This is a genomic window from Sneathiella sp. (genome assembly GCF_036844445.1).
Classification (GTDB): Bacteria; Pseudomonadota; Alphaproteobacteria; order Sneathiellales; family Sneathiellaceae; genus Sneathiella.
The window spans coordinates 282,000-383,049 of record NZ_DAIUFV010000004.1 but is presented as its reverse complement, the minus strand read 5'-3'; the positions used below and the strand labels follow the sequence as shown (position 1 = coordinate 383,049).

General features: G+C 59.7%; 95 protein-coding genes and 5 pseudogenes (1 of these 100 running past the window's edge). 59 read left to right on the top strand and 41 right to left on the bottom strand.

Annotation, left to right across the window (positions count from 1 at the left end):
- From V7Z56_RS10800 to V7Z56_RS10765, 9 genes and pseudogenes are all read left to right on the top strand, one after another.
- Positions 1 to 371 (top strand): annotated as a pseudogene (locus V7Z56_RS10800) (DNA methylase N-4); the annotation flags it as partial.
- Positions 372 to 407: 36 nt separating this feature from the next.
- Positions 408 to 1,115 (top strand): IS6 family transposase, encoded by a 708-nt coding sequence (locus V7Z56_RS10795; RefSeq protein ID WP_334129447.1) that lies wholly within the window; start codon positions 408 to 410, stop codon positions 1,113 to 1,115.
- Positions 1,116 to 1,177: 62 nt separating this feature from the next.
- Positions 1,178 to 1,843: pseudogene (locus V7Z56_RS10790) on the top strand (ABC transporter permease); the annotation flags it as partial.
- Positions 1,844 to 1,846: 3 nt separating this feature from the next.
- On the top strand, positions 1,847 to 2,968 hold the full coding sequence (locus V7Z56_RS10785) for an ABC transporter permease (protein ID WP_334129445.1): 1,122 nt from the start codon (positions 1,847 to 1,849) through the stop codon (positions 2,966 to 2,968).
- A gap of 82 nt (positions 2,969 to 3,050) precedes the next feature.
- Positions 3,051 to 3,420, top strand: a pseudogene (locus tag V7Z56_RS15695) (DDE-type integrase/transposase/recombinase); the annotation flags it as partial.
- A 208-nt stretch (positions 3,421 to 3,628) separates the two neighbouring features.
- Positions 3,629 to 3,949, top strand: coding sequence for an ArsR/SmtB family transcription factor (locus tag V7Z56_RS10780; RefSeq protein ID WP_334129444.1), 321 nt, complete (start codon positions 3,629 to 3,631; stop codon positions 3,947 to 3,949).
- Positions 3,950 to 4,244: 295 nt separating this feature from the next.
- Positions 4,245 to 4,445: a YgaP family membrane protein gene (locus V7Z56_RS10775; protein ID WP_334129443.1), complete on the top strand. Its 201-nt coding sequence runs from the start codon at positions 4,245 to 4,247 to the stop codon at positions 4,443 to 4,445.
- Positions 4,446 to 4,461: 16 nt separating this feature from the next.
- The gene (locus V7Z56_RS10770; RefSeq protein WP_334129442.1) at positions 4,462 to 5,424 is read left to right on the top strand and encodes an efflux RND transporter periplasmic adaptor subunit; all 963 of its coding nucleotides are present in this window, start codon (positions 4,462 to 4,464) and stop codon (positions 5,422 to 5,424) included.
- On the top strand, positions 5,421 to 8,675 hold the full coding sequence (locus tag V7Z56_RS10765) for an efflux RND transporter permease subunit (protein WP_334129440.1): 3,255 nt from the start codon (positions 5,421 to 5,423) through the stop codon (positions 8,673 to 8,675). Before V7Z56_RS10770 ends, V7Z56_RS10765 begins: the two co-directional genes overlap by 4 nt.
- A gap of 73 nt (positions 8,676 to 8,748) precedes the next feature.
- Here V7Z56_RS10765 and V7Z56_RS10760 read toward each other — a convergent pair whose 3' ends face one another.
- The 12 genes from V7Z56_RS10760 to V7Z56_RS10705 form a co-directional block, all read right to left on the bottom strand.
- A complete protein-coding gene (locus tag V7Z56_RS10760; protein ID WP_334129438.1) occupies positions 8,749 to 9,207 on the bottom strand; it encodes a MaoC family dehydratase in 459 nt (152 codons plus the stop codon).
- 3 nt (positions 9,208 to 9,210) lie between these two features.
- Entirely contained in the window at positions 9,211 to 11,214 is a 2,004-nt protein-coding gene (locus V7Z56_RS10755; RefSeq protein WP_334129437.1) for an acetyl/propionyl/methylcrotonyl-CoA carboxylase subunit alpha, read from the bottom strand.
- Between the two features lie 11 nt (positions 11,215 to 11,225).
- Positions 11,226 to 12,827: a carboxyl transferase domain-containing protein gene (locus V7Z56_RS10750; protein ID WP_334129436.1), complete on the bottom strand. Its 1,602-nt coding sequence runs from the start codon at positions 12,825 to 12,827 to the stop codon at positions 11,226 to 11,228.
- A gap of 23 nt (positions 12,828 to 12,850) precedes the next feature.
- Complete coding sequence (locus V7Z56_RS10745; protein WP_334129435.1) at positions 12,851 to 14,083, bottom strand: phenylacetate--CoA ligase family protein; 1,233 nt, start codon at positions 14,081 to 14,083, stop codon at positions 12,851 to 12,853.
- Between the two features lie 7 nt (positions 14,084 to 14,090).
- Positions 14,091 to 14,888: an ABC transporter ATP-binding protein gene (locus V7Z56_RS10740; protein WP_334129434.1), complete on the bottom strand. Its 798-nt coding sequence runs from the start codon at positions 14,886 to 14,888 to the stop codon at positions 14,091 to 14,093.
- Positions 14,889 to 14,918: 30 nt separating this feature from the next.
- Positions 14,919 to 16,112: an ABC transporter substrate-binding protein gene (locus tag V7Z56_RS10735; protein WP_334129433.1), complete on the bottom strand. Its 1,194-nt coding sequence runs from the start codon at positions 16,110 to 16,112 to the stop codon at positions 14,919 to 14,921.
- 51 nt (positions 16,113 to 16,163) lie between these two features.
- Positions 16,164 to 17,216, bottom strand: a complete 1,053-nt coding sequence (locus V7Z56_RS10730; RefSeq protein WP_334129432.1) for a branched-chain amino acid ABC transporter permease — start codon at positions 17,214 to 17,216, stop codon at positions 16,164 to 16,166.
- Between the two features lies 1 nt (position 17,217).
- A complete protein-coding gene (locus V7Z56_RS10725; RefSeq protein WP_334129431.1) occupies positions 17,218 to 18,117 on the bottom strand; it encodes a branched-chain amino acid ABC transporter permease in 900 nt (299 codons plus the stop codon).
- Positions 18,114 to 20,069 (bottom strand): AMP-dependent synthetase/ligase, encoded by a 1,956-nt coding sequence (locus tag V7Z56_RS10720; protein WP_334129430.1) that lies wholly within the window; start codon positions 20,067 to 20,069, stop codon positions 18,114 to 18,116. Before V7Z56_RS10720 ends, V7Z56_RS10725 begins: the two co-directional genes overlap by 4 nt.
- Positions 20,066 to 20,857, bottom strand: a complete 792-nt coding sequence (locus V7Z56_RS10715; RefSeq protein ID WP_334129429.1) for an ABC transporter ATP-binding protein — start codon at positions 20,855 to 20,857, stop codon at positions 20,066 to 20,068. The genes V7Z56_RS10720 and V7Z56_RS10715 overlap by 4 nt, the downstream gene beginning before the upstream one ends.
- Before the next feature lie 66 nt (positions 20,858 to 20,923).
- Positions 20,924 to 22,084, bottom strand: a complete 1,161-nt coding sequence (locus V7Z56_RS10710; protein WP_334129428.1) for an acyl-CoA dehydrogenase family protein — start codon at positions 22,082 to 22,084, stop codon at positions 20,924 to 20,926.
- Between the two features lie 27 nt (positions 22,085 to 22,111).
- A complete protein-coding gene (locus V7Z56_RS10705; RefSeq protein ID WP_334129425.1) occupies positions 22,112 to 22,777 on the bottom strand; it encodes a TetR/AcrR family transcriptional regulator in 666 nt (221 codons plus the stop codon).
- Between the two features lie 299 nt (positions 22,778 to 23,076).
- On the opposite strand from V7Z56_RS10705, the gene V7Z56_RS10700 reads away from it, so the two are divergent.
- From V7Z56_RS10700 to V7Z56_RS10685, 4 genes are all read left to right on the top strand, one after another.
- Complete coding sequence (locus tag V7Z56_RS10700; protein ID WP_334129424.1) at positions 23,077 to 23,907, top strand: DUF3883 domain-containing protein; 831 nt, start codon at positions 23,077 to 23,079, stop codon at positions 23,905 to 23,907.
- 297 nt (positions 23,908 to 24,204) lie between these two features.
- A complete protein-coding gene (locus V7Z56_RS10695; protein ID WP_334129423.1) occupies positions 24,205 to 25,392 on the top strand; it encodes an efflux RND transporter periplasmic adaptor subunit in 1,188 nt (395 codons plus the stop codon).
- Positions 25,393 to 25,396: 4 nt separating this feature from the next.
- Positions 25,397 to 27,346 (top strand): MacB family efflux pump subunit, encoded by a 1,950-nt coding sequence (locus V7Z56_RS10690; protein WP_334129422.1) that lies wholly within the window; start codon positions 25,397 to 25,399, stop codon positions 27,344 to 27,346.
- Between the two features lie 16 nt (positions 27,347 to 27,362).
- The gene (locus tag V7Z56_RS10685; protein WP_334129420.1) at positions 27,363 to 28,715 is read left to right on the top strand and encodes an efflux transporter outer membrane subunit; all 1,353 of its coding nucleotides are present in this window, start codon (positions 27,363 to 27,365) and stop codon (positions 28,713 to 28,715) included.
- A gap of 21 nt (positions 28,716 to 28,736) precedes the next feature.
- On the opposite strand, the gene V7Z56_RS10680 is transcribed toward V7Z56_RS10685, so the two are convergent.
- Positions 28,737 to 29,288 carry a hemerythrin domain-containing protein gene (locus tag V7Z56_RS10680; RefSeq protein WP_334129418.1) on the bottom strand — a complete coding sequence of 184 codons (552 nt, stop codon included), beginning with the start codon at positions 29,286 to 29,288 and terminating at the stop codon, positions 28,737 to 28,739.
- Positions 29,289 to 29,464: 176 nt separating this feature from the next.
- On the opposite strand from V7Z56_RS10680, the gene V7Z56_RS10675 reads away from it, so the two are divergent.
- Complete coding sequence (locus V7Z56_RS10675) at positions 29,465 to 30,151, top strand: 4'-phosphopantetheinyl transferase family protein (RefSeq protein ID WP_334129417.1); 687 nt, start codon at positions 29,465 to 29,467, stop codon at positions 30,149 to 30,151.
- Between the two features lie 50 nt (positions 30,152 to 30,201).
- Here the strand turns inward: V7Z56_RS10675 and V7Z56_RS10670 are convergent, their stop codons facing one another.
- From V7Z56_RS10670 to V7Z56_RS10640, 7 genes are all read right to left on the bottom strand, one after another.
- The gene (locus V7Z56_RS10670) at positions 30,202 to 30,594 is read right to left on the bottom strand and encodes a flagellar basal body rod protein FlgC (protein ID WP_334129416.1); all 393 of its coding nucleotides are present in this window, start codon (positions 30,592 to 30,594) and stop codon (positions 30,202 to 30,204) included.
- A gap of 92 nt (positions 30,595 to 30,686) precedes the next feature.
- Positions 30,687 to 31,016, bottom strand: coding sequence for a hypothetical protein (locus V7Z56_RS10665; protein WP_334129415.1), 330 nt, complete (start codon positions 31,014 to 31,016; stop codon positions 30,687 to 30,689).
- Positions 31,013 to 31,576 (bottom strand): EndoU domain-containing protein, encoded by a 564-nt coding sequence (locus V7Z56_RS10660; protein WP_334129414.1) that lies wholly within the window; start codon positions 31,574 to 31,576, stop codon positions 31,013 to 31,015. Before V7Z56_RS10660 ends, V7Z56_RS10665 begins: the two co-directional genes overlap by 4 nt.
- Entirely contained in the window at positions 31,563 to 32,336 is a 774-nt protein-coding gene (fliP, locus tag V7Z56_RS10655) for a flagellar type III secretion system pore protein FliP (protein WP_334129413.1), read from the bottom strand. Before fliP ends, V7Z56_RS10660 begins: the two co-directional genes overlap by 14 nt.
- A 19-nt stretch (positions 32,337 to 32,355) precedes the next feature.
- Complete coding sequence (locus V7Z56_RS10650) at positions 32,356 to 32,652, bottom strand: flagellar biosynthetic protein FliO (RefSeq protein WP_334129412.1); 297 nt, start codon at positions 32,650 to 32,652, stop codon at positions 32,356 to 32,358.
- A gap of 80 nt (positions 32,653 to 32,732) precedes the next feature.
- The gene (locus V7Z56_RS10645) at positions 32,733 to 32,978 is read right to left on the bottom strand and encodes a hypothetical protein (protein ID WP_334129411.1); all 246 of its coding nucleotides are present in this window, start codon (positions 32,976 to 32,978) and stop codon (positions 32,733 to 32,735) included.
- Positions 32,979 to 33,030: 52 nt separating this feature from the next.
- The gene (locus tag V7Z56_RS10640; protein ID WP_334129410.1) at positions 33,031 to 33,327 is read right to left on the bottom strand and encodes an EscU/YscU/HrcU family type III secretion system export apparatus switch protein; all 297 of its coding nucleotides are present in this window, start codon (positions 33,325 to 33,327) and stop codon (positions 33,031 to 33,033) included.
- Between the two features lie 368 nt (positions 33,328 to 33,695).
- Here V7Z56_RS10640 and V7Z56_RS10635 point away from each other — a divergent pair, with 368 nt between their 5' ends.
- From V7Z56_RS10635 to V7Z56_RS10600, 8 genes are all read left to right on the top strand, one after another.
- On the top strand, positions 33,696 to 34,265 hold the full coding sequence (locus V7Z56_RS10635; protein ID WP_334129409.1) for a DJ-1/PfpI family protein: 570 nt from the start codon (positions 33,696 to 33,698) through the stop codon (positions 34,263 to 34,265).
- A gap of 159 nt (positions 34,266 to 34,424) precedes the next feature.
- Complete coding sequence (gene flgB / locus V7Z56_RS10630) at positions 34,425 to 34,826, top strand: flagellar basal body rod protein FlgB (RefSeq protein WP_334129408.1); 402 nt, start codon at positions 34,425 to 34,427, stop codon at positions 34,824 to 34,826.
- A 26-nt stretch (positions 34,827 to 34,852) separates the two neighbouring features.
- On the top strand, positions 34,853 to 35,263 hold the full coding sequence (flgC, locus tag V7Z56_RS10625; protein WP_334129407.1) for a flagellar basal body rod protein FlgC: 411 nt from the start codon (positions 34,853 to 34,855) through the stop codon (positions 35,261 to 35,263).
- A gap of 24 nt (positions 35,264 to 35,287) precedes the next feature.
- Complete coding sequence (locus V7Z56_RS10620) at positions 35,288 to 35,617, top strand: flagellar hook-basal body complex protein FliE (RefSeq protein ID WP_334129406.1); 330 nt, start codon at positions 35,288 to 35,290, stop codon at positions 35,615 to 35,617.
- 36 nt (positions 35,618 to 35,653) lie between these two features.
- Positions 35,654 to 35,920: a flagellar biosynthesis protein FliQ gene (gene fliQ, locus V7Z56_RS10615; RefSeq protein WP_334129405.1), complete on the top strand. Its 267-nt coding sequence runs from the start codon at positions 35,654 to 35,656 to the stop codon at positions 35,918 to 35,920.
- A 14-nt stretch (positions 35,921 to 35,934) separates the two neighbouring features.
- Positions 35,935 to 36,696 carry a flagellar biosynthetic protein FliR gene (gene fliR, locus V7Z56_RS10610; protein WP_334129403.1) on the top strand — a complete coding sequence of 254 codons (762 nt, stop codon included), beginning with the start codon at positions 35,935 to 35,937 and terminating at the stop codon, positions 36,694 to 36,696.
- Between the two features lie 6 nt (positions 36,697 to 36,702).
- Positions 36,703 to 37,779 carry a flagellar biosynthesis protein FlhB gene (gene flhB / locus V7Z56_RS10605; protein WP_334129402.1) on the top strand — a complete coding sequence of 359 codons (1,077 nt, stop codon included), beginning with the start codon at positions 36,703 to 36,705 and terminating at the stop codon, positions 37,777 to 37,779.
- A gap of 10 nt (positions 37,780 to 37,789) precedes the next feature.
- On the top strand, positions 37,790 to 40,297 hold the full coding sequence (locus V7Z56_RS10600) for a PAS domain S-box protein (RefSeq protein WP_334129401.1): 2,508 nt from the start codon (positions 37,790 to 37,792) through the stop codon (positions 40,295 to 40,297).
- A 15-nt stretch (positions 40,298 to 40,312) separates the two neighbouring features.
- Here the strand turns inward: V7Z56_RS10600 and V7Z56_RS10595 are convergent, their stop codons facing one another.
- The 4 genes from V7Z56_RS10595 to V7Z56_RS10580 form a co-directional block, all read right to left on the bottom strand.
- Positions 40,313 to 41,599, bottom strand: a complete 1,287-nt coding sequence (locus V7Z56_RS10595; RefSeq protein ID WP_334129400.1) for an NAD(P)/FAD-dependent oxidoreductase — start codon at positions 41,597 to 41,599, stop codon at positions 40,313 to 40,315.
- A gap of 66 nt (positions 41,600 to 41,665) precedes the next feature.
- Positions 41,666 to 43,174, bottom strand: coding sequence for an L-piperidine-6-carboxylate dehydrogenase (amaB, locus tag V7Z56_RS10590; protein WP_334129399.1), 1,509 nt, complete (start codon positions 43,172 to 43,174; stop codon positions 41,666 to 41,668).
- Positions 43,175 to 43,364: 190 nt separating this feature from the next.
- Positions 43,365 to 45,311 carry a hypothetical protein gene (locus V7Z56_RS10585; protein WP_334129398.1) on the bottom strand — a complete coding sequence of 649 codons (1,947 nt, stop codon included), beginning with the start codon at positions 45,309 to 45,311 and terminating at the stop codon, positions 43,365 to 43,367.
- Between the two features lie 97 nt (positions 45,312 to 45,408).
- Positions 45,409 to 46,260, bottom strand: a complete 852-nt coding sequence (locus tag V7Z56_RS10580; RefSeq protein WP_334129397.1) for a helix-turn-helix domain-containing protein — start codon at positions 46,258 to 46,260, stop codon at positions 45,409 to 45,411.
- Between the two features lie 286 nt (positions 46,261 to 46,546).
- Between V7Z56_RS10580 and V7Z56_RS10575 the strand changes: the two genes are divergently transcribed.
- Positions 46,547 to 47,752, top strand: a complete 1,206-nt coding sequence (locus tag V7Z56_RS10575) for a M24 family metallopeptidase (protein ID WP_334129396.1) — start codon at positions 46,547 to 46,549, stop codon at positions 47,750 to 47,752.
- Between the two features lie 320 nt (positions 47,753 to 48,072).
- Here V7Z56_RS10575 and V7Z56_RS10570 read toward each other — a convergent pair whose 3' ends face one another.
- The 9 genes from V7Z56_RS10570 to V7Z56_RS10530 form a co-directional block, all read right to left on the bottom strand.
- Positions 48,073 to 49,263: a M24 family metallopeptidase gene (locus tag V7Z56_RS10570; protein ID WP_334129395.1), complete on the bottom strand. Its 1,191-nt coding sequence runs from the start codon at positions 49,261 to 49,263 to the stop codon at positions 48,073 to 48,075.
- A 48-nt stretch (positions 49,264 to 49,311) separates the two neighbouring features.
- The gene (locus tag V7Z56_RS10565; protein ID WP_334129394.1) at positions 49,312 to 50,178 is read right to left on the bottom strand and encodes an ABC transporter permease; all 867 of its coding nucleotides are present in this window, start codon (positions 50,176 to 50,178) and stop codon (positions 49,312 to 49,314) included.
- 16 nt (positions 50,179 to 50,194) lie between these two features.
- Positions 50,195 to 51,238 carry an extracellular solute-binding protein gene (locus tag V7Z56_RS10560; protein WP_334129393.1) on the bottom strand — a complete coding sequence of 348 codons (1,044 nt, stop codon included), beginning with the start codon at positions 51,236 to 51,238 and terminating at the stop codon, positions 50,195 to 50,197.
- Between the two features lie 46 nt (positions 51,239 to 51,284).
- Positions 51,285 to 52,358 carry an ABC transporter ATP-binding protein gene (locus tag V7Z56_RS10555; protein ID WP_334129392.1) on the bottom strand — a complete coding sequence of 358 codons (1,074 nt, stop codon included), beginning with the start codon at positions 52,356 to 52,358 and terminating at the stop codon, positions 51,285 to 51,287.
- A complete protein-coding gene (locus tag V7Z56_RS10550; RefSeq protein ID WP_334129391.1) occupies positions 52,359 to 53,216 on the bottom strand; it encodes an ABC transporter permease in 858 nt (285 codons plus the stop codon). It abuts the gene before it with no gap.
- A gap of 113 nt (positions 53,217 to 53,329) precedes the next feature.
- Positions 53,330 to 53,725, bottom strand: a complete 396-nt coding sequence (locus V7Z56_RS10545) for a hypothetical protein (protein ID WP_334129390.1) — start codon at positions 53,723 to 53,725, stop codon at positions 53,330 to 53,332.
- A 13-nt stretch (positions 53,726 to 53,738) separates the two neighbouring features.
- Positions 53,739 to 55,019 carry a TRAP transporter large permease gene (locus V7Z56_RS10540; protein WP_334129389.1) on the bottom strand — a complete coding sequence of 427 codons (1,281 nt, stop codon included), beginning with the start codon at positions 55,017 to 55,019 and terminating at the stop codon, positions 53,739 to 53,741.
- 12 nt (positions 55,020 to 55,031) lie between these two features.
- On the bottom strand, positions 55,032 to 55,553 hold the full coding sequence (locus V7Z56_RS10535; RefSeq protein ID WP_334129388.1) for a TRAP transporter small permease: 522 nt from the start codon (positions 55,551 to 55,553) through the stop codon (positions 55,032 to 55,034).
- 91 nt (positions 55,554 to 55,644) lie between these two features.
- Complete coding sequence (locus V7Z56_RS10530; protein WP_334129387.1) at positions 55,645 to 56,670, bottom strand: TRAP transporter substrate-binding protein; 1,026 nt, start codon at positions 56,668 to 56,670, stop codon at positions 55,645 to 55,647.
- Between the two features lie 275 nt (positions 56,671 to 56,945).
- Here V7Z56_RS10530 and V7Z56_RS10525 point away from each other — a divergent pair, with 275 nt between their 5' ends.
- The 13 genes from V7Z56_RS10525 (at position 56,946) to V7Z56_RS10465 (ending at position 70,626) form a co-directional block, all read left to right on the top strand.
- Complete coding sequence (locus V7Z56_RS10525; RefSeq protein ID WP_334129386.1) at positions 56,946 to 57,566, top strand: TetR/AcrR family transcriptional regulator; 621 nt, start codon at positions 56,946 to 56,948, stop codon at positions 57,564 to 57,566.
- A 639-nt stretch (positions 57,567 to 58,205) separates the two neighbouring features.
- On the top strand, positions 58,206 to 59,276 hold the full coding sequence (locus V7Z56_RS10520) for a C4-dicarboxylate TRAP transporter substrate-binding protein (protein WP_334129385.1): 1,071 nt from the start codon (positions 58,206 to 58,208) through the stop codon (positions 59,274 to 59,276).
- Positions 59,261 to 59,824, top strand: coding sequence for a TRAP transporter small permease (locus V7Z56_RS10515; RefSeq protein ID WP_334129384.1), 564 nt, complete (start codon positions 59,261 to 59,263; stop codon positions 59,822 to 59,824). The genes V7Z56_RS10520 and V7Z56_RS10515 overlap by 16 nt, the downstream gene beginning before the upstream one ends.
- 8 nt (positions 59,825 to 59,832) lie before the next feature.
- Positions 59,833 to 61,179 (top strand): TRAP transporter large permease, encoded by a 1,347-nt coding sequence (locus V7Z56_RS10510; protein WP_334129383.1) that lies wholly within the window; start codon positions 59,833 to 59,835, stop codon positions 61,177 to 61,179.
- A 30-nt stretch (positions 61,180 to 61,209) separates the two neighbouring features.
- Positions 61,210 to 62,490 carry an alpha/beta hydrolase gene (locus V7Z56_RS10505; RefSeq protein WP_334129382.1) on the top strand — a complete coding sequence of 427 codons (1,281 nt, stop codon included), beginning with the start codon at positions 61,210 to 61,212 and terminating at the stop codon, positions 62,488 to 62,490.
- Between the two features lie 11 nt (positions 62,491 to 62,501).
- A complete protein-coding gene (locus V7Z56_RS10500; RefSeq protein ID WP_334129381.1) occupies positions 62,502 to 63,287 on the top strand; it encodes an SDR family NAD(P)-dependent oxidoreductase in 786 nt (261 codons plus the stop codon).
- A gap of 238 nt (positions 63,288 to 63,525) precedes the next feature.
- Positions 63,526 to 64,299, top strand: coding sequence for an enoyl-CoA hydratase/isomerase family protein (locus V7Z56_RS10495; RefSeq protein WP_334129380.1), 774 nt, complete (start codon positions 63,526 to 63,528; stop codon positions 64,297 to 64,299).
- A 1-nt stretch (position 64,300) separates the two neighbouring features.
- Positions 64,301 to 65,557, top strand: a complete 1,257-nt coding sequence (locus tag V7Z56_RS10490; protein WP_334129379.1) for a CaiB/BaiF CoA transferase family protein — start codon at positions 64,301 to 64,303, stop codon at positions 65,555 to 65,557.
- Between the two features lie 39 nt (positions 65,558 to 65,596).
- Positions 65,597 to 66,763, top strand: coding sequence for an acyl-CoA dehydrogenase family protein (locus V7Z56_RS10485; protein WP_443023793.1), 1,167 nt, complete (start codon positions 65,597 to 65,599; stop codon positions 66,761 to 66,763).
- Between the two features lie 177 nt (positions 66,764 to 66,940).
- Positions 66,941 to 68,014 (top strand): C4-dicarboxylate TRAP transporter substrate-binding protein, encoded by a 1,074-nt coding sequence (locus V7Z56_RS10480; protein ID WP_334129377.1) that lies wholly within the window; start codon positions 66,941 to 66,943, stop codon positions 68,012 to 68,014.
- Positions 67,999 to 68,556: a TRAP transporter small permease gene (locus tag V7Z56_RS10475; RefSeq protein ID WP_334129376.1), complete on the top strand. Its 558-nt coding sequence runs from the start codon at positions 67,999 to 68,001 to the stop codon at positions 68,554 to 68,556. Before V7Z56_RS10480 ends, V7Z56_RS10475 begins: the two co-directional genes overlap by 16 nt.
- Before the next feature lie 3 nt (positions 68,557 to 68,559).
- A complete protein-coding gene (locus V7Z56_RS10470) occupies positions 68,560 to 69,900 on the top strand; it encodes a TRAP transporter large permease (protein ID WP_334129375.1) in 1,341 nt (446 codons plus the stop codon).
- A gap of 162 nt (positions 69,901 to 70,062) precedes the next feature.
- Positions 70,063 to 70,626, top strand: coding sequence for a MarR family winged helix-turn-helix transcriptional regulator (locus V7Z56_RS10465; RefSeq protein ID WP_334129373.1), 564 nt, complete (start codon positions 70,063 to 70,065; stop codon positions 70,624 to 70,626).
- 23 nt (positions 70,627 to 70,649) lie between these two features.
- On the opposite strand, the gene V7Z56_RS10460 is transcribed toward V7Z56_RS10465, so the two are convergent.
- Entirely contained in the window at positions 70,650 to 71,954 is a 1,305-nt protein-coding gene (locus V7Z56_RS10460) for a Rieske 2Fe-2S domain-containing protein (protein ID WP_334129372.1), read from the bottom strand.
- A 135-nt stretch (positions 71,955 to 72,089) separates the two neighbouring features.
- Here V7Z56_RS10460 and V7Z56_RS10455 point away from each other — a divergent pair, with 135 nt between their 5' ends.
- Genes V7Z56_RS10455 through V7Z56_RS10445 form a run of 3 tightly spaced genes read left to right on the top strand, consistent with a single transcriptional unit; the run spans position 72,090 to position 75,250 of the window.
- A complete protein-coding gene (locus V7Z56_RS10455) occupies positions 72,090 to 73,040 on the top strand; it encodes a PDR/VanB family oxidoreductase (protein WP_334129371.1) in 951 nt (316 codons plus the stop codon).
- A complete protein-coding gene (locus tag V7Z56_RS10450) occupies positions 73,030 to 74,256 on the top strand; it encodes a Gfo/Idh/MocA family oxidoreductase (RefSeq protein ID WP_334129370.1) in 1,227 nt (408 codons plus the stop codon). Before V7Z56_RS10455 ends, V7Z56_RS10450 begins: the two co-directional genes overlap by 11 nt.
- A 1-nt stretch (position 74,257) precedes the next feature.
- Entirely contained in the window at positions 74,258 to 75,250 is a 993-nt protein-coding gene (locus V7Z56_RS10445) for a PhnD/SsuA/transferrin family substrate-binding protein (RefSeq protein ID WP_334129369.1), read from the top strand.
- A 22-nt stretch (positions 75,251 to 75,272) separates the two neighbouring features.
- On the opposite strand, the gene V7Z56_RS10440 is transcribed toward V7Z56_RS10445, so the two are convergent.
- The 4 genes and pseudogenes from V7Z56_RS10440 to V7Z56_RS10420 all read right to left on the bottom strand — a co-directional run bounded on the left by V7Z56_RS10440 (position 75,273) and on the right by V7Z56_RS10420 (position 79,579).
- The gene (locus tag V7Z56_RS10440; RefSeq protein WP_334129368.1) at positions 75,273 to 76,190 is read right to left on the bottom strand and encodes a glutaminase; all 918 of its coding nucleotides are present in this window, start codon (positions 76,188 to 76,190) and stop codon (positions 75,273 to 75,275) included.
- A 39-nt stretch (positions 76,191 to 76,229) separates the two neighbouring features.
- Positions 76,230 to 77,498 carry a glycerate kinase type-2 family protein gene (locus tag V7Z56_RS10435; RefSeq protein WP_334129367.1) on the bottom strand — a complete coding sequence of 423 codons (1,269 nt, stop codon included), beginning with the start codon at positions 77,496 to 77,498 and terminating at the stop codon, positions 76,230 to 76,232.
- 74 nt (positions 77,499 to 77,572) lie between these two features.
- Positions 77,573 to 78,538 (bottom strand): annotated as a pseudogene (locus tag V7Z56_RS15690) (PDR/VanB family oxidoreductase).
- Positions 78,539 to 78,688: 150 nt separating this feature from the next.
- Complete coding sequence (locus V7Z56_RS10420) at positions 78,689 to 79,579, bottom strand: MurR/RpiR family transcriptional regulator (protein WP_334129364.1); 891 nt, start codon at positions 79,577 to 79,579, stop codon at positions 78,689 to 78,691.
- Between the two features lie 249 nt (positions 79,580 to 79,828).
- On the opposite strand from V7Z56_RS10420, the gene V7Z56_RS10415 reads away from it, so the two are divergent.
- The 13 genes and pseudogenes from V7Z56_RS10415 (at position 79,829) to recA (ending at position 91,897) form a co-directional block, all read left to right on the top strand.
- Positions 79,829 to 81,154, top strand: a complete 1,326-nt coding sequence (locus V7Z56_RS10415; protein ID WP_334129363.1) for an aspartate aminotransferase family protein — start codon at positions 79,829 to 79,831, stop codon at positions 81,152 to 81,154.
- A 13-nt stretch (positions 81,155 to 81,167) separates the two neighbouring features.
- The gene (locus tag V7Z56_RS10410; RefSeq protein ID WP_334129362.1) at positions 81,168 to 82,646 is read left to right on the top strand and encodes a M81 family metallopeptidase; all 1,479 of its coding nucleotides are present in this window, start codon (positions 81,168 to 81,170) and stop codon (positions 82,644 to 82,646) included.
- A gap of 26 nt (positions 82,647 to 82,672) precedes the next feature.
- A complete protein-coding gene (locus V7Z56_RS10405; RefSeq protein WP_334129361.1) occupies positions 82,673 to 84,259 on the top strand; it encodes an ABC transporter substrate-binding protein in 1,587 nt (528 codons plus the stop codon).
- 78 nt (positions 84,260 to 84,337) lie between these two features.
- Positions 84,338 to 85,279 (top strand): ABC transporter permease, encoded by a 942-nt coding sequence (locus V7Z56_RS10400; protein WP_334129359.1) that lies wholly within the window; start codon positions 84,338 to 84,340, stop codon positions 85,277 to 85,279.
- The gene (locus V7Z56_RS10395) at positions 85,279 to 86,148 is read left to right on the top strand and encodes an ABC transporter permease (RefSeq protein WP_334129358.1); all 870 of its coding nucleotides are present in this window, start codon (positions 85,279 to 85,281) and stop codon (positions 86,146 to 86,148) included. Before V7Z56_RS10400 ends, V7Z56_RS10395 begins: the two co-directional genes overlap by 1 nt.
- Complete coding sequence (locus V7Z56_RS10390) at positions 86,145 to 87,821, top strand: ABC transporter ATP-binding protein (RefSeq protein ID WP_334129357.1); 1,677 nt, start codon at positions 86,145 to 86,147, stop codon at positions 87,819 to 87,821. The genes V7Z56_RS10395 and V7Z56_RS10390 overlap by 4 nt, the downstream gene beginning before the upstream one ends.
- The gene (locus V7Z56_RS10385) at positions 87,818 to 88,690 is read left to right on the top strand and encodes a carbon-nitrogen hydrolase family protein (protein ID WP_334129356.1); all 873 of its coding nucleotides are present in this window, start codon (positions 87,818 to 87,820) and stop codon (positions 88,688 to 88,690) included. Before V7Z56_RS10390 ends, V7Z56_RS10385 begins: the two co-directional genes overlap by 4 nt.
- Positions 88,687 to 89,238: a carboxymuconolactone decarboxylase family protein gene (locus tag V7Z56_RS10380; RefSeq protein WP_334129355.1), complete on the top strand. Its 552-nt coding sequence runs from the start codon at positions 88,687 to 88,689 to the stop codon at positions 89,236 to 89,238. Before V7Z56_RS10385 ends, V7Z56_RS10380 begins: the two co-directional genes overlap by 4 nt.
- 71 nt (positions 89,239 to 89,309) lie before the next feature.
- Positions 89,310 to 89,501, top strand: a pseudogene (locus V7Z56_RS15685) (RHS repeat-associated core domain-containing protein); the annotation flags it as partial.
- Positions 89,499 to 89,933 carry a polymorphic toxin type 37 domain-containing protein gene (locus tag V7Z56_RS15680; RefSeq protein ID WP_443023792.1) on the top strand — a complete coding sequence of 145 codons (435 nt, stop codon included), beginning with the start codon at positions 89,499 to 89,501 and terminating at the stop codon, positions 89,931 to 89,933. The pseudogene V7Z56_RS15685 and the gene V7Z56_RS15680, both read left to right, overlap by 3 nt.
- Complete coding sequence (locus V7Z56_RS10370) at positions 89,930 to 90,235, top strand: hypothetical protein (protein ID WP_334129354.1); 306 nt, start codon at positions 89,930 to 89,932, stop codon at positions 90,233 to 90,235. Before V7Z56_RS15680 ends, V7Z56_RS10370 begins: the two co-directional genes overlap by 4 nt.
- Before the next feature lie 74 nt (positions 90,236 to 90,309).
- Entirely contained in the window at positions 90,310 to 90,438 is a 129-nt protein-coding gene (locus tag V7Z56_RS10365; protein ID WP_334129353.1) for an RHS domain-containing protein, read from the top strand.
- A 376-nt stretch (positions 90,439 to 90,814) separates the two neighbouring features.
- Complete coding sequence (gene recA / locus V7Z56_RS10360; RefSeq protein ID WP_443023780.1) at positions 90,815 to 91,897, top strand: recombinase RecA; 1,083 nt, start codon at positions 90,815 to 90,817, stop codon at positions 91,895 to 91,897.
- A 319-nt stretch (positions 91,898 to 92,216) separates the two neighbouring features.
- Here recA and V7Z56_RS10355 read toward each other — a convergent pair whose 3' ends face one another.
- Together V7Z56_RS10355 and V7Z56_RS10350 are read right to left on the bottom strand one after the other, a co-directional pair.
- The gene (locus tag V7Z56_RS10355) at positions 92,217 to 93,431 is read right to left on the bottom strand and encodes an NADP-dependent isocitrate dehydrogenase (RefSeq protein WP_334129351.1); all 1,215 of its coding nucleotides are present in this window, start codon (positions 93,429 to 93,431) and stop codon (positions 92,217 to 92,219) included.
- 101 nt (positions 93,432 to 93,532) lie between these two features.
- Entirely contained in the window at positions 93,533 to 94,117 is a 585-nt protein-coding gene (locus V7Z56_RS10350) for a TIGR00730 family Rossman fold protein (protein ID WP_334129350.1), read from the bottom strand.
- A 30-nt stretch (positions 94,118 to 94,147) separates the two neighbouring features.
- On the opposite strand from V7Z56_RS10350, the gene V7Z56_RS10345 reads away from it, so the two are divergent.
- The 7 genes from V7Z56_RS10345 (at position 94,148) to V7Z56_RS10315 (ending at position 100,833) form a co-directional block, all read left to right on the top strand.
- Positions 94,148 to 94,516: a hypothetical protein gene (locus V7Z56_RS10345; RefSeq protein WP_334129349.1), complete on the top strand. Its 369-nt coding sequence runs from the start codon at positions 94,148 to 94,150 to the stop codon at positions 94,514 to 94,516.
- 80 nt (positions 94,517 to 94,596) lie between these two features.
- The gene (locus V7Z56_RS10340; RefSeq protein ID WP_334129348.1) at positions 94,597 to 95,067 is read left to right on the top strand and encodes a c-type cytochrome; all 471 of its coding nucleotides are present in this window, start codon (positions 94,597 to 94,599) and stop codon (positions 95,065 to 95,067) included.
- 41 nt (positions 95,068 to 95,108) lie between these two features.
- Positions 95,109 to 96,011, top strand: coding sequence for a c-type cytochrome (locus V7Z56_RS10335; protein WP_334129347.1), 903 nt, complete (start codon positions 95,109 to 95,111; stop codon positions 96,009 to 96,011).
- Between the two features lie 93 nt (positions 96,012 to 96,104).
- On the top strand, positions 96,105 to 97,235 hold the full coding sequence (locus V7Z56_RS10330; protein WP_334129346.1) for a LysM peptidoglycan-binding domain-containing protein: 1,131 nt from the start codon (positions 96,105 to 96,107) through the stop codon (positions 97,233 to 97,235).
- 110 nt (positions 97,236 to 97,345) lie between these two features.
- Positions 97,346 to 99,178, top strand: a complete 1,833-nt coding sequence (locus V7Z56_RS10325) for an ABCB family ABC transporter ATP-binding protein/permease (protein ID WP_334129345.1) — start codon at positions 97,346 to 97,348, stop codon at positions 99,176 to 99,178.
- A 110-nt stretch (positions 99,179 to 99,288) separates the two neighbouring features.
- Positions 99,289 to 99,987, top strand: a complete 699-nt coding sequence (locus V7Z56_RS10320) for a phosphatidylserine decarboxylase (protein ID WP_334129344.1) — start codon at positions 99,289 to 99,291, stop codon at positions 99,985 to 99,987.
- Positions 99,988 to 100,833 carry a CDP-alcohol phosphatidyltransferase family protein gene (locus V7Z56_RS10315; protein ID WP_334129343.1) on the top strand — a complete coding sequence of 282 codons (846 nt, stop codon included), beginning with the start codon at positions 99,988 to 99,990 and terminating at the stop codon, positions 100,831 to 100,833.
- 52 nt (positions 100,834 to 100,885) lie between these two features.
- Here the strand turns inward: V7Z56_RS10315 and V7Z56_RS10310 are convergent, their stop codons facing one another.
- Positions 100,886 to 101,050, bottom strand: partial view of an efflux RND transporter permease subunit gene (locus V7Z56_RS10310; RefSeq protein ID WP_334129342.1) — the 3' end only. It continues 3,009 nt past the right edge of the window; 165 of the gene's 3,174 nt are visible here — the last part of the coding sequence; the start codon falls outside the window, past its right edge — the gene reads right to left on this strand; its stop codon occupies positions 100,886 to 100,888.

The following is a 101,050-nucleotide window of genomic DNA, read 5'->3' as shown; positions in this document are numbered from 1 at the left end:
TCGATGTGATCCTGGACGGGCAGGCGGATCCCGACGATGAGGTCATTCCGGCTGTTCCGGAAACGCCCAGAACCAAAGAAGGGGATATCTGGATACTGGGAGATCATCGCATTGGCTGTGGGGACAGTCGTGACCTTGCGTTTTTGCAAAAGGTTGTCGGCGCAGATACAAACGTCGACGCGGCCTTTCTGGATCCGCCCTATAACGTGCGGATCAGCGGACATGCCAACACCAGCGACCGGCATCGGGAGTTTGCGATGGCGTCGGGCGAGATGACTAATTCTGAGTTCCGGACATTCCTCACCGAGACACTGGGCGCCTGCGCCACTGTCTCCCGCGATGGGGCCGTTGGGATTGTCAGAAGAAAATAGCTTGATGCTGATTTTCTCGTCGACTAGCCTCCGAGTATGATAAAAAAGAATCCGTTTCGGTATTTCAAGACATCTCCTCAAATCATCCGCCTAGCTGTGATGATGTATGTCAAATTTCCCCTTTCGCTTCGTAACGTTGAAGATCTACTCCACGAACGCGGCATCGACATTTGCCATGAAACAGTCCGCTATTGGTGGAACAGATTTGGCCCGCTTTTCGCCCGTGAGATACGAAAGAAACGGATCAATCGACCTCAAAATCATTCAAACTGGAAATGGCATCTTGATGAGGTTTTTGTGAAAATCAATGGCGAGATACATTACTTGTGGCGTGCCGTCGACCACGAAGGAGAGGTACTGGAAGCCTTTGTTTCCAAACGACGCGATCGCAAAGCAGCAATGGCTTTCCTTAAGAAAATCATGAAACGGTATGGGAAACCTCGTGCCATTGTCACAGATAAATTACGTTCTTACCGGGCTGCCATGAAAATCATTGGTAATGAAACAGCACAAGAGGTTGGCCGTTGGAAGAACAATCGCGGTGAAAACTCCCATCTGCCATTCCGACGACGGGAGCGAGCGATGCTGAGATTCAGGTGCCTACGAACTCTTCAGAAATTCGTCTCAATCCACTCATCATTCTATAATCACTTCAACCATGAACGTCACTTAACGAGCCGGAAGACATTCAAGCTTCAACGACAGACCGCCCTTAGCGAGTGGCAACAACTTGCTGCGGCCTAATGGGCAGACTTGTCTGCCTTACTGCGTTCCGCAGAGACAGTGTCGCATTCGTCTGACAGCACCACGGCGAGGCTTTGGCGGGGCTCGTCAATATCGAGACCCGGTTCCGGTACAACCCGGACGTCAAGAGCCTGGTGGCGATGGTGCCGGCGGTGATCCCGCTGCTGCTCATGCTGATCCCGGCCATGCTCGCGGCGCTCAGCGTGGTGCGGGAAAAGGAGCTTGGCTCGATCACCAACTTCTACGTCACGCCGACGACGCGGCTCGAATTCCTGCTCGGCAAGCAGTTGCCATATGTAGCGTTGTCTTTTCTGAGCTTTCTGCTGCTCACGCTGCTCGCGGTGACCATCTTCAGCGTGCCGCTGAAGGGCAGCTTCCTGACGTTGGCGGTGGGTGCGCTGCTCTATGTCGGCGCCGCCACGGCCGTGGGGCTGCTCATCTCCACCTTCATGCGCAGCCAGATCGCGGCGATCTTCGGCACGGCGGTGCTCACCATCCTGCCGGCGGCGAACTTCTCCGGCATGATCGACCCGGTCTCGTCCCTCGAAGGGATGGGCCGGCTGATCGGCGAGATATACCCGACCACGCATTTCCTGACCATCGCGCGCGGCACCTTCTCGAAGGCCCTCAACTTCTCCGACCTGCATACCGCCTTCATCCCGCTGGCGCTGGCCGTGCCGGTCCTGATCGGGCTGTCCGCCGCGTTGCTCAAGAAGCAGGAGCGCTAGTCCATGCGCATCGCCAATATTTTCCACCTCGGTGTTAAGGAGCTGCGCAGTCTAGTCCGCGACCCGATCATGCTCGTGCTGATCGTCTACGCCTTCACCGTTTCGGTCTACACGGCGGCCACGGCCATGCCGGAGACCCTCAACAAGGCGCCGATCGCGGTTGTGAACGAGGATCGCTCGCCGCTGTCCTGGCGCATCGTCAGCGCCTTTTACCCGCCGTACTTTGTTTCCCCAGACGTGATCGATCAGGCAGAGATGGACGCCCGCATGGACGCCGGCCTCGACACCTTTGCTCTCGACATCCCGCCCAACTTCCAGCGCGACCTTCTGGCGGGGAGGCGGCCAACGGTCCAGCTCAACGTCGATGCCACGCGGATGGGCCAGGCCTTCACCGGCAGCGGCTATATCCAGACCATCGTCAGCGACGAGGTGCGCACCTTCGTGCAGCGTTACCGCGAGATTGCCGAACTGCCCGTCGATCTGGCGCTCCGGGCCCGCTTCAACCCGCAACTCAACAAGTCATGGTTCGGCGCGATCATGGAGGTCATCGACAACGTGACCATGCTCTCCATCATCCTCACCGGAGCGGCGCTGATCCGCGAGCGCGAGCACGGAACGGTCGAGCATCTGCTGGTCATGCCGGTCACCCCCTTCGAGATCATGACGAGCAAGGTGTGGGCGATGGGGCTCGTCGTGCTCGCCGCCACCGCCTTCGCGCTCACCGTCGTCGTACAGGGCTGGCTGTCCGTGCTGATCGAAGGCTCGCTCGCGCTGTTTCTGGCGGGTGCGGTGCTGCATCTGTTCGCGACCACCTCGATGGGCATCTTCCTCGGCACTGTTGCCCGCTCCATGCCGCAGTTCGCCCTGCTGCTCATGCTGGTGCTGCTGCCGCTGCAGATGCTCTCGGGCGGCATGACGCCGCGCGAGAGCATGCCGGAGGCCGTGCAGTACATCATGCTTGCGGCGCCCAGCACGCACTTCGTGATGCTCGCCCAAGCGATCCTTTACCGCGGCGCGGGCTTCACCGCCGTTTGGCCGCAGTTCCTCGCGATCGCCGTCATAGGGGCCGCGCTGTTCGGCTTCGCGCTCGCGCGGTTCCGTCGCACCATCAGCACCATGGCTTGAGAGGAGGCAATTGACACCGGGACAAAAGGTCAGAACACTCCCGCCCGGGCGCTCGGCGCGGCCCGCTGTTTCCCCCTGTTTTCGGCGCCGCGACCGCAAAGCAGCGCCTATTTTCTTCAAGAAAATAATGAAACGGTATGGGGAACCCGAAGCTATTGTGACAGGCAGAGCGCGCTCATACGGTGCGACGATGAAAGTGATCAGAAGCACGCCATTACAAGAAAAAAAGGCGTTGGTTGAACAATCGCTGTGAAAACTCACATCTCCCATTCCGCCGACGGGAGCGAGCGATGTTGAGGTTCAGGTGCCTGTGAACTTTTCAGAAGTTTGTCTCGGTTTACGCTTCAGTCCATAACCACCTCAACTATAACCACCACTTAAACAGCTGAGAAATAAATAAGCTTCTACGAAATGCCGCACTGGCCCAATGGCAGGAACTGGGAGTTGCATAATATTGTTACCGTTGTGCCATTTTTGCCAAACGGAGACATGGCCGCATTAGTCTGACAGCACCGCCATTTACCCCTGGCAAATAATTTCTCTTATCTGGCGATGCAACCGCCCGTAACAGGGCGGATTTTCGCTCCACTATCGGTCGCAGTCACATATCAACCGGTTTCACATTGACCGGTATATTCGCGATAGTGTAGATACGAAACTATGAGTATTAAAACTGACATCGATCCGAATGCAATGCGCGGCGCGGCCAGTCAGGCGAGCGAGCTTCTGAAGGCGCTTTCAAATCAGCACCGGCTGATGATTCTCTGCCGCTTGACGGAAGGGGAGGCGTCAGTCGGCGAACTTGCAAAATTTCTCGGCATTCGCGATTCCACCGTCTCCCAGCATCTTTCGCTGCTCCGCCGCGACGGCATCATCGCCGGCCGCCGCGAGGGTCAGACCATCTGGTACCGGATCGAAAGCGGGGAGGCCCGCGACGTCGTGGAGGTCCTCTACAGATCCTTCTGCAAGCCCGGCCGCTGAGCGACGGGGCGCCGAGATCAATCATTGATCGAGGCCGCGTCCGGCCTCCGCATCTCGTCCCCGATGTAACAGCTGGCCTGTGGCTGACAGGGGTCATCGCCCGGATGCATTGCAAGTCATCTACTCACGTATTTTCGCCGTCCCGCCCCGCGATGCCTCTTATTCGTCCAAAGCCAAAATAAAAAGCTGGCCAGAAGCATCGGCAAAATCTTCTTGACGTAATCGTATATACGGATATATGAAGATACGTATTATATGTGCAAAACATCATCCTATGGATCACAGGAGAAGTCCGATGTCTCTCGATCGTTCTGTCCTTGCCTTTGCCGGTTTTATGGTTCTGCTCTCCGTGGCGCTGACGGTGTGGGTCTCGCCCTATTTCGTCTGGCTGACGGTATTCGTTGGTGCCAACCTGTTGCAGTCCGCCTTTACCGGCTTCTGTCCGGCGGCGCTCGTCCTTCGCAAGCTGGGGGTAAAGCCCGGGCCTGCTTTCTGACCGGCGGAAAAGTCTCATGCGTCTGCTAATTGCCCTCGCCCTTTTGATTGGGGCATCGCCCGTGCTTGCCGCGCCGTTTGAAGTCGCGTTGCAGCCTTTCACCGAATGGAAGGCTGTTTATGGCCGGGTTGAGGCCCGGGATCTCGTGCCGGCACGGGCTCGTATCGGCGGCACGGTGGTGGAGCTTCTCGTCTCGGAGCGGGACGAAGTGGAGGCAGGCGCGAAAATTGCCGTTGTGCGCGACGAGAAAATCGCCTTTCAGATCGCCGCCTATGATGCGGAACTGCGTGCCCTCCGTGCCCGCCTTGTTCGTGCGGAAGCCGAGCTTGAGCGTGGCCGCTCGCTGATCGAGCGGGGCGTTGCCACCGCGCAGCGTCTCGAACAGCTCGCGACAGATGTTGAGGTGGTGCGAAACGAGATCGCAGCGACCGAGGCGCAGCGCGCCGTTGTCCTGCAGCAGGGCGAGGAAGGCGAGGTGCTCGCCCCCATCGCCGGGCGGGTGCTGAGCGTTCCCGTGACGCGCGGCGCGGTGGTCATGGCGGGCGAATCTGTCGCCATGATTGGCGGAGGCGGCTTTTATTTGCGTCTCGCGATTCCCGAGCGGCACGCGTTCGATCTTGAAGAAGGGGCGGATATTCGCATTGTTGCGGGCGGATCGGAAGCCGGCGGGAAGCTCGTCAAGATCTATCCGCAGATCGATAACGGCCGTGTCATCGCGGATGTGGAGGTGGCGGCGCTCGATGACACATTTGTCGATGCGCGCGTCCTTGTCGAGATTCCGGTCGGCGTGCGCGACGCCTTGCTCGTGCCCGAAAGCGCCCTCACGACCCGCTCCGGTCTCGATTTCGTCCGTGTCGTGACGCCGGGCGGCGAGATTTTGCGCGCCGTTGTTCCCGGCGAGCGGCTGATGCGCGATGGTATCCCCCATGTCGAGATTCTGACCGGCCTCCATCCCGGAGAAACGATTCTGCTGCCATGACGTCTCCATCTGATCGGCTCGGCATTGCCGGTGCGCTCACCCGCGCCTTTATTACGTCCCCGCTGACGCCACTGCTTCTTATCGCGGCCTTCGCTTTCGGTCTCATCGCCCTCACGGCTCTGCCGCGGGAGGAGGAGCCGCAGATCTCCGTGCCCATGATCGATATTTCGGTCCAGGCGGTGGGCCTTCGGGCGGAGGATGCGGTCAAGCTGGTGACCGAACCGCTTGAGATGATCGTCAAGGGGATCGACGGGGTCGAGCATGTCTATTCGCGGACCAATGACGATCATGTGCTTGTCACCGCGCGTTTCCTTGTCGGCACATCGACGGATGCGGCCGTCCTTCGCGTGCATGAGAAGATCCGTGCCAATATGGACCGCATCCCGGTAGGGATCCCGGAGCCGCTGATTGTCGGGCGGGGGATCGACGATGTCGCCATCATTACCCTGACTCTGACGCCGACGCCGGAAGCGGCACGTTCCATCACGCCCAATGATCTCACCCGCGTTGCCCGCGAGCTTCAGACGGAACTTGCCAAGATCGACGACGTGGGCCTCACCTATCTCGTCGGGGCGAGCGACGAGATGATCCGCATCGCGCCGGATCCGGCCCGGCTCGCCCTCTACGGGGTGACGCTGCAGCAGCTTGCCCGCAAAGTGACCGATGCGAACCGCGCCTTCCCGACGGGCCTTGTCCGCGACGGGGGTGAACAGATCATGCTGATGGCCGGTGAAACGCTCGCTACGCCGGCGGCGATCGGCAACCTGTTGCTGACCTCGCGCGATGGCCGTCCCGTCTATGTGCGGGATGTGGCCGCTGTCAATTTCATTACGGATATCGGCGAGACGCGGGTCTCGACGCTGACGCGGAGCGGTGAGGGGGTGGAGCGCGTGCCAGCCGTCACCGTCGCCCTTGCCAAGCGCGCGGGCGCGAATGCCGTTACCGTCGCGGACCGTATCCTCGCGCGGCTCGATACGCTGCAAGGCGTGCTGATACCAGAGGAAATGACCGTCGAGGTGACGCGGAACTATGGCGAGACGGCGAATGAGAAGGCCAATGAACTTCTCCTCCATCTCGGCCTCGCGACCGTCTCGATCATTCTCCTCGTCTGGCTTGCCATCGGCCGGCGGGAGGCGATGGTCGTTGCGGTGGTCATTCCCGTCACCATCCTGCTGACGCTGTTCGCGTCCTGGGCGATGGGCTATACGCTCAATCGCGTCTCGCTGTTCGCGCTGATCTTCTCCATCGGTATCCTTGTCGATGATGCCATTGTCGTGATCGAGAATATCGCGCGGCACTGGCGAAAAGATCCGGAGCGGCCGCGGCGGGACACCGCAATCGCCGCCGTCGCCGAAGTTGGCAACCCGACCATTGTTGCAACGCTCACCGTCGTTGCCGCGCTCCTGCCGATGCTGTTCGTCTCGGGCATGATGGGTCCTTACATGAGCCCGATCCCGGCGAATGCCTCGGCGGCGATGATATTCTCCTTCTTCGTTGCGGTCATGGTAACGCCGTGGCTCATGTTGAAGATCGGCGGCAAGGCGCGCCTCGGTGAGGCTGCGCCGGATCACGCGACAGGCGGCATGCTCGGGCGGATTTTTGCCGCTGTCGCCCGGCCCGTTCTTGCATCGAAAGGACGAAGCTGGCTCTTTCTCATCCTTGTCGGGATCGCGACGCTCGGCTCGCTCGCGCTTCTTTACAGCCGGGATGTGACGGTCAAACTGCTGCCGTTCGATAATAAATCCGAACTTTCGGTGACGATCGACCTGCCGGAAGGTGCATCGCTCGAGGATACCGACGCGGCGGCAGTGGCCATCGCGCGGGCCGTGCTGGCGCTGCCTGAGGTGGTTTCGGGGCAGACCTATGCCGGCGCAGCGGCGCCTTTCAATTTCAACGGTCTTGTCCGCCATTCCTTCTACCGGACGTCGCCGCATCTTGGGGAGGTTGCCATCAATCTCACGCCGAAAGATGCGCGCTCGCGGGCAAGCCATGACATCGCCCTCGATATCCGCGAGCGCATCAAGGCCGTGCCGGTGCCCGCGGGCACCAGCCTGAAAGTACTCGAGCCGCCACCCGGCCCGCCGGTGATGGCGACGCTGCTGGCCGAAATCTACGGCCCCGACGCCGAGACGCGGCGGCAGGTCGCGGCGAAGGTTGAGGCCGCGTTCCGCAGCGTGCCCTTTATCGTCGATGTCGACAATTCCTACGGCGTTGCGGCGCGGCGGCTCCGGGCAACGGTCGTTTCGGACAATATGGAGTTCTTCGGCGTCGAGGAGGGGGATGTGTTCGATACCCTCGCGATCCTCAACGGCGGCTCGACGGTCGGTTATTCCCATCGCGGCGGCGGGCGGCAGCCGATCCCGATCCGCATCGCCCGGCCGAAGGGCGAGCGGGTACTGGATGAGCGGTTCCTGACAACGCCGATCCCGACCAATGTCCTGCCGGGGAATGCCGGCGTCGTCGAGCTTGGGGATGTGATCACTGTGTCGGAAGAATATGCTTCGCTGCCGATCTTCCGCCGCAACGGCCGCGCCGCCGAGATGGTGACGGCGGAGCTTGCCGGCGATTTCGAGGCGCCGCTTTATGGCATGATCGCCGTCATGGACGCGCTCGACGCCGAGGACTGGGGAGATCTTCCAAAGCCTGTCATTTCACTTCATGGCCAGCCGGAGGATGAAGCGTCGCCAACGCTGCTCTGGGACGGGGAGTGGGAGGTGACATGGGTGACGTTCCGCGACATGGGCGCGGCATTTATCGTCGCGCTTCTCGGCATTTATATCCTGGTCGTCGCGCAGTTCCGGTCCTTCACCGTGCCGCTTGTCATCCTGACCCCGATTCCGCTGACCTTTATCGGCATTCTCGGCGGTCACTGGCTGTTCGGCGCGCCCTTCTCGGCGACGTCGATGATCGGCTTCATCGCCCTGGCCGGCATTATCGTGCGCAACTCGATCCTGCTGGTGGATTTCATCCGACATGCGCCGCGCGAGGTGCCGGTTGATGGTAATGAGACGGCGGGCGGGGACGCCGTGCCGGTGCGGCGGCGGGAGCTTGTGGAAATCCTCATCGAGGCAGGTTCCATCCGTTTCAAGCCCATCCTGCTGACGGCGCTCGCCGCGATGATCGGGGCGGCGGTCATCCTGGCGGAGCCGATCTTTCAGGGGCTCGCGATCTCGCTGCTGTTCGGCCTTGCCTCCTCGACGCTGCTGACCGTGCTGGTCATTCCGGCAATCTACCGGGTACTGCGGACGTGAGGCAACGCCCCCGGCCTATAGCGTAAGGCAGCCCCGGACTATGTTCCGGGGCTTCGGAATTCGCTGAAAACCTTCAGGCGGTCTCCGGCTTCAGCATCATCAGCGCCGCCCGCTCGCAGGTGCCGCAGAGAACATTATCCTGGTTGAAGGCTTCATGGCGGAGCGTGACAATGCCTTCACCGGGGCGCGTCGCACTCTTGCGTTTGGAAACCACGGTTGTCCGGATATGGACGGTATCGCCTTCGAAGAGGGGATGGGGAAACTTCACCTTTTCCATGCCGAGATTGGCAATCGTAGTCCGGAAGGTTGTCTGGTTGACCGACATTCCGACCATCAGGCCAAGCGTCAGCAGGCTGTTGACAAGCGGCCGCTTCCAGACGCTTTCCGCCGCCGCATGCGCGTCAATATGCACGGGCTGGGTGTTCATTGTCAGAAGCGAGAACCAGCGATTATCCGTTTCCGTAATCGTCCGGGTCCATTCGTGATCAAACACCATGCCTTCTTCAAATTCTTCAAACCACAAACCAGCCATTTTTCAACTCTCCATAGGGACTTCAATTTCAATCAGGGGTTTGCCAAGCGGGACGGTATCTCCCTCTTTGCAATGAATGGACGCGACGCGGCCGCTCCGCCCGGCGCGAAGCGAATGCACCAGCTTCATGGCCTCCATCTGCAGGATCGGATCGCCTTCCGTGACGGTATCGCCGACGCGGACGAGGATCTCGGTGATCAGCCCGGGCATCGGCGCGGAAAGATCGTTGGGCTTGCGGAGTTCTTCGAAACTTTTCGGCGGCGCATCGACGGAATAGCCGAGCGTCGCGCGGAGCGACTGGCCGTTCCAGGTGACATGGAGAACATTCCCCTCGCGGATCCAGCGAACGGGCGCGTTCCTGAATGTTTTCTCGGTGGCGGTCAGGATATCGCCAAGCTCGATGCTTTCATCACCGATGCGGAAACGGGCGGCGCCGTGGCCAATCTCGGCAAAGACCGTCACCTCGCCGGCGCTGTCGAGAAGGTCGATCAGGCAGGTCGCCGGGCGGCGCGCCCCCATGACGCGAAAGCCATCTCGGCGGTGCCAGAGACCGCTCCGGGCGGGCGAGGGGTCTGAAAGCCAGAGCGCCGCGGCCAAAGCCCGGAGCTCCGTGAGATGCATTTTGCCGGCCTTCCAGCCGTCCGGAAAGTTCTGCTTCAGAAACGCGGTCGTTGCCCGCCCCTCCTGAAAATCCGCGGCCCCGAGGCAATCAAGCAGGAAGGCCTGGTTGGTCTCGACGCCAAGGAGCGCACTTTCGCTCACGCCCCGGGAGAGCGCGTTGAGTGCGGCGGCCCTGTCCCTGCCGTGGGCGATAAATTTTGCCAGCATGCTGTCATAATAGGGCGTGACGTCGGAGCCGGTGGCGACGCCGGTATCAAAGCGGAGCTCGGGCGGCGTCTCGACCTTCACGAAGGTTCCGATGCTTGGCTGAAAATCATCCGCCGGGCGTTCGGCGGCAAGCCGCGCCTCGATGGCGTGGCCTTGCGCGCGGATCTCGCCTTGCGTCAAGGGGAGGGGGAGCCCGGCCGCGACCCGGAGCTGCCAGTCAACGAGGTCAATGCCGGTAATCATTTCGGTCACCGGATGTTCGACCTGCAGCCGTGTGTTCATCTCGAGGAAATAGGGCTGATCGTCATCCGCTGCCATGATGAACTCGACCGTGCCCGCCGATCTGTAGCCGATCTCCCGGCCGAGCATCAGGGCGGTATCGAAAAGCTTCCCGCGCACCGCCTCGGGCAGATTGGGGGCGGGCGCTTCTTCGAGGATTTTCTGGTTGTTGCGCTGGACGGAGCAATCGCGCTCGAAAAGATGGACGAGATTGCCGTGCGTATCGCCCATGATCTGGACTTCCAGATGGCGGGGAAGTTCGATGTATTTCTCGATCAGCAGTGCGTCATTGCCGAAGGCGGAGAGCGCTTCAGCGCGGGCGAGCTTGAGCTCGCGGGTGAGATCCGCCGGGTTCCGAACAAGGCGGATGCCCCGCCCGCCGCCGCCTGCCGAGGCCTTTATCAGGACGGGATAGCCTATTCTTTCAGCCTCCGCCCTAAGCCGCGCCTCACTCTGATCGTCGCCGTGATAGCCCGGAACGGTGGGCACGCCCGCCGCTTCGGCAATACGCTTGGCCTCGATCTTGGAGCCCATGGCGCGGATGGCGCCAGATGACGGCCCGATAAATAGGATGCCTTTCTCCTCGCAGCGCTCGGCAAAGGCTGCATTCTCAGACAGAAATCCATATCCCGGATGCACGGCATCGGCGCCGCTCACCTCGATGGCTTCTATGATGGCATCAATATTCAGATAGCTTTGCGTGGCGGGGGCGTTGCCGATCCTGATTTTCTCATCCGCCATTTGCACATGGAGGGCCGCGGCATCGACATCGGAATAGACGGCAATTGTCTCAAGACCGAGCCGTTGGCAGGTTCGCATGATGCGGCAGGCAATCTCCCCGCGGTTGGCGATGAGGACGCGGCGAAGAGGATTTGGCGCTTTTTCAAAAAGGGAACTCATGACCTCATTCCTCACATTCTATAGACGGGGCGGTAGCCGGTTTGCGGAGCCTGCATCGCGCCGATAGCAAGGCAGAGCGCCAGCGTCTGGCGGGTATCGGCAGGCTCAATGATGCCGTCGTCCCAGATCCGTGCCGTGCAGTAGTAGGGGGCGGATTTTTCCTCAAACATGTCCCGCACCTTCTGCTCATAGGCCGCGAGCTCCGCCTCGGTCGCGGGTTCCTTCGAGATGCTCGCCCGGCGAAGGTCCATAAGAACGGAGGAACCGACATCGGGGTTCATGCCGCCAAGGCGGGCATTTGGCCACATGAACATGAAGCGCGGCCGGAAGCCGCGGCCGCTCATGCCGTAGTTCCCGGCCCCGTAGGACCCGCCGGTGACCAGCGTGTAGCGGGGAACGCGTGTGTTCGAGACCGCATAGACCAGTTTGGCCGAGTTTTTGGCGATGCCGTTGCGCTCCGCCTCCGAGCCGACCATAAAGCCGGTCGTGTTCTGCATAAACAGCAGCGGAATGTTGCGCTGGTCGCAAAGCTCGATGAAATGCACGCCCTTCAGGGTGCTTTCCGACATCAGCACGCCGTTATTGGCGATAATTCCGACGGGCAATCCCTCGATATGCGCGAAGCCGCAGAGCAGTGTCGCCCCGTAGAGCGGCTTGAACTCATGAAAGGCGCTATCATCGACCAGGCGGGCGATGATTTCGCGCTGATCGAACGGCACCGTAAGATCGACAGACGCAATGCCGGTAAGCTCGGCCGGGTCATAGCGCGGCGGGAGCGGCGCACGGATATCCCCATGCAGGGTTTGCGGGTAGTTCAGGGCACCGACCATATCGCGAAGCTTGGCGATCGCCTCCTTTTCATCGACGGCGAAGTGATCGGAGACACCGGATAGGGTGCTGTGCATCCAGGCCCCGCCGAGGTCGTCGCGATTGATAATCTCGCTGATCGCCGCCTTGACGATCTGCGGTCCGCCGAGATGAATGGAGGAATTCTTGGCGACCATGACGAATTCATCGCAGAGAGCCGGGATATAGGCGCCGCCCGCTGTGCATTCGCCAAACACCGCGGCGAGCTGGGGGAGACCCTTTGCGGACATGCGGCACTGGCGGTAAAAGGTGCCGCCGAAATGTTCCTGATCGGGAAACACATCCTCGAGATTTTCAAGATTGGCGCCGCCGCAATCGACAAGATAGATGATCGGCAGGTCATTCTCATACGCGATATCCTGGGCGCGAATGTGCTTGCGCACTGTTTCCTTATAGAAAGATCCGCCCTTGACGGTTGCGTCGTTGGCGATAATCACGCAGGTCACGCCGCGGACCGTTCCGATCCCGGTAACAATCCCGGCCGATGGCAGGCCATTGTCATATAGTCCGAGTGCGGCGAGCGGGGAGAGTTCGAGAAACGGGGTCAGGGGATCGACCAGCAAATCGATCCGCTCCCGCGCGAGAAGTTTTCCGCGTTCGCGGTGACGGGCGACAATTTTCTCGCCGCCGCCCGCCAGCGCCCAGTCGAACCTATCGCGCAAGTCAGAAATAAGACCGTCGTAAATCGCCTTGTTTTTCGTGAACTGCGGATCTTGAGGATTGCAATTACTTGTAAGAATTGTCATCGATCGTTCTCTTAAATCCTGGGCTAAATTTGCACGCTGCTGCGCTGCTGAGCGGTCTTGTTGTCGACGAGCAGGCCGCTGATGGTGAACTCCGCCTCGCTTTCGAGCCAGCGGACGTGGTCGGCGCGAAGGCGGGTGAGGGACTGAAAGAGCGTCCGAACCGCTTCCTCGTCGGGAGCCGTGCCTGCGCCGCCCGAGTTCACCAGCTCGAGCGTGATATGATCGCGGCCATTGAATTCGCTAACTTCAGCGCGGGCCGCGGTGATCTGATTGCTTCCGCGCACCAGCGCCTCGATATGTCCGGGGTAGATAAAGATCTCGCGCGCCTTGACAGCGGCGCCCGTTCGCCCCTCCAGCGGTGATATCCGCTCCGCGCCGCCATCCTCGGAAAGCGTGATCGCATGGGCGACATCGCCGGTTCCGAAGCGGATCATCGGCCAGCCGCGGGCAAGGGTTGTGACGACGATCTCGCCCGATTGGCCGAGGGGTAAAGGCGCGCCGCTTACGGGATCGCAAATCTGGACATAGCGATCGTTGTGAATGCGGTAGCCATCTTCACCGGCGCGCTCGAAGCCGATCAGGCCGAAATCGGCAGTCGCGTAACAGGACCATGTTTTAAGGCCGTAGCGGCTTTCAATCGCGCGGCGCTTCGCCGTCCAGTCGCCAAACTCACCGCCGAGAAAAGCGTGTTTCAAATGCCAGTCGGCCGGCAATTCCCTGCCATCGCTTGTAAGCTGTTCGACGAGGGTTGCAAAATAGGCGGTACTGCCGAGAAAGACGGTGGCTTTCAGGTCGCAGAGCAATTTCGCCTGCAGCGCCGTATTGCCGGTGCCCGACGGAATGACGGTCGCGCCGACGGCACAAAGGCCCTGATCGAACAGCATCCCGGCCGGCACAAGATGGTAGGCCCAGCTGTTGAGCGCGATGTCGCCGGGGCCGATCCCGGCCTCTTTGAACATTTTGTCCATGCCGTGGCCGCTCTTGTCCCGGGCGAGACCCGGTTCGCAGATCGGGCCGGGAGAGACATAGATATGGGCGATCTCCGTGATGTCGCAGGAGAGGAACCCGGCGAACGGCGGATTGGCGGCCTGCAGGTCCATCAGCCGTTCCTTTGTGAGCACCGGCAGGCGGCTGAGGGCGCTCGCATCGGTGAGGTCGGCGGGCGAAAGACCCGCCTTCTCAAACCGCTCCCGAAGCGCGGGCGCCCGGGTCACCGCCTCGCCATAGAGGCTCTGCATAATCGAAAATCTGTTCATGATAAAATCATCCCAGCCAGCGCTTGCGGCGCCTGTAATGTTTGACATCCCGGAAATTGCGGCGATTTTCCTCGCCGGTGAAGCCGAGATAAAATTCCTTTACATCCTGGTTGTTCTGCAGCTGGTCGCGGGTCCCGTGGAGGACGATGCGGCCGTTGTCCATCACGTAGCCATAGTCGCACTGGCCGATCGCCGCATGGGCATTCTGTTCGACGAGGAAAATCGTCAGCCCTTCGTCGCGCTTGATCTGGCCGATCACCTCAAAGAGCTGCTGGATCAGAATGGGCGCGAGGCCCATCGACGGTTCATCCAGCATCAGGATGCGCGGGCGCGCCATCATTGCTCGTGCGATGAGCAGCATCTGCATTTCACCGCCCGAGAGAAATCCCGACGTCCGCTTCAAAAGATCGGCGAGGCGGGGGAAGTAGTGAAAGACCTTTTCACGGTCCTCGCGTATGCCTGCGCTGTCTTTTCTAAGATGCGCGCCGACCATCAAATTTTGTTCGACAGTCAGATGCTCGAGGACCTTGCGGCCCTCGAGAACCTGAACGATACCCTTGGCGAAGATATCCGTCGGGTCGCCGTTGGTGATGTCTTCACCATCCAGCAGGATGCGTCCCGCCGTTACCTTGCCAAGATCCGCGTGGAGCAGGCCCGAGATTGCCCTGAGCGTTGTGGTCTTGCCGGCACCGTTCGATCCCAGCAGAACCACCATCTGGCCATCCGGAACCTCCAGATTGACGGATCGCAGCACCTGGATGACGCCGCTATACACCAGATCCACGTTATTCAGTACCAATCCCATAGGCCTACCTCCGGTTCGCGGGAAAGCGGGTTACCATTTTTCGAGTGCAGGAACTTCCATCCAGACATCGCCGAGCGGGTGGATCTCGCCGTTTTCCATGATTTCCGCGGTGGCCTTGATCTCACCGATCGGGAAGGGGGCGGTCGTATCGAAATCCAGCGTCGGCAGCGCGCCGAGCAGCTCTTCCTCGGTGAACTGGTTCTCAAGAAGCGCGTTCCGCATGGCGGTGCCATCGACATTGTCGACACCGACCTTGGCAATCGCCTTCTCGAGCGTGCGAAGCGCCAGAATGGCCTGCGCCGCGGACTGTGCGGTGATCAGGGTCCACTCACCCTCTTTCTTGTGCTCGTTGAAGAGGTCGCGGATCGGCAGGGTTGCTTTTGTCGGCGGCGCAAAGGAAAAGGCCGAATAGGCGCCGTTGAGGTCCGCCGGATCGATGCCCTTGGCCGCTTCCGAAAGACCGTTATGGGTCGAGCTGATAATCGGAATGGAAAGGTTCAGATCCTTCAGTGCCTTGGCCGTCGCAACGACCTGGGCCGTCGTTCCGCCAACCAGGATAACATCGGGGTTTTTCTGGGACATGGCGCGAATGTTGTTCGTCAGCGAGACGGGCGAGGGGTCGACCCACTGGATATCGACCATCGCAAAGCGATCAGGGTGCATTTTCGCGAGCTTCTCGACGCCGTTCACCTGGTCGACGAAGCCCGCCCTGTTCTGGGTGCTGACCGCACCGATGTTAAGGACGCTGCCTTTCTTCTTCTGCATCTCGCTCAGAAGGCCCGCAAACTCGTGGCTGTAGGTCGGGCGGATGGAGTAATGCCAGCCGTCGGGCTCCCAGACGAGGCCAATCATGGCGGTCCCGAGCAGCAACGGCACCTTGTCATTCGGCAGCCGCTTCATCAGGGTCACCATGTCGGGCGAGCCGAAGCCGAGATGCATGATCGGGTGATCGGTGGTGAGAATTGACGGCCAGGTCTTGGCAATAACCGACGCATCATAGCGCATATCGTAGATCTTGATATTGACCGTGACGCCGAGCTCCTTGCCGGTGGTTGCGTTCCACCAGTCGGCAATCGTCGTGATCCCGGACATGGCATTCGGCATGACATCGGCGAACGGCCCCGAGAAGTCGGCGCTGGTGCTCATTATATATTCCTTGGCGGACGCCGGCAGACTGACCAGCGCTCCCATGGCAATCGCAAGCAGTGTTGATTTTAGTCGCATTGTATCCTCCCTGTTAAAGTGGGGAATATCCCCCTCATTCCAGCGTGTTCCCTAGTTGCGGGGGAACGGCCAGAGCTGAAATGTGGTCTGGAGAACCGACCATCGGTGCGCCAAGCCACGTGGTTCGAAAATCAGGGCCAGCAGGATCAGCCCTCCGAGTACAATTGACGTCAGGGCGAAAATCGCGCCGCCGCCGCTGCCGGCACCGGACTGCAACGCGAATGTCGCCACCCCATGCAGCCCTTCCTGAACAAAAGTAATGAACACGACACCGAGGACCGCCCCGATGGGGCTGTGGATCCCCCCGACGATGAGCATCCCGAGATACCAGACCGAGGCGAAGAGGGTGAAACTCTCGACGGTCACGAACTGAAGGAAATAGGCCGTACAGCCGCCCGCAACCCCGGCAAACAGCGAGCCTGTAAAAAAGGCGAGGGCCTTGATTTTGAGGACATTCATGCCCATCACCTCGGCGACGACGTCATTGTCGCGCACCGCAATGAGGGCGCGCCCGAACCGGGTGCGGCGGAGATTGAAGGCAAGGACGCTGAGCGCCAGCACGATCGCCAGCGTCAGAAAATAAAAGTCGACGGGGGACGAGATGGTGAAGGAGCCGATCGACGCGCTGGTCACCGGCATGCCGACCAGGCCGCCGAGCCAGTTCGCGGGCAGGGCGAAGATGATCGTCGGGAACATGATCTGGGCGGCAAGGGTGGTGAGGGCGAGATAGAATCCCTTCACCCGCGCCGCCGGCAGCGCGAAGATGATGGAGACAAGGCCCGTGACAAGCGCGGCGAGGGGGATGGCGGCCCAGAAGGGGACACCAAATTCCGAGAATTTCGCCGTCATCAGCGCGCCGACGCCGACGAATGCCGACTGCGCAATATTGATCTGCCCGGCCATGCCGACGGTGATATAGAGCCCGTAAACGGCCATCAGCGAGATAAACATATAGGTCATGACGCCGAGAAAATAGGGACCGGATACAAGCGGCACGCAGCAGAGCGCGACCAGCAGGGCGCCGAGCCAGACACGGGATCTGACGGTTTTCAGAAGCCGGGCTTCGCTGCTGTAGCTTTCGAAATAAACACCAGTGGGCAGCATGTCAGAGCCTTTCTATCTTTTTCCAGCCAAACAGGCCCTGTGGTTGCACGAGAATGACCGCGATCATCATGGCGTAGGGCAATATCCCCGAGGCCGCCCCGTTGGTCACCGGGTCGAGATAGGCCATGGCGAGGGCTTCGCTGACGCCGATGATGATGCCGGCGAGCGGCGCGCCGCGGATCGATTCCAGCCCGCCGAGCAGCGCGACCGGCAGCGCCTTGAAGCCGATCTGCGCGACTTCGAGGGAGACGATCCGGCCCGACAGCAGCACCACCGCGCCGAGGGTCGCAACGATCGCCCCTAAGATCCAGGCGATCGCCGTTGCGGCGCGCACGGAGACACCGAGCGAGAGCGCCGTGTTATGGTCTTCCGCGACGGCCGCAAGACGGAGGCCCTGACGGGTGCGCGTGAAGTAGTAATGCAGCGCGAAGGAGAGAATGACGGTGAAGATGCCGCCGATCAGGAGCCGCGTGCTGATGAGGAAGGGGCCGATCGTAAAGGTGCCATCGGGCAGGATAACGGGAAACGGCCGCGTCTCCGCCGTCCATACCAGCTGCGCGATACCGCGGAGCAGGATCAGCAGGGCGACGCTCGCCATGAAAATCGCAAAGGCGGGCTGTCCGATCAGCGGCCGGAACACCAGCCGCTCGAGCAGCAAGCCGAACAGCACGCAGGCCACCAGCGTCATAAGCGCGGCGACGAACAACGGCACCTCTATGCCGACGGACTGCAGGCCGTAGGTGCAGGTCCAGAGGAAGAAGGCGCCGAAAACAACAACTTCACCTTGCGCGAGGTTGACGATGCGCGATGCCCGGTAAATAACAACGAAGGAGATGGCAACAAGGCCGTACACAAGCCCGACAAGCGTGCCCTCAACAAGAATTTGCAGAAAATTGATCATTGGCCGTCCCCGATCCGGTTAATTGCCACAACCGCTTTGAGCAGGCTGGTGCTGCCATCCTGATATTTCACTTCGATTTCGGTCGTGAGGCTGTCATCGTCGCCGTAAAGGGCGTCAATCATGTTTGCGTAGCGCGCATGGATATGCTCCCGGCGGAGTTTGCGCGAGCGCGTGAGTTCCGCTTCGTCGGCATCGAGTTCTTTTGGCAGGTTGATGAAGGCGACGACGCGCGCCCCCTCATCGACGAGGGCGTTGACTTTGCTGAGGACACGCCCGACCTCGCTGCGGATCAGCGGGAGCTGGCTGAGTTCGGGGAACGTGCCGTAGGCGAGGCCGTTGATTTCCGCAAACCGCCCGGCAATCTCCGCATCGATATTGATCAGCGCAACGACATTGTCGCGGTTTTCATCGCCAATGACGATCGCATCGCGGATCAGCGAGGAGGCACGCAGATGATTCTCGATGAACTGCGGCGGATAGGCCTGCCCGGTGCGCAGTTTTCGCAAATCTTTGAGACGGTCGAGATAGATCAGCTCGCCATTTTCATCGACGCGGACGGCATCGCCGGTTTTATAGCCGCTCTCCGGGCTGCCGAGCGCGACAGTCGCGCCCGGATCGTTGAGAAATCCGGAAAAGGCCAGGGTTTTCAGGCACAGCTCACCCTGTTCATCGACCCATCCCTCCATCGGGCCGGTAATGCTGGGATCCGATGGCATGAAGGTGCCCATCGTTTCCGGTGTCGTGCTGCCGGGACGATGGGTCGAAATCAGGCCAAGCTCGGTCGAGCCGTAGAGATTGCCAAGCGGAACCCCGAAGGAGCGGAAGCGCTCGAAGAGCTCCGCCGAGAGGCCGGAGCCGCCGGAGAGAACGGCGCGGGCGAAGCTGAGGCCCAGCAGGTTGCGAATACCGCGCAGCACCAGCAGCTCGGCGAGCGGCCAGCTGACAAAACGGAAGAAGAAGCCGCGCCGGCCGCGAACCTTGTCGAGCCCCTGCTGCATCCCCCAGCGGTAGAGCCACCGCTGCAGAGCCGGGGCGTCCATCATGCGCGCCTCGACGTCGGAGGCCTGCATTTCCCACTGGCGGGGCGTGAACATCAGGAATTCAGGCCCGACTTCGCGAAGATCATGCTGGATGGTTTCAGGCTTCTCGGCGAAATGAACCACCATTGGCGACAGCAGGGGCAGGGCGATGCCGAAGAACTGCTCCGCCGCCCAGGCCGGTGAGATATAGGAGAGGTAGTTGCTGCCCGGGCGCACATCGAGCGCTCCCATCAGGCGATAGGCGTTATCAAGAATGAAGGCGTGCGAGAGCATCGCCGCCTTCGGGTTCCCCGTGGTGCCGGAGGTGTAGCAATAGACGGCGACATGATCCTGCAGGCCCTTGGCGATTTCGATATCGACCCAACCGGAACTCTCAAAAGTCTCAGCCATTTGCAGCGCCGTCTCAAGCGAGATCAGCCTGGGATCCGTATAGTCCCAGATCCCCCGGCCATCGACATAGAGTATCTTGCGGATTTGCGGCACGCCGCTTTTGCATTGCAGGATTTTGTCGACCTGCTCCTGATCCTCGCCCATGATCATCACGGCGCCGCAATTCAGGATAATGAAGTCCAGCTCATCAACGGTCGCATCCGGATAGACGCTGACGGTGATGGCGCCGAGGGAGAGGGCGGCGAGCTGCCCGATCAGCTGCTCCTCGATATTCTCTGAAATGAAGGCCAGAACATCGCCGCGTTTCAGGCCGCAGGCCGCAAGGCCGCGGGCGGCGAGACGCACTTCATCGAACAGCACCGACCAGCTCTTGCTCCGCCAGATGCCGGCCCGTTTTGATTTGACGGCGGGCGTATCCGCGAACTCGGCGGCATTGGATTGCAGCAGCTGGGGCAGGGTCTTGCCGTTGGAACAGCGCTTTCCCGCAACGACCGGGGCGACAATTTTCGGTTGCGCCGTCATTGCACGGTCCCTCCGAGGTAGGCGGCGATCACCCGTTCGTTCGCGCCAACCTCCGCCGGTGTCCCGCAGGCGATGACCTCGCCGAAATCGACGACGGTGACCCGGTCGGAGATATCCATCACCACTTCCATGTCATGCTCGACGAGAATGATCGGGATGTTGAGCGCCGTGCGGATATCGAGAATGAAGCGGGCGAGGTCGCCTTTCTCCTCGGGGCCCATGCCCGCCATCGGCTCATCCATAATCAGGAGCTTCGGATTGAGCGCGAGCGCCCGGCCGAGATCGACGCGCTTGCGAAGCCCGTAAGGCATATCGCCGACCAGCATATTGCGGGCCTCTTCAAGCTCCAGAAAGTCGATGATTTCCTCGGCTTTGCGGGTAAATTCCTCTTCCTCGCGCCGGGTCGAGCCCCAATAGATCATATTGCGGAAGATCCCGCCCTTCATCCGGCCGTGGTAGCCTGTCATGATATTTTCGCGGGCCGTCAGGCTGGGATAGGTCTGGATGCCCTGGAAGGTGCGGCTGATCCCCATTTCCGCCCGTTTCCGCGGCGGAAGGGCGGAAATATCCTGATCGCCAAAGCGGACCGAGCCGGACTGCGCCCTGTAGAAGCCCGAGAGGCAGTTCAGCAGGCTCGACTTGCCCGCGCCATTGGGGCCGATAATCGCATGAATGTGGCCTTTCTCGACGGTGAGCGACACCGCCTTCAGCGCGTGCACGGCCCCGAATCTGAGGCTCAGCCCGTCCGCTTCCAACACAGCTGTTTGCGAAACACTGTTACTGTCCATAGCTTCCCCTCCCGGAATCTGAGACAATTTACATTGGGTACCGCCTGTTTACGTTTTCGCCCCCTGCTAGAAGGTCACATCCAGTCCGCATTCGCGTGCAATCAGCAATGTCTGGATCTGGGAGCTGCCATCGCCGATCGTACAGACCCGATTGTCCCGCAGGTAACGCGAGACCGGGCAGTCATCCATGAAACCCCAGCCGCCATGCACCTGGATCGCCATGTTCGCGACTTCCGAGCCGATTTCCGTGGCGTAGAGTTTCGCCATGGAGAGCGCTTTGAGGTCCGGCTTTCCAGCATCGACCTGCCAGGCGGCGCGGTAGGTGAGGAGGCGGGCGCAATCGACCTTGACGGCCATGTTGGCGATCATTTCCTGGATGAGCTGGAGCTTGCCAAGGCTGCCGCCGAACGCTTGCCGTTCCTTGGCATAGGCAAGGGCATGGTCGAGACTGGCCTGCGCAAGCCCGAGGGAGCAGGTCGACAGGAAGAGGCGCGCGGCCTGATAGCCCTTGTGCAGAACCCAGCGGCCGCCGTCGACTTCGCCGACCACAGCCCCTGCCGGAAGCTTGCAGTCATCGAGATAGAGCGGGCGCGTATCGGACGAGCGCCAGCCCATTTTTTTGTATTTTTCTCCCCGCGTGTAACCCGGCGTATCGTTTGGCGTCAGGAAGAGCGTGTATTTCCTGGTCTCGGCGTCCTTCGGGCTGGAGACGGCAAGAATGAGCGTGAAGGACGAGATATCGGTGCCGGGGTTGGTGATATAGGCCTTCTCGCCGGTGAGCGACCAGCCGCCGTCATCGAGCCGACGGGCGCGGGTCGTGAAGCCCGCCGTATCGCTGCCGGCGCCGGGCTCCGTCCCGGCGATCGAGCAGATCCGCTGTCCGGAGACGATGTCGGGCAGCCATTTCCGCTTCTGCTCCTCGGTACCGAAGCGCTGCACGGTCAGGCCCGTTGCGACCGACACCATGAGGGAGACGGCGAGGGACTGATCGGCGCGGGCGATTTCCTCGATGGCGAGGACGGCATCGAGGACCCCGAGGCCCATGCCGCCATATTCTTTATCGAACGGGATGGACATGACGCCAAGTTCGCCGAGCTTCTGGAAGAGGTCCGTTGGAAAGACGCCCTCCCGATCGAGCTGCTCGGCGCGCGGCGCGATCTCCGACTGTGCGAACTCGCGGATACTTGCCTGAAAGTCTAACTGCTGCTGCGACAGATCAAAATTCATCTCTTCCTCCCCTGAGATATCTGGCTGTTACTTTTTTGTTGATTGCGGTATCGGCGCGAGATGTATATCGGCCGTCAGTTGCTTCGATGGCTCGGCGGCGAAGCCGCGCGTCACCAGCTCGATCATGGCGTCCGAGACATCCTCGGGCGTCCAGACGCCGTGCGGTGAATACCATTTGGTCACCCAGTGGATCGCGCCCAGCATCGCGAAGATCGCGAGTTTTGAATTGATCGGCACGATGCTGCCATCCTCGACCCCCGCATTGACCAGCGCGCGCATGCGGATCTCGAAGGCGTCACGAAGGGCGATGATCTTTTTCGCCTCTTCGCCCGTCAGCGCCTTTTCCTCGAGAATGATAACCGGCACGCCCATGGTTCCGATCATCTCCCGCATATAGCCTTTCATGCCGATCTGGATCTTCTCGAGGCCGGTTTTCCCTTCACGCTCGCCGATATCCATATTCTGGGCGGCGATATCCATAGCCTCCTTATGGCAAAGATACAGAAGGTGATTCTTGCTTTTGACATACCGGTAGAGCGCCGTTTTGGTCACCGACAGCCGTTCGGCCACCTCATCAAGGGTCGTGCCATGGCTGCCCCGCCGGTTGAACACCTGCGCCGCCTCGCGAATGATCGCCTGCCGCTTGATCTCGAGCTGCTCGGCGGGCGTTGGAAGTGTGTTAGCCCATCGCAAAATACTGTTCCTTGTCTCAAAGCTTGTGGAAAAGGCGGCGGAATCGCCGCAACTCCCTGTTCGTTTCAGGATATAGTCATAAACTAGAAATAATGTCCAGTATATTAAGTTACTAAATGTTCACTTTTGTTATTTCTGGCCAAAAGCCTGCGGGTGGGATTCTCCGAAGAAAATAGCCGTCACCCAATCCGCCATAGCCTCACTCTTAGCTACCTGACGCGATGCTGTCGGGCTGCGGATCAGTAGCGCACTCCATTCCCGGGATTGCTTAATGATACGAATCGCGTACGATGAGGGTTATGTCAAAGGGGCCTTGGACGGATGAAGAAAACGACCTGATCGTCGCGGATTACTTTTCCATGTTGGAAAAGGACCTTGCGGGGCATGCCTATAATAAGGCCGAACATAACCGTAATCTTCAGCGATATATTGATCGCTCCCGATCGTCGATCGAGTTTAAACATCAAAATATCAGTGCCGTTTTAAAGGGATTTGGCGAAGCGTGGATACCAGGCTATGTGCCGGCGTTTAACTATCAGTTTTCACTCGAAGATGCCGTATGGCGTTGGATGGAGAAGGTCTCCTGGGCGGAAAAACAACCCGAAACTTCTCTCAACATAGGCATGGCGGAGCCAACATCGCTCTTTGTCGACCCCCCGCCGACGATGTCGAACCAGCCGCCTCCCGCCGAGACCGAGCAAATGATACGCGTGGCGAAAAAGTTTGATATCGCGGCGCGGGACGCGAGAAACCGGAAACTTGGATATGCGGGCGAAAAGCTGGTATTCGAGAGGGAGAGGGCGGAACTGATACAGTCCGGGCGAGAGGATCTCGCAAGAAAAGTTCGCTGGGTATCACAGGAAGACGGAGATGGCGCAGGCTATGATATTGCCAGCTTTAAGGTGGATGGCCAGCCGCGACTTATAGAAGTTAAAACGACGAATGGCTGGGAACGGACCCCATTTTATATATCCAGAAATGAAATTGAGGTGTCGGAAGAGCAGGCTGATCGCTGGTGCCTTTTCCGGCTGTGGAATTTTTCCCGTAAACCGCGAGCATTTGAGCTTTATCCGCCGCTCAGTGCACATGTCGCCCTAACCGCCACATCTTATGAGGCGAACATTCGGTAGCCTACTGAAATTTGCCTTTCTGCCCGACCGCTTTGGGTTGTGCTCGCCTCCTGAACCGAAAAAAAAGGCCGAGACGGATTTTTCCTGCGGGGCCGTTTAATGAAAGTGCGCCGTTGAAGCCTCTGCGCTTTTGGGGCGTGCGGGCGGGGTGCCGCTGTCGAAATTGTGACGACAAGTCGCAGGCGTACCCGGTTAATTTATGCTTTGATGGAGCGAAACGGATCGATGCTGAGACGAATAAATCACCTGCGTCCAAGCTTTACCCGCAAGGAACGACTGAGGGATCACCTTTAGAGTATGAAGAAGAAATGGATCATCATCGCCGCCCTTGTGCTGGCGGTCGCAGGCGGGGGCGGCTTTGCCCTGTGGCAGTCCAGCTTTGCCGCGGCAAACAAGCCGGCCGTCCTCACAACGCCCGTCCTTCGTGGAGACATTGAGGAGACGGTCGTTGCGACGGGAACGCTTGAGCCGAAAGAGATTGTGAGCGTCGGCGCGCAAGTATCGGGCCGAATCGAGACGCTGTTCGTCGAGCTTGGCCAGGAGGTGAAGGAAGGGGACATGATCGCGCAGATCGATGCCCGCACCCGCACCAATGACCTGCTGACAGCGGAGGCGAGCCTTGCCAATGTCACGGCGCAGCTTGCGGCGCGGAAAGCATCGCTCCTGCAGGCCGAGCAGACATTCCGCCGCCAGCAGCAGATGATCGCAGGGCAGGCGACATCGGCGGCCGAATTTGAAAGCGCGAAGGCGAGCCTTGAAGCTGCGCGCGCCGACGTAAAAGCGCTTGAAGCGCAGATCAAGGAAGCCGAGGTGCGCAAAGCCACGGCCGAGGTCAATCTCGACTATACACGCGTCCAGGCGCCGATGGATGGGGTGGTCGTCGCGATCGTTACCAAGCAGGGGCAGACGGTCAACGCCGTGCAGTCCGCCCCGACCATCGTCGTGATCGCCAATCTCGATGTGATGACGGTGAAGGCGGAAGTCTCGGAGGCCGATATTATCAAGGTGAGGCAGGGCATGCCGGTCTATTTCACCGTGCTTGGCGATCCTGATAATCACTACCGCGCGACGCTCGCCCGCATCGAGCCTGCGCCGGCGACAATCGTCAATCTCGTAAACAGTTCAAGCACAGCGTCAACTTCGAGTTCTACCGCGATCTATTATAACGCTCTTTTCGATATCGACAATTCGGATGGCGCGCTCCGGGCGATGATGACGGCGGAGGTTTCCATCGTGCTCGCCGAAGCAAAGGACACGTTGATTATTCCTGCCGCAGCACTGCAGCGGGCGGCGGGCGGGGCCTACAGCGTCCGGGTCCTGGCGGCGGATGGCGTCGTTGCGGAGCGGCGTGTTCGCGTCGGGATCAACAATAAGGTGCAGGCTGAGATCCTTGAGGGCCTGAGTGAGGGGGAGAAGGTGGTCGTAAGCTCCCCCGCCGCGCCGCGGCCGGCAGGCTCGGGCGGCTCCACGCGGATGTTCAGATAGCGGTATGGACAGCAAACCCCTTCTTGCACTTCGAGCGGTGCGCCGGGAATATCCGTCGGGCGATGGTGTTTTCGTGGCACTGAAAGACATCAATCTCGATATCCATGCGGGCGAGATGGTGGCGATCATCGGCGCCTCCGGCTCCGGCAAATCGACGCTGATGAATATCCTCGGCTGTCTCGATCGGCCGACGTCGGGCGTTTACCGCATCGAAGGACGCGAGACGGCGCGCCTTGAAACGGACGAGCTTGCCGAACTCCGGCGTGAGCATTTCGGCTTTATCTTTCAGCGCTATCATCTGCTTGGCGACCTCTCGGCGCTCGGTAATGTCGAGATGCCGGCGATTTATTCCGGCCGGTCCCGCGCCGCCCGGAAAATCCGCGCAGCCACGCTGCTCAGCCGTCTCGGCCTTGCCGACAAAACGGAGAACCGCCCCGGCCAGCTCTCCGGCGGGCAGCAGCAGCGCGTCTCCATCGCGCGGGCGCTGATGAATGGCGGGCAGGTCATTCTCGCCGACGAGCCGACCGGCGCGCTCGACAGCGCGAGCGGGCGGGAGGTAATGCAGATCCTCCGCGAGCTGCACCGCGACGGCCACACCGTCATCCTCGTCACGCACGAGCCGACGATTGCCGAACAGGCCGATCGCATCATCGAGATCAGCGACGGCGAGATTATTTCGGACAGGCGAAAGGAAGCCTCTGCCCCGGCGGCAACGCTCGCCGCTGATCGCAAGCGGGAGGGGCGGTTTTTCGGGCTGTTCGGTCGCCTTCAGGAAGCGTTCCATATGGCCCTGCTGGCGATGTCGGCGCATCGGCTCCGTACTTTCCTCACCATGCTCGGGATAATCATCGGGATCGCCTCGGTCGTCTCCGTCGTCGCGCTTGGCAACGGATCGCAGCAGCAGATATTGGAGAATATCAGCAGCCTCGGCACCAATACCCTCAGCATCTATCCCGGCGCGAGCCAGGGCGATCTTCGCTCCGCCCGGGTGCAGACGCTGGTGCCGGCGGATGCGGCGGCGCTCGCCTCGCAAAGCTTTGTCGACAGCGTCACCCCCTCAGTCTCAACCAGTGTGACGACGCGCTATCGCAATATCGCGGCGACCTCCGAAGTGCAGGGCGTCGGCGAGGATTATTTCCGCGTCCGCGGCACCCGGCTGTTGCAGGGGAGCTTTTTTGATGCGGAAAGCGTTGAAAGCTATGCGCAGGTCGCCGTCATCGATCATAACAGCGCGGCGGCGCTCTTCCCGAACGGCGAGGATCCCGTCGGCGCGGTTATCATCGTCGGCAGCGTGCCGATGCGCATCATCGGCGTGGTGGAAAATAACCTCCTCGGCTATCGGCGGAGCAACAGCCTCACCATTTTCAGCCCCTATACCACCGTCATGTCACGTCTTCTTGGCCAGCACTATTTAAGCTCCATCACTGTGCGCATCACTGACGATGTGGCGATGGAGACGGCGGAGGCGGCGGTCACAAGCTTCATGGCGATGCGCCACGGGGTTGAGGATTTCTCTGTCTTCAACACCGACAATATCCGCCAGACCATCACCAGCACCAGCCAGACGATGACGCTCTTGATTGCCGCGATTGCGCTTATCTCGCTGATCGTCGGCGGAATCGGGGTGATGAATATCATGCTGGTCTCGGTGACGGAGCGGACAAGCGAGATCGGCGTTCGCATGGCGGTTGGTGCGCGGCAGGGGGATATCATGCAGCAGTTCCTGATCGAGACGGTGCTTGTCTGCCTGCTCGGCGGCGCCATCGGGATTGTGCTTGCGCTCTCGCTCGGCCTGATTTTTGAGAAGATGGACCTTGGCTTTGTGATGATCTTCTCGACCGGTTCGATCGTTGCCGCCTTCGTCTGTTCGACGCTGATCGGCATCGTTTTTGGTTTTCTTCCGGCGCGAAACGCCGCGCGCCTCGATCCGGTCGAAGCGCTGGCGCGGGATTAATGATATGAAGTTGCTTATGAGAAAATCTACGCATGCCATTGTTATCGCCTCTCTATTTCTAACCGCGGGCTGCGGGTCGCTGATCAGGACGGAATATCAGCCGCCGGTACTGCCGGTAGAGACCGCCTGGCAGACCTCCACCGTTGCGGACAGCCTGCCGCCGCGCGACTGGTGGCAGGCGTTTGCCATTGCGGAGCTAGACGGGCTGGTCGCGCGTGTTACGGCCGAGAATGGCGATCTGGCCGCAGCCGGTATCCGCCTCAACCAGGCACGCCTCTCCACCGAGCTTGCCGGCAACCAGCTCTTCCCAAGCGCATCGGCAAGCCTCGGTTCGTCCGTGAGCAGGCCGCTCGACGGCGGCGCGCGGGCAGAGTCGGCATCCGCTTCGCTCGGTATCGCCTGGGAGGCGGATCTCTTCGGCCGCCTTGAAGCCGAAAAGGACGCGAGCCGCTGGCAGGAGATGGCGAGCGCCGAGGATCTCGACGCAACCCGCCTCTCCCTCATTGCAACGACGCTCACGGCCTACTGGCAGCTTGCCTATGCCAATGATCAGATCCGGATCGGCGAGCAGAGCATCCGCTATACGGAGCAGGCGCTTGATCTCGTCCGCCTGCAGTATAACGCGGGCAGTGTCTCGCTGCTCGACCTGCGTGAAGCGGAGCAGTCGCTCGCCGCGCAGCAGGCGACGCAAACGCAGCTTGTCCAGGCGCGGGTCGAGGCGCGAAACGCCCTCGCCGTCCTTTTGGGTAAGCAGGTCTATGACGGACCGGAGCCGACGACGCTCCAAGGCGCGCGCATCCCGGCGCTGGCGGCGGGCCTGCCGTCGGAGCTGGTCGCGCGGCGCCCGGATTTGAAGGCGGATGAGCTTCGCCTCCGCTCACTGCTCTCCAGCGTGAATGCGACGCGGGCGAGCTTTTATCCAAGTTTCCGCCTTACCGGCAATCTTGGCGGCGGCAGTAACGAGCTGTTTGATTTCCTGAGCAACCCGGTTGCCATGCTGGCAGGAACGCTGGCGGCACCGCTTCTCAATTTCGATCGCATCGCGCTTAATGTCGATATCTCGAAAGCGCAGTATGAAGCGGCGGCAGCAAGCTTCCGCCAGACATTCTACCGCGCGATCGGGGAGGTCGAGAACGCCCTCTCGGCGCGCCAGCAATATGCCGCGGCGGCCGAGTTTCTGGAGCGCTCCTACGCGGCGGCGGCGGAGGCGGAAAGCCTCTATGAGCGGCAGTATCGGGCGGGCGCGATCCCAATCCGAAGCTGGCTGGATGCCCAGCAGCGTCGCCGCAACGCCGAGAATGCCGTGCTTGGCAACATGTTCAACCGGTTGCGGACGGAGGTGACGCTCTACCAGGCGCTGGGCGGCTAAGCGCGGGCGAGGGCGCGGCCGCTATTTTCCGGCCCACTCCACCAGAACCTTGTGAAGCGCGCGGTACTGACGATCCGTCTCCCGGCCGAACACCGGATCGCCCTTGTCGTTCATGCGGGTCTCGATAATATCCCAGTCGGACTGTTGAAGCGCGCGTTCCGCCGCCGGCAGGAAGATGCTTTCCTCGCGCTCCATATGCCAGCGGAGAAAGTCCGTATAGCGCCGGACGGCGGTGGCGAGTGTCTCGCGCGAGGCATTTTTTCCCGATTTGGCAAGTTCGAATGTCGCCATGAAATTATCCAGCAGACGGCTCAGCCGCTCGTGCTCGATGATGATTTCCCGCCCATACGCGCCGAGCGAGGGACTGCGGATATTCAGTCGTCGCAGGATGAAGTTTTCAATCGGGTGATGGCAGGCGCGCGGGAAGGTGACGAGGTAGTCGACAATTGTCTCGATCAGAAATTGATTGAGGCTGTGACCGGCGAGATAATCGTCCATTTCCCGCTCCAGCATGTCGAGGAGCACGGTCATTCGCCGGTGGTCCTCCAGCAATTTTGCGATAATCTGCGACATGATATATCCTCACAATTGAGTATCATGCCACCCTATAGACCCGGCCGAAAAGCGCATTGATCAGGATCAAGTTTCGGCGGGGCCCGCAATACGCGCACAGGATTTGCCTTGTTGAATGACGCAAGCGCGTTATCATCGGGCGGAGCTTCACTCTGCTGTAGATGGGATCTTGACCGATGGTCGATTTCGGCGCCGAAAATACGCATCTCTATCACGCCGCGATCGGTGATGCGGGAGGCGTTGACCTTGCCGCGTGCCTTGGCGTTCTTAGCGACGCGGAGCGCGCGCGCGCAGAGCGCTTCAAATTTGATCTCCACCGAAACCGCTATATCCGCGCGCATGGGACGCTCCGCCATCTGCTGGCGCGCTATCTCGATATGCCGGCGGATCATGTCCGCTTTGAAACAGGGGAGCGGGGCAAGCCGTTCATCCGCGGCTGTGACCTCTATTTCAACATGTCGCACTCCGCCGATACGGCCGTCTATGCGTTCAGCCGCAAGGGGCATATCGGTGTCGATGTGGAGATGTATGATCGCCGGGTGGAGATCGACGATCTCGCGCGCCACTATTATACGGCGGCCGAGCAGAGCGTATTGAACAGCCTTGACAGGAGCGGCCGGCGGGCGCTTTTCTTTCATCTCTGGACGGCGAAGGAAGCGCGCATGAAGGTGACCGGCGAAGGCCTGGCGCTCGATCCGCGCGAGATCGATGTCGAGATCGAGGGTGGACGGCTGCTCGGCTATCGGCGCCCGGTGCAGCCGCTGGCCCGCCTCCAGCAGATCGAGCTTGGCACCCTCCGCGGCGCCTGCACGGTCGCCGGCCTGTTCACGCCGCGCGCCGAGCTGCGGGAATTCACGCTGTGAATTAAGATAGTTTTGCGGCAACTGCCGCCATCACGCGCCCGCGCGGCGCCTCAGCTTTTGAGATCCAGCGTTGTCCGCTGCATCGTCTCCCAGAGCTCGAACAGCTTGACATTGGCCTTGTAGCTGTGGAGCGCCATATTCTGATCGATCATCTCGCGGGCGATGTCCACATTCGGCATCTCGACGAAGCCGTTCATATCGGCGAGGGGATGGGTGGGGTTAGAGGCCTGCACGGTTGCCGGGTTGCGCTCGCGGAGCTTGACATGCGGCGCGCCGGTTGCATCTGTTGTCTGGACCGGCTCAACGGCGCGGTAGGCGCGCTGCGGGCCGCTCGCGCCGGGGGTACCGTAGCTCCCGGCATTGACGACGTTCTGCGCTGCCGCTTCCGCCCGCTTCGTTGCCGCGGCCATGCCGCTGATCGCTGTGCCCAGAATGGTCGTCATGATTTTCCCGCTCGCTAAAACTTTAAATAAAATTTACGCGAAAAGAACATTTAACTTATGCTCTTTATAGGTGAAAATTCGTTAACAAATCGTTAAGATTTGCGCCCATCCCGTGCGAGCCGCGCCCGCCAGAGGCCGAGAATATGGAGAAAATCCTCGCGCGGGCCCGTGGCGGCGGGCGCGTCCGCGTCAAAGAGAGGCGAGATAATATAGTCGGTTTCCGTAAGGATGAGGGAAAACGCGTTGCCGGTGATTTCCATCTCCTCCCCTGTATCGCGGGCAAGCCGGGCGAGGATATAGTCGATCAGCGCGAGATCATTCTGAATTTCGGTTTCAAAAAAATCTTCTAGCGCCTTGTTTTCTGGCGCTATCGTGATTTTCAGAAGGCCGCTCTTCCGGTCGCGGCGAAGACGTATTTTCATGGGCTCCGGCCTCCCCGGTCAGCGACATAAAGCGGATAGGCGGTGTTGATATCGCCGTTGTTGTAGCGATACCCCTCGATCAGGAAGCCATGGCCGGACGGGCCGCGCCAGCGGCTGCCGCCCGGCAACATGTTATTGGCGGCGGCGTAAAGGATGCTGTCGATCACCTGCTGGCGCGAGAAGTGATCGGGAAAAAAGCTTGAGAACTTCTCTTTCCAGCGCCGTTCAACCGGATCATAGATTTCGACTATAGCGGTGTAAACGCCGGCGCGATTGGGCCCCGACATGCGCCGGGTGATGCGGGATTTCGCGCCCAATGGCTCCTTTGGCGCGACATGAAAGCCGACCGGCTTGCCGGAGCGGTTGATCTCGCCCTCAAAAATATGCGTGAGGTTGAGGGAAGGGCGCGTCTTTGACCACTGGCTGCGCGCCTCGCTGTCAGCGGAGAATTGCGGCAGCAGCAGCGCGGCGGCGCCAAGCAGGGCCAAAATCGCAAAAAGCAGGCCGCGCCGCTTGATGCCGGACAGGCGGCCAAGCGAAAGCCTGTTATCCCCCGCCACTGAAGAAACTCTCGACAAGGCTTTTCGCGACCAGGTTCCAGCCATCCACCAGAACGAAGAAAATCAGCTTGAAAGGCAACGAAATCATGACCGGCGGCAGCATCATCATGCCCATGGACATGAGAATGGAGGCCACCACCATATCGATGACGATGAAGGGCACGAACAGCAGGAAACCGATCTCGAACGCGCGCTTCAGTTCACTGATCATAAAGGCAGGCACCAGAACTTTCAGCGGCACATCGGCCGCTGTCTCGGCAACCGGTGTCTGGCTGAGATCCATGAAGAGAAGCACGTCCTTCTCGCGCGTATGCTCCATCATGAAGCTGCGAAACGGATCGACGGTGCGGTTGAAAGCCTCCGTCTCGTCGATTTCCTCGGCGATCAGGGGCGCGATGCCATTGTCATAGGCGGCCTCAAACGTCGGCGCCATGATGAAGGCGGTGAGGAAGAGGGCGAGCGAGATCAGCACGACGTTGGGCGGCGTCGACTGTACACCGAGCGCGCTTCGAAGCAGCGAGAGGACGACGATCAGCCGCGTAAAGGAAGTCATGACGATGAGAATGGCCGGCGCGAGACTTAGCACCGTCATTAGCACGACGAGCTGGACAATGCGGCCCGTTAGCGGCCCGGCATCCTCGCCAAAATCAAGCGAGATCGACTGCGCCATCGCCTCGATAGGGAGGGCGCAGAGCGAAAGGGCGAGAAGCGCTGTCAGGAAGAGGCCCTTGCAGGGGACGGGCAGGGGGACGCGACGCATTCTGGTAATCCCGGTCATGTTAATTCACTTCACCCGGTTCGGCTGTCTCTGGATAGCGGATATTCTGCTCAACGACAAGGTCGCGCTCCGGGCCGAGCAGCAGCAGATGCTCGCGGTCATCGCGCCTGACGAGGACGAGGCGGCGCTTGGCGTCGATCGCAATGACATCGGTGACGGAGAGGCGTTTCGGGGCGTTGGGGTCGCGCCTGGCGCGCGGAACCATGCCGGCGCGACGGGCCAGTAGGGCGAGCAGGGCAATCAGACCGAGAACTATGATCAGCCCGACAATATATTTCAGGTATTGTACGGGTTCCATCGAGCTGCCATCAAAATCTGTCCGGTTGTTACGCTTCTGCGCCTACAGTAGCGGCCCGGCATGGATTTGAAAACAATTCTTTACCGGGCGCCGCCCTCGATGTTCCGGATCGTCTGATGGAGAATGTCATGCTGCTTCTGCACTTCATCGGAGAGCGCATTCAGCGCCTGCATCATCTGGTTCATAAACTCCGTCAGCCGCAGGCGATCTTCGCGCGGCGCGCTCTGCACATGACCTTGAATACGGATAATCCGGTTCGGCAGCGAAGTCATGTCGATCATGAGTCCCTGGCGCGTTTGCTCGAGATAGTCGGCGATGTCGTCCATGACATCGGATATCTCCGCATTTATGGCTGCAATATTTTCCATGGCGTGTCGGTCAAGATGGCGTTTTTCCCTGGCACCGATAGAGATAGGTGAGGATTTCGGAAACCGCTGCAAATGCTTCCAGGGGAATGGGGCAATCGACCTCGATTTCCGATAAAATCTGTGCCAGATCGGAATCAGTGCGCACCTTTACACCATGAGCGAACGCCAATTGCAAGATGCGTTCAGCAAGTTCGCCTTTTCCACTTGCGGTTACCCGGGCAAGCGCCGCCGGAGACTCGTCGTAGCTAAGTGCGATCGCAAGCGCATTTTCGCCATTTTCTCGGGTCGCTCGCGCGTCATCCGTCATGATTCGTTTCCCGGTTGTTCCGACCTCCGGCGGCAGTATAAACGAAATCTGATTAACAATTCTTTACAACTTCAAGGTTACCGCGGAAATGACGCGGAAATATGCAAGTTCCTTCTTGCAACTGCGCGTGGGAACGACTATGTATCGATCGCCGGACAATGGCGACACCGCCTCGATAGATTATTGTGACCGGCACTGTGCGCCAACTGACAGGAGCGATCGCTCCGAATGCACATGTGAAACTGAACAAATGTCATTGTGACACGATTGGCTCTTCCCGTCGGGAATGGCCCTGCAATATCGAATGCTCCCGCCAGTCACGACGGATGACGCGCGGTGGAAGCTTGATACAAAGGAGTGTGAATTTTATGAAGGACATGGAATATGCGCTGAACGGTAAGACCGTTGCCATCCTTGTAGCGAACGGTTTTGAGGAATCCCATATGACGACCCTGCACAAGGCGCTCGTCCAGATCGGGGCCGATGTCAAGATTGTCTCGCCGGAAAAAGGCGTGGTGAACAGCTGGCACGGCAACGGCTGGGGCCATTTCTTCCCGTCCAATGCGCAGCTTGAGATTTCCATGTCCCATCATTTCGATGCGGTTGTCATTCCGGGCGGGTCCCGGCACGTCAGCCGCCTGATCTCCGATCCGCAGACCGCCCGCTTCATGCGCGGCTTTATGGAAGACAACAAACCCGTCGCGCTGGTTGACGATGCAACGCGCATCCTCGCCGAAGCCGACCTTCTCAAGGGGCGGAGCGTCGTCGCCTCCGACGAAGTTCGTGAGATCCTTGCCGAAAAGGACGTTCGTCTTGTCGACGCCGAACTGCATGTCGATGATATGCTGGTCACCGCCCTTGCTGCGGATGACGCGCTGGTCACGAACTTCGCGGGCAATATCGTGAAATACAAGCCCGAAGCCTGGGAAGCCGCCTAAAAGAACCGCAAGGCGACAGGATGAGAAAGAAAGGCGCCTCCGCTTGCGGGGGCGTTTTTTTATGCCCTTTCGGCGGCTTTTTCCGATGTGTTCACAGTCTGTTAAGACTTCTCTCCTAGGGTAGGGTCAGGAAAAACCGCGAAGGCAGGCGATCCTGATATGAACCTGGAGAAAATTCCGCTCTTCTCTGCGCTGACGGAGAAAATGAAATGGCTGACGGCCCGGCAGAAGGTGCTGGCGCAGAATATTGCCAATTCCGATACGCCCAACTATCGCGCCCATGACCTGAAGCCATTGAAATTCAAGGAATATATCAATGGCCCGAAAGAGCAGAGTGTCGAGGTCAACCGCACCAACAGCCGCCATATTTTCGTTGGCGACACGTCTCCCTATAACGCGGTCATCGATCGCAATGTCTCCGAGATGACGCCGACCGGCAACGCGGTGGTGCTGGAAGAAGAAATGATGAAAGTCGCCGAAACGCAGATTCAGTATGAGCTGACGACGTCTCTTTACAAAAAGAATCTCGGCCTGATCAAAACCGCGCTTGGGCGTCGCTGAGTGCGTAACGAAAGGATGTCGCTGACATGGATCTTTTGAAAACAATGCAGATCTCCGCCTCTGGCCTCGATGCGCAGGGGCAGCGGATGCGCGTGATTTCCGAGAATCTGGCGAACAAGGACAGCATGGGCAAGACCCCGAACGAGGATCCGTATCGTCGCAAGGTGATTTCATTTCGCAACGTGCTCGACCGCGAAGCCAACATCACCAAAGTGCAGGTCGCCAATATCGGCGTCGACCGCAGCGAGTTTGATCTCAAGTTCAATCCGAGCCATCCGGCCGCCAATGCCGACGGATATGTAAAGATGCCGAACGTCAACGCGCTGATCGAAGTGATGGACATGAAGGAAACGCAGCGCTCCTATCAGGCCAATCTCGGGGCGATCGAGGCGGCCAAGAAGATGGTCATGCGCACCCTCGATATCCTGCGCCAGTAGAGTAGAGTTTAAGGGGAACAGATTATGGCGGATGTGACAGCACTTGCCGGAACACAGGCCTATGCGAAGGCGCTGAACAATGCAATTGGTGCGCGGGGAGCAGGGGAGTCCCTGAATGGCACGGAAGCGGCCGCGGGCCCGAGTTTCGCCGAACTTCTTGCCGAAGCCGGCCAGTCGGCGATCGAGACAGGCGTCGGCGCCGAGAAGGTCAGCCTTGAATCGATCACCGGCGACGCCGGGCTTGCCGACATCGTAACCGCCGTCAGCAATGCCGAAGCCACCCTCGAAACCGTGGTCGCGGTGCGCGACCGTGTAATTCAGGCTTATCAAGACATCATAAAAATGCCAATCTAGGGCTGTACTCTTTTACGACAGCAAAGGATTGAAGCCATGAACACTGCCGATGTCGTCGATGTCGTCCGTGAAGCGATCTGGGTTTTGCTGATAGTGGCTTCCCCGGTGATGCTGGTGGCGCTCGGCGTCGGCCTTATCATCGCGCTGATACAGGCGCTCACACAGGTTCAGGAAATGACCCTCGTGTTCGTGCCCAAGATCCTCGCAATTTTTCTTTCCCTGATCGTGTTCATGCCGTTCATGATCAGTTCCATGATCGAACTGATGGAACAGCTTGCCCAGCGTATCGCTGGCCTGGGATGACAGGCGCCCGCTAGATGCTGGATGAATTCCTGAGTGTGAATGTCTGGTCGTTCCTGTTGATTTTCCTGCGTCTTGGCGCGGCGTTCATGGTCGTGCCGGGGTTCGGTGAAGCCTTCGTCCCGCCGCGTGTCCGCCTTGCGATCGCCCTTGCCGTCAGCTTCCTTGTCCTCCCCTTTGTTGCCGGCAGCCTGCCGGGCGAGCCGGCGACGCCTGCCGCGCTCCTTCTGCTCCTGCTTGGCGAGACGCTGATCGGGCTGGTGATGGGCGGTGTGCTCCGCCTTCTGCTGAGCGCGCTGCATGTCGCGGGCTCCATCATTGCGCAGCAGTCGGGCCTTGCCGCCGCGCAGTTCTTCGATCCGACGCAGATGACGCAGGGCGCCATTACCAGCACCTTCATGACGCTGATGGGACTGGTGATGATTTTCGTCACCGACCTGCATCATCTGTTCATCGAGGGGACATTCGCGATCTACCGTGTCTTTCCGGTCGGCGATACGCCCGATTTCGGCTCGCTCAGCGAGCTTGTTGCGGGCTTCATTGCGCAGGCTTTCCTGCTCGGCTTCCAGATTGCCGCGCCGTTTCTGGTGTTCGGCATCACCTTCTATATGGGGATCGGGCTTCTTAACCGGCTGATGCCGCAGGTGCAGATTTTCTTCGTCGCGATGCCGCTGCAGATTGTCCTTTCCTTTGCCATTCTGGCGATTACAATTGGCGCCGGGATGATGTGGTTTCTGGGGTATTACGAGGAAGCGACGATACGCTTTCTCGGGGAGTAGGGGCGGATGGCTGACGGCGCGGATGATGCCCAAAAAACCGAAGACCCGACCGCCAAACGGCTCGAAGATGCCTTCAAGAAAGGGCAGGTGCCGAAATCGCAGGAGGTCGGGCACTGGTTCATGAGTATGGGGATCGGACTGGTCGTCCTGATCTTCATTGCCGGGCTTGGCCAGGCGCTCACATTCGATCTTCTCAAATTCATTGAACAGCCACACGCCATCGCCACCGATCGCTTCCATCTCGGCGTGATCTTCGGCGATCTCGGCTGGGCGGTGATCGGCGTCGTTGCGCCGGCGCTGGGCACGCTGATGCTGGCCGGGCTGATCGGCAATTTGATCCAGCACCGTCCGGTTTTCTCGGCCGAGCGCATCATTCCAAAACTTGAAAAAATATCACCACTTAAAGGGTTTAAGCGCCTTTTTTCAACCAAGTCACTGGTTGAATTTGCAAAAGGCCTGTTGAAGCTGGCGCTCGTTGGATCCGTCGCGATCCTCTTCGTCCTGCCGTCGATGGACCAGCTTGCCGTAGTCGTCTCCTACGATGTGCCGCAGGTCTTGGGGCTGATCCAGGAGCAGTCCCTGCTGCTCATTGCCGGCGTCGCCGCGGTCATGAGCGTCATCGCCGGGATCGATTTTCTCTATCAGCGCTTCAATCACTATAAAGAGCTGCGCATGACCAAGCAGGAGATCAAGGACGAGTTCAAGCAGACCGAAGGCGATCCGATGGTGCGGGCGCGGCTGCGGGCGCTGCGGGCCGAGCGCTCGCGCCGGCGGATGATGCAGGCCGTGCCGGAAGCCGACGTGGTCATCACGAACCCGACCCATTTTGCGGTCGCCCTCAAATACACACCCGAGGAGGAGCGCGCGCCTGTCGTCGTCGCCAAGGGGATGGATAATATCGCCGCCAAAATCCGTGAGATTGCGACGGAGAACAAGATCCCGATTGTCGAGAACCCGCCGCTCGCCCGCGCGCTGCACAAGGCCTGCGACCTCGACGAAGAAATTCCGTATGAACATTTCAAGGCGGTGGCCGAGATCATCAGCTACGTCATGCGGCTCAACAAAACGAAATTCAGGAACTAGACGGCCCTCCATGGAACGGCAGATCGAAAGACGGCGGAAAAGTCGCAAATTTTTCATGGGCGTGGATGCCCGCCAGCTGGCGGCGGCGTTTTTCCTCGTAGCTGTGCTAATCGTCATCTCGGCGCTGCTTGGGCGTGAGCTCAGCCTGATCAACATCATCATCCTGAGCGCGATGGTCGTGGCCGCGATGGGGCTCGGCCTCTGGTACCTGATATTCCACGGGCTTCGCCAGGCGGCGAACGGCAATCTGGACATGATGGTCGATCTGATCGCCTCAAACCCCGAAGGGCGGATGCTGACGACGAAGGACGGCCGGTTCATTTATGCCAACGATGCCTATCGCGAATTGCTCGATTTGCCCGAGCGCGAGAGGGGGCTGACCCTCAGCGACTATTTTGCCGATGATGAAGAGGCCGTCACGCAGATCGAGAAGATGCTGAAGGCCGCCGTCTATGACGGCGCCCCGGGCGGCAGGATTGATCTTGAGACGCGGCAGGGCCGCTGGCTGTCCATCCTTGCCCATTCGCTGGCCGCGCTCCCCGACACCGTCATCTGGTATGTCAACGAGACGACGCGCCAGCACCGGGTGGAGGAGGAGGAGCGCCTTGCCCGCGAAACATTGTCGGAATATTTCAATAACGCGCCGGTCGGCTTTTATTCGCTGGATGGAAACGGGCGGCTACTCTTCGTCAACCGTCTCTTTGCCGAATGGCTTGGCTACCGCCAGGAAGAGCTGAATGAGGGAAAGCTTGCCTTCAGCGAGCTGGTCGTGAAGCCCGACGACGCGCAGCTTGATCTTGTCGAGATGGTGACCGGGGAGGGGGCGCTCTATGAGGGAGAACTGACGCTCCGCCGGCGCGACGGCACGCGGCTGCCCGTTCATGTCACGCAGACGGTCGTGCGGGACGGGGCGGGGACCATCGTCGGCTCGCGGTCGGTTGTGCGCGAGTTGCTGCAGGAGAAGCAATGGCGCGAGCGGGTCGCCAATGCCGAGTTGCATTTCCGCCGCTTTTTCGAAGCCGCGCCGATCGGTATTCTGCTGCTTGATGCGAACGGCACGGTGCTGGAGACCAATCCGGCCTTCCGCGCCCTGACCGGAACGGTCATCAACAAGGCGATCGGCAGCCATGTGATCGATCTTGTCGATGAGGCGGACCGCGAGCCGCTGCGCCAGCGCCTGATTGAGGCGGCGGCGAGTGAGTCGGCGGCGCCGGTGATCGAGGTCAAGCTGCTCGGCGCAACCGAGGAGCGCGCAGCGAGCTTTTATATCAGCGCCATCGCAGGCGAGGATCCGGATGCGGAGCGGCTCCTGATCCATGTCGTCGATACATCCGTCCAGCGCAGCCTCGAAGTGCAGTTTGCGCAAAGCCAGAAAATGCAGGCCGTCGGCCAGCTTGCGGGCGGCATCGCCCATGACTTCAACAACCTGCTGACCGCCATGATCGGGTTTTGCGATCTGCTGCTGCTCCGCCACCAGGTCGGCGATCCGTCCTATTCCGATATCAACCAGATCCGCCAGAACGCCAATCGCGCCGCCGGGCTTGTCCGTCAGCTTCTCGCCTTTTCCCGTCAGCAGACGCTGCGGCCCGAAGTCACCGATCTCACGGATGTGCTGGCGGAGCTTTCCAACCTGCTCCGCCGCCTGATCGGCGAGGCGATCCAGCTCAAAATCACCCACGCCCGTGACCTGTGGCTGGTCAAGGTGGACCGCGGCCAGTTCGAACAGGTGATCATCAACCTCGCCGTCAATGCGCGCGACGCCATGGCGCGCGACGGGCTTCTCACCTTCAGCACGGAAAATCTGACGATCACCTCCGGCCAGAAGGATTTTAACGAGCTGATCCCGCCCGGCGACTATATCCTTGTCAAGGTGTCGGATACCGGAACCGGCATCCCTGAAAATGTCATTGCGAAGATTTTCGATCCGTTCTTCACCACCAAGAAAGTCGGCGAGGGGACGGGCCTCGGCCTCAGCACGGTCTATGGCATCATCAAGCAGACGGGCGGCTTTATTTTCGCCGAGAATAACGAGACCGTCGGCAGCACCTTCAGCATCTTCCTGCCGCGCCATATGGAGGAGAAGGGCGCTGGCGATCCTCTCGATGCGCCGCAGAAATCGACGCATCGCGACCTGACCGGCAAGGGAACGATCCTGCTGGTGGAGGATGAGGATCCGGTCCGGCTCTTCGCGGCGCGGGCGCTTGAAAACAAGGGCTATACCGTCCTTCAGGCCGACAGCGGCGAGACGGCACTTGAGGTGGCCCGCGCGCATGACGGGGTGATCGATCTTTTGATCAGCGATGTGGTGATGCCAGTGATGGACGGCCCGACGCTGGTAAAAGAGATCCTGAAAGAGACCCCGGATCTCAAGGTGATCTTTATTTCCGGCTATGCCGAGGATGCGTTTCGCAAGGATCTTGATTTCGATGTCAGCAAGATCGACTTCCTCCCCAAGCCCTTTTCACTGAAGGAAGTGGCGAGTAAGGTCAAGGAAGTGCTGATGCGTGAGGATGCCTGATCGTGCGCTCGGGTCTCAGTGCCCTGCAAATTTATCGAGCATCGCATGCCAGCGCAGCATGAGGGGGACGAACCAGGGGGTGCCGGAATATAGCGGCAGAGTCGGAAAGTCGAGATCGTCATGCGCCGTTTCCGCGCTTTTCTCCCCAAGGATCCTGCGGCTCAGTTGGCGCGCAAAATAGATCGAACGCGTGATGCCCGAGCCGCAATATCCCATGGCGAAATGGATGCCCTCAACCTCGCCAAGATGCGCGGCGTAATCGAAGGTATAGGCGACATTGCCGTGCCAGCAATATTCCGCGCGGGCGCTCTCGAGCTGGGGAAAGACCCGCCGCGCGAGGCTTAGCAGATCGCTCGCGATCGCCTCCGGCCGCTGCTTGGCGTCCATGACGCGGCCGCCCAAAATCATCCGCCGGCCATCGGGCGTCGGGCGATACCAGAACACCAGCCGGTGCGTACCGCCATGCATCCGGAGTTTGGGTGATATGGCCCGGATCGTCTCGAACCCGAGATCTTCGGTCGCGACAACACCGGCGTTGATCGGAATGAGCCGCCGCCGGAAGAAAGGAAATTCGCGGCCGGTATAGCCGTTTGTCGCGAGGACAACGGTTTTCGCGTGGATGTCGCCGCGCGCGGTGCGGAGAGTTTTCCGCGTCCCCTCCCCATCGATGCTGTGGACAGGGCAGTCCTCAAAAATCCGGCAACCCGCGCGGGTCGCCCGCGCCGCAAGGCCGCGTACCAGCTTGTAGGGATTGATGCCCGCATCCTGCTCGTAAACGACACCGCCGTGATAAAGCTCTGTGCCGATCTCCGCGCCTTGCGCCTCGCGCGGGACGGCGTGGAATTTAAGCCCGACTTTATCCGATAAAAGCGCCGTTTCGGCAATGAGGGCGTCATATTCCTTCGCGGTTGCCGCGCCCCGGAAGCGGCCGACACGCTGCAGGTCGCAATCGATTTCCTCGGCCTCAAGGAAGCTGTAGAAATAGTCGAGTGATACGAGGCTCTCGCGGAGGATCGCCCAGGTTTTTTCCGCGCCGTATTTCCGCGTCATGCCAGCGATGCCGAGCTTATGAAAACTCGGTCCGCACATGCCGCCCGAGCGGCTGGAGCAGCCGTGGCCGATATCGCGGGCCTCGAAAACCGTCACAGAGAGGCCGGCGCGGGCGAGATGCAGCGCCGCCGCAAGGCCGGTAAATCCGGCGCCGATTATGGCGATATCCGTTGCGCGGGGCACATCGCCCGGATCACCCGCCGGCTTCTCGATCCCTTGTTTCCAGTAACTCTCACGGATCAGGTTCGGCACGGCGGATGCTCCCGGGCTCAGGGTTTTAAATATGCGCCGTCCGGTGACGCCATGGGGTAGGTCCGCTCAGATATCAAAGGACACCCCTTGCGCAAGCGGCAGCTCGCGGGAGAAATTGATGGTGTTGGTGGCGCGGCGCATGTAGCCCTTCCAGGCGTCCGAGCCGCTTTCGCGCCCGCCCCCGGTTTCCTTCTCGCCCCCAAACGCGCCGCCGATTTCCGCGCCCGAGGTGCCGATATTGACATTGGCGATGCCGCAGTCCGATCCGGTGACGCTGAGGAACAATTCCGCCTCGCGCAAATCGAGCGTGAAGATAGAGGAGGAGAGGCCGGCGCCAACTGCATTCTGCATCGCGATGGCGTTCTCGAGCGTGTCATAGCGGATCACATAAAGGATCGGCGCGAAGGTTTCCTCCAGCACCACGCCGTCATGCATCGGCATCTCGACGACTGCCGGGCGGGCGTAATACGCATCTGCATGGCCTGTCTCGACGCGCTCCCCGCCGGTTACCTTGCCACCTGCGGCGCGCGCGCGTTCAAGCGCCCGCTGCATGCCGTCAAACGCGGCCTTGTCGATGAGCGGCCCGACGAGGGCAGAGGTTTCAAGCGGATTGCCGACAGAAACCGAGCGATAGACCTTTTGCAGCGCCGGAACGAGCTCGTCATAGACGTCGCCGTGCACGAAAAGGCGGCGGAGCGTGGTGCAGCGCTGACCGGCCGTGCCCATGGCGCCGAAAGCGACGGCGCGGAGCGTCATATCGAGATCGGCGCTTGGCGTCACAATGCCCGCGTTGTTGCCGCCAAGCTCGAGGATCGAACGGCCAAAGCGTTCCGCGACCTTCGGACCAACATAGCGTCCCATGCGCGTTGATCCGGTCGCGGAGATGAGCGGGATGTCGTGGCTCGTGACCAGCGCATCGCCGACATCGCCCGCGCCGATCACAACGCTCAGCAACCCGTCCGGCGCATCGCCGAACCGTTCGAGCGCGCGCCGCGCGATCGCCATGCAGGCAAGCGCCGTGAGAGGCGTTTTCTCCGACGGCTTCCAGATCACCGGGTCGCCGCAAACAAGGGCGAGCGCCGTGTTCCACGACCAGACAGCAACCGGGAAATTGAAGGCGGTGATGACGCCGACCGGGCCGAGGGGATGCCACTGCTCCATCATTCGGTGGCCGGGACGCTCGGTCGCGATGGTCAGTCCGTAAAGCTGGCGCGAGAGGCCGACCGCGAAATCGCAGATGTCGATCATCTCCTGCACCTCGCCTTCGCCTTCGGAGAGGATTTTTCCGACTTCGATCGAAACGAGCCGGCCGAGATCGGCTTTTGCCGCGCGGAGTTCCTCGCCGAGCAGCCGGACGAGTTCGCCGCGTCGCGGGGCCGGAACGGTCCGCCAACTCGCGAAAGCGGATTTCGCGGCGTTTATGGCATCCTTGACGACGAGCGCATCGCTTCCGGTCACCGCCGCGATCCGCTCGCCATTGACGGGGCTGAAAACTTCGAGATTACCGCCCGTGATGGCGGATTTTTCAACTCCCAGCCGGCCGAGAATTTCTGCGGTGAGATGAGCAACAGTCATGATGATCCTTCCTGTCCCGTGTTTGCTGGTCTTCGGAAAAAGGCTCCGGTGTTCCGCCTATAGTCTTTTCAAAGCGGCGGATAAAAGCAATCAAAACTTGCAGGAAGTGGCAACTGTGTGTCCGGCCTCATGAGGAGGAAGGGGGAGGGGACGGCTGCCGGACGAGCCGGCAGCCGCGTTGTAACGCTGATCAGAGCTTGCTGGGTTTGAGAAACCTCAAGAAAGCTTTCCAAGCGCCCCACCCGAGCAGCGCAGAATCGAAAGCAGCCGTCATAATAACAGCTTCACCAATCGTGCAGTAGTTGTTGTGAAGTGCTTGGGCTGCTTTGCCGAGAAATTTAACCTTATCGTGATTTTCTTTCGACAGCGAGAATGACTTGATCAGGCTCCTTGTCGCATAGGTGACCCCCCAGTGGATCGGGCTATCATTGCCGACAGGAATCTGATAGGTCATCATATAGGCGAAATCGGTCAGGCGTGGCATCTTGCCATATTCCCGGTTGCCAGTATTTCCGTCCTTCGCCACCTGGATGAGGAATTCAAGAATAAGTCGGCGGAACTTCAGTAGATATGGATCATCTTTATTAATTGGCGTGTCCAAAAGACTGACTGTATTAATTGCGTGAAGTTGCTTTCTATCGTTGATCGGAAAGCCGTCTTGAACATAGCCATCCTTATCTATAAGAGACAACAGATCTTTGCCAACTCGGAAACTACCCCAAGATTTCATCCATTTCAGCAACGTTTCTTCGTCCTTATATCCATAGTTGACGGCAATCTTGCGCAGTGCCGGAAGGTGCTTATCCTCGAGCTTGCCATTCCTAAGCCGGTCAGGGATGTCGACGCCCGGGTACAGTTTTCTGACCACGTCTACGTAATTCTTATAAACATTGGTATAGAAGCGCTCGCCTGCGACAGGGACTTCCTCGCCCGGATCGTCGCGCGGCACGGTCGACTGATCATAAAACTGGATTTGCGGAAAACCTTCAACGGAGGCGGGAAGTTTGAAAGGTTTCTCCTGGTCTTTGAGAACCATAATTGCATCGAAAGCGTCGTCAGCAATTTTTTTATAGATTGCCGCATTCTCGGAGAAGTATTTGCCGACTTTGCAGGCGGCCTTTACAGCGGGGCTCTTGTCGGAATGAGCCACAACAAAATGCTCAGCAAGCGGCGCACCGGTAATGTAGGTGGCGACGTATCCCAGCATGTAGATATACAGCACCTCCGTTATCTTTAATTCGTCCGAAAACGCGAGGCTTGTCTTCGGGACAAAGGCATAGTGATTGAAGATCGTATTGATCTCTGTTTCTTTGTCTGAGATCGTCATCTTTGTCTTGTAGACCGCGGCGGAGATATAACCCATCGGCATGCCGCTGTCGGCATTGAAGATTAAAAAATGCAGCATGCGGTGCGACGGCGTGCTGTCGTCACACTGTACCCCGTGGCCATCGAGCAGCCGTTTCAATGTCGGGTCCCCATAGCGCCCGCGCGCGCCATAAGCCTCAATATCGGTCTGCTGAAACATGATGCTGAGAAGCAGCAGTGTCAGGTTCGGGAAGCGGATGTCCGGGTTGATGCCGGCATAGCCGCTTGGGTCATCCCAGATCATCAGGCCCCGATTGTACGGCTTTTCACCATTTTTGAGGTAGTGACGTTCCTTCTCCATATTTACCCAAGGGAAAGGAAATCCTGGGTCGGCGAGACCTTTCGGCGTCAGCTTGTATTTGTCCAGATTCTTTCCGGGGTTTGTTGTTTTATTGCCAAGAATCTGATCGCACAGGATAAACAGTTCGTCCATACTCTGCGGTAGCGGAACCTGAACGCGAATGGCGCCGCTCGGCTCCAGGAACGGATGGATCGGGTTGATATTTGTTACGAGAGGGCTGACTGCATTGAGATACTTCGCGTCGCCCGTAATAAATCCGTTCGCGACCTCTATCAGCCTCTCCCTATACTTCATGCTCGCGGTCTTATTGAGAGTGCCTTTGTTTTTCTCATACTCCGTAAGAAATTCTCGCGAAAAGTAATTCGTTAAATTTGAACCCGAGAACGGATTATTGAGTGGATTGCCGTCATATTCCGGTCCGGCGCTCGTCAAGGGAGCATATTTTGGGAAATCTAAAGGTATTCCTGACATAATTTGTCCTTTTCAAAGTAATTGTTGAAATACCTTGAAAGGACGATCTAATATTTACTTATGTGATTACTGTTTGTTTATAATTATTATTTTCTTTTTATTTGTGGTTGGCTCTTGGGCGTCTGTCGGATGGCCGACAGCCGAAATAGTCGCGATACGCCCGGCTGAAGGAAGACTGACAGGTATAGCCGGTCATTTCGGCGACATCCGAGAGGCTGTGCCGGCCGCTACCGATCAGGAGCTCCGCCTGCTTCATGCGGCATCGCTTTGAATATTGGTGGATACTGCAGCCATATATTTCACTGAAGAGCTGCGCGAGGCGGTTATGCCCGATCCCGACCTGGCGGGCGAGGGCGCGGCAGTTTGGCGGCGCGGCGAAGTCGCTTTCAAGGAGCGCCGCGGCCCTCTGGACTTTAAGCGCATCGCGCATTGGGCGCGACGTGGCATCGACCGGCCCGGGCGCGCTCTGCAGCATCGGTATCGCCGCACAGATAAGTTCGCTCATTTTTATGCGCACAAACTCCTCTAGCAGCGGGCCTTCGAACTCGTTTCGGAACAGATCATCGAGGGCGCGCTGCATCCGCATGGAGAGCGGCGCCTCAAGCTCGATCGGCGCCCCGAGCGTTCCGCTCAGGAAATGGGATATCTCCTCGCTTTCGGTGTCCTCCGAGGAGAGATAGTGCGCGGCAATCTTCTCGGACGTCGCCCAAATGCCGACATAGCGAAGCTCCGCCTTTTTCCGGAACTGGCGCTCCTGACGGGCGCCGTCGGGAAAGCAGGACAGATAGACATTCCCCCCGATAAACGGGCGAAGCCGCCGCCCGTCGATCTTTCTTGCGCCGTCAAGCGACTGCAGGAATTGCAGGGAGAGGCCACGGCTCATGCGCATGTCGATGGAAAGGTCGTCCGTGAGGCTGCCTTCAAGATACCATCCGGTGATCCCCGGCACGCCGTCGAGAAACCGAATTGTTCCCGTGAATTCGCCGGCGAGGTCGCGCCCGAGCAGCGCCGCGAGATCGGCCGCTCCAAGCCGGTTATAGAGTCTGCTGAAATTCTCCTGGCTGAGCCTGATCCGTCGAATGGGCGCGCCTCCTTCTCATCCCTTCGGGGATAATATACTAAATTTAAATGAATCGGGACGAAATGCTAAAATATTGTCGCGAACGGAAAAGACGGCGTCGGCATCTATCGCCTATGTTGAAAGAGAAAATCGGAGACCGGGAGGGGAGAAAGCGATGCCTCACATAAAGCCGGCGGAGTTCGTGAGCCGCCTTGAAAAGCTTCAGCGGCTGATCGCCCGGGAAGGGCTGGATCTCTTTATCGTTTCCTGCAAGGACAGTATCTACTATCTGACCGGGGCGGGGTATGAGCCGCTTGAGCGGCCATTTTTTCTCCTTGTCGCTCCTGCCGGCGCGCCGGTGCTGATCGCGCCGATGCTTGACACTGCGCATATGCAGAAGGGCGCAAATATCACCGCTGACAATTCCTTCAGCTACTTCGAATACCCCGCGCCTGAGGGGCGCGGCTGGCCGGATATTCTGAAGGAGCGACTTGCCGGGGCGAGCGAGGTCGGCGTCGAGCCCGGCCTTACGCTTGAGGTTTATGACGAGATCAAAGCGCTGAAGCCACGGGCCGTTCCGCTCATCGAGGAGTTGCGCGTGATCAAGTCGCCCGCCGAAATCGAGATGATCCGCCGCGCCGCCCGCTACGCAGATATCGCGATGTCGCGCCTGCTGGCGACGGCCTATTACGGTGTCCCTGCGGTTGAGGGCTTTGCCGAGACGAGCAAGGTCACCCGGGCGATGATCCGCGACGTTGCGGATTATGATCCCGTCAATTCGAGCGTCCTGATGGCGCCCTGGGCCGCGCCGCGAAGTGCGCAGCCGCATTCGATCCCTGCCTTTACCGACAGGCTGGAAGAGGGGCCCCATGTGGCGCTTGTGCTGACGCGGGTAAACGGTTATTCGGCGGAAGTCGAGCGCACCTTTTTTACCGCAACGCCCGACAGCTGGTCGATTGCCGCCTTCAAGGTGATGGAAGAAGCGCGCCGGCGCATGTTCTCCATGATCCGGCCGGGGCAGCGCTGCGATGAAATCGACAGCGCGGTCAACAGCTTCCTTGCCGAAGAGGGATTTAACGGCGACGCGGTGCGGCTCCATCGGACCGGCCACGGCTTCGGTCTCGGTGCGCATGAGGCGCCGTGGATTGCCGAAGGAAGTGATCATGTGCTGGGCGAAAATATGGTCATCAGCAATGAACCCGGCATCTACCGCGCCGGCTTTGGCGGCGTGCGCCACTCCGATACCGTCCTTGTGACGAAAGACGGCTATGAATGCCTGACGAAAAGTCCGCTAACGCTGGAGGAACTGACCTTCACCGCGAAACCCGGCCTCAAACAGAAGCTGCGAAGCCGCCTCGTGCGCCGTGCGTTGAATTTCTGAGCCGGCATAAGGCCCGCACCCTCCCATCGGCCGCATCACACGCCAGCATCGCACGATTGCGACGGCCTGCCCGCGCTGAGCTCGGCGCGATGGGATGCCCTTGCCCCCGAAACCCGTCTCTCATAAAAAAACCGGAAGGACTTTCGCCCTTCCGGTCAAGTAAGGCGCGCTACGCCGGCCACAATGAGAAAAAACCGACGGGCGCCAAAGCAAGTAGGTTGGGAGGAACCGCTTGCCTGAAAAGAGTGATACGGAGCGGCCCCTTGCGGGCCCAAGCATATCCGTCCTTTATGACCTGTTTGTAACCTTTCCCTCCGCCGTTACAGAATTGTCTGGCTCTGCAAATCTTTCGGCGCTTTGGTGAGCACGATCGGGCCGCTTTCGCCGACCACGACGGTATCATCGAAGCGAAAGCCGCCGACGCCCGGAAGATAGATGCCGGGCTCCGCCGAATAGACTTCATTGGCGATCAGCGGGCGGGGATTGAACGCCATATCTTCGGGGAATTCATGCCCGATCAGCCCCATCCCATGACCCGTGCGGTGCATGATATTGCCTGCGAAGCCATGCTCGATAAACACCTGCCGCGGCGCTTCGTCGACATTGCTGAGCGCGTTGCCGGCGACGAGATTGTCGATCGCGGCCTGATTGGCAAGCCGCGCGGCCTCGAAGGCGCGGACCTGAAGTTCATTCGGCCGGCCGCAGAAATAGGTCCGCTCATTCTCGATGGTGACACCGTTGAGGCGCGGAATGATGATATTGACAATGCCATCGCCCTCTTTGATGCGTGCGCCGGCCTGCCCGGTATCGCCATGCGGCGAGGAGGAGGAGGGGCCGCTCAAGGCAAAGAAGCGGAGCTCGAAATTCTCGCCGGGATAGCGGCTCGCCGCTTCCTCGAACGCCTTTGTGGCGATCGAGTAATCGAGTTCATGCACGAGGCGGCCCGGGCGGATGCCGTCGCGGTAAAACTCCTGCATCCAGTCGCTGAGGTCGCACAGCTCGCGCATGATATCGATTTCCTCGCGGTGCTTTATCCAGCGCATCTGGCGAAACTCGCTGGTGCAGTTCTCGGCTGATAGTCCAGGGTGGGTCCTCGCCACCTTGTCAAGCCATGCCGTACTGCCATCAACACCGAGGCGTCCCGCGCCGAGGCCAAGTGCCCCAATTGTGTCGGTAAGCTGCTCAAGAAAGCTCCGCGCATCCCGGTTGTCGCCGCGCCCGAGGGGAAATTCGCAGTAAAAGAGCAGGGTTTTCGTCCACAGGCTGCCGCGATCGGTGGCGAAGTCGGTATGATGGGTCGAGAGCGCGTTCAGGATCGCCACCGGCTCGCCCCGGCGCGGCATGATCAGCGCAATCGGCCGCTCCCATGTCTGCACATCGACGTGAAAATTTGAAAAGAACTGGAAGAAATCGGCGCCGAACAGGACCACGCCGTCCAGCCCCTTGTCGTCCATCATCTTGTCCAGCATGGTGCGGCGATAGTCATACACGGCCGAGGATAAAAAACTCATCTTCTGTTCCTTTCTTCGTTATTTTCACTGTTGATGGTTGGGATGCGATCAGAGGGCGAGCGCTTTGAGGCGGCGCCGGAAATAGAGGCTGGAGACAAGCGTTGCAATGATCGTCGCGAGCGTCAGCACGAAGGCGAGCGCCGCGCCGAAGGGCCAGTTGGACATCGCCGCCACCTGCTGGTAAAGCGCCGGAGCCATCATCGCAAAACTCGGCCCGCCCAGCAGGACGGGCGTTGAATAGGCGTTCATGCAAAGGATGAAGACCATGATGCAACCGGTTGCAATACCCGGCACGGAGAGCGGCAGGATGACCCGCCGGAAAGCGGTGAGACGGCTCGCGCCGAGATTTTCCGCGGCCTCCGTCAGCGAATAGTCGATACTTTCGAGGACGCCCTGAAGGGTCAGGATCATAAACGGCAGGATGACGCAGAGGATGCCGACAAAGACCGAAAAGGTGGTGTACATCATCTCGATCGGCTCATCGATCAGCCCGATCCGCATCAGCATGACATTAATGAAGCCCTTGGCGCCGAACAGGGTCATCCAGCCCGCCGCCCTGACCACATTCCCGACCAGCAGCGGGAAAATGACCAGGATGACGAACAGGCTTTTGAAACGCGATTTCGTCGTCGCAAGAAAATAGGCGACCGGATATCCAAGCAGCAGCGAGACAATGGTGCATTCCAGCGATACCGTGAGCGTGGTAAGCAGGACCTTCTGGAAATACGGCTCGCCGAAGAAGCGGGCGTAATTCTCCCAAGTAAAGGTCTCCACCATCAGCTCGAGCGGATCGAAGGCATTGAAGCTGTATCGCAGCAGGATCAATGTTGGAATGACGAGCGCGATCACGATGATGAGCGTTGCCGGCATCAGCATCGTGGAGGCGGTGACAGTCAGGCCGTTTGAGTTGGACATCCGGTTGCTTTCTGCCTCAGGCCTTGAAGGTCTGGTTCCACCAGGAGAGCATGTTCGCGCTCTGCTCCGCCCAGTAACCGTAGTTGGTCTTGTAGAAATTCGCGCGCTCGGCCTCGCTGAAGCTGATCGTCGCCGCGAGGTCCGCGGGCAGTTCCGCGCCCTTGACCGTCGGGACATAGCCCATCTTCGCCGCGAACCCGGCCTGCGCCTTGGGATCGAGCATCGCGTTCAGGAATGCCTTTGCGGCCTCCGGATTGGCTGCGTTCTTGGTCATAGCTGCTTCAAAGACGACCGGCAGCGCGCCTTCCGAGGGCACCGCGAAGGCAAGCGGCAGGCCCATTTGCTGCCACTGGTAGGCACGGGCGCGCCACATCAGCGACACGTCGATCTCGCCGCTCTTGAAGGCGTTGGCCACCGCCTCGTTCGAGGGAAGGATTTTCACGCCCGTTTTTTTCAGCTCCAGCAGCGGCGCGTAGCCGGGCTCGAAATTCTCATTGCTGCCGCCATGGGCGAGGGCGGAGGCGATGATCGCCTGATTGAAGAGAATGTCGGCAAGGCCAATCTTACCGTCATATTCCGACTTCCAGAGATCCTTGTAGGAGGTCGGCGGCGCGACGGTTTCCTTGTTGTAGACGATGACCAGCCCGCTATAGATATGCGGGATGGAATAGCCGGTCTCGAACTGCGGGAAGATGGTGTCGAGCAGGGGAACGTCGGCGGCGCTTAGCGAGGCGAGACAGTCCTTCTCATGAAGTTGGTGCATATCGGACTCGCCAAAGCTTACGACATCCAGTGAATTGACGGGCCGGCCGGCCTGGGCAATGACCTTCGTCTTGCGGGCGCTGGTGTTACCGGTATCGAACACGACCGAGACCCCGTCCGCGCTCATCGAGAGCGGCTGCACGATCTCGCCGAGCAGGCGGGAATAATCGCCGCCCCAGGTCGCCATGACAATTTCCTTCGCCGCCCACGCCGGCAGCGTCGGCGCGAGAGTGGCACCGGCGGTCAGCGCCGCCGCGCCTTTTACAAATGTGCGTCTTCCAATGTTGAATTTGGTCATTTTCTCTCCTCCTCTAAAAGTCCTGCTTTTCAGTCGTTTGTGGAACTCATGCGCCGTCCTGATCGGCGATGAGATGGGCGCTTGCCGAGGACCAGCCGGCGACCACATGGGCGCCTGTTTCCGCCTGGAATGTCTGGCCGGGCCGGTTCTGCAGTTGCACCGTAATCAGGTCCTCATCGGTCAGCCGGAGTTCGACTTCGGTGAGCGAGCCGAGATAGGTGATCCGTTCCACCTTCCCCTCAAAGCTGTTATCGAAGCTGGTCGCCTCGGGGCCGAGACGGATGCTCTCGGGGCGGACGCTGAGCAGCGTGCAGTTGGCGGCGCCGTTGACCGGCTGCGGACAGCGAAGCTTGAGATGGCTTCTGGTGTTGAAGCTGCCGCCGCCGTTGCAGTGACCGGTGAAAAAGTTCGATTTGCCGAGAAAACTGGCGACAAAGCGCGAATTGGGGCGGTTATAAACCTCGCTGCCGCTGCCCGCCTGCATGATCCGCCCGGCTTTCATAACTACCAGCCGGTCGGCCAGCATCAGCGCTTCCTTCTGGTCGTGCGTCACGAACACCGAGGTCAGGCCGAGCCGTTGCTGCAGGGCGCGGATCTCGTTGCCGACGCTTTGCCGCAGGACCGCATCGAGATTGGAGAGCGGTTCATCAAGCAGGAAAATGTCGGGCCGGATGACCAGGGCGCGGGCGATGGCGACACGCTGGCGCTGCCCGCCCGACATCTCCTTCGGGTAGCGGTCCTCATAGCCGTCGAGATGGACGAGGGCGAGGGTCTCGCGGATCAGGCGCCGGCGCTCGTCTTTCGGGATTTTCCGCATCTCCAGTCCGAAGCCGACATTCTCGCCGACTGTCATATGCGGGAAGAGGGCGTAGCTCTGGAAGATCATACCGGTGTTGCGCTGGTTGGGGGGAACGCGCGTGACATCGCGATCCCCGATGCGGATCGTGCCCGCGCTCGCCTCGATAAATCCCGCGATCATGCGCAGCAGCGTGGTTTTGCCGCAACCGCTCGGCCCGAGAAGGGCGATCAGCTCCGGCCCGTCGATGCGCAGCGACAGATTGTCGATCGCTTTGACCGAACCGAAGGTTTTCGTCACATTTTCGATTTGAAGCGAGGCCATCTAAACAATCCTGCTTAATTTGAAGAACCGGTCGGTGATCAGCAGAAGAACAGCGATCACGATGATCTGGATTGTGCTGACGGCGGCGATGGTGGGGTCCATGTTGAATTCCAGATACTGCATCTGGGCGATGGGCAGGGTGGTGCGGCCCGGGCTCACGATCAGCAGCGACAGTTCCAGATTTTCGAACGAGATGATGAAGCTGAACAGGCCCGCCGCGACAATACCGCCGCGCATCAGGGGCAGGGTGACGCGGAAAAACGCCGTCCGGCTGCTCGCCCCGAGATTGCGGGCGGCTTCCTCAACCGAGCGATCCATCCCGATCAGATTGGCGGCAATCAGCCGCACCGCCCACGGCATCACCAGCATGGAGTGGGCGAGGATCAGCCCGACGTTGCTGGAAATGGGATCAAACGCAAAGGCGTCCGTGATCGCAATAAAGAAGATATAAAGCGCCACGCCGAGAACAATATTGGGGATGATGAGCGGCGAGAGCAGCAATCCATTCAGCAGATCGCGGCCCGGAAACTGGTGTCGCACCAGGACGATGGCGGCCATCACTCCGCAGACGACGGCGATCGTCGATGAAATGGCGGCGACGATTATGCTGGTGATGAACCCGTTCAGAAATACCGGTGTCTCAGCCGCCGCGGCGAACCATTTCAGGGTGTAGCCGGGCGGCGGGAAGGTCAGAAAGGAGCTGTCGAAGAAGGCGACCCAGACAATGAATATGACCGGCAGCACCAGAAACGCCATGACTGAGGCGATAAAGATGTATGCGAACAGCCTGAACAATGTCTGAACCTCCCGTCTGCCGGTCGTTGCCGGCAGCAATTCCCTGTCTTGTCTGTCAGTCATATAACAAACAGATATGTTTGTTTGTTATATGTGGGGCGGGCGGTATCTGTCAAGTGGAATTGACAAAGGCGCCCGTATCTTTCCGTGAAAAACTCGTTAAAAGCCGGACGAAATCAGTTGAGCGGCGCGCCGATCAGAAACAGGCTGAGGATCAGCCCCGTGATCCCGAGCGTCACGCCGACAATGTTGATACTTGCGGCCGCGAGCCCGATCCCGAAGGAGGCGTAATGCGTCAGGTCCTTGTCGACGAAAAGCGACTTCAAATGCCGATGGATGCCACCCGGCGCAATCCGCAAAATCAGATAGATCCATCCGGCGCGGTAGATCCATCCGGCCGCGAACGGAAAGGAAAGGGTGACAAGCGCGACCACCAGCATGGAGACCATCCCTTTGGCAGGGCTGGTGGCGGTGAAGGGCTTCAATCCCCGCTTCAGGCGCCACCAGCTTGCCAGATTGAAAAGGGCGCCAGCCGCTGCATAGGCAAGCTGGCAGTAGATAATCTCAATCATCGGATTATGTCGTCTAGCCGAAGGTCACATCCGGCAGCCAGAGACAGAGCTGCGGGAAGAAAACAATCAGGATGATCACCGCGAGAATGGCGAAATAGAAGGGCCAGATCGCGCGCATGAAGTCGGTCAGCGGCACTTTCGAGATCGCCATCACGACATAGAGACAGATGCCGACCGGAGGGGTGATGCCGCCGATCATGATGCTCATGATGAAGACGATCCCGAGATGGATCGGGTCGATTCCGACATTTGTCGCGATGGTGAGGAACAGTGGGCCGAAGACGATAAGAATCGGTAGCCCTTCCATCACGGTGCCAAGCAGCAGGACGCTCACGATAATCACCATGAAGACGCCAAACTGCGTCGTCACCCATTCGCCGACGAAGGCCGCGAACATCTGCGGGATATTTGCGGTGGAGACAATCCACGTGAAAATGACTGCGGCGGCAATGATGAACAGCGTTGCCGCGGTCACCGATGCGGCCTCCGCTGTCGCCTCCAGGATATGGCGCCAGTTGAACTTTAGCAGAAACAGGCCGATCACCAGAACATACAGCACCGCGACAACGCCCGCCTCCGTCGGCGTGAACACACCGCTCATGATGCCGCCGATCAGAATGATCGGGGCGAGAACGGGCAGGATGGCGCCGTAGAAGCTCGCCAGAACCTCGCGAAAATCGGCCCGCGGATGCACGGGGCAGGTCTCCCGCCCGGATCTGGCGAGGAAATAGATTAGCAACATCATTGACCCCGCCATCATCAGCCCCGGGATCACGCCCGCCATAAACATACGGCCGAGCGATACTTCGGTAACAAAGGCATAGATGACCATGATGATGGAGGGCGGAATGATGGGACCGATCAGGGCGGAAGCGGCAGTAATGGCAGCGCTGAAGCGGTCACGATAGCCGGCCTCGCGCATCGCCTTGATCTCCACGGCGCCAAGACCGCCGGCATCGGCGATGATGGACCCGGACATACCCGCAAAAATCACCGAAGCCAGCACATTGACATGCCCGAGGCCGCCCGGAATATGGCGGACGAGGGCGCCCGCGAAGGCGAAAATCCGCTCCGTAATCCCCATGGTGTTCATGAGATAGCCGGCGAGAAGGAAGAGCGGCACGGCAAGGAGCGCGAAGGAATCGACGCCGCCCGCCACTTTCTGGGCCAGCAGGATCAGCGGAATATCCATTACCACGAGGTAAATGACGGCGGCGATCAGCATCGCAAAGGCGATGGGAACCCGGATGAGGATGAGCAGCAGAAATACCGCCAGAATAATTGCAAATAACATCGCAGCGGCTCCCTATTCCGAAATCGGCGTGACCACATGCATCTCTTTGCTAACGCCCGTCGTCAGGGTTTTGAGTGCATGATCGATCGCAAAAATGATGATCAGTCCGCAACCGATAAGGAGCGGCAGGTAGTGCATGAAGAAGCGTGACAGCTCGAGCGTGCCCATTTCGAGCCGCATCGCCTGCGGCGTAAGCTCAAGCGCCTGGGAGGCGAGAACGAGAATAACGGCGATCACGCAAAGCTGCGCGGCAACATCCGCGAGCCGCACGAAAAGACTATCGCTTGCCGTCTCGCCGAGCAGATCGACGGTAATATGCGCCCGCGTCCGGTAAATCCATCCGGCGCCAACGAATGTCAGCCAGCTCATCGCGACGAGACAGACTTCGTCCGTGTAAGACAGCGGATAATCCAGCACATAACGGAACAGGATCTGGGCGGTCATCGCAATGACGATGATGAATATCAAGGAAATGCAAAAAATCTTGGCGGCTTTTTCGAGCCCGAGGCAGAGAATATCAAAGAGGTGGCGCATTGTGAGTATCCCGAACTGAAGGGGGGAGACGCGGCAGCCCCTGCATACAGCAACAAGGGGCAGGGGACTGCCGGGTATCCGGCGCGTTGGATCAGTTGACGTCCCTGAGGGCCATGATTTTTTCAAACCAGCCGTCGGGAATGAGCCCCTTCTCCACCATGACAGTGATGTTCTTGCGCGTATTGTCGGCGAACTGCTCGCGGACGGCGTCGTCCATCCGGTAGAATTTGCCGCCAAGAGCAATGATTTCCTCGCGCTGTTTGGCGAAGCCTTCGGCCGCGATCTTCGTCTGGTAGCGGCCCGCTTCTTCCGCCGCTTCCGTGATCAGCTTCTGATCTTCGGGCGAGAGCGCCTGCCATGCCCTTTCGTTCACGAACACGCTTACCTGCGGAAACATCATGTCGGCCTCCGTGATATAGGGGGCGACTTCATAGAGCTTGGTCGGCAGGATGCGGTTGGCGGCGCTTTCCGTCATCTCGACGACGCCCTGGCTGAGCGCGAGATATTGTTCGCCATAGTCGATCTTGACGCCGATCGCGCCCATATTCTCGTAATTCTGGACATACATCGGAACGCTCGCCGTGCGGACGCGGACGCCCTTTACATCATCAACGGACTCGATGAACTTGCTGGTGTGCATGAGCTGACGGGGCAACGAAAACCAGTTCGAGGCGATCACCCGGACGCCGAACTGGTCGATCAGCATCTGGTTCAGCTCCTGGCCCATATCGGATTTCATGAAGCGTTCCATATGGCCGAAATCCTTGAACAGGAACGCCGCGTCGATCACGCCGAAGGCCTTGACGAGGCGGGAGGCCTGGGAGCCGGCGGAAATGAAGACCTGCTGCGTTCCCGTCGAGACCGCTTCCATCTCTTCCTGCCCGTTGCCGAGCTGTCCGCCGTGTAGGTGGTTGAGGGTGATTCGCCCGTTCGAGCGCTCAGTGACAAGCTCGACAAATTTCGCGGCGGCCTTACCTTCATCCGACGCGGTGGTGCCAAGCCCGCCGCTCAGCCATTTGATTTCTTCGGCAACTCCGATACTTGCGGTCAGCATCGGCGTGCAGATAACCGTCCCTATAGCGAGAGCGGCAGCCGCCATCACTTTCATCTTTCCCATGTGCACAATCTCCCTGTTAGAAGTCACCCGGTAGAATACAGCAATTTGTATTCTTGTTTGACGCATTGAAATCCCATTCCTATGATGCCCGCCATAAAAGAGGATTTCGTCAACTTAAAATACAAACATGCTTGTTTGTTTGTCAACAGGAACTATTCTTTTTCTAACGGTGACACTAATGATGCAATGGGGTATGAGAAGCCGCTGATGAAAGCAGCCGTAATTTTGCCGGAAATTAATTACTATAATTATTGAGAAACATTACGAGTATTTGAATGAAGCGCACAGCACATCGATCCCAGGCGGAACGCACGCAGGAGATGAGGGACCGGCTCTGCCGGGCCACTCTGGAAGTGATCACCGATGTCGGATATGAAAAAACAACAACAACCATGATTGCGGAGCGGGCCGGGGTGTCGCGGGGCGCGCAGACGCATCATTTCCCGACCAAATATGATCTTGTCATCGCGTCTTTCAAATATCTCCTAAGCGATTGGGAAGCAAAGCGTGCTGCAGTGATCAGCGACCTCGGAGACGAGATCAATCTAGAGAATTACGTGCGCTTTCTGTGGAAGGAAATTTTCAGCCATCCGCAGTATGTTGCCGCACTCGAGCTGATGCTGGCGGCGCGCGGGGATGAGCAGTTGCATCAGGGGCTCGTCGAGTCGCTGAATGAACTGACGGAACTGAGGCAGACCCTGTGGCGGCAGATTTTTGAAGGCACCGGCGCCGAGCGCGACCGCGACATCATCATGCAGATGACCGTCTGCCTGTTCCGCGGCCTGTCGATGCAGGGCAGTCTCGAAGAATCGAACGGGCATCAGGGCGACGTCATCAACATGTGGATCGAAATGCTGACCGATCGCCTCGCCAAGCAGCAATCAAAACCCGCCTGAGCGCCCGCGTCGGCCCGCGAAAGGGGGGACGGGAGATCGCATCCCCCCGCCAACCGCCGCAATCCTCGCATTTGTTGCAACCCAGCGAAAGCGGGCTGATCCGCATGTGTAGTTGCACCATGTCCGCGCCGATCCCTGGCATCTCACCCGGCCCATGCCCGGTGGTTAATTTACCACTTTCCGGGGCATGCAGAATCGCCCCGTTATAGCAAAATCAAATCGCCTGACCGTATTTCGATAGTCGGATATGCGGGCGCCTGCCTCATCAATACATTTCGGGTATGCGTTTATAAAATCATCATAACGCGTTGAAAATAAGCTGCAATCTAATCCTCAACGGTCTCTGGCGCGATGCATCGAACTATTGATTTTTTGCATATAAAGCGCGCGGCATTTTGGTTAGGATTGTTATGACAATTGAAATTGACATTTTTGCAGCCGCTGGCCAAACTTGCTAAACTTAGTCATCTAAGTATTGGCGGCGGATGGCCGATAAAAGCCGGGCAGGGCTGTCAGTATAACAAAAATGATGGAGCGCAGGAACCGCGGCGGGAAAAATGCGGGCATGCGCACAGGGAAATCGGCCTCCGGGCGGCGCCGAGGCCGGGTGATAAAAATAAATTTGACAGGGGAGTGAAGATGAAACGTCACCTTAAAACTATGGCACTTCTCGGCGGCGGCCTGCTGTCGGCGATGGCGTTTGGACCGTCCGCCTCGGCGGAGACGACTTTAAGCTGGGTGGATGGGAACCCCAACCGCGGGGCGCGGGCTGATACCTATATGTGGTTTGCGGACGAGCTCACCAAACAGACAAACGGCGAGATCAAAGTGGAGTTTCACTGGGCCGGCGCCCTGCTGAAATGGACTGCGACGACGGTCGGCGTCGGCAGCGGATCAGCGGACATCGGCACCGTTGTTGCGGCCTATAACCCGAAGGAGCTGACGGGCTACAGCATCGGCGATCTGCCGCTTGCCAACTCCGATATCTGGGTCGGGATGCGCGCAATCTATGATTTGGCGACCACCCATCCGGCATTGCAGAAAATGTGGGATGATCTCAATCTTGTCTATCTGACCAACGTGACGACGGGCGCGGTACAGCTCCTTTGCAAGAACAAAATCGTTGAAACGACGGAGGATCTGAAGGGGCTCAAAATTCGCGCTGTCGGTCCCTACGGGCAGACCTTCAACGATTTTGGCGCCAACGTCGTGCGCATGGAGCAGCCGAAAGTCTACAGCGCGCTCGATTCGGGTGTCGTTGACTGCAACATGAATTATCTGACGGCAATCGACGCGCTGAAACAGAATGAAGTCGCGAAGAAACTGACAATGCTCGACTGGGGGCAGAATCTCTCCTTCGGCGTGGTCATGAACAAGGATAGCTTCAACAAGCTGACGCCGGAGCAGCAGACGAGCCTCCGCGATATCTCCTCGGAATTCATTGATATCCATGCCAAGGCGTCCATCGAGGCCTATGACAAGAGCTACAAGGCGATCACCGAAGGCCCCAACGCCGTCGAGGTCGGCAAGATGAAGCCGGAGGAGCAGGCCAAGCTAGAAGCGCAAGGCATGACCTATTTCGGCGAGTGGGTCAAACGCGCGGATGAAGCCGGGCTCCCGGGGCAGGATATCTTCGATACCTACATGCAGCTCGTCGCGAAATATACGGAGATCCGGGACACGAAGGGCTATCCATGGGCACCGAAGTAGAGCAGAAAGCAGGACTGGACCGGGCGAATTTGCCCGGTCCGCGCTTCCTGTCCTCAATCGAGAAATTCGGGCTTGATGTCTCTGCGCTCGCGATTGTCATTCTCGCGCTTATGGTGACGGCCTCCATCGCCGGGCGGCTATTCTTCGGGACGTCCGTTCCAGATGATATTGTGATTGCCGGCGAGCTGATGGTCGCGCTGGTCGCGCTGCCCTGGGCCATTGTTACGGCGGATCGTGGTCATATCGCGGTTGAAGTCTTTACGACGCGGGTGACAGGACGGGGGAATATCTTCCTCAGTATCCTTTCCACCATCGCCGCACTTGTCATGCTGGTCCCGCTGACGCTCGCCGTTGGCCGGGCGCTGATGATATCGATCGACTTCGGCAGCTATTTCGACGGCGAACTCTACCTGCCGCAATGGCCGGGCCGCCTGATGTTTTTCCTTGGCTATGCGCTGATGCTGGTGCGCTTCGCGGTCCTTGTGAAGGACGATAGCTGGCAGCTTTTCAAATACGACTCCACCAACAGCAAAACATATAACGAATAGTAGTTCACATGGATCCCCTTACGCTTGGAGTGGGTGGCTTTGTGACCATCCTGATACTGCTGATGGCGCGGGTTCCCATCGCTTTTGCACTGGGTTCGGTTGCCGTTGTCTGCACGCTCACCTTTTATTCCTGGCCGGTCGGCGGCGAATTTGACATCGTCCGCGGCTGGAAGGCAGCGGCGCCGGTTCTGACCTCGAACACCTATGACTTTGTCCATTCGTTTGAGCTTATCATGCTTCCACTCTTCATCGGGCTCAGTCATCTCGCGTTCCATTCGCGGATCACGACCGATATCTATTATGCAATGCGGCTCTTTCTGGCGCGCATTCCGGGCGGGCTCGCCATTGCCTCAATCATGGGCTGTGGCGGCTTTTCGGCCATCACGGGATCGAGCGTCGCCTGCGCGGCGGCGATGGGGCGGATCTGCACGCCGGAGATGCTGCAGGCAGGTTATGGCCGCCGGCTCGCGACGTCATCGGTCGCCGTCGGCGGCACGCTCGGCTCCCTCATTCCGCCGAGCGTTCCCTTTATCCTCTATGGCATCTTCACCGAGCAATCGATCAGCAAGCTCTTTATGGCGGGCATCCTGCCGGGGCTGATTTCGCTTCTCGCCTTCATTATCGTCGTGGTCGTGTGGGTGAAGGCAAATCCGGCCGAGGCGCCGGTTGTCAGGCTGGCGCTCAAGCCCGGAGACCGCCGCCGCGCCGCGTTCAATACCTGGCCGGCTATACTGCTGTTCGGCATCATCTGTATCGGCATCTTTGGCGGTTTTATCACCACGACCGAGGCGGCGGCCATCAGCGTCGTGGTGGCAACCATCATCGGCGTCGCGCTGAAGCGCCTTACCTACGCCAGCTTCATTCACTCCCTCCGCGAGACAGCCTATCAGACGGCGATGATCTTCCTGATCGCGTTCGGCGCCAAGATTTTTGTCTCTTTCATCTCGCTGACCGGCGTTGCTCCGTGGCTAATTGCGGAGCTGCAGGGCGCCAATCTTTCCAACTGGATGATCATCGGCCTGATCACGATCGCCTTTCTTATCCTTGGCATGTTCCTTGATCCGATCGGTATCCTGCTGCTCACCCTGCCGATTACTGTGCCACTGGTCGATGAGATGGGCTACAACCTGATCTGGTTCGGTGTCATCGTCGTCAAGCTGCTTGAAATCGGCCTGATTACGCCGCCGGTGGGGCTGAACGCGTTCGTCGTAAAGTCGGTGATCGATCGCGACATTCCCGTTCACACGATTTTCGCCGGTATCAGCCGGTTCCTGATTGCGGAAGTCATCGTCCTAGGACTGCTGCTTGGCTTCCCGATCCTGTCACTCCTTCTGCCCGATACATTTCTTGGATGAAAATAATAATATGTGGAGGACCATAGGGCTATGAGACTACTTGCAAAAACCTACTGGCACGGAACGCAGATCCGCTTCCGTGACCCCGTCGAAGGCGTCACCGGCATCGCCGTGCAGGTCGATGCGGAGGACAAGACCCGCGTGCGCGGCACCTTCTGGCGACCGGACAATAATCCGAAGCCGAAAGTCGTCGTCATCGCCGCGCATCCGCGGGGGGACTTCTCCGAGCATCATGCGTTCCCCGGTTTTCTGAAGGCGGGCTATGGCTGCATGGGCGCCAATATGCGGAGCATCAATAACGATTCTGACTGTCTGCATGAGAAGCTGGTTCTCGACATCGCGGCCTATATGAAATGGCTGAAAGAGAACGGCGCGGAGAAAATCATTCTGCTTGGCAATTCGGGCGGCGGCGCACTCTTCTCCTTCTATCAGGCGCAGGCGGTCGCCAAGCCGGAAGACCGGATCAAATTCACCCCGGGCGGACGCCCGACAGGGCTTGAAAAGGCGGACCTTATCCCGGGTGATGCGATCATCTATATGGCCGCGCACACGGGCGAGGGGAAGATCATCAACGAGGTGATCGATCCGTCCGTCTCGGATGAGCATGATCCGCTGAAAGTGAACCCCGAGTTCGATATGTATGACCCGGCGAACGGATTTAAGCCGGCGCCGCAGTGGGTCGAATATTCGCCTGAGTTCGTCAAAAAATTCCGCGATGCGCAGATTGCGCGCGTGCAGCGCCTCGACAGCATCGCCCATGAGTGGATCAAGGAAGCGGCGGACGCGGCGCGCATTCACGGCAGCGAATATTTCGAGGATCTGCCGGCGGAAGTGCAGCGGCGTGTGCTGCGGCAGGAATATTTCGAGCCCGTGATGGTGATCTACCGGACCATGGCCAACCTTCACTATGCCGACAAGACGCTGGACCCGTCGCCGCGTGGCTATGGCTCGATTATGAGCCCGCGGCCTGACCTGATGAACTTCCAGCGTTTTGGCTTCGCCCGGGTAATGACGCCGCATGGCTGGCTCTCGACCTGGTCGGGACTGTCATCGAACGCGTGTATCGAGCTCACCGGCCCCTCCATCACCATCCCGGCCGTTGTCATTCATGCCGGCAAAGATCTGGAGGTTTTTCCCGCGACCCACTCCAAGGTCAATTTCAACACCATCAAATCAACGGATAAGGAATATTGGGATATTCCCGAGGCGCTTCACTATTTCGAGCCCGACGAGGGAGATAACGGGAACGAGACGCTGAACCGCATGCTTGATCGGCTGGTGGCGTGGACGCGCGCGCGCTTTCCGCTCTGATGGGAGAAAAAATGGGACGCCTCAACGATAAAACCGCCATCATCACCGGTGCCGGCAGCGGTATCGGCCAAGCCACTGCCCTCCTGTTCGCGGAGGAGGGGGCCAATGTGGTCGTCTGCGACCTCAACGAGGCGGCCTGCGACAAGACGGTTCGCGAGATCACGGGAAAGGGGGGATCGGCGCTTGCCGCCCCCATGGATGTGACGCGCGAGGAGGACTGGCAGCGCGTCTTCGAGGCGGCGGAGAAAGCATTCAAACGCATTGACGTGCTGATGAATTGCGCCGGCGTCGGCGATCAGACACCGATTGAAGATACGACGGTCGAGATCTACAACAAGGTTTGTGATGTCAACCTGAAAGGCGTCTTTCTCGGCTGTAAATATGCGATCCGTCATATGAAGCATCGCGATGAAAACCTGCCACTCGCCTCGATCATCAATGTCTCCTCGACTGCCGGCTTCGTCGGCACGGCCCGCTCCGGCATTTACACCATGTCGAAAGGCGGCGTGCGGCTTTTCTCCAAGGCCGTGGCCGTCGAGGTGGCGGAGTTCGGCTACCCGATCCGCTGCAATTCGCTCCACCCCGGCGGCACCGTCACGCCAATGTTCGACAACTCGCTCGCGACGCGCAATATCTCGCAGGAGAAATTCAGCGAACTCGTCAAGCGCCGCAATCTGCTCGGCCGGCGCGCCGATCCAATCGAAATTGCCAACGGGGCGCTGTTCCTGGCAAGCGATGAATCGTCATTCATGACCGGAACGGAACTTGCGCTCGATGGCGGCTACGCCGCCCGTTGAATCGTCGCCGAGGAGTGAACCGACTTTATAGGTCGCGTTCGGGAGTGTATTCCGAGCGCGGCTTTTTTTGTGCCGCAGCGACGGGTTTCGGGTCGCTATAAAAATTCTGTCGACAGTCATTCATTCTTCAGTGTTCGGGCATAAAGCTTAGATGTCTAACTTGACGCCGCCGCATATCTAATTAATCATTCCATTAAATAATAAACTGCGCATAAGCGTGTTGAAGGGAGTGTATGTAATGGGATCTCAACCGGTTCTTTGTGACATTGAGGAGGGGGTCGCGCTCGTTACCCTGAACCGGCCGGAGGCCGGAAACGCGAGCGATGCGGCGATGGCGCATGCGCTGATTGCGCTCTGGCCGGAGCTTGCGAAGAATGATGCGGTGCGAGTTGTCGTCCTGACCGGCGCAGGCATCCGCCACTTCTGCACCGGTGCGGATATGAAGCTCGCCTCCGAGAAGGGCGATACCGGTTTTGACGCGTGGGGGGATGTTCCGGAAAATTTCTTCAAGCCGGTAATCTGCGCGGTCAACGGCGTTGTCGCTGGCGGCGGCTGGCATTTTATGTGGCAGGCGGATTTCGCCATCGCCTCCGAGACGGCGACCTTCCTTGAGCCGCATGTCAGCGTCGGCTGGGTGCCGCTTCGCGAAATGCTGGGGATGGCGCTTCGCGCGCCGCAGGGGCCGATCCGCCGCATGGCCTATATGGGCACGGCTGAGCGGATGGATGCCAAGCGCGCCTATGAGCTTGGCATCGTGACCGAAATTGTCCCTGCCGAGCAGCTGGTCGCGCGCACCCTTGAAGTCGCCCGCATCATTGCCAAACAGGCCCCGCTTGCGGTGCAGACACAGAAGGAGGCGTTCCAGCGCGCCTTCGATCTGCGTTACGCCTGGCGGCCGCTTTATGACCATATGCATGAGAAGCGTATCCAGGTCGACTGGCAGAGCGAGGATGGCAAGGAAGGCCCGCGCGCCTTTGCCGAAAAACGCCCGCCGGTCTGGAAAGGCCGCTGAGATGACCGTGACCGCTCCCGGAGCGGCTTCGGCCTCGCTTCTTTCCGAACTTCGCGTGCTGGATGCCTCGAGCTATATCGCGGGGCCGGCGGCGGCCGCGATCCTTGCCGATTTCGGCGCCGATGTCATCAAGATCGAGCCGCCGGGAATGGGTGATGCCTATCGCCGTGTGCATCTCTCGGCGGGCAATCCGAAGTGCAAGATCGCCTATAGCTGGCAGATGGACAACCGCAGCAAACGCAGCCTCGCACTTGATTTTTCGGTGCCGGCCGGACGCGAGGTATTTCTGAAACTTGTCGCTGCGGCGGACGTGCTGATCATCAACACGCCGCTCAAAAGCCGCGAGAAGCTCGGCCTCACCTATGACGATCTGAAAGCCGTCAATCCGCGGCTGATCTATGCGTCTTTCACCGCTTACGGAGAGGAGGGGCCGGAGGCCGAGCGCTCCGGTTTCGATCATACCGCGCTCTGGGCCCGCACGGGGCTTATGGATACCATCCGCCCGGCGCCCGATGCGCCGCCTTCCCGCGTCGCGCTCGGGATGGGGGATCATATCTCCGCCCTCACCATTTTCGGATCGATAATGGCGGCCCTCTATCGCCGCGCCGTGACCGGGGAGGGGGCGTCGGTGAAATCCAATCTCATGGCAAACGGCCTCTGGTGCAACTCGCTGCAGATACAGGCCATGCTGGCCGGCGCGGAATATGACTATCGCCCCGCGCGGGAGAAGGCGGATAATGCGCTTCACAATCTCTATCGCACATCAGACGGCCGCTGGTTCCATCTCGTGCTGCTGCCGGAGGAGAAGCGCTGGCCTGATTTTCTTGGCGTCATCGCGCGCGAGGATCTGGCGGCCGACCCGCGCTTCGCCACGATGGCGGCGCGCCATGCCAATGCGCCGGCTCTGATCGGGATCCTCGATGAGATCTTCGCGTCGCGCGATATGGCCTATTGGCAGGAACGGCTCGATGCGGTGAGCATCCCGTTCGGTGCGGTTTACCGGCTTCGCGATATCCCGGGCGATCCGCAGGCGGCAGCGAGCGATGCGCTGACGCCGCTTTACGGGCTCGAGGGCAAGGCGGAGCGGACGGTCAACAGCCCGCTCTGGATCGACGGCATCGCCAAACGACCCGCGACCCGCGCGCCGGAGCTTGGCGAGCACAGCCTTGAAGTGCTGGAGGAGGCTGGCCTCAGCGCCGGCGAGATCAGAAGGCTGGCGGAAGAAAAAATTGTCGATATTCGCGCTGTGGATGCCTGAGGGCGGCGGATCGCAGAAGGCAATGTGGAGGGAAGGATGATCGATCTCGGGTGGACAGACGAACAGATGGCGATCCGCGAGGCAATCGAGCGGAAATGCCAGAAATACAGCGCCAACTACTGGCTGGAACGCGATACCGATGGCCGCTTCCCGGAAGAGTTTGTGCAGGATATCGCAGCGGATGGCTGGCTCGGGATCGCCATGCCCGAACAATATGGCGGCTCGGGGCTTGGCGTCACCGAAGCCTGCATCATGATGCAGGCAATCACGGAATCGGGCGCGGGCTACACGGGTGGCGGCGGGGTGCATATCAATATCTTTGGGCCAAGCCCGATCGTCGCCTATGGCACGGAGGAGCAGAAACAGCGCATGCTGCCACCGCTTATCCGCGGTGAGGATCGCTGCTGCTTTGGCGTAACCGAGCCCAACGCCGGGCTCGATACTTCGGCGATCGAGACGAAAGCCGAATGGGACGGCAGCAAATATATCATCAACGGCCGCAAGATGTGGACCTCGACGGCGCAGCGGGCCAACAAGATCCTGCTGCTGGTCCGCACGACGCCGCGCGATCAATGCAGCAAGCCGACGGGCGGCATGTCGCTTTTCTATACCGATCTCGACCGCAAATATGTCGATGTCCAGCGCATCGAGAAAATGGGCCGCAAGGCCGTCGATTCCAACGCGGTCTTTATCGACGGCCTGCCGGTCTCCAAAGACGACCTGATCGGTGAGGAGGGGAAGGGGTTTAAATATATCCTTCACGGCATCAATGCGGAGCGCATCCTGATCGGCGCGGAGACGGTCGGCTACGGGCGGGCAGGGCTCCGCCGGGCCGTGGAATATGCCAAGGAACGCGTTGTCTTCGGCCGCCCCATCGGCATGAACCAGGGGATCCAGCATCCGCTCGCCGATGCGTGGATGCAGCTCGAGGCGGCCAATCTCATGTGCTTTCAGGCGGCAAGGCTCTATGACGCCGGCAAGCCCTGCGGGGCGGAAGCGAATGCGGCGAAATATCTTGCCGCCGAGGCTGGCTTCACCGCCGTCGAGCGGGCCGTTATGACCCACGGCGGGATGGGCTATGCGAAGGAGTTTCATGTCGAGCGCTACTTCCGGGAAATCTTCCTCGCCCGGCTCGCGCCGGTCAGTCGGGAGATGATTTTGAACTATGTCGGGGAGCATGTTCTCGGGCTGCCGAAATCATACTGAGACCGGCGTGAGAGAGGGGCCCCAACTGCTTTCTTGACAATGATTAGATATCTAATAAATTTGTCGCATAACGAGAAAAAACGACAAGAAACGGGCAAAATCCGAGATCGATCACGGGATAACCGGGCCGGATTTTTTCCTCCAGACGATAAAAATCTAACGCGGGAGATCAACCATATGAGACTGACACGAAACTGGACACGGGCCGTCGCGGCGCTGGGATTTACGGCAGCGGTTGCGATGTCAACGACGGCTTTTGCGCAAACCAAGCTCCGCTGGTCGGAAGGTCAGCCGAACCGGGGTGTGCAAGCGGAAAATCTGCAATGGATGGCCGATGAGATCGGCAAGCGCACGAATGGCGAGGTAACGGCCGATATTCACTGGGGCGGCGCGCTTCTCGATTCCCGCTCCGGCCTCAAGGGCGTCGGCAACCGGGCGGCGGATATCGCGGCAATCATCTCCGCCTATACGCCGAAGGAGCTTGCGGCCTATGGCGTCGGCGATGTGCCGATTTCGAACGCCGATATCTGGGTCGGTATGCGGGCGATCTACGAGCTGTCCCTGACCCATCCGGCGCTGCAGAAGATGTTCGATGATCTCAACCTCGTCTATCTCACCAACCTCTCGACCAGCGCGATCCAGATCCTCTGCAAGGACCGCTTCATCAAAACGCTCGATGATCTGAAGGGCGTGAAAATCCGCGCCGCGGGCTCTTACGGTGACGTGCTGAAAGACCTCGGCGCGGATGTCGTCCGGATGAGCCAGGGTAAAGTCTACACGGCGCTTGATTCCGGCGTCGTGCAGTGCAACCAGAACTACCTCTACGCCATCGAGGTGTTCAAGCAGAATGAAGTCGCCAAGAAGCTGACCAAGCTCGACTGGGGACAGCATCTCTCCTACGGCATCGTGATGAACAAGGATGCTTTCAACGAAATTTCCAAGGAAAACCAGGAAATCATTCGCGCCATTACCTCCGATTTCATCGATCGCTATGCCCAGATGATGACCGAGGCGAATGAAAAAGCGCTGGAGCGGATGACCAGCGGCGATAACCCGGTCGAGGTTGCCACCATGGATCCGGCGGATAAAAAGAAGCTCGAAGAGCTTGGCTACGACAAGGTTCCGGGCTGGATCGAGCGGATGACCGCCGAAGGTCTGCCGGCGCAGGATATCTATGACAGCTACACGGCGCTGATCGCAAAATATGAGAAAATTCGCGACGAGCAGGGCTACCCGTGGAACAGGAAATAGGCCTTCCCAAAGAGGAACTGCCGGATCTGCGTCGTATTGATCCGGCGATCCTCGTCTGGCTCGAGAAGGCGGGGCTGATCGTCTCCTGCGCGGCGATCGCGGTCCTCGGCTTGATGATCATCGTTTCGGTCACCGCCCGCTACTTCGTTGGCTCCATCATCCCCGATGAGCTGATCTTTGCGGGCGAGCTGATGGTGACGCTCGTGGCGCTGCCATGGGCATTTGTCACGGCAGACCGGGGCCATATCGCGGTGGAGCTTTTCACTAACTGGGTGACGGGGCGGGGACGCATCTATCTCGATGTCTTCGCGACGCTGATCGGCCTTGCCATGGTCGTGCCGCTGACCTGGGCGACGGCAATCGACCTGATTACGGCGATTGACTATGGCAGCTATTTCGACGGCGATCTTTACCTGCCGGAATGGCCGGGCCGGCTGATGTTTTTCATCGGCTTCGTGCTCATGCTGGTGCGGATGATCCTGCTCCTGATCGGCGATATTCTCAGCCTTTATGACTACCACGAACCGGAAGTGAAGGAATAGTTGATGGATCCGTTTATGCTCGGAATCGCCGGCTTTCTGCTGGTTATCCTGTTACTGGTGCTGCGGGTTCCCATCGCCTATTCTCTGGGCGCGGTTGCTGTCGGCTGTACATTCCTGTTCTACGCCTGGCCGACAGGCGGAGAATTCAACGCCGCCGCCGGATGGCGAAGCGCAGCGGCCATCGTCACGGCGAACAGCTATGCCTTTGTCCATTCCTTCGAGTTGACAATGGTGCCGCTGTTTATCCTGCTGAGCCAGGTCGCCTTTCACGCCCGCATCACGACCGATATTTACAACGCGGCGCGGGTGTGGCTTGCGAAACTGCCGGGCGGGCTCGCCATCGCCTCAATCATGGGATGTGGCGGCTTCTCGGCCATTACCGGCTCGAGCGTTGCCTGCGCGGCGGCGATGGGGCGGATCTGCACGCCGGAAATGCTGCGCGCAGGGTATGGTCCCCGGCTTGCGACCTCGTCGGTTGCGGTTGGCGGTACGCTCGGGTCGCTGATCCCGCCCAGCGTCCCGTTCATCCTCTATGGCATTTTCACGGAAACATCGATCAGCAAGCTGTTTCTCGCCGGCGTCCTGCCGGGCTTCGTGTCCATCGTCGGCTATATCATCGTGGTGATGCTGTGGGTGAAGATCAACCCGGCCGAAGCGCCGACATATGAGGAGGAGCGCGTTCCCGGGGCGCGGCGCCGGGCGGCATTGCAGGCGTGGCCTGCGGTTGTCCTGTTCCTGCTGATCGTGGTCGGGATTTACGGGGGGTTCTTCACGACAACGGAAGCGGCGGCGGTCAGCGCCGGGCTTGCGGTGGTGATGGGTTTCATGCTGCGCCGTCTCACCTGGGCGACGTTTTTCGAGTCGCTGAAGGAGACCGCCTATCAGACCGCCATGATTTTCATGATCGTGTTCGGGGCGAAAATATTCGTCTCCTTCATCTCACTGACAGAAGTCTCCCCCTGGATCATTCATCATATTGAAGCGGCTAAGGTCTCCGACTGGCTGGTTGTCGCGATCATATGCCTGATGTTTCTCGTCCTCGGGATGTTTCTTGATCCGATCGGGATCCTCCTGCTCACGCTGCCGTTTTCGGTCCCCTTGATCGAGAATATGGGCATGGATCTTATCTGGTTCGGCGTGATTGTCGTGAAGCTGCTGGAAATCGGCCTGATTACCCCGCCGGTTGGTCTCAACGCCTTCGTCATCAAGGCCGTTGTCGGACGAGATGTGGAGTTGAGCGCAATTTTCTCCGGCATCATGCGGTTCCTAGTCGCGGAAATAATCATACTTATGTTGCTGCTGTTGATTCCGGCGATCTCGCTGCTGTTGCCGAACAGTATGTGAGCGGACTTCAAAACGGGTGAAGCCGTCGATTGCAAGTGAAAATTGCAAGGCGACGGTTTTACTCTTTGGCAGAAATGGGTAAACTGATTTTGCAGTGCGGCATACCATTGACAGGCAACGCACTTATGCACGCCATTTAATCACAGCTGGCAAAAGGCAGTCATGGCTACATCGGACAAGAACAGGGTTGATCCGGACGCGACAACCCGGGCAATACTGGCGCATTGGGAGCACATCAATCCGGATGACCGGATCGCGCATCTGGTACGGGATCTGGCGCGCGGGTTCAATCGGTCCCTGCAGACGCGGCTTGCCGATCACGGCGTGTCTTTCGGCCACTGGATTTTCCTCCGCGCCATGTGGCACCGGGACGGGGTGACGCAGCGCGACCTCGCCATCCAGGTCGGACTGACCGAGCCGACGACGCATACGGCGGTGACAAAAATGGTCGAGCTCGGCTATGTCACGCGCCGCCGCCGCGAGGGCAATCTCAAGAAGCAGTATATTTTTCTCACCAAGGCGGGGAGGGAGCTTGAGCAAAAGCTGGTTCCGCTCGCGCAGGAGGTCAACCAGATCGCCCTTGAGGGGATTGACGAGGAGACGCAGAAGATTGTGCGCGGCGCGCTTCTGAAAATGATCCGGCATCTGGCGCTCGATGAAGCGCAAGCCCTTGCCGAGGGGAAAAAGATCCCCTCGACAAGAAGCCTTGGCGCCGGAAACGGCTGACGCCGGCTCCTCCCGCAGGAGGGTCAGGAGGCCGCTTTAGCCATCTTGCTGAGAATTTCCTGCTCAAGCGCCTGCGTGCCGAGGGTGAGCCAGTCGGTTCCCTTCGGAACGATCCCCTGAAAGGAGGATATCTCTACCTGCGGCACGCGGGGTTCGCTAGTGCCGAGCGCCGGGGCCTTGCCGTCGCGGAACTGCTTGACCGCATCCAGCATCAGACGGCGGAACTCGACAACGGCGATATCGCTTGCGCCAAGGGTATCGCGGGTGCGGTCGACCAGTTTCCCCATGCTAACCCACATCGCGAGATCCTGATTGGGGATCCCCTTGATGCCGGTGAAATTGCCGTCCTTCATGGCCTCCCGGTCCTGGCGGAAATCATTGGCCATCGTGCGGACGGGATTGTAGCTCTCGTCAACATCGGTGCCTTTGACGAGATGGTTGAACGCGCGCCATTCCTCGGTGCCAACGGTGCTCGCCCCGCCCCAGGCAATGAAGTAGAACCAGGTTGAGGTATCATCCGCGGGCACGACGACGCTTGCCACGTTATAGGAGGAATTCGGCGGAATGAGGGAGATGAACGGCGCGACATAGACGGTGATGCGGGCATAGTCATGCGTCTGCGCATTCTTGATCGGGCGGCGGAGCGCCACGTAGCGGAATCCGTAAGGTGTCGCCTGCGAAATCATCCGCGGCGCCTTGTCGGTCGAGGGGCGTGTCCAGTTCGTCGCGGTGGCGCCTGCGCTTTCGACGCGCGCTGGCACCATATCGGAGGAATGCAGGCTTGATGAATGGGCGGAATCGATCTGGCCTTCCTGAACCTGCGCCCAGTTGCAGGGCACGCGCATCTTGGTGATTGAGACCTGCGTCTCCTCATCGGGGGAGAAGGGCGGGCGCTGAAACGCGGGCTTTTCCGCCGCCGGTCCCATATAGGCCCAGACGAAGCCGCCGGCTTCCTCTGTTGGGTAGGATTTGATTTTCGTCTTCTCTTTCATGGGCGACCCGACAGGCTCGGACGGCATCTCGACGACATTGCCCTCGATATCGAATTTCCAGCCGTGATAGAGACAGCGAAGGCCGCATTGCTCATTGCGGGCATAGACGAGGGAGGTGCCGCGATGGGGGCAGAATTCATCGAGCAGGCCGACCTTGCCATCGGAATTGCGAAACGCAACGAGTTCCTCACCGAGCAGTTTGACGCGCACGGGCTTGCCGTCCGCCTCCAGCTCTTCTGACATCAGCGCCGGGATCCAGTGGCGGCGCATCAGTTGCCCCATGGGCGCATCCCCTTCCACGCGGCACAAGAGATCATTCTCTTCCTTCGTCAGCATGAAAATCTCCAAAATAATTTAGACATCTAAGAAAATAATGTAGAATCGATTATGCCCCCTTGTCTAGCCCTTGCAAAAATAAAATTAGATATCTAATATAATTTTCCAAAGAGCACTGCGTACCCCGGATATGTGATGGAAAGTGAATTTATAAAAGTCGTCATTACGGACAAGAAAACTGTCGCAACTGATTATGGAATTCTGGAACTGACGCCCGTTGGCGGGGGTGCATTGCCGCCCTTTACCGCCGGGGCGCATATTGGCGTGAAGACGCCTGAGGGGAGTATGCGGCAGTATTCGCTCGCAGGCAGCCCCTATGAGCGGGGCAGCTACCGCATTGCTGTGCGCGCGGATCGCGACGGGCGGGGCGCCTCGCGCAGCATGGTCGAAGAAACCTCCGTTGGCGGGGTGCTTGAAATACTGCCGCCCGAGAATAATTTCGAGCTGGTTCCGGCGGATGAATATCTCTTTATCGCCGGCGGGATCGGCATTACGCCGATCCTTTCCATGTGCCACAAGCTGTGGGCGGACGGGCAGAAGAATTTCAGGCTCATCTACTGCACCCGCTCCCGCGAGGAGACGGTTTTCGCGAAGGAGCTGGAGGCCGCCCCGTTCGCATCGAACGTCACCTTGCATCATGATGGCGGCGATCCTGAGCGGATCTACGACCTCTGGCCGCATCTGGAAACGCCGGGTGCGGCGCATGTCTATTGTTGCGGCCCGAAGGTGATGATGGAGGATGTTCGCGATATGTCCGGCCACTGGCCGGCGGCACAGATCCATTTTGAAGACTTCCGTCCTGTCGAGGTGCGGCGCGCCGATGATCGCGAATTTACGGTGGTTTTGAAGAAATCGAACAGGCGCTTGCGGATACCGGAGGATCAGACAATCCTCGAAACCCTGCGCAAAGCCGGATATGATCATCGCTCTTCCTGCGAAAGCGGGGTCTGCGGCGCCTGCAAGACGGTGCTGCTGGACGGGGAGGCGGATCACCGCGACCTTGTGCTCAGCGAGGGCGAGAGAGGCAGGTTTATCATGATTTGCGTATCGCGCGCGGCGGGTGAGGAGATCACGATTGATATCTGAGGCGGTGGAACATACGGCATCGCCGCTCGGCCTCGGTGTTATCGGCCTTGGCCGCGCCTTCATGCTGACGTTGCCGTCCATTCTTGCCGACCCGCGGATAAGGCTTGCAGGTGCCACCGATCCGCGCGCGGAGGCGCGGGCGGAATTCACCGCGCGCTTTGATGCGCCCGCGCATGTAACCCTCGCCGATATGCTGTATGATCCGGCCATTGAGATAGTTTATGTCGCAAGCCCGCATCAGTATCACCGCGACCAAGCGATTGCCGCCCTTGCCGCCGGCCGGCATGTGCTGGTCGAAAAGCCGGTCGCGGTAACCCTTGAGGAGAGCCGCGCTATAATCGCTGCGGCAGAGCGTTATGATCGCCACGTCATTGTCGGGCCGAGCCATAGTTTCGATCCGCAAATCAACGCCGCCCTCGATATCGTGAAGTCCGGAGATTATGGCCGCCTCCGCCTGATCCGGGGAAGCTATTATACCGATTTCATGTATCGCCCGCGCCGCGCCGAAGAGCTGCGCACAGAGGCGGGCGGCGGCGTTATTTTCAGTCAGGCCGCGCATCACGTCGATCTTGTCCGCCTGCTCGCGGGGGGGCGGACGACGCGCGTTGCCGCGCTCACCGGAAACTGGGATCGTGCGCGCCCGACGGAAGGCGCCTACACGGCGCTTCTCACATTCGAGAGCGGCGTGATCGCCAATCTCACCTATTCCGGCTATGCGCATTATGACGGCGACGAGGCGGCGGGATGGATCGGCGAGCTTGGGGTGCGGAAAAATCCTGCCGATTATGGCGCGGCGCGGCGGCGGCTTAAAAACCTTGCGAGCGCGGAAGAAGAGGCGGCGCTTAAAAATTCGCGCGTCTTCGGGGTGGGGGCCGAGCTTCCCGCCGTGGAGGGGAACGAGCATTTCGGCGATCTGATGCTCAGTTTTGATCATGCGGATATCCGTATTCTGCCGAACGAGCTCAGAATTTACGGCGAGAGCGCAGTCACGACGCAGCCCATCCTGCCGGCCGCTGCCGGCCGCCGCCTTGTCATGGAGGCGATCTGGCGTGCGGCGCGGGAAAACCATCCCCCCGTTCAGGACGCTCGCTGGGGGCATGCGACGCTGGAAGTCTGCCAGGCCATGCTGACGTCGGCGGCGAGCGGCTGCTGGGAAAAACTTAACGAGCAGGTCGCCGTTCCGGGCTATCCTGCCGATCATCATAGCGGAGAATGACATGGGTAAGTTGAGGCTTTCGATTGCGATCGGCGACTATGACCGGAACCGGCCGCTGATGGACGGGCGGGTGCAGATTGACGGGGTTGATCCGGTTTTTATGGCGCTCACGCCGGAGGAGATGTTTTTTCGCGCCTTCCGCCATCAGGATTTCGATATCTCCGAAGTCTCCTTCGCCAGCCAGGTTCTCAGTATTGCGCAAGATCGCTCCCACTATCAGGCGCTGCCGATCTTTCTCTCGCGCGCGTTCCGCCATAGCGCGATCTATATCCGCACCGACAAGGGCATTGACTCCCCTGAGAAACTGAAGGGCCGGAAAATCGGCATTGCCGAATATCAGCTGAGCGCAAATGTCTGGGCCCGGGCGCTGCTCGAAGATGAATATGGCGTAAAGCCCTCCGACATACACTGGATCCGCGGCGGCATGAATTCGGCCGGACGGCCCGAGAAGCTCGCCTTCACCCTGCCGGATGACGTCACGATTACGCCCGCGCCGGAGGGCAAATCACTGAATGATCTCCTCATCAGCGGCGAGATTGACGGCTTTATCGGGCCGCGCAGCCCGAAATGCTATGACGATCACCACCCGGATATTGACCGGCTGTTCGGCAACACGGTGAAGGCGGCGAGCGCCTATTGGAAGAAGACAGGCATTTTCCCGATCATGCATTTGCTTGGCGTGCGGCGGAGCCTGCTTGCCGAGCATCCCTTTCTTGCGGGCGCGCTGATGAAGGCGTTCAGCGCATCGAAAGCGATGGCCGAGGAGATGCTAAAAGATACCTCGGCAACGAAAGTCACGATGCCCTTCGTTGAAGACCATTTGCGCAAAGCGCGCTTGCTAATGGGGGAGAATTTCTGGTCCTACGGGATCAATGGCAATGAAAAGACGATTGAAACCTTCCTCGACCATCACCACCGCCAGGGCCTCTCGGTGCGGCGCGTGACGATCGAGGAGCTGTTTCCGAAGAATGCGCTGGAGAGCTACAGTCTGTAGCCTGCGAAGGCCAGCCTGGCGCTTATCCGAAGACCGACCAGCCGGCTTCTCTTGCCAGGACCTCCATCGCTTCCGTGCCGAGCTTGGAGTTGCCGTAGCTGTTTAGTCCCGGCGACCAGACGGCGATCGAGGCGCGGTTCGGCGCAATGACGAGAATACCGCCCCCGACGCCGCTTTTGCCCGGCAGCCCGACGCGAAAGGCGAAATCGCCCGACCCGTTATACTGGCCGCAGGTCATCATCAGCGCATTGATGCGGCGAATGCGGGCGCTCGAGATCAGGCGTGGAAGGCTGCTGCCCGGCGCGTTCATCAGGAACCGCCCTGACCGGGCGAGCTGTTCACATGTCATCTCGATGGCGCACTGGTGGAAATAGGTGCCGAGCGTCAGCTCAATAGCGCTATGCATATTGCCGTAGGAGAGCAGGTAGTTGGCAAGCGCGGTATTACGCGCGCCCGTCGCTTTCTCCGACCGCGCGACCCGTTCATTGATACGGATATCTTCATCATCCGCTGCCGTTCGGATAAAGCGGAGCATCTCGCCAAGCGTCTCGGCGGGCGTGCTTCCGGCGAGGATGGCGTCGGTCACGACGAGCGCGCCGGCATTGATGAAGGGATTGCGGGGAATGCCTTTCTCATATTCGAGTTGCACGATGGAGTCGAAGGCGTAGCCCGATGGTTCCCGTCCGACACGGTGCCAGAGGCTGTCGCCGAGACGGCCGAGAGCCAGGGCGAGGGAGAAAATCTTGGAAATACTCTGAATAGAAAAGGGCGTCGCCGCATCGCCCGCTGAATATTGCGCACCGTTCGCGAGGCAGACGCTGATGCCGAACTGGCTCGGATCGATACGGGCGAGTTCGGGGATATAGTCGGCGACCGCGCCGCGATCCGTCTCCGCCCGGGCGGCCGCGCTGATGCGCTCCAGTAAGTTTTCGATATCCATACGTTACTCCACCCAGGTTATCTGGTGCAAACGTTCCCGCTACTCCGGCGCCGTGATGAGGAAGGCGCGAAAATCATTGACGTTGGTGAAGGTCGGACCCGGGATCACCTGCGCCCCCACGCCGGCAAAAAACCGGTGACTGTCGTTATTTTCGAGGCAGGCGGAGGGATCGAGACCCGCCGCTGCCGCCTGCTTTAGCGTGTCGGGGCCGATTACCGCGCCCGCGACTTCGGCGGCTCCGTCGACGCCGTCGGTATCGCACGCAATGGCGAAAATACCGCGCGCGCCCTCAAGGGTGAGGAGGGCCGAGAGCAGAAGTTCCGCATTGGGGCCGCCAATGCCGCCGCCCCGCCGCGTCACCGTGCATTCGCCCCCTGACAACAGCAGGAGCGGGGCATCCTCCGGCGTCATTTCCCGCTGCAATTCAAGCGCAAGACGCGCCTGCTCGCGGCCAACGTCGCGCGCCTCGCCCTCGATCGCATCGCCGAGAAGACGGACATCAATGCCATAGTTCCGGGCGCGCGCGGCCGCTGCCGAGAGCGACTGCGCCGGCGAGGCGACAATCCGGTTTGTCACGCGCGAGAGGCGGGGATCATTGGGCGCAAGGACGCCCGTTTCGCCGGCGAGGACGGCGGCAACGGAGGCCGGAATATCGGCCTTGATGCTTTCCAGAATGGCGCGGACGTCCGCTGCAACGCTCGGGTCGCCGACGGTCGGGCCGGAGGCGATAGAGGCAGGATCATCGCCCGCGACATCCGAAATCATCAGAGTTGTTATTGGCGCGGGGAAAGCGGCGGCCGCCAACTGCCCGCCTTTGACGCGCGAGAGATGCTTGCGGACGAGGTTGATTTTATCGATGGCAACGCCAGAGGCGAGGAGGGTATGGGTAAGCGCCTGCTTCTCCGCAAGGGAGATTTCGCCTGCCGGCGCGACCAGAAGCGCCGAGCCGCCGCCGGAGATGAGATTGAGAATGTGATCGTTCGGGCCGCATTCGCGGAGCATGTCAAGGATACGGCGGGTTGCGCGCACCCCCGCCTCATCCGGCACCGGATGCCCCGCCTCGGCGATCTCGATCCCGGCGCAGGGGCGGGCGTAGCCGTAGCGCGTAATCACCAGCCCATCGCACGGGCCCCAGACGCTTTCAACCGCCTCCGCCATGCGGGCCGATGCCTTGCCCGCGCCAATCACCACAAGGCGCCCCGCCGGCCGCGGCCCGAGCAGGGCCGGAAGGATGGTCATGGGATCGGCCGCGCGGACCGCCGTCTCGAACAGCTCATTTAAAATGTCGAACGGCGCGCGCGCCGGCATGGCTGAGCCTTTCAGATCATCGGTCGCCGCCTCAGGATAAATGCGGCCTGCAGAAATTTATGACCGGATCGGGCCTAGAGCGCAAGTACCAGCAGATCGCTTTTGCTTCGCGAACAGCAGGGGGTCATCAGCTTGTGGGAGGCGTGTTCCTCATCGGTCAGCACTTCATCGCGGTGATCGGGGATGCCCTCCAGCACCTCGGTGATGCAGGTCCCGCATATCCCCTGTTCGCAGGAGAGGAGGATGGGGACGCCATGCCGCTTGAGCGCGGCGGCAATGGTCTCATCGGCGGCGACATCGATAATTTCGCCGCTGCTGGCAATTTGCACCTGAAATGCCCGCTCACCGTGGGCAGGCTCCGGTGGGGTCAGGGTGAAATATTCGCGGTGAACGGCCTCCGCCGGCCAATGTTTCTCGGCCTCCTTGATGACCGCGTCCATAAATCCTGTCGGACCGCAGACATAAAGATGCATCCCCGGCGCGTAAGTCGCGAGAAGCTGTGGAATATCGAGCTGTTGCGCCGGCGCTTCATCATCGAAATGCAGCGTTACCTGCCCGTGATAGGGGCTTTCCGCAACCTACGGCAGGAAGGCGGCGCGTTTACGTGAGCGGGCGCAATAATGCACCTCGAACGGTGCGCCGAGATGCGAGAGCCGCGCCGCCATGCTGAGGATTGGCGTGACCCCGATGCCGCCGGCGAGCAGCAGGGATTTCGTTGCCGTCTCATGAAGCGGAAAATTGTTGCGCGGGGCGCTGATTGTCAGCACATCGCCTTGGCCGATATGGTCATGGAAATATGCCGATCCGCCCCGGCCGACACTCTCCTTCAGGACGCCGATAACGTAGCGGTCGCGCTCCCCCTGATCGTTCAGCAGGGAATATTGACGGATGAGTTCCCCGGAGAGATGCACATCAATATGTGCGCCGGCGGTGAAGGCGGGCAGCGGCTTTCCCTCCGGATCGCGCAATTCGTAGCGCATGATCGAATCGCTTTCCCGGCGTGCCAGGCTGACAACGACTTTCAGTAACTCTGCCACAATAAATCTCCTGATGTTGCCGCAGCGCAAACCCGGCCCGCGGCGCGGCCCCTATCTTTGGATATAGGCTTCTTGAGGCTTTGTGAAGCACTCCGGGAGCGGGGTATGGGCCTCCTGCACCTCTTCAGGGGCGGAGTGCGACGATATATCGCATCAAATACGGCGGCGCGGGATGCTGCTCGTATAGGTATTGATCGATTGCAGGTGCCGGTCCGCCATCTGCAGCGCATCCAGCGCGCCCTCGCGGTCCTGATGGGCGAGCAGGGCGCAGAGCACTTCCGACACGGCAAGGGCGGGGGTGAGGGTGTGAAAAAAGCTCCGGCTTTCCGTCGAGCAGTAAATTACCTGATCGCTGACCGGGACAAGCGGCGAGACTTCGCTGTCGGTGATCGCGACCACCTGCATGCCTTTCTGATGCGCCTCGGCGGCAAGATCGAGCGACTGAACGACATAGGGATTGATGGAGATGACGAGCAGAAGGTCGCTTTCTTTCGCCCAGATCAGCCCGTCGCCGGCCGTGTTGGCGGCGCCGTCGAGATTGATTGTCTTGTCGCCGAGCAGGGAGAGTACGTAATGGAAGTGCCACGCCACCGAATGGCAGGAGCGCAGGCCGAGTACATAGATGCGCCGGGCGGCCTTCATCCGGTCGGCGATATCGGTGAGGCGCTCCAGCGTCTCGGTCTGGCAGAGCCGCAGGATCTGGTTGGCAAGCCCCTGCAGGACGGAGAGGGCAAGATTGTCGCTTCCGGTTTCGGAATTGCTGACGCTCACCTCCCGCGCCTTGGCGGCAAACCCCTCGCTCTGATACCGGATCTCCGCCGCGTAATGTTCACGGATCTCGTGATATCCCTCAAGGTCGAGGAATTTCGCGAGGCGCGTCATTGTGGCGGGCTGGACACCGGCTTTTTTCGAGAGCTCCCGCATCGAGACGAGCGCCACCTCCTGTGGATGATCGAGGATATAGCGCGCCGCCGTTTGCAGCTGTTCGGACATTTCGTCGAATCGTTCGATGATGCGCCCTCGCGTATCGGATTTCTGAAACATTTGTCTCCCTTTCCGTTGGCTCTCACCGGACGACTTTTTCGAACATGTCGCAATATCTAAAACATATAGCGCAAGTTTGAAAGATTATTTCCCGGCGACCGATCATTCAACTGTTTCATACACTCTCGTATTGACTGCCAGTGTTTCTTTATATCTAATGATGAAACAAATGTTTTAACATTATGTTTCACGCACCTTCACGCGGCAGACGCGATTTTGAGGATCGGCCTGCCCAAAATGGAACCAGAGATGACCCGCATTCTCCACCGCACTATCGGTCCCGCTCCCCGCACCGCCGTGTCCGGCCGGGGCATCTATATTATGGATACGGAGGGGCGGGAATATATCGACGGATCCGGCGGCGCGGCGGTCAGTTGCCTTGGCCATAATCACCCGGAGGTGGTTCGCGCCATGCAGGAGCAGATGGCGAAGATCAGCTACGCGCATACCTCCTTTTTCACCACCGAGGCGGCGGAAGAGCTGGCCGTGAAGCTGACCGATCTCGCGCCCGGCGATCTTGATTATCTCTATCTCGTCTCCGGCGGGTCGGAAGCGGTTGAAGCGGCGCTTAAAATGGCGCGCCAGTATTTCGTCGAGATCGGCGAGCCTGAGCGCCGCCATATCATCGCGCGCCGGCAAAGCTATCATGGCAACACCATCGGCGCGCTCGCGGCCGGGGGCAATGCCTGGCGGCGGGAGCCGTTCAAGCCGATCTTGCCGGAAACGCACCATGTCTCGCCTTATTACGCCTATCGCGAGAAGCAGGAGGGCGAGACGGCGAGCGACTATGCGGCGCGGCTGGTTGCCGAGCTGGAGGCGAAAATCCTTGAGCTTGGCAGTGATCAGGTGATGGCATTCGTCGCCGAGCCCGTGGTCGGCGCCACGATGGGCGCAGTTGCCGCCGAGGCCGACTATTTCCAGGGCGTCCGGCGGGTTTGCGATAAATATGGCGTGCTGCTTATTCTCGATGAGGTGATGTGCGGCATGGGCCGGACGGGAACTCTGTTCGCCTGCGAGCAGGACGGTATTGCGCCCGATCTCATGACCATCGCGAAAGGCCTTGGCGGCGGCTACCAGCCGATCGGCGCGGTGCTTCTGAGTGGCAGGATATATAACGCGTTCCGCGACGGCTCCGGCTTCTTCCAGCACGGCCATACCTATATCGGCCATCCGATTGCTGCTGCGGCCGCGAACAAGTTGGTCGATCTCGTTGCCGATCCCGCCATGCTCGAAAATGTTCGCCGGATGGGCGAGCGGCTGCAGGAAGGGCTTGGTTCGCTGCTCGGCCAGTCGCCGTTTGTCGGCGATATCCGGGGCAGGGGGCTGTTCCGGGGGATCGAGCTGGTCGCCGATCGCGACAGTAAAGCCCCGTTCGACCCATCGCTCAAAATGCATGCGCGCGTCAAGCGCGCGGCCATGGACCGCGGCCTGCTTTGCTACCCGATGGGTGGCACCATTGATGGCCGGCAGGGCGATCACGTGCTGCTGGCGCCGCCCTATATCGTAACGCCTGACGAAATCGACAGGATTGCCGAGCGGGTGGCGGATGCCATCAAGGCGTCAACGACCGAATGACAAGGAGGAGTTAATGGGATATCGCATCGCGTTTGCCGGGTTCATGCTGGAATCGGTAACGGCTGTGCCGGTCATCAGTACGAAGGCCGATTTCGAGAACCGCCTCGCGTGCGGGCAGGAAATTGTGGAGCGCTTTCGCGGCACCAACACGGTGGCGGGCGGTTGCCTCAAGGTGCTGGAAGAGGAGAAGATGACGGTCGTTCCTATCGTCCAGGCGTTGATCGGCGCGCTCGGACCGGCCTCTGACGAGGCAATCGAGTTTATGACGCGCGAGATTGTCGGGGGCCTCAAATCTACAGGTGATCTCGACGGCATCGTTCTCTTCCTGCATGGCGCCTGCTGGGCGCCGGGCTATGAGGATGTCGAGCGGCATGTGCTGGACCGCGTGCGCGAGGCTTTTCCCGAAATCCCGATGACTGTCGCGCTCGACTATCACGGCAATGTGGACAGCAAGAGCTTCCGTAATGTCGATGCGGCCGTCGCCTATCGACATTCGCCGCATATCGACATGGGCGAGACGGGGGAGCGGGCAACGAAGGCGCTCCTTCGCATCCTGAAGGAGGGGAGGAAGCCCGGCCTTGCCGTCGCCAAACCCGGCATCGTTATTCCGTCGATTTTATCTGCGACAAAACTTGAACCACTCGCAAGCGTCATTGCAGAAGCAAGGGCGATTGAGGCGGCGAATGACTGCGATATCTCGGTCATGGCTGGCTTTTCTTACGCGGATTCGCCGAACACGGGCATGGCGGTCGTCTGCGTCGACTGGGACGGGCAGGCAGCGGCGGAGGAAAAGGCGCTGCGGATTGCGAAGCGGCTGCATGATCTGCGCCGGGAGATCTCAAACGCCATCCCGATCTATAATGTCGAAACGGCGCTCGCCGATCTTGAGGCGCGACCGGGCGCGCAGAAACCCGTCGTGCTGCTCGAGCATGCCGACCGGATGAATGATTCGACGCATCTTCTGAAAGCCTTGCTGACGCGGGATGTCGGGCGCGTCAACGTTCCCTTCCTCTTCTGCCCCGAAACGGCGGCGCAGGCCGTGGAAGAGGGTGAGGGGGCGGAAATTCGCGTACGTCTTGCCGGACGCACTTCGCCGGAGACGGGCGGGCCGGTCGAGACGACGGCGCGTATCCTCTGGGCGGGTCCGAAAAGCTATCGCATCACCGGCAAGATGCAGCATGGCGCGCCGGTCGATCTTGGCAATACCGCGCTCCTGCAAATCGGTAATATCCGCATTTCGGTCGTCTCGCAGTTCGCCTTCGCGATTGATGGCGATCCTTTCTACATCTTTGGCGAGAAGCCGGAAGATTACGATGTGATCCTGCTCCGCTCCAAGACCCACTTCCGGGATTTCTATGAACCGGCAGCGGACCGCATCCTTGTGGTCGACACGCCCGACCTCGGACCTGCCGACGTCAATCTGATCCCCTATCGCCAACTGGACAAGTCGCGTGTGTATCCTTGGTGCGAGTCCCCGGAAATTACCCGCTAAGTAGATAAACTGACAGGAGAGAGAAAATGAGACTATTGCCGACGATAACTTCCCTGCTCGTTGCGGCCGTGGCCGTGCCGCTTCTCGCCGTGCCGGCAAAGGCGGAGACGACGCTGAACGCGGTTGTACATGCGCCGCTCCGGGCGCTGGATCCGAGCGTCAGCACGGCCCGTATCACCCGCACCCACGGCTTTATGGTGTTCGACACGCTGCTCGGGCTTGATGACGATCTGATGGTGCAGCCGCAGATGGCGTCCTACACGACCTCCGACGACAAGCTCACCTATACTTTTACGCTCCGCGACGGCCTGAAATGGCATGACGGTGCGCCGGTGACGGCGGCCGACTGCGTTGCATCGCTCGAACGCTGGGGAAAATTTGACGGCGCCGGCCGGAAGATGATGGAATATGTGAGCTCCATCGAGGCCGTCTCGGACAACAGCTTCGTGATCAAGCTCGAAACAGCCTTCGGTCCGCTGCCGGATCTTTTGGCGAAGCCCTCGCCGATCCCGGCCTTCATGATGCCAAAGCGGCTTGCCGAGTTGCCGGAAGGGGAGCAGATCAAGGACATGATCGGCTCCGGCCCGTTTAAATTCGTCGCCGATGAGTTCCAGCCCGGCGTCCGTGCGGTCTATGTGAAGAATGAGGATTATATCCCGCGCGACGAGCCGGCGAGCGGTTCTGCCGGCGGCAAGGTGGTGAAAGTTGACCGGGTGGTGTGGAATGTCATGCCCGATACGCAGACGACGCTGAATGCGCTGATGTCGGGCGATGTGGATATCGTCGAGAATGTCCCCATTGACCTGCTACCGCTGCTTGAGACCGACAGCGATATCGTGGTTGGCGACACCAAGCCGGTCGGATCGCAGCTGACCGGGCAGTTCAACCACACGCAGCCGCCGTTCAGTGATGTGAATATCCGCCGCGCCGCCATGTATGCGTTGGATCAGGAGCAGCTTCTTGCCACCGCCATCGGCAATCCGGATTACTACACGCTCTGCGCCTCCTCTTATGGCTGCACGGTCCCGCTCGCGTCCGATGCGGGCCATGAATATCTCGACGGCCCTGCCGAAGAGCGCATGGAAAAGGCCAAAAAGCTGCTTGCGGAAGCCGGCTATGACGGCACGCCCATCCTGATGATGCAGCCGACCGATCTTGCAAGCCTCAATTCGCAGCCGATTGTCGCGGCCGAGCGCCTGAGGGAGGCCGGCTTCAAGGTCGATGTGGTGCCGATGGACTGGGCTAGCCTGCAGGCCCGTAAGGACAGCCAGAACGCGGTTGCCGACGGCGGCTGGAACATGTTCTTCACCTTCTGGGGCGTTGAAGGCATCTGGAACCCGCTCGCCAATCCGCTGATCGATGGGACGGGCGATGCGAACGCCTGGGCCGGCTGGCGCATCAGCCCGGAAGTGGAAGCGCTGCGTGGCCAGTATATCGCCTCGACGGATCTGGAAGAGCAGAAGAAAATTGCCCGCGAGATCCAGCAGATCGCTTATGATCAGGCGTTCTACTTCAACGGCGGCGAGTTCCGCGGCGCCTCCGCATGGCGCAGCAATGTTGACGGGATTGTGCCGGGGATGGTCCTGCAGTTCTGGAACATCACCAAGGACTGACGGCACCCCCCGGGATACGGAACCGCCCCTTCGATGACGCGGTTCCGACCCCCTGATTGAGAGAGGGAAGAGAAACGCATGGCGCAATATTTTCTGAAACGGGTGATCATGGCCGTTCCGGTCATGCTGTTTGTCGCCGTTTTCGTCTTCCTGCTGTTGCGTCTTGCGCCGGGCGATCCGGCGCTGATGATCGCCGGTGAGCTCGCGACGCCCGAACAGCTTGCCGCTATCCGCCGCAATCTCGGCCTCGACGGATCGCTGACGTCGCAGTTTTTCACCTGGATGGGCAATCTGCTGAAGGGTGATTTCGGCATCTCGCTCATCTCCAACCAGCCGGTGCTGACATTGATTGCCCAGCGGCTTGAGCCGACCCTCGCGCTCACACTCGTCACCATGGTCATCACCATCATCATTGCGGTGCCGCTTGGCGTCTTTGCGGCATGGCGGCACGGCGGACTGACCGACCGCGCCGTGATGATCATCTCGGTGATCGGTTTCTCGATCCCCGTCTTTGTCATCGGCTATGTTCTGATCTCTATTTTCGCGGTCAATCTGAAGCTGTTCCCGGTGCAGGGCTATCGTCCGCTCGCGGGCGGCTTTCTGCCCTTTATCGAACGGCTGATCCTGCCGGGCCTTGCCCTTGCCTCGATCTTCATCGCTCTCGTCTCCCGCATGACGCGGGGATCGATGCTGGAGGTGCTGCGCGAGGATTATGTCCGCACCGCGCGGGCCAAGGGGCTCTCCGAGTGGCTGGTGCTGTTCCGTCACGCGCTTCGCAACGCGGCGATCCCGATCCTTACCGTGATCGGCGGCAGCTTCGCGATGCTGATTTCGGGCGTCGTGGTGACGGAAAGCGTCTTCAACATCCCGGGTCTCGGCCGGCTCGTCATTGATGCAGTCCTTGCCCGCGACTATCCCGTCATTCAGGCGATCATTCTGCTGACATCGGGTGTCTATGTGGTGATCAACCTGCTGATCGATCTCTCTTACGCCCTGACCGACCCGAGGATCCGCTACTGATGAGTGTCTCGAACTACAGCGATGAGATGCCGCGCCGGCGCCTGCTTGCCAACCGGCCGCACTGGCTCACCCTGCTCGCGATCCTCATCCTCGTGGCGATCGTCATCATGGCGGTGTTCGCCCCCTATATCGCCAATTTCGAGCCGACGAAGCTGAATTCGGCAATGCGCCTGAAGCCAAGCTCCGACGTCTACTGGATGGGCACCGACAGCTATGGCCGCGACCTTTTCTCCCGCGTCGTATACGGGGCGCGTATCTCGCTGATCGTCGGCGGCGGGGTGGCGCTTGGATGCATCCTGATTGGCATGCCGCTTGGGCTGCTCGCCGGCTGGTTCCGCTGGATCGACAGTATTCTGATGCGGATTATGGACGGGCTGATGGCGATCCCGAGTATCCTGCTCGCCATTGCTATTGTCGCGCTCACCAATGCCGGTCTTGGCACGGTTATTTTCGCCATAATGCTGCCCGAGATCCCGCATGTGGTCCGGCTTGTCCGCTCGCGCGTGATAGCGGTGCGGAGTGAAACCTTTGTCGATGCTGCGGTGCTGCTCGGCACCTCGCCGCTCAAGATCATCTGGAAGCATCTCCTGCCCGCAACCTACGCGCCGATGATCGTCCAGGGCACTTTCATCTACGCCGGCGCCATTCTCACGGAAGCTGCGCTTTCCTTCCTCGGCGTCGGGATCGGGGCGGAGATGCCGAGCTGGGGCAATATCATGGCCGAGGGGCGGCTATATTTCGCACTGAACCCGTGGCTGATCTTCTGGCCGGCGATCGTGCTGTCGCTTTGCATCCTGTCGATCAACCTTCTTGGCGATGCGCTCCGCGACTGGCTCGATCCCAAAATGAAAAACAGGAACGCGCCATGACCCGGACAGCGGCTAAGCAGGATTATATACTCTCGGTCCGGGATCTTCGGGTAAAGACGCGGGACGCGAACGGAGAAGAGATCCTGAAAGGGATCAGCTTCGATATCCGCCCGGGCGAGGTGATGTGCCTTGTCGGTGAGAGCGGATCGGGAAAATCAGTAACCTCGCTCGTCGCCATGGACCTGCTGCCGAAGGAGGAACTGGTCGCGACCGCAGACGAAGTGCTGCTGAACGGCGAGGATATCCTCCACGCCAAGCCGGCGCGCACCCGGGCGCTCCGCGGCCTTGAAATGGCGATGATCTTTCAGGAGCCGATGACCGCCCTTAACCCGGTGCTGAAAATCGGCCTGCAGCTCGACGAGGTGTTCCGCGCGCATAAAAAGCTCGGCGCGAAAGCCCGCCGCCAGATGGTGCTGGATGCGCTGGACTCAGTGCGTCTGCCGGACCCCGAGCGCATCTACGACAGCTATCCGCACCAGCTCTCCGGCGGGCAGCGCCAGCGGGTGATGATTGCCATGGCGCTTGCGCTGAAGCCGAAGCTGCTGATCGCCGATGAGCCAACGACGGCCCTCGATGTGACGACGCAGAAGCAGATCCTGAACCTGATCCGTGAGCTGCAGCGCGAACAGCAGACGGCGGTCCTTTTCATCACTCACGACATGGGTGTTGTGGTCGATATCGCCGACAGCGTCTGCGTCATGCGCAAGGGCGAGATTGTCGAACATGGCAGCGTTGATGCGGTGCTTGGCAATCCGCAGGCCGACTATACCCGCGATCTGCTGTCCGCAGTCCCCTCCCTGGTTCCGCGGCCACAGAATGCAGCCCTTTCACCGGCACCCGTAATAGAGGTGAAAGGGCTGCATAAAGAATTTGTCATCGGCTCGACGTTCGGCCGCCTGTTCGGGCGTGCGTCTCACTCCGTCCATGCGGTGAAAGAGGCGAGCTTCGCGCTTCAGAAAGGCCGCACGCTCGGCATCGTCGGCGAGAGCGGCTCCGGCAAATCGACGGTTGCCCGTTGTCTCCTCCGCCTTGAGGATCCGACGGGCGGTCAAATCCTGATCAAGGGCGAGGATATCGCCGGGCTTTCCGGTCAGCGCGCGCTTGCGCCGGCGCGGCGGACCGTGCAGATGGTCTTTCAGGATCCCAACCGCTCGCTCAACCCGCGCATCCGCATTGGCGACAGCCTGATCGAAGGCGCGCTCAATCTCGGCGAATCGCGCGCCTCCGCCCTGAAACGCGCCGGCGAACTTCTCGAAGTTGTCGGGCTCTCGAAATCCGTTCTCAACCGCTATCCGCATCAGTTCTCCGGCGGCCAGCGCCAGCGTCTTGCTATCGCCCGGGCGCTGATCATGGAGCCCGACGTCATTGTCGCGGACGAAGCGGTCTCCGCCCTCGATGTGACGGTGCAGGCGCAGGTGCTTGACCTATTTGCTGAAATCCAGAAACGGCGTAATCTTGCCATGCTGTTCATCACCCACGACCTTCGCGTCGCCGCGCAGGTCTGCGACGAGGTGATGGTGATGCGCCGGGGCGAGGTGGTCGAGATAGGGGCGGCGGCCGACGTTCTCGCCAATCCGCTGCATGAATATACAAAAGCGCTGATCGATGCCGTGCCGGGACTCGGCTGGGATTTTGAACGCGGCCGCCGAATTGAAAGGGAGGAAGTCGTATGATCCGGGCATCGCTTGTCCAGATGGATGTCAAACCGCTCGCGCCGGCCGAGAATTTTGCCCGAATGCGCGCGTTCGTGGCGGCGGAAGCGGAGGCGGGGAGCAATCTCATCCTTTTCCCCGAGCTTTCCAATACCGGCTATGTCGAGCCGCCGGCGCCCGGATCGCCCTTTGTGAGCAACGTTCCGAACTACGCGGCCGCGCTGGTCGATGCGTCAGCCGATCCGGCGGGGGAGGAGATCGGGAGCCTTGCTGCGCTTGCCGAGGAGAAGGGCGTTTACATCGTTGCCGGTCTCGCGCTCCGCGATGCGGTGCTCGCGGGCGTGATCCGCAACTCCTCGCTGCTGATCGGGCCGGGCGGCGTCCTCGGCCGCTATGACAAGGTGCATCAGTGGCAGAATGAAAAGCTCTACTTCCGTCCGGGGGAGCGGATTGATGTTTTTGATATGGCGGCGACGCCGCTCGGGATGCAGATCTGTTACGACATTCGCTTTCCCGAGATCACCCGCATTCTCGCCATGAAGGGCGCGCAGGTGGTTACCTCTGTCTGGGCCTCTTTCGGGCGAGACGGGGAGCCGGTCGCCGATGACGGCCTGTTTATCCACCGTGTGTATACCCGGGCGGCGGAAAACGGAATCTTTTTTCTCAGCTGCAACCGCGCCGGGGTGCACGGCAATTTCCGTTTCTTCGGCCGCTCCTGCGCGGCCGGGCCGGACGGCACGATCCTCGGCGCGCTCGATCATGACCGCGAGGATGTCCTCCGCGTCGATATCGATCTCAGCCGGATTGCCACCTATCGCGGCTTCACCGGCATCTGGGCGGACCGCGCGCCGCATGTCTACGCAAAAGCGCTTGCGGAGGAAACGCGATGAGCAAGGAAGTGACGAGCTCTCCCCGGCCGCCGATTGCGGACGCCGACTGGCCCGCGGAGATTGCCGATCTGAAGGATGGCTTTGCCGGGCAGCTCAATGTCTATCGGACGATGGCGTATCATCCGGCGCTTTTGCGTGCCTGGGCGCCGCTGCGCCAGCATATTGTCAAGGACAGCGCCCTCGGGCCCGAGCGTTCAGAGATTGTCATACTGAGGGCCGCGCATCGCCTCGGCTCCTCTTATGAATGGTCGCATCACGTCCACCGGGCGCGCCTCCTTGGCATGAGCGACGCGCGGATCGAGGCCGTGAGGAACACGCCGGAAGGGGAGGACGGGCTGATCGCCCGGGCGGTCGATGCGCTGTTCGATCTCTATCACCTGCCGCCCGAACTGGAGCAGGAGCTTGCCGCCTCGCTCGGGCATGAGGCGGTTTTCGATCTTATCGCGACGGTCGGCTTTTACAGCGTTCTCGGATATCTGCTCCTCACCTACGAGACGCCGCTTGATACCGATGTGGCCGAGAAGCTCGGCAAAGCGCCGACGGACTGACGGGCGTCTGCGCCAGCGCACCGAAGCCCTTCAGGGAGGAGGACAGCCTTATCGGCTCTGCCGCGAACGATAACCGCTTCCCCGGCCAGCGGCTGGAGGCGGAGACGGGTCTTCACTACAACTACTTCCGCGACTACGACCCCACCACCGGCCGCTACCTGCAATCCGATCCCATCGGCCTTGCAGGCGGGATCAACACCTACGGCTATGTCAGCGGCAATCCGGTGAACTATGTCGATCCGGAGGGGCAATTTGCTGCCGTGGTCGTTCCCGTTGTAGGTGCTTTGATCGTTGGCGGCGTTATCATATATGATCTTTTGCGTGAAGAAGACCCGAAGCAATGCAAAATCAACCTCGACATTTCTAGTGTTTTATCCCTGCACAAGTTTGGGTCTAAGAAAGGATATGCTCCGCCGCCTCTACACGCGGTTCCAGCTCCGGGTAAACCGGGGCCAGAGGATGGTTATGTACCGCCGAAGAAACGCCCGAAAAATGCCGATAAGGATGGGCGCGTACCTAACCCGAATGGCCCCGGAAAAGGCTGGCCGGCAGCAGATGGGGGCGTTTGGGTGCCAACTGGAGAAGGTGCGTATGGAGGGCCGCATTGGGATGTACAATACCCAGGAGGGGGTTATGTTAATGTACACCCTGGCGGCAAGAGACGCGGAGGAAAGAAAAGTGGTAAAAGAAAATGAGTAAAATTGAAGAAGTTGAATTGGAAGCATATAGTGTCATGTATTTTGGCCCGAATGACGAAAGTGCCTTTTTTGAATGGATAGAGAAAATTCCCTCTATTTCAAATTACTTTGGGGAAGGTAGATCGCTTTTCATGACGGTTGATATGAAAAAATTGAATGAAACTGATCTCAGAAGCATCATTGCATTATTTCACAGATACAAAATCGAGAAAAAACAACTGAAGGTATTTAATACCGGAAAATTTTCTAAATGGTTTTCTGATCCCATTCAATATTGGTACGAAGACGTATTTAAGTAGTATGTATGGCTGGTAGTAGATTTCTCTAGGTCTTTGCCGACGCGATCAAGTTCGTCTCCAATGACGGAGAGGAGATGAACTTCTTCCATCCCGATCATCTGGGCGCGCCGCAGAAGATGACGGATGCGGACCGCAACATCGTCTGGGACGCGAGCTTCCTGCCGTTCGGGTTTAAGGTTATTCGATTATGCTTTTGCTCCTAAAAGTTTGGCGGCGGCTTTCAATCGATCCAGCCCGATGGTTTCATCTTTTCCGATCCCCCGGCCCGCAAGGCCCGCGATTTTGCCGATAATTCGCAATCCGCCCGAAGATTTTGCAATTTCGGTGATGTAAAAGGGAGCTATTTGGAAAACAAATATTCCGGTCAGCGTTTTCCGGCCCGGATGATTCCGTCCCCTTTCCGGATCGGGTCCGCACACGCATTTGTGATAATTTTCTGATATATCGAGAACAAAATTTGAACTTGCTGGCGTTATCGTATTGAAATCAAATGATTAAAAAAATCTTGCAAATGAGAACAAAACATGTACATTAAAGGCAGTTGCATCCGCTACGGGCCTGTGAAATAAGGGGAGATTGATGGTGAGCACAGCTTTAAAACTCGTTGAAGCAGGTAGCATGGACAAGAAAAAAGCGTTAGAAGCGGCGTTGAGCCAGATCGATCGGGCGTTCGGAAAAGGATCGGTAATGCGGCTTGGGCAGCGGGAAACGCTGGATGTCGCCGCTATCCCCACGGGCTCGCTCGGGCTTGATATCGCGCTTGGCATCGGCGGTCTGCCGAAGGGGCGGGTAATTGAGATTTACGGGCCGGAAAGCTCGGGTAAAACGACCCTTGCGCTGCATGTGATTGCCGAAGCGCAGCGCCAGGGCGGAACGTGCGCCTTTATCGACGTGGAACATGCGCTGGATCCGGTCTATGCGCGCAAGCTCGGTGTCAATCTGGATGAGCTGCTGATCTCCCAGCCCGACACGGGGGAGCAGTCGCTGGAAATCACCGATACGCTGGTCCGCTCGGGCGCGGTCGATGTGCTGGTTGTCGACAGCGTTGCCGCGCTGGTGCCGCAGGCCGAACTCGAGGGCGAGATGGGCGATACGCATGTCGGATTGCAGGCGCGGCTGATGAGCCAGGCGCTTCGCAAGCTGACGGGGTCCATTTCCCGCTCCAACTGCATGGTGATCTTCATCAACCAGATCCGCATGAAGATCGGCGTGATGTTCGGCAGCCCCGAAACCACAACTGGCGGCAATGCGTTGAAATTTTATGCCTCGGTGCGGCTCGATATCCGCCGCATCGGCCAGATCAAGGTGAAAGATGAGGTGGTCGGCAACCAGACCCGCGTCAAGGTGGTCAAGAACAAGGTGGCGCCGCCATTTCGGATGGTGGAGTTCGACATCATGTATGGCGAGGGCATTTCCAAGACGGGCGAAATTCTCGATCTCGGGGTGAAGGCCGATATTATCGAGAAGTCGGGCTCATGGTATTCCTACGACAGCCAGCGGATCGGGCAGGGGCGCGAACAGGCAAAATTGTTCCTGAAGGAAAATCCGGAAATGACCGAGGCGATCGAACAGAAGATCCGGGCGAACGCAGGCGTTCTCTCCGAAGCGCTGCAGGGCATGCCCGACGCGGATGACGAGGGAGACAAGTTCACGGACGATTGAGTGCGCCCGAGAAATGCGACATAACGAACCCCGGCTTTTACCGGGGTTTTTTATTTTGTTGAGCGACGTTGCGGGCCGTCACGATAGAGCCGCGGGAAGCGGGACGAAAGAAAGGCCGCCCTTGCGTGAGCGGCCTGGTTGCGGCCCCGCCGGCAGGCGACGAATGCACAGGGTGCAATGTCTCATATCGGGGGCAGCATGGGCGTCAATTCGTGCCGTTACCGCCTGCCGCGGTTATCGGCGCCCGCGACCATCCGTTTCGACCGGGAAATAAAAAAGCCGGCGCTTGGGCCGGCTTTTCATCATTGGCGCCTTCTGGTTACGCCATTTCTTTTCGCAGATTTGCGTCCAGCGCATCGAGGAACTGGTTGGTGGTCAGCCATGGCTGATCGGGGCCGACCAGCAGCGCAAGGTCCTTGGTCATCTCGCCGCCTTCGACGGTTGCGACGCAGACCTTCTCAAGGGATTCCGCAAACTTCTGAAGCTCCGCATTGCCATCGAGCTTGGCGCGGTGCATCAGGCCCCGTGTCCAGGCGAAGATCGAGGCAATCGGGTTGGTCGAGGTTTCCTCGCCGCGCTGATGCATGCGGTAATGCCGCGTCACGGTACCGTGCGCCGCTTCGGCCTCTACCGTTTGCCCGTCCGGCGTCATCAAAACCGATGTCATCAGGCCGAGCGAGCCGAAGCCCTGTGCCACCGTGTCTGACTGCACGTCCCCGTCGTAGTTCTTGCAGGCCCAGACATATTTGCCGGACCATTTCATGGCGCAGGCGACCATGTCATCGATCAGGCGGTGCTCATAGGTCAGGCCCGCCTTGTCGAACTTGTCCTTGAACTCATTGTTGAAGACTTCTTCGAACAGGTCCTTGAAGCGGCCGTCATAGGCCTTCATGATGGTGTTCTTCGTGGAAAGATAGACCGGCCAGCCCCGATTGAGTCCGTAGTTCATGCAGGCCCTGGCGAAACCGCGGATGGACTCATCAAGGTTATACATGCTCATGGCAACGCCGCCCGAGGGGAAGTCAAAGACCTCAAATTCCTGCGCCGGGCTGCCGTCGGCGGGCTCGAACTTCATGGTCAGCTTGCCCGGACCCTTCACCACCATATCGGTCGCGCGGTACTGATCGCCAAAGGCATGACGGCCGATAACGATCGGATCCGTCCAGCCCGGCACGAGCCGCGGCACGTTGGAGCAGATGATCGGCTCGCGGAACACGGTGCCGCCGAGAATATTGCGGATCGTGCCGTTCGGGGAGCGGTACATTTTCTTCAGGCCGAACTCCTCAACCCGCGCCTCATCGGGGGTGATGGTCGCGCATTTGACGCCGACGCCGTATTTCTTGATGGCATTGGCGGCGTCGATCGTGATCTGATCGTCGGTCGCATCGCGCGCTTCCATGCCGAGATCGTAATATTTCAGATCGATATCGAGATAGGGGAGGATAAGTTTGTCCTTGATGAAGGCCCAGATGATCCGGGTCATTTCGTCGCCATCCAGCTCTACAACCGGATTTTTGACTTTAATTTTGGCCATGTGAACTTCCTTCTCAGCCTGTGCTATTTAAACTCTTCGGCTGCAAAATATCATTGCGGGCAAACAGTGCAAGCCGAACCGTGAAAAAAACCGCTTTTGCGCTAGAATTTGGAGATATCGGCCTTTATTTCGGTTTCCGGCGCGCGGCCGAGGGCAGGGATGATCTCGGCGAGTTCACTGATCACGGTGAAATAGCGGTGCGCCTCGCGCTCAACGAATCCGGCATTGACCATATGCGTGATCAGCGAAAGCAGCGGCCCCCAGTAATCCTGATAGTTGACGAGGAGAATGGGCTTGTCATGCAGGCCGATCTGCCGCCAGGTGATCATCTCGAACGTCTCATCCAGCGTGCCGAGGCCGCCCGGCAGAATGGCGAAGGCATCCGACATCTCGAACATCCTGGCCTTGCGCGCATGCATGCTGTCAACCACATGTAATTCCGTCAATTTCTTGTGACCGACTTCAATATCATGTAGATGAGCGGGAATAATACCGATAACCTGTCCTCCGGCGTCCAGCGTGGCGTCGGCGATAACGCCCATCAGGCCAACCCGCCCGCCACCATAGACCAGCCGAATTCCATTCGCGGCGAGCGCCCTGCCAAGGGCTTTCGCCGCGTCGATATGTGCCGGATCCCGGGGCCGCCTGGATCCGCAATAAACGCAAAGGGATTTTGTCTTGATCATGGCGCAGATTATACCGGCAAAAGGAAAGATATGAAACTTCTCATAGCCAGTGTTATGTGCGTGTCCCTGACCTTCACGTCAAGCCTCCTGCTCGCCGGCATGGCGGACATCGTCGATGTCCAGATCGTGAAGGTCAATGCGGACGCCTATCGGTTTACCGTTACGGTTCAGCATAAGGACGAGGGATGGGATCACTATGTCGATCGCTGGGAGGTGCTTGACCTGGAGGGCAATATGCTCGGTAGCCGGACGATCATGCATCCCCATGACGATGAGCAGCCGTTTACGCGCTCGATGACGCTGTCGCTGCCGATGCATGTGGAAAAGGTGCGGCTGCGCGCGCATGATACCGTTCATGGATATGGCGGTGCGGAGATGGAGGTGGCATTGCCGGAGTAGGCCGGCGCCACACGGGAGGGCGATATCCTGGTCCAGGGTTCGGGTGCAGGTTGTCGCGTGTTTTAACTTTGGAGGGCTATATGAAAATGAAAATTGCGCGGTCGCTGGCCGTGATTTTGACAGGGGCTTTGCTGTTCTCGGGTGGTGTGATGGCCAACGACAGCACGGGGAACGCGGACGCCGATCACCGGATCGCCGAGATGAAGAAGCTCGGCGCCAATATGGGCGCGCTCGGTAAATTTGCAAAAGGGGAGGTCGCGTATAGCGACGCGCTGATCGGCAATGCGAAAGAAGTTGCCGCGATCGCCGATAATCTGGCGAGCCTGTTCCCGGAAGGATCGGGCGTTGAGGCATCGCGCGCCAAGCCGGAAATCTGGAGCGCCGAGCACAAGGCCGAATTTGACGCTGATATCGCCAGGTTGCAGGCTGCAAGTGATCAGCTCGTTGTCGCGGTGGAAAGCGGGAATGCCGATGCCATTGGCGCCGCGCTGAAAGAAACGGGCGGCGCCTGCGGAACCTGTCACAAGCAGTTCCGTAAACCCAAAGACTGAGTGCCATGCGCATCTTCAGACGGGCGCGCGTCGAGAGCGCTATGCTGAAAAAGAGGGGGGCATCACTGCTCCCCCTCATCGCGCTTTTCTTTTTGCCGGCTCTTGCCGCGGCGCAAACGGCCGGCGCGGCGGCGAGCGGAGCGACAGATGTTGAGCGGGGCGCCTATCTGACGGCGGCCGGCGGATGCTATGGCTGTCATACGGATGTAAAGAACGGTGGCCAGCCCTTTGCCGGCGGGCGCGCCATTGAGTCGCCCTTCGGCACCTTCTATTCCCCGAATATTACGGGCGATACGGAAACGGGGATTGGCGGCTGGTCGGATACGGACTTTCTCCGCGCCCTGAAAGAGGGGATCAGCCCGGCGGGCCATTACCTTTTCCCGGCCTTCCCCTATACCAGCTACACCAAGATGACCGATGCCGATGCGCTTGCCATCAAGGCCTATCTGATGTCGCTGCCACCGGTCGCGGCGGAGAACCGCCGTCACGATCTGCCGGCGCCTTTCTCATGGCGGTGGCTGCAATGGGGCTGGCGCCTGCTGTTTTTCGATGCAGGCCCGTTTCAGCCGCCGGCCGGCGCGAGCGAGGCTGTGGCGCGCGGCGGCTATCTTGTCGAGGCCCTGGCCCATTGCGGCGAATGCCATACGCCGCGCAACATGCTGGGTGGCCTGAAAAGGGATCGTTATCTCGGCGGAACCGCGAACGGTCCGGACGGTGAGCGGGTGCCGAATATCACGCCCGATACGGCAAGCGGGATCGGCGACTGGAGCGAGGGCGATATCGTGACCCTGCTCCGCGAGGGCATGATGCCGGATTTCGACAATGTGCAGGGCAGCATGGCCGAGGCGATCGAACACGGCCTTTCCAAGCTGACAGACGCGGATCTCGAAGCGATCGCGGCATATCTTAAAAGCATTCCGCCACTCGGCAGTGAAAAACAATAAGCGTAAAGGATTGCGCCTGTTTCACTAAGGATTGCGTGACGGGAGACAGGCGTTCATAATGACGCCCGAGAATGGTTAACCAGCGAGGCTCCGGTGCGCGTATTTGTTATTCTGGCGATCCTGCTGCTTTTTATAGCGGGGCTCTTTCTTTATCACCGGGGCGACCTCTTTTTCGGCCCGGCGGAACAGGGGACGATTGAAACGGCAAAGCCCGCCGAGGAAGGAAGCGACGCCGCATCGCAAAGCGGCAGCGACGGGGCGGGCGAGAGCGGCGGCACGGAGGCCGAAAGCCGCGACGAGACAAACAGCAATGCGGAGGTCGTTGACAAGAAACTCGATGATCCCGGCGATGCAGAGGCGCAGCGTCTCGCGGCGCTCCGGCCAAGCTTCGATATCATCCGCATCAACCGTGAATGTGATCTTGTTGCCGCCGGCCGGGCCGTGCCGAACGCGGTTGTGGCGCTTACCGTCGGCGAGATGCGCCTTGGCGAGGCGACGGCATCGGCGTCCGGCGAATGGGTATTCACGTCCGATCAGTCACTGCCTGCGGGATCGCAGACGATCAATCTGACGGCGGTAAATCCGGACGGTGCGACGCTCGAATCCGGATCATTCGTCATCATGAACGTGCCCGACTGCACCGCGCCGCTTGACGAGCGTGAGCCGGCCATCGCCATGCTGGTGCCGAAGGATGAGGCGGCGGGCGGCGAGCAGGCATCGAAGCTGCTGCAGGTGCCGGAGGCGAAAGGCGACGTATCCGCCGCCAAGGATCTGTCGCTCGGCGCCGTGAATTACGATGATGCGGGCGAGCTTGAACTTTCGGGCCGCGGGCAGCCTGGCAACAAGATCATCGTCTATATGAACAACAAACCGGTCGGGACGGCGACCGTGGATGCGGAGGGGAACTGGACGCTTATCCCCGATCAGTCGCTCCCGCCCGGTAACCACACGCTGCGCGTCGATCAGCTGGACAGCAAGAACAAGGTGATCTCGCGCATTGAGCTGCCGTTCCAGAAGGCGGAGCCGGGCGATGTGGTGCTCGCGCAGGCCCGCGGCGAGCTCAGCGCCATTGTCCAGCCGGGTAACAGCCTCTGGCGCATTGCCCGCCGCGTCTATGGCGAGGGGATGGAATACACCGTGATCTATCAGGCAAATCAGAACCAGATCCGCGATCCGGACCTGATTTTTCCGGGCCAGATCTTCACGCTGCCGAAAAAGAATTGAACCGCGCGACGGGCAGCCGTACAGGGTCGTCGCGCCGCATTTCATTATAGTTGCATCAAGGCGGGCTCCGCACGAGCCTGCCGCTATTTTCAAAGCACAATCGCAGTCACATGAGCCGTCCGCAATTCGACAGTCATAGCCAGGCCCCCTCGCGCGGGCATCTGCAAACGCTCCGCACCCTCGCGAGTTATCTCTGGATGGACGGACGGCGCGATCTGAAGGCGCGGGTGATTATCGCGGCGGTGCTGATTATCCTCGCCGAGGTCGCGTCCGTTTATTCGCCCTACCTTATGAAATTCATCGTCGATGCCATGACGGGAGATGTCAGTCCGGTGATCGTGATGCCGATCGGGCTGATCGTTGCCTTCGGTATCGCGCGGATCCTGACGCAGTCCTTCTCCGAGCTGCGCGATGCGGTGTTCGCAAAGGTCGGCCAGAATGCGATCCGCCAGGTGGCGCTCAAAACCTTCCGCCATCTGCATCAACTCTCTTTACGTTTTCATCTCGAGCGGCAGACGGGCGGGCTGAACCGGGTGATCGAGAGGGGCACCAAGAGCATCGAATTCCTGCTCCGCTTCATGCTCTTCAATATCGTGCCGACGCTTCTCAAGATCCTCTTCGTCTCGGGCATCCTGCTTGTTGAATATGGTTGGGAGCTGTCACTGATCACTTTCGTCACGCTCGTCACTTACATCGTCTTCACTGTCACCGTGACGGAATGGCGGCTCCGCTTTCGCCGCACCATGAATGAGAAGGACAGCGAGGCAAACACCAAGGCGATCGACAGCCTGATCAACTTTGAGACGGTCAAATATTTCGGCAATGAAAATCACGAGGCGCGCCGCTTTGATGCGGCGCTTGCCTCCTATGAAGTCGCTGCCGTGAAAAGCAACACGACGCTTGCGCTCCTCAATGTCGGGCAGGGCGTGGTAATCAGCGCCGGCCTCGTCGCGGTCATGCTGATTACGGCAAAGGGCGTCGTCAACGGGATCTATACGGTCGGTGATTTCGTCGCCATTCACGCCTTTATCATGCTGCTGATGACGCCGCTCAACTTCCTCGGCTTCGTCTATCGCGAGATCAAGCAGAGCCTCGTCGATATGGAGAAGATGTTCGAGCTGCTGACCATCAGCCGGGAGGTGGGGGATCTGCCGGGGGCGACGCCGCTCAGGCCGGGCGGCGGAGAGGTTGTCTTTCATCATGTCAATTTCGGCTATGAGAGTAATCGCCAGATCCTGCATGACGTCAGCTTCACAGTGCCGCCCGGAAAGACGACGGCACTTGTCGGACCCTCGGGCGCGGGCAAGTCGACCATCTCGCGCATTCTCTTTCGCTTTTACGATGTCGACAGCGGTTATGTCGCCATCGACGGGCAGAAGATCAACGAGGTGACACAGGAATCGCTCCGCGCCGCCATCGGCATCGTGCCGCAGGATACGGTGCTCTTTAACGATACGATTCGCTATAACATCGGCTACGGCCGGCCGGGAGCGAGCGACGAGGAGATTGCGGAGGCGGCGCGCCTCGCCAGCATCGACAAATTCATTGCCGAACTCCCGGACGGCTACAACACCATGGTCGGGGAGCGGGGGCTGAAGCTGTCGGGCGGGGAGAAGCAGCGCGTCGCGATCGCCCGCACAATCCTCAAGCGGCCGCTGATCCTGCTCTTCGATGAGGCGACATCGGCGCTCGATTCCCGGACGGAGAAGGAGATACAGGGGAGCCTCGCCGAGGTATCGCGTGATCGGACGACGCTGATTATCGCCCATCGTCTCTCCACGGTGATCGATGCGGACGAGATCATCGTGCTCGATAAAGGCCGCATTGTTGAGCGCGGGCGCCATGCCGACCTGCTCGCCATGGAAGGCCAGTATGCCGCCATGTGGGCGCGCCAGCAGGAGGCGGCAAGTTATCAGGAGAAACTTGAGCAGGTGATGGATTAAACGGTACAATCGGGGCTGAACAGTTTTGTGATCATCTTTTTGTTCTATTTGAAGATCACATCATGTATGACCTGATTTCCTGAAGTTTTGCAGGCCCGGAGGTCGTTTTTATGGATATGCTGAAGTCAGTGCTGGTGCCGATCAATCGTGAAGGATATCGCTTTGTCGCGATCTTCGCCGGGATCACGCTCCTGCTGTTTCTGTTCACCTGGCCGCTGCTGGGCTGGATCGGTGTTATCCTGACGCTCTGGTGCGTATATTTCTTCCGCGATCCCGACCGCCATGTGCCGACGCGGGACGGGCTGATTGTCAGCCCCGCCGATGGTGTCGTGCAGTTGATCGAGCGGGCGGTGCCGCCAGAGGAGCTCGGCCTCGGGCCCGATCCCCGGCTCAGGATCAGCATTTTCCTCAACGTCTTTAACGTGCATGTCAACCGCGTGCCGATTGGCGGAACGGTGATCCGGCAGGTGTACCGCCCCGGCAAGTTCCTGAACGCCTCGCTCGACAAGGCATCGGAAGAGAATGAGCGTCACGCGATCCACCTTCGCGACAACGACGGCAACGACATCGTGTTCGTCCAGATCGCGGGCCTTATCGCGCGGCGGATCCTCTGTTATCTCAGCGATAATCAGGTCGTGCGGACGGGCGAGCGCTTCGGCCTCATCCGTTTTGGCAGCCGGACCGACATCTATCTCCCCGACGGGGTCGAACCGCTCATTGGCGTCGGCCAGAACATGATCGGCGGAGAGACGATCATCGCCGATCTCAAGGCGGGCAATGAGGCGCCGATGGCGGTGGAGGTTCGCTAGATGAGCACGCCGCAGCATCGCCGTCTCCGCTTTACGTCGCTCAACTCGCTTATTCCCAATATGCTGACGACGCTGGCGCTTTGCGCGGGGCTGACGTCGGTGCGATTTGCGCTCGATGAACGCTGGGAGATGGCGGTCGTGGCCATTTTGGCTGCGGGCGTACTCGACGGGCTCGACGGGCGGATGGCGCGGCTTCTTAACAGCACCTCGCGGTTTGGCGCGGAACTCGACTCGCTCTCCGATTTCGTCAGCTTCGGCGTCGCGCCCGGCATGGTGCTTTTCCTCTGGACGCTGGAGAGCGGGCTCGGCGGCGCAGGCTGGGTGATCGCGCTCGTCTTCACGGTCTCCTGCGGCCTCCGTCTCGCGCGCTTCAATTCGATGCTCGATCATGCGCAGCCGGCCTGGGCAGCCCGCTATTTCACCGGCATCGCCGCGCCGGCGGGCGCCTCCATCGCGCTGCTCTTTATGGTTATCAGCTTCTATGCCGAGAGTGATGTCTTCCGCTCGTCTTATCTGAATGCCGGCTGGATGATGCTCATCGCCTTTCTGATGGCGAGCCGCATCCCGACCTTTTCGATCAAGCGCGTCCGTATCGCCCGCCGCTTTATCATGCCGCTGCTCCTCTTCGTCGGCGTGTTCGCGGCAATTTTCTTCAGCTATCCCTGGCAGCTATTGTCGGTGATCGCGGTTGTCTACCTCGCCAGCATTCCCTTTGCAATCCTCAGCTATCGTCGCCTGAAGGAGCAGGAACAGGCGGGCGTGCCGCTCGATGAGCCCTGCGACAGTGGCGATGACGACGGCGATTTGCAGGACGATGCGATGGAGAACGGCGGCAACAGAAGCTGAGGGATTTCAGCTTCTGTCCCGGAACGTTTTCGGCCTGATCCATAGTTTTTCACTATTCCGCGGAGTGTGCTTTGCCCGCAGCGCGCTTCTCGGCCCGCCGTGCGCGACGCCGCTCAAGGCTTGCGCTGACATTCGCGCCCAGCATCAGAAGGGACGACGTCATCAGCAGCGTCAGCACCGTCGCGAAGGTGAGGCCGAAGGCAACGGCTGTCGAGAG

Coding starts and splice junctions, on each gene's coding strand:
- V7Z56_RS10445 (WP_334129369.1), top strand. CDS start 74,258: ATGGGTAAGTTGAGGCTTTCGATTGCGATCGGCGACTATGACCGGAAC.
- V7Z56_RS10365 (WP_334129353.1), top strand. CDS start 90,310: ATGAACTTCTTCCATCCCGATCATCTGGGCGCGCCGCAGAAGATGACG.
- V7Z56_RS10370 (WP_334129354.1), top strand. CDS start 89,930: ATGAGTAAAATTGAAGAAGTTGAATTGGAAGCATATAGTGTCATGTAT.
- V7Z56_RS10700 (WP_334129424.1), top strand. CDS start 23,077: ATGTCAAAGGGGCCTTGGACGGATGAAGAAAACGACCTGATCGTCGCG.
- V7Z56_RS10315 (WP_334129343.1), top strand. CDS start 99,988: ATGAGCACGCCGCAGCATCGCCGTCTCCGCTTTACGTCGCTCAACTCG.
- V7Z56_RS10510 (WP_334129383.1), top strand. CDS start 59,833: ATGGATCCCCTTACGCTTGGAGTGGGTGGCTTTGTGACCATCCTGATA.
- V7Z56_RS10405 (WP_334129361.1), top strand. CDS start 82,673: ATGAGACTATTGCCGACGATAACTTCCCTGCTCGTTGCGGCCGTGGCC.
- V7Z56_RS10780 (WP_334129444.1), top strand. CDS start 3,629: ATGAGTATTAAAACTGACATCGATCCGAATGCAATGCGCGGCGCGGCC.
- V7Z56_RS10670 (WP_334129416.1), bottom strand. CDS start 30,594: ATGACGACCATTCTGGGCACAGCGATCAGCGGCATGGCCGCGGCAACG.
- V7Z56_RS10390 (WP_334129357.1), top strand. CDS start 86,145: ATGACCCGGACAGCGGCTAAGCAGGATTATATACTCTCGGTCCGGGAT.
- V7Z56_RS10640 (WP_334129410.1), bottom strand. CDS start 33,327: ATGACGGATGACGCGCGAGCGACCCGAGAAAATGGCGAAAATGCGCTT.
- V7Z56_RS10340 (WP_334129348.1), top strand. CDS start 94,597: ATGAAAATGAAAATTGCGCGGTCGCTGGCCGTGATTTTGACAGGGGCT.
- V7Z56_RS10575 (WP_334129396.1), top strand. CDS start 46,547: ATGCCTCACATAAAGCCGGCGGAGTTCGTGAGCCGCCTTGAAAAGCTT.
- V7Z56_RS10775 (WP_334129443.1), top strand. CDS start 4,245: ATGTCTCTCGATCGTTCTGTCCTTGCCTTTGCCGGTTTTATGGTTCTG.
- V7Z56_RS10440 (WP_334129368.1), bottom strand. CDS start 76,190: ATGGATATCGAAAACTTACTGGAGCGCATCAGCGCGGCCGCCCGGGCG.
- V7Z56_RS10335 (WP_334129347.1), top strand. CDS start 95,109: ATGCTGAAAAAGAGGGGGGCATCACTGCTCCCCCTCATCGCGCTTTTC.
- V7Z56_RS10665 (WP_334129415.1), bottom strand. CDS start 31,016: ATGAAAATACGTCTTCGCCGCGACCGGAAGAGCGGCCTTCTGAAAATC.
- V7Z56_RS10570 (WP_334129395.1), bottom strand. CDS start 49,263: ATGAGTTTTTTATCCTCGGCCGTGTATGACTATCGCCGCACCATGCTG.
- V7Z56_RS10770 (WP_334129442.1), top strand. CDS start 4,462: ATGCGTCTGCTAATTGCCCTCGCCCTTTTGATTGGGGCATCGCCCGTG.
- V7Z56_RS10715 (WP_334129429.1), bottom strand. CDS start 20,857: ATGGACAGTAACAGTGTTTCGCAAACAGCTGTGTTGGAAGCGGACGGG.
- V7Z56_RS10695 (WP_334129423.1), top strand. CDS start 24,205: ATGAAGAAGAAATGGATCATCATCGCCGCCCTTGTGCTGGCGGTCGCA.
- V7Z56_RS10650 (WP_334129412.1), bottom strand. CDS start 32,652: ATGGAACCCGTACAATACCTGAAATATATTGTCGGGCTGATCATAGTT.
- V7Z56_RS10565 (WP_334129394.1), bottom strand. CDS start 50,178: ATGTCCAACTCAAACGGCCTGACTGTCACCGCCTCCACGATGCTGATG.
- amaB (WP_334129399.1), bottom strand. CDS start 43,174: ATGACTGTTGCTCATCTCACCGCAGAAATTCTCGGCCGGCTGGGAGTT.
- V7Z56_RS10470 (WP_334129375.1), top strand. CDS start 68,560: ATGGATCCGTTTATGCTCGGAATCGCCGGCTTTCTGCTGGTTATCCTG.
- V7Z56_RS10545 (WP_334129390.1), bottom strand. CDS start 53,725: ATGATTGAGATTATCTACTGCCAGCTTGCCTATGCAGCGGCTGGCGCC.
- V7Z56_RS10385 (WP_334129356.1), top strand. CDS start 87,818: ATGATCCGGGCATCGCTTGTCCAGATGGATGTCAAACCGCTCGCGCCG.
- V7Z56_RS10535 (WP_334129388.1), bottom strand. CDS start 55,553: ATGCGCCACCTCTTTGATATTCTCTGCCTCGGGCTCGAAAAAGCCGCC.
- V7Z56_RS10460 (WP_334129372.1), bottom strand. CDS start 71,954: ATGCTGACGAAGGAAGAGAATGATCTCTTGTGCCGCGTGGAAGGGGAT.
- fliP (WP_334129413.1), bottom strand. CDS start 32,336: ATGCGTCGCGTCCCCCTGCCCGTCCCCTGCAAGGGCCTCTTCCTGACA.
- V7Z56_RS10740 (WP_334129434.1), bottom strand. CDS start 14,888: ATGGGATTGGTACTGAATAACGTGGATCTGGTGTATAGCGGCGTCATC.
- V7Z56_RS10730 (WP_334129432.1), bottom strand. CDS start 17,216: ATGCTGCCCACTGGTGTTTATTTCGAAAGCTACAGCAGCGAAGCCCGG.
- V7Z56_RS10710 (WP_334129428.1), bottom strand. CDS start 22,084: ATGAATTTTGATCTGTCGCAGCAGCAGTTAGACTTTCAGGCAAGTATC.
- flgB (WP_334129408.1), top strand. CDS start 34,425: ATGAACCTGGAGAAAATTCCGCTCTTCTCTGCGCTGACGGAGAAAATG.
- V7Z56_RS10675 (WP_334129417.1), top strand. CDS start 29,465: ATGGTCGATTTCGGCGCCGAAAATACGCATCTCTATCACGCCGCGATC.
- V7Z56_RS10525 (WP_334129386.1), top strand. CDS start 56,946: ATGAAGCGCACAGCACATCGATCCCAGGCGGAACGCACGCAGGAGATG.
- V7Z56_RS10725 (WP_334129431.1), bottom strand. CDS start 18,117: ATGATCAATTTTCTGCAAATTCTTGTTGAGGGCACGCTTGTCGGGCTT.
- V7Z56_RS10795 (WP_334129447.1), top strand. CDS start 408: ATGATAAAAAAGAATCCGTTTCGGTATTTCAAGACATCTCCTCAAATC.
- V7Z56_RS10505 (WP_334129382.1), top strand. CDS start 61,210: ATGAGACTACTTGCAAAAACCTACTGGCACGGAACGCAGATCCGCTTC.
- V7Z56_RS10685 (WP_334129420.1), top strand. CDS start 27,363: ATGAGAAAATCTACGCATGCCATTGTTATCGCCTCTCTATTTCTAACC.
- V7Z56_RS10555 (WP_334129392.1), bottom strand. CDS start 52,358: ATGGCCTCGCTTCAAATCGAAAATGTGACGAAAACCTTCGGTTCGGTC.
- V7Z56_RS10690 (WP_334129422.1), top strand. CDS start 25,397: ATGGACAGCAAACCCCTTCTTGCACTTCGAGCGGTGCGCCGGGAATAT.
- V7Z56_RS10495 (WP_334129380.1), top strand. CDS start 63,526: ATGGGATCTCAACCGGTTCTTTGTGACATTGAGGAGGGGGTCGCGCTC.
- recA (WP_443023780.1), top strand. CDS start 90,815: ATGGTGAGCACAGCTTTAAAACTCGTTGAAGCAGGTAGCATGGACAAG.
- V7Z56_RS10735 (WP_334129433.1), bottom strand. CDS start 16,112: ATGCGACTAAAATCAACACTGCTTGCGATTGCCATGGGAGCGCTGGTC.
- V7Z56_RS10620 (WP_334129406.1), top strand. CDS start 35,288: ATGGCGGATGTGACAGCACTTGCCGGAACACAGGCCTATGCGAAGGCG.
- flgC (WP_334129407.1), top strand. CDS start 34,853: ATGGATCTTTTGAAAACAATGCAGATCTCCGCCTCTGGCCTCGATGCG.
- flhB (WP_334129402.1), top strand. CDS start 36,703: ATGGCTGACGGCGCGGATGATGCCCAAAAAACCGAAGACCCGACCGCC.
- V7Z56_RS10350 (WP_334129350.1), bottom strand. CDS start 94,117: ATGATCAAGACAAAATCCCTTTGCGTTTATTGCGGATCCAGGCGGCCC.
- V7Z56_RS10635 (WP_334129409.1), top strand. CDS start 33,696: ATGAAGGACATGGAATATGCGCTGAACGGTAAGACCGTTGCCATCCTT.
- fliQ (WP_334129405.1), top strand. CDS start 35,654: ATGAACACTGCCGATGTCGTCGATGTCGTCCGTGAAGCGATCTGGGTT.
- V7Z56_RS10355 (WP_334129351.1), bottom strand. CDS start 93,431: ATGGCCAAAATTAAAGTCAAAAATCCGGTTGTAGAGCTGGATGGCGAC.
- V7Z56_RS10755 (WP_334129437.1), bottom strand. CDS start 11,214: ATGAGTTCCCTTTTTGAAAAAGCGCCAAATCCTCTTCGCCGCGTCCTC.
- V7Z56_RS10645 (WP_334129411.1), bottom strand. CDS start 32,978: ATGGACGACATCGCCGACTATCTCGAGCAAACGCGCCAGGGACTCATG.
- V7Z56_RS10745 (WP_334129435.1), bottom strand. CDS start 14,083: ATGAACAGATTTTCGATTATGCAGAGCCTCTATGGCGAGGCGGTGACC.
- V7Z56_RS10465 (WP_334129373.1), top strand. CDS start 70,063: ATGGCTACATCGGACAAGAACAGGGTTGATCCGGACGCGACAACCCGG.
- V7Z56_RS10540 (WP_334129389.1), bottom strand. CDS start 55,019: ATGTTATTTGCAATTATTCTGGCGGTATTTCTGCTGCTCATCCTCATC.
- V7Z56_RS10400 (WP_334129359.1), top strand. CDS start 84,338: ATGGCGCAATATTTTCTGAAACGGGTGATCATGGCCGTTCCGGTCATG.
- V7Z56_RS10410 (WP_334129362.1), top strand. CDS start 81,168: ATGGGATATCGCATCGCGTTTGCCGGGTTCATGCTGGAATCGGTAACG.
- V7Z56_RS10420 (WP_334129364.1), bottom strand. CDS start 79,579: ATGTTTCAGAAATCCGATACGCGAGGGCGCATCATCGAACGATTCGAC.
- V7Z56_RS10435 (WP_334129367.1), bottom strand. CDS start 77,498: ATGCCGGCGCGCGCGCCGTTCGACATTTTAAATGAGCTGTTCGAGACG.
- V7Z56_RS10480 (WP_334129377.1), top strand. CDS start 66,941: ATGAGACTGACACGAAACTGGACACGGGCCGTCGCGGCGCTGGGATTT.
- V7Z56_RS10490 (WP_334129379.1), top strand. CDS start 64,301: ATGACCGTGACCGCTCCCGGAGCGGCTTCGGCCTCGCTTCTTTCCGAA.
- V7Z56_RS10500 (WP_334129381.1), top strand. CDS start 62,502: ATGGGACGCCTCAACGATAAAACCGCCATCATCACCGGTGCCGGCAGC.
- V7Z56_RS10550 (WP_334129391.1), bottom strand. CDS start 53,216: ATGACTGACAGACAAGACAGGGAATTGCTGCCGGCAACGACCGGCAGA.
- V7Z56_RS10515 (WP_334129384.1), top strand. CDS start 59,261: ATGGGCACCGAAGTAGAGCAGAAAGCAGGACTGGACCGGGCGAATTTG.
- V7Z56_RS10395 (WP_334129358.1), top strand. CDS start 85,279: ATGAGTGTCTCGAACTACAGCGATGAGATGCCGCGCCGGCGCCTGCTT.
- V7Z56_RS10765 (WP_334129440.1), top strand. CDS start 5,421: ATGACGTCTCCATCTGATCGGCTCGGCATTGCCGGTGCGCTCACCCGC.
- fliR (WP_334129403.1), top strand. CDS start 35,935: ATGCTGGATGAATTCCTGAGTGTGAATGTCTGGTCGTTCCTGTTGATT.
- V7Z56_RS10455 (WP_334129371.1), top strand. CDS start 72,090: ATGGAAAGTGAATTTATAAAAGTCGTCATTACGGACAAGAAAACTGTC.
- V7Z56_RS10750 (WP_334129436.1), bottom strand. CDS start 12,827: ATGACAATTCTTACAAGTAATTGCAATCCTCAAGATCCGCAGTTCACG.
- V7Z56_RS10785 (WP_334129445.1), top strand. CDS start 1,847: ATGCGCATCGCCAATATTTTCCACCTCGGTGTTAAGGAGCTGCGCAGT.
- V7Z56_RS10585 (WP_334129398.1), bottom strand. CDS start 45,311: ATGTCAGGAATACCTTTAGATTTCCCAAAATATGCTCCCTTGACGAGC.
- V7Z56_RS10760 (WP_334129438.1), bottom strand. CDS start 9,207: ATGGCTGGTTTGTGGTTTGAAGAATTTGAAGAAGGCATGGTGTTTGAT.
- V7Z56_RS10560 (WP_334129393.1), bottom strand. CDS start 51,238: ATGACCAAATTCAACATTGGAAGACGCACATTTGTAAAAGGCGCGGCG.
- V7Z56_RS10415 (WP_334129363.1), top strand. CDS start 79,829: ATGACCCGCATTCTCCACCGCACTATCGGTCCCGCTCCCCGCACCGCC.
- V7Z56_RS10380 (WP_334129355.1), top strand. CDS start 88,687: ATGAGCAAGGAAGTGACGAGCTCTCCCCGGCCGCCGATTGCGGACGCC.
- V7Z56_RS10680 (WP_334129418.1), bottom strand. CDS start 29,288: ATGTCGCAGATTATCGCAAAATTGCTGGAGGACCACCGGCGAATGACC.
- V7Z56_RS10520 (WP_334129385.1), top strand. CDS start 58,206: ATGAAACGTCACCTTAAAACTATGGCACTTCTCGGCGGCGGCCTGCTG.
- V7Z56_RS10345 (WP_334129349.1), top strand. CDS start 94,148: ATGAAACTTCTCATAGCCAGTGTTATGTGCGTGTCCCTGACCTTCACG.
- V7Z56_RS10320 (WP_334129344.1), top strand. CDS start 99,289: ATGGATATGCTGAAGTCAGTGCTGGTGCCGATCAATCGTGAAGGATAT.
- V7Z56_RS10720 (WP_334129430.1), bottom strand. CDS start 20,069: ATGACGGCGCAACCGAAAATTGTCGCCCCGGTCGTTGCGGGAAAGCGC.
- V7Z56_RS10600 (WP_334129401.1), top strand. CDS start 37,790: ATGGAACGGCAGATCGAAAGACGGCGGAAAAGTCGCAAATTTTTCATG.
- V7Z56_RS10530 (WP_334129387.1), bottom strand. CDS start 56,670: ATGGGAAAGATGAAAGTGATGGCGGCTGCCGCTCTCGCTATAGGGACG.
- V7Z56_RS10325 (WP_334129345.1), top strand. CDS start 97,346: ATGAGCCGTCCGCAATTCGACAGTCATAGCCAGGCCCCCTCGCGCGGG.